Genomic DNA, 115,343 nt, shown 5'->3' on the forward strand with positions numbered 1-115,343 from the left:
GTTTCGACGCTGCCGTCAATGAACGGGCGAATTCCTGGCGCTGGCCGCGCGGAAAAAGCCGGTACAACCTGGCAATGTTGAGGGAACTCGGCTCTTTCCGGCGGATCGAGTATACGGTGACGGCGGACGGCACAACGTGGAAGCAGCCTGCGTTGCTTATCTCAGTGGCGAACGGGCAGTTCATCGGCGGCGGTATGCAGATCACTCCGGATGCTTTGCCCGACGACGGATGGCTGGATCTCTTTGTGGTCAGGCCATTGTCCCGCCTGCGTTTTCTTGCGGTGTTTCCCAAGGTGTTTGCCGGCAAGCACACGAGTCACCCCGCCGTTGAGATCAAGCGTGTCAGAAACGTGCGGTTGGAGGCAGCAGGAGTGGTGGCGTACGCCGACGGCGAGCGCCTCGCCAGCCTGCCCGTTGAGGTGGACGTCATACCTGGTGGCTTGCGTGTCCTTGCCTAGGCGGGAATCCCTTGGGGAGCCTGCGTTTCAAGGCGGGCAGCTAGACTCGATCGCGCCAGAAGGTAGCGACAGATAAATGGGGCTGGGAGCGAAAGTGATGCGAAACGTTCGTCGACGATTGGCTGGGTTGACTGCCTTGGCAACCCTTGGCGTCGTGCTGGCCGCCTGCAGTGTCAACGTTCCGGACCCTGCCGCACCCAAACCGTCACCCTCGGAATCAACTATGGCGACGCCGACGATTACGCCGGGGCATGATGCGGCGGCCGTGGCGGCGAAAGACCTGCCGTTATCGGCGGGCGGAACTTTGGCTCCGGGAGATCCTGTGACGGTGTCCAGCCGCTTGGAGGAAGTCCCGGGATGGTCAGTGGTCCACGCGGCGCTGCAGGGTGAGGTCCGGTACCGGAAGACTGACGGGTGCACGCTCGCTGTTCGGGTCAGCGTCAACCAGGGCCCCCTTGTAGTAGCGGGCGATGACGCTGCATCAACCAAGGAACTCTTCCGCTACCTTGATGCAGGGATAGCTGTGGACAAGCTGAAGACCGCGGCGCTCCGGTGGGGCCAGGAGTCCAACCAGCCGCAGCACAGTGTGGAATTCCTCGCCGTGGAATCGTCGGCTGCATCCGGCGGGGCGGCTGCTGTTGTGCTGGCCAGATTGTTCAGTGCCCCCGAGTCGTCTGTCTACATCTCGGTGGCCTGCCCGGATGCCGCCGCTCTGGCGAAGGCCCGGGCGGAGATGGAGGCCCAGCTGGTGGTGGTCCCACAGTCCTGAGCCGCCCATCGGCCGGTCTTGGGCTGGGTGCCTGTTAAACAGTGGATCTTACTTTTAGAGCTACCCTGTGGTTATGGGCACTTCCAACCTCCCCTGGTCGCGCAGGATTGCGGCCCTCGCCTCCCTGGGAGACGTGAATCGTCGAAAGCTTTTTGAGTATGTCCTGGGCGCCGGCGACGCTGTCGGCCGTGATGAGGCGGCCACGGCCATGCATCTTCCCCGTAGCACGGCCTCGTTTCATCTGGACCGGTTGGTGCGCGAAGGGCTTCTACGCATCGAATTCAGGAAAGCCCCGGACAAAGCCGGCCCCGGCTCCGGGCGTCCCGCCAAGCTCTACAGGCCGGCGTTGGCAGAAGTCAGTGCCTCGGTGCCGGAGAGAAACTATGACCTTGCCGGTGAGCTCTTGGCGTCGGGCATCTCGCAGTCGCTGGCCGAAGGAATTCCCGTGAGCGAGGCATTGCTCACGGTTGCCGACGCCAAGGGGCAACTGATGGGGCGGGCCGGTGATTTCCTGGAAGTTTTGGCCGGACTCGGGTATCAGCCGTCCCCGGATCCAGGCGGGGGATACCGGCTTCTTAACTGCCCCTTTCATCGCTTGTCGCAAGAACACAAGGACGTTGTATGCGCCATGAACGGGGCATTCTTAAAGGGAGCGGCGGTGGCCTCCGGGCTGAACCCGGCAGCAGTGGTTCCTGATGCTGGTCCTGGCCATTGTTGCGCCCGCATCGCCACCGTGGAGGGCCAGAGGTCCTGAAGGTCTCCGCCGGTAGAATGGCAAGGTGTCTGTATACCTCGATCACGCTGCCACCACGCCCCTGTCGGCTGAAGCGCTCGCCGTCATGACGCGCGAGCTGGCGCGAACGGGCAACCCGTCCTCGCTGCATGGCGCGGGCCGCCGGGCCCGACGGGCGGTAGAGGATGCCCGTGAGACGTTGGCGGCCGCGGCCGGTGCCCACCCCTCAGAAGTTATTTTCACCTCAGGTGGAACGGAAGCCGACAACTTGGCGGTCAAAGGCCTGTATTGGGCCCGCCGCGACGAAAACCCGAGGCGGACCCGCATTCTCTGCTCCGCCGTCGAACATCACGCGGTCATGGACACCGTGGAGTGGCTTGAGCGACACGAAGGTGCGGATGTTGTCTGGCTTCCCGTCGACGGCGACGGACTCGTCCGGCGGACGGCTGTGAAGGAGGAAATCGACAGGGATCCCGGTTCTGTTGCCCTGGTCACCGTCATGTGGGCCAACAATGAAGTTGGTACGATCCAGCCGATCGCTGACATCGTGGAGCTGGCCAAGCCCCACGGAATTCCCGTCCATTCCGATGCCGTGCAGGCCTTCGGATCTGTTCCCGTTGATTTCCGCGGGTCCGGCCTCTCAGCTATGTCTGTCTCGGGGCACAAGCTCGGTGGCCCGGTGGGGGTTGGTGCGCTTTTCCTGGGGAGGTCTGTGAAGCTGACCCCGGTCCAGCATGGCGGTGGCCAGGAACGCGATGTCCGCTCGGGGACGCTGGACACGCCCGCGATTGCCGCTTTTGCCGCAGCCGCTGAGGCCGTCACAGGAAAGCTGTCGGGAGAGCGGGAGCGCCTTGGCTTGTTGCGGGACCGCCTCATTCGTGGGGTCCTGCACTCGATTCCGGACGCTGTGTTGAGAGGTGCCCCCGGCGACGGGCGGCTGCCTGGAAACGCGCACTTTACGTTTCCTGGTTGTGAAGGCGATTCACTGCTCTTCCTTCTGGACCTGGCAGGCGTTGAGTCGTCCACTGGCTCCGCTTGTACTGCGGGGGTGCCACGTCCCTCGCACGTGCTCCTCGCCATGGGCTTGGATGAGGACACGGCACGTGGAGCCCAGCGCTTCACTCTGGGTCACAGTTCCACGGAAGCGGACGTCGATGCCCTGTTGAAGGCACTTCCCGAGGCTTGCTCGCGGGCACGGCAGGCCGGCATGGCAGGCCATGAGTCCACCATCCAAACGGCAGCAACAGTCGCGCGGCAGGGCTCAACCTGACCCGCCTAGCGGGCCGCTGCTAGCTGGGCAGCAGGCTTTCCAGCGGCACGTCCGGATCAGTGAGGCTTGTGACATCTACGTGCAACCGACCCGAGATCAGGGCCTTGATGGGCTTTTGGACCCGGTGCTGGTTGACGTTCATGCCGGCTACGACGGCTCCATCCCGCAACCAGAAAGCGATGAAGCTGCCCTCGTCCAATGAACCGCGGATGGTGGGCGCAACTCCGGAGGCCAGGGAAGGGAAACCCGAATACTCCATGCTGACGTCGAACTGGTCGGTATAGAAGTAGGGGACCACATCCAGGGTGGCGTCCTGGCCCAGCATGGACTTTGCGGCCACCTTGCCGCCGTTGAGCGCGTTGGCCCAGTGTTCGCTTCGGTGATGCTCGCCGGTGAAGGGGTGCAGAGCATTCGCGACGTCTCCAGCTGCCAGCACGTCCGGTGCGTTGGTGTGGAGTCCCGCATCCACCAGGATCCCGTTGCGAACGGCCAGCTGCGCTGTTTCCGCGAGCGAGGTGTCCGGGACGACTCCGACGGCAACGATCACGATGTCGGCCGGGAGCGTCTGGCCTGTGGTGGTGCGGACCGCACTCGCGCGTCCATCCCGGCCTTCGACGCTTGCCGCGCTCGCCGGGAGGACGAACTTGACCCCGCGGGCCGTGTGGATCTGCTGGAAGTAGCTGCCAAGCTCGGGGCCGATGGCGGCGCTGAGGGGGATATCTTCCAGCCCGATCAACGTGACGTCGTTGCCGTAGGTGCGTGCGGCAGCAGCCAGCTCCATGCCGATCCATCCGGACCCGATCATGACTACCTGGCGTCCTCCGTCCTTGAGAAGGGACTGGAGCCGCAGGCTGTCCGCCAGAGTGCGGAAGGTCATGACCCCATCAAGCCCTGCGCCCGGGATTGGAATTGATCGCGGCTGCGCGCCGGTTGCCAGCAGCAGCTTGGCGTAGTGGAGCCTCCGGTCGTCGGACAGGCGGACCATGTGGTCCGCCGGTTCCATTGCGACGGCTCGGCTCCCCAGGACGAGTTCGACGTCGTTATCCCGGTACCAGCCTGCCGGCACCACCAGCACGGACTCCTCGCCGGCTTTTCCCAAGAGGAACTCTTTTGACAGGGGAGGGCGAATGTACGGGACGTGGTCTTCGGCCGCTATGAGGCTGATGGGGCCGGTGAAACCCTCTGTACGGAGGGTTTTGGCCGCGTTGGCCCCGGCAAGCCCCCCACCGGCAATGACCATGCGATCCTGTGCCATGTCAGCTCGATTCTAAAACCAGTAATTTTGACTTTAGAAGCGTCGGGCAGGCCCGTCAAGCGTTTTTAGCCCACGCGTGGTAATGCAAGCTAGAATGGACGGGTACGCCGGCAGTTCTGGCCGGAGCAGTTGCCCAATCCCACATACACGGAAAGCCAGCATGCGAGTACTTGCAGCAATGAGCGGCGGAGTCGACTCCGCCGTGGCCGCCGCCCGAGCCGTTGAGGCAGGACACGACGTCGTCGGAGTCCACCTCGCGTTGTCGCGGATGCCAGGCACCCTGCGAACAGGAAGCCGGGGTTGTTGCACTATCGAGGACTCCCGCGACGCTTGGCGTGCCTGCGACGTCCTGGGAATCCCTTACTACGTGTGGGATTTCTCCGAACGCTTCAAAGAAGACGTAGTCCAGGACTTCATCGATGAGTACGCCGCTGGCCGCACCCCGAACCCCTGCATGCGCTGCAACGAGCGCATCAAGTTCGCCGCTTTGCTGGAAAAGGCCATTGCGCTGGGCTTTGATGCCGTATGCACCGGGCACTACGCCAAGGTCATCGAAGACGCCGACGGCAACCGGGAACTGCACCGTGCTGCAGACTGGGCAAAAGACCAGAGCTACGTCCTGGGTGTCCTCACCCATGAACAGCTCAAGCACTCCATGTTCCCGCTGGCAGACACACCGTCCAAGGCCGAGGTTCGTGCCGAAGCGGAGCGCCGTGGCCTTTCGGTAGCCAACAAGCCGGACAGCCACGACATCTGCTTTATTTCAGACGGCGACACTCGTGGATGGCTGGCCGAAAAGATCGACATGACTACAGGCGACATCGTGGACGAGACCGGGGCCAAGGTGGGCGAACACCCGGGCGCAAATGCCTTCACCGTCGGTCAGCGTCGTGGCCTGAAGCTCGGCACCCCCGCAGCCGATGGCAAGCCACGGTTCGTCCTTGAGATCCGACCCAAGGAAAATAAGGTTGTTGTCGGTCCGGAGGCCTTGTTGGCCATTGACGAGATCCGGGGCATCAAGGTTTCCTGGGCTGGGCTGCCTATCTCAGAAGTTGCCACGGGCGCTGAGTTCGACTGCCATGCGCAGGTTCGGGCACACGGCGACCCCGTGCCGGCAGTTGCGCGCGTGGAAGCGGTACAAGACGAGTCCGGTGTTGAGAGGACACAGCTGGTGGTCACTCTGACAGATCCCCTCCGCGGAGTGGCTCCGGGCCAGACCGTGGTTCTCTACCAGGGAAGCCGCGTACTGGGACAGGCGACCATCGACGCCGCCCGCTCCCTGCAGCGCGTAGCCCTCTAGGAGCCATTGCCTCGGGGTTGCGCCGCCTCCATACTGGGCTAAGCAGCGCTTCCGCTGCGGTGTTTGGGGTTCCGCACTCGGGACGGCGATGGCTGTGGCATTTCCAAAAAAGAGTCCGGGGGATATTCGGGCCGGTCAAATGGTCTCTGTGACTGTCCTGGCCGAAGGGCCGATTGGTACTGCGGGCGCCCCTCCGCTGACAGCGCAAGTTCGGATTCCGGTGGAACGGCTAAGGCGTGGTCCCACCGGGCACCGCTACGCGATTCATATCCGTAAGTGGCGGGGAACCACAGTGTCACCGGTAACCCTCACCCTGCAGGGAGATCCATGGCAACTGGTGTCCGAGCCTCCACCCGCGGATCTTCGCCAACTCCTGGATGACACCCGGTTCCTGGCCCAGCATGTGTATGGCGTTGCCATGGGTACGCTGGACATTTTCGAGTCCACGCTGGGCAGGCGCATGCCGTGGAATCCGGAAGGCCGGGTTGTTCTCAAAGCCAGGGACCTCGTCACCGCAACGGACACCGGCTATGAGCGCGGAACCAACATCATCCGCTTCGGATCCGTTGACCGAATGGGATACAAAGTGCCCACCGCCTTGTACCGGGACATCGTGGCCCATGAGGTCACGCATGCCATCCTGGACGGATTCCGGCCTGCGTGGGCCGACCACATGGCCACCATGGAGCAACTGGCCTTGCACGAGGCTCTGGCTGACACTGTCGCCATCCTTTCGGTATTTTCCTCCCGCGAGGTGGTGTATCGGCAGCTCGAAGCGGCGGCAGGCGGATTCGAAGCGGGGCAAGTGGTTGATGACGCGGTTCTGATGCGTTCACTCTTCGACTTCGCACGTGACCTCTTCGCCCGGGGGCCCCTGCGGGAGCCGTTTGTTGGTGCCGTACCGGACGGGTGGCAATCGTTGCCCGAGCCCCATGCCCGGGGCGCCGTCGTGGTGGGAGCGATTCTCCGAAGCGTGCAGCGATTGTGGTCGGCAAGGAACGCGCGGTTTGGGGAAGGCCAGAGTTTGCAACAGAAGGCCGAATCGGGATCGATCGTTGCCACCAGGGTCCTGCGGATGGTGATCCGGGGACTCTCCTACATGCCTCCGGTGGATGTGTCCTGGCGGGACCTGCTCCGCGGCATCATCGCAGCGGATACTGACATGGTTCCCGAAGACAACTACGGCTACCGTGAAGCGCTCCAGGCAGAGTTCTCCGCCATCGGGATCAGGCGGGTGTCCATGAACAACATCAGCGGCGTAGACAAGTACCAAGGACTCCGGTATCCCGTCCGGCTTTCGGCGCTCGGCTCGGACCCCCAGGAGGTTCAGCGTTTCGTCTGGGAGAATCCACGGCTCCTGGAAGCGGCGCGGCTTGAGAGGCGTACGCCCCTCAGTTCAACCCGTGTCCGGACCTCGGAGCGCGTTACCCCGGACGGTTTCATCATTTCCGAGATAGGGGCCTCCTTCATTCAAACAGTCCGCATGAGCCGCAGGGAGGCGTACGTCCGCCTGGGGATCAAGACACGGCGGGACTATGTGGATGTCCGCGGGGGAGGCTTGCTGCGTTTCGACGCAGGCGGCCGCTTGGTGTACGCGGCCCTTAAACCTGTGATGGACAGGGAGCGCCAGGCGCTGCTGTTTGGTTCGGACCAGCATCATGACGCAGAGGAAGAAGCGTCGTCCGGCGTCCGTAATAAGTTTCACGGCACGGGAGATTAGTGGCGACTGACTTCACCACACAGGCGGAGCCTAGCTACCCCACGCAGCCTTGCGTGCCGCCGTCGTGCCTTCCAACTGGGCGATCTGGTCAAAGCCGCCGGTCTTCAGTCCCTTGCTGACAAGCTTCAACACCTCGGCCCGTCCTGCGGTGCCGTCGTCCTGGACGGTCTTCACGAAATGATGGGTGAAGGCGCCGTTATAGCGTCCGTCGATCAGGGCATCGGCCGCTGTCTGGTCAGAGCGGCACGCCGCCATCAGGACCGGTGTTGAGAGCTTGGCTGTCCTAACCATGTCCCGCAGACTTCGCGTGTCTTTGGATTCGTTGGCGATCACCGCCCGGGGCGTGGGCGCAGGGAGGAAGCGGGGACGGCGGCCCGGAAGCAGGTCCAGGGACTTGAGCCCCGTGCCGCTATGGCAAGTATCCAGCACAACATCCATGAGCACGCCCTTCGGAAGGCGGGCGAACAGTGCTGCCAGCTCATCGTCGGAAATCACCGTGTCCGGATCCCAGGCATCTCCGGAATTATTGATGTCGTAGCATGCGAAGGCCTCATCAAGGCTGTCACTTTCATCTCCACTGGTGTCCGGCACCTGCGTCCCATGACTGGAGAAGGTGAAGACGAGGTGTGTGGCTGTTCCCGTGATGGCGGCGTCCAGTAACTTGCCGAGTTCAGCCATGACCGACTTCTTGGAGGCTTTGGCATCGCGGAGCACAGTGATATTGGAGGCATCGAAGCCGTACTTTTCCTCAAGCAGCGCCGCCAGGTCCTCGGCATCATTGACGCAGCCGTTGAGCCAACTTGATTGAGGAAGATACTTGAACTTGTTGATCCCTACACAGAGGGCTGCCTTGCTCATGTGCCTGTCCTTTGGGCCGTCCTTCAGCGATTGAAGACTCGGACACAACGATATTCCGGCACACCCTCCGGGGCAATGGCCCTTCGGCGGAAGAACGAAGCTACTGGAAAGTAAATTTTGTGTCTCAAATCACTGAATTGGGGGTTCGTCGTCTCCGAAGTCTGGTTGAATCGAGGCACTAAGAGTGTGCGCCGTCACAAATATCCCACGGCGGCGCGCCGAATCCATCGAACAGAAGGTTCACCAGATGGCACTGAACAAGAAGGCCCTGCACAGCGTTATCGCGCTGGCGGGCATCTCCGCGCTCGCCTTGACGGCCTGCACGGGACCCTCCGGCGGTGGCTCCTCATCCGCGCCGGCCGCCGCAGGCCCCATCGCCTACGGCACAACTGACAAAGTAACGTCGTTGGACCCCGCAGGATCCTATGACAACGGTTCATTCATGGTGATGAACCAGATCTACTCCTTCCTCCTGAACTCCAAGCCCGGGGGAGCGGAGCCGGTTCCGGACCTCGCCGAGTCGTCGTCCTTCACGGCTCCTTCCGAGTACACGGTCAAGCTGAAGTCCGGGCTGAAATGGGCAAATGGCCACACCTTGGACTCCAAGGACGTCAAGTTCTCCTTCGACCGCCAGGTAGCCATTAATGACCCCGCAGGACCCGCGTCGCTGCTGACCAACATTGAGAGTGTCAGCGCACCCGACGCCACCACGGTGGTGTTCAAGTTGAAGAACGCCAACGACCAAACCTTCAGCCAGATCCTGAGCAGCCCTGCAGCGCCGATCGTGGACGATGAAGTCTTCCCGGCCGACAAGATCCTCTCGGACGACGAGATCATCAAGGCGAATGCTTTCTACGGCCAGTACACCATTGACAGTTACAAGAAGAACGAGCTTGTCAGTTTCAAGGCCTTCGCCGACTATCAGGGCGTGCTGGGCAAACCGGCCAACGATGCGGCCACCATCAAGTACTACGCCAGCCCCACCAACCTGAAGCTGGAAATCCAGCAGGGAGCAATCGACGTTGCCTTCCGCAGCCTCAGCGCCACGGACATCGACGACCTCCGCAAGGATTCCAAGGTCAAGGTTCTTACCGGGCCGGGTGGCGAAATCCGGTACATCACGTTCAACTTCGACACCATGCCGTACGGCACGAAGGCAGCAGGGGCAGACCCTGCCAAGGCACTCGCTGTTCGCCAGGCCGTGGCAAACCTTGTTGACCGTCAGGCCATTGCAGACCAGGTCTACAAGGGCACCTACCTGCCCCTGTACTCCAACGTTCCCAGCGGCTTCCTGGGCGCCAACGAGTCCTTCAAGGATGCCTACGGCGATGCAGGAAAGCCAAGCTTGGACAAGGCCAAAAAGGTCCTCACGGATGCCGGAATCACCGAACCCGTTGCCCTCAACCTGCAGTACAACCCGGACCACTACGGTGGATCATCCGGCGATGAATACGCCATGGTCAAAGAGCAGCTGGAGAAATCCGGACTCTTCACGGTTAACCTGCAGTCCACTGAATGGGTCACGTACAGCAAGGCAAGCCGAGCCGACGAATACCCACTGTTCCAGTTTGGTTGGTTCCCGGACTTCAGCGATGCCGATAACTACCTCACCCCGTTCTTCCCGGAGGGTGGCTTCCTGAAGAACCACTACAACAACCCCACGGTGAACGACCTCATCGGTAAGCAGCTCACCGAAGCAGACAAGACCAAGCGCGAAGCGGACATCAAGGAAGTCCAGAACGCACTGGCCAAGGACATCTCCACCCTGCCCCTTCTCCAGGGTGCCCAGGTGGCGGTGGTCGGAAGCGGCGTGAACGGCGTCGACAAGACTCTGGATCCGTCCTTCAAGTTCCGACTCGGAACAATTTCCAAGTAAAAACGCCCGGGGGAGGCGGGACACTGATCCGGTGTCCCGCCTCCTTTGCTGACCACCACGATGGCCGGCACGCATGAGACAAAACCCCGCGTAATCCACGGGCAGGAAATGCAGGTAACAAATGACAACACTTATAGAGGTACCCGAGGCTGAGCCCGGGATTGTTGCTCCCAAGAGCAAGTCCAAGGCCGGGGGAGGTCTGGGCAGGTACATCGTGATCAGGTTCTTCCTGATCATTCCCACGGTCTTCATCCTGGTGACGTTGGTTTTCTTCCTGATGAGGGTCATCGGCGATCCCATCACGGCATCCCAAGGCGGCCGGCTCCCCCCGGACGTCCTGGCACAACGAATTCATGACGCCGGCTACGACAGGCCGGTTCTGGTGCAGTACTTTGAGTACCTTGGCCAGCTCATCACCGGCAACTTTGGCACCACGATCACCGACCGACGGCCAGTGGTAGAGGTGCTGACCACCTTTGGCGCGGCCACACTGGAACTCTCGATCAACGCTTTGATTGTTGCCCTCGCTGTCGGCATCCCCTTCGGCCTCATCGCCGCTCAACACCGCGACAAGACCCCCGATGCCCTGCTGAGGTTCTTCGCAATCCTCTGCTACGCCACTCCCGTCTTCTTCTCGGGACTGCTGCTGAAACTGACGTTCTCCGTGTGGCTCGGATGGTTCCCCGTTGCCGGCCGTGCCTCTACGCGGACGGAACTGACCATGAGCGGGCTGGCTGCGCCATCAGGGATTTATTGGCTTGACGCGATCCGCAGCGGAAACTTCACTGCTCTCGGAGACATCGCCGCGCACGCCGTCCTCCCCGCAATAGCCCTCGGCCTCCTGACCGCCGGTGTCTTCCTCCGGCTGGTGCGCACCAACGTGATCGGAACGCTGGGGAAGGACTACATCGAAGCAGGACGATCCCGGGGCGTCAGCGAGTACCGACTCGTGACCAAGCACGCCTACAAGCCGGCCTTGATTCCCATCATCACCGTGATGGGCCTTCAAATCGCGCTGATGTTGGGCGGCGCAATCCTGACTGAAACCACGTTCGAATGGAAGGGCCTGGGGTACCAGCTGGTGCAATATCTGAATGCCCGTGACTTCGTGGCTGTCCAGGGAATCGTTGTACTGCTGGCCATCATCGTGGCCGTCACCAATTTCATCGTGGACATTATCGCCGCGCTCATCGACCCCCGAGTGAGGTACTGATCATGAGCACTCCTGCATTGACAGCACCCAAGCAGCCACTGTTCTCCCGGCTGCCCGTCATCTCACACCTCAAGAAGAGCGTGGGCCTTCAGCGTGGCATGCTCGTCGTTGGCGTCGTCCTCAGCGGATTGTTCATCCTGACCAGTATCTTCGCGCCACTGCTGGCTCCTTATGGCTACTCGCAACTCAGTGATGCCTCGGGTTCTTTCCCCACGCAACAAGCCCCAAGCAGTGAACACCTGCTGGGAACGACAGTGGGCGGCTACGACGTTTTGTCGCGCGTTATCTGGGGATCGCAAACGGCCGTGACGGTCATCATCGTGTCTGTAGCGATGTCCCTGTTCCTCGGTGTGGCTCTTGGCTTGCTCAGCGGCTACTTTGGCGGGTGGCTGGACAGGATCCTGGTGGTTGTCGCAGACGCCATTTACGCCTTCCCCACACTCCTCCTTGCCATCGTCATCTCCATTGTGATCAGCCGGGGGCAATCCAGCTTCTGGGGCGGTATTTTCTCCTGTGCTTTCTCCATCACTGTGGTCTTCGTCCCGCAGTACTTCCGGGTCATCCGTGCAGAGACCATCCGCCTCAAGGCTGAGCCGTTCGTCGAATCGGCCAAAGTGCTGGGAGCGTCCAGCATGCGCATCATAGGCCGCCATATTTTCAAGAACGCCACCAGGACCCTGCCGCTCATGTTTACGCTCAACGCCTCCGAGGCAATCCTGACGCTGGCCGGCCTGGGCTTCCTGGGCTTCGGCATCGAGCCCACGTCGGCTGCTGAATGGGGCTTCGACCTCAACAAGGCCCTGGCTGACACGTCGTCCGGTATTTGGTGGACGGGCGTCTTCCCGGGTATCGCGATTGTCCTCACGGTCCTGGGACTGACCTTGGTGGGCGAAAGCATCAACGACCTCAACGATCCCCGCATCCGTGGACGCAAGCGCGCAGGCAGAACACCCGCACCCGGGACTCCGGCAGCACCAACAACGCCGTCTACCCCGGCAGAGGCAGGTAAGCCATGACCACCAATCTTGGACATGTTTCAGACCAGGCCGGCAGTGGTCAGCCTGTTCTCACCATTGACCAGCTCCAGGTCACATTCGCCACGGACGGCGGTGATGTTCACGCCGTCAAGGACGTCAGCCTCGACGTAAAGGCCGGTGAAGTCGTTGCGATCGTGGGCGAGTCAGGATCCGGCAAGACCGTTACCGCCAAGACCATCCTGGGCCTGCTTCCGGAAACGGCCATCAGTTCGGGCGCCGTGGTGATCAACGGCAACAACGTCATCAGTGTCAGCAAGTCGACGCTGCGCAAGATCCGCGGGCGCGATGTAGCCATGGTGTTCCAGGAACCTTCCACAGCACTGAATCCGGTCTTTACCGTGGGCTGGCAAATTGCCGAAGGCATCCGGGCACATGCAACGGACGGCAAACGCATCTCCGCCAAGGAAGCGAAACAACGGGCAACTGAGGCACTCCGCAAGGTGGGTATTCCGGACCCCGAAACCCGGGTCAACTATTACCCGCACCAGTTCTCAGGCGGCCAGAAACAACGCGTGGTTATCGCAGCCGCGCTCGCACTGAACCCCGGGTTGATTGTGGCAGACGAGCCAACAACGGCCTTGGACGTCACGGTCCAGGCGGAGATTCTGCAGCTCCTGCGCGATTTACGGGACAACTACGGGACCTCGATTGTGCTGATTACCCACAACATGGGTGTGGTGGCAGACCTCGCGGACCGCGTCGTGGTGATGTACCAGGGCGATGTCGTGGAAGAAGCTCCGTCCAGGGTGCTCTTCGCCGTACCCAAACAGGAGTACACCAGGAAGCTCTTGGCTGCCGTGCCTCACCTTGGCCGTCATTCGGCCTCGGAAGGTGCCCGTGGCCGCCTCCATCAGGACGGCAAGATCCTGGTGGAAGCAAAGAACCTCACCATCGAGTACCCGGGCCGGTTCGGCAGGCACGGATTCAAAGCTGTGGACGACGTCAGCTTCACGGTTTCGGAGAACGAGGTCTTTGGGCTGGTGGGTGAGTCCGGGTCCGGCAAATCCACCATCGGACGTGCCATCGCAGGCCTGAACCGTACAACGGGGGGCAGCCTGAAAGTACTCGGCTACGAGATGCTCGACTTCAAGGAGCGGACTTTCCGGCCGCTTCGCAAGGAGATCGGCTTCGTATTCCAGGACCCTGCGGCGTCCTTCAACCCGCATCTCACCATAGGTGAGTGCGTGGCCGAGCCGCTGATGATCCATACCAAACCGAGTGCGGCTGAGGCGCGGAAGAAGGTAGGCGAGCTGCTTGAGTCAGTCCAGCTGCCGGCGTCGTATGCGCAGCGCTACCCGCATGAACTGTCCGGCGGGCAGCGGCAGCGCGCCTCCTTGGCGAGGTCCTTGGCGCTCAACCCGCGTCTGCTGATCGCCGACGAACCGACGTCCGCCCTGGACGTCTCGGTGCAGGCCAAAGTCCTGGATCTTTTCAAGGACATCCAGGAGCAGTTCGGCTTCGCGGCGCTCTTCATCAGTCACGACCTCGCAGTGGTGGACATGTTGTCGCACTGGGTGGGCGTTCTGTACAAGGGCAAGTTGGTGGAGCAGGGCATCGGTAACCACGTCATGGGTTCACCGCAGCACGACTACACCAAGCGGCTGATCGCCTCCCTGCCGGTACCGGACCCTGACGAACAAGCACGACGACGGGAAGCCCACCGCGCGCTGCTGGGCGGTTAGGCCCGGGCACGCAAAGCCGGACGCCACAGCAAGTGGTGCGTCCCTCGCCGGAGGGGCGTACCACTTCTGCGTTGGCGGTGAAACGGCGTTATTCAGAGATGATGCCGATGTTGAACATCTTTCCTTGTGGCTGCTGTATGAAGATACGGAGCCACAGCGGTAGCCACATCTCCATTCCGCGGGCAGCGTCGAGGCCCCCGAGGTCCCGGATGTGCCCGGGAGACCAGCCGAATTCCTGCAATAGCCCGGAAACGATCGACTTGGCGCCCTGATCGTTTCCCGCCATGAAGATGTCATGGGCGCCAGGGAGCATGCCAGGATCCACCATGACCGGGGCACTGACCGTGTTCAAGGACTTGACCACACGAACTTCAGGGTAGCTCCGTTGAATTGTCTCGGCGATGCTGTCCGTGTTGCACACCGTCAGAGATGGCGGGAAACCGCCCGAAGAGTCCAGAGGATTTGAGACGTCCAGCAACACCTTGCCGTTGAGGTTTTCAGTACCGGCTTCCGCCAGTGCCGCGAGGCTCACGGTGCCCGGCGTGGCATTCACGATCAACTCAGAGAAGGCTGCCGCTTGGGCGAAGGAGCCCGCCCGTGCATTCGGTCCGGACTGCCCGGCCCATGCCTCGCCCTTGGGATTGCCGGACTCGCGGGATCCCATGGTGACTTCGTGCCCCAGGGATACGAGCTTCCCGGCGAGTGCATGCCCAACCATCCCCGTGCCCAGAACAGCGATTTTCATGAAGGCTCCTTTGCCGGAACAGCAGTGATGATGCCATTGTGCTCCGATGGAGGCCCGGGGGATACTAACCTGCGGCCTTGATCCTGCTGCGGCTCCCGTGGACGAAGGTAACACCCGCAGCGGAACTGGGAATCACCATAGACTGGGGTGCATGACCGAGCAGAACAACGCCCTTCCCCATGACGCCGATTCCTTCAACCCGGCTGCGAGTTCCCTGGCCGGCCAAGTGGACCGCACCGTCATGGATGAGTTGTTGTCCATCCGGTCCAGCATCGACAACATCGACGCAACACTGGTCTTCCTGCTTGCAGAGCGGTTCAAAGCCACACAGAAAGTTGGCATTCTCAAGGCAACCCATAAGCTTCCCGCCGGTGACCCGGGCCGCGAAGCCGCCCAGATCGCGCGCTTGCGCCGGCTTGCGGAGGATGCGCACCTGGATCCCGCTTTCGCCGAGAAGTTCCTGAACTTCATCATCAGTGAAGTGATCCGTCACCACGAGGCCATCGCCGAGGATCACCAGATTTCCAGCCAGCAGGCTTGATCAATGTCGTCAGTGAATGACCTGCGCGCCAGCGCCACCGGTCTGGGGCCATGGCCGGGCGGCGATCCCGCAGAGGCCAACCGGATTATCCGGGGGGAGTTGGGGAACCCGCACCTGCCTTTCCTGCCGGAACTTCCGGACCGCGGTGTGGGCTCGGATGCCGTAGGCCGGTCAGCTTCTTTGCTTGTTGACCTGGCCATCGATGTCCAGCCGCATGGCTGGCGGCTTGTGGACCGGCCGGGGAAAGACGCCCAGCGGGCACGCTCCGCGCTAGCAACGGACATCAACATCCTGGCCGACGTCGCCGGAGCCGAAGAAGTTTCCGCAGGGGAACTCAAGGTCCAGATGTTGGGCCCCCTTAGTCTGGCGGCAAGTCTCCACCTGCACAACGGCGAACGCGCCCTGCTGGATTATGGTGCCCGCCGGGATATTGCGGAGTCCTTGGCGGCCGGTGTGGCGGATCACCTCCGTCGTGTTTCGGCTGCCGTCCCAGGGGCAGGGATTGTAGTCCAGGTGGACGAGCCGGACATTGCCTCGGTGATGGCTGGAACCATCCCGACGGCCAGTGGATACCGAACCTTGCGTTCCATTCCAGGGGAAGAAGTGACCGCTGCCTGGCGGCTGCTGATCGATGCGCTCAAGGCTGCTGGCGTCGTCGAGACTGTCCTGTCCGTCCCGGAAGTTGAGGCGCCCATCGAGCGGATACTCGCGGCCGGGGCCGATGGAGTGTCCGTCCCGCTCCGTGCCCTGACTACCAGGCAGTGGGAACACCTTGCTGCAGCTGTGGAAGATGGAAAGCGGGTGTGGGCGGGAGCGTTGCCCACCTATGATTCCCAGGCGCCTCTGCCCCGGACATCCGATGTGGTGGAAAGCATTTGGAAACCGTGGCGCCAACTTGGCCTGCCGGCCTCGGCCCTGTCAGGTCTGCGTGTCACTCCCTCGACAGGACTCGCGGGCTTCAAGCCCTCGGCGGCGAAGGACGTCCTGACCAAATTGACGCACGTGGCTGACGGACTGGACCAGTTGGCTCAAGGCTGACGCATGGGCCGTCAGATTCTCTTTTCCCAGCGTTCCGGTTCCGCATACCGGGGGAGCGTTGTGCCGGGTGCGGCTCCTGGAAGATAGGGCGCCAGGTGATAGTCGAAGCGTCCGGCATACACCAGTACAAGGCCGATTTGGGGTTGGATGACCTTGACTTGGATCCGGTGCTTGCGTTCCACCCCGTCCCACCATTGTTCCGCATAGGCGCGGGCGTCGAGGGCTGCGGGCAACGGGAGGCGCAACGGCCCCAGGAGCAGCCTGCTCGCGTTGGACACCCCACGCAGGCGGCCTTCGGCGGTGACAGTTACGTCCAAGTCGGTTACCAGCCTGCGATACCGTCCCACGTGGTCCACCAGGCGTGCCCGCCCTTGGGCACCCTGTCCGTCGCCGGCCGGCCTGATGGCACTTGTCGTGTCATGGAAGAGCCTGGTCACTGAGGGGAAGTAGATCTCCCGCCGGGCCGTCAAGGCGGGGCGTCCGAACGGGTCCACATGCGCGTGGTTTTCTATCCGGAACGGAATGCCTTCGCCGTACTCCGGAAAGAAAGCCTCCTCGCTTCCTGTCAACGCCAACAGTGGCCGCAGCCATTTCTGGCGGCAACCCACGACGTCGAAGGTTCCTTGGCCGATGCCGTAGGTTCCGGAACCGGCGGCCAGCGAGAAATACTCCTGCAGCTCAGGGGCCAGCTTGGCGAAATCGTCGCCGAGTGCCAACTGATAAATGGGTGCGCTCATGGCAGTCCTTTCCTGGAGTCCGGGAACTAGAGTCGACCGGCAGCTTTGAGCCGGATATAAGTGTCAGCGAGCAGTGGAGGAACGTCCAGGGGCTCGGCGTCCACCACTTCGGCCCCAAGCTGACGCAGCTGCGCTGTGACGGCGGCGCGTTCCAAGAGGGCACGTTCGGCGGCCGCTGCCCGGAACACTTGGCTTGCCGTGGTTCGCTGTTCCTTCATCGCCCCCAACAAGGGATCCCGAACCGAAGCCACAATCACGACGTGCTGCCGGGACAGTTGAGCCACGGTGGGGAGCAGACCTTCCTCGGGGGCGCCGCCGTCGAGCGCCGTCAAGAGCACCACCAACGACCGGTGCGCCGACACGGCCCTGACCTGACCCGGAATCTGCTGCCAGTCCAGTTCGATCAGTTCAGCTTCCAGAGGGGCCATGGCCTGGACAAGCTGACCCAGCAGATTGCCTTTGGACGCCGACTCAACGCGCGCCCGGAGCCGCCGGTCATAGGCAAGGAAGTCCACGCGGTCTCCGCCGCGTTCGGCCAGTACCGCAAGAAGCAGAGCCGCCTCAATCCCGGTGTCGAGGCGTGGCTCATCCTCGATTCTTGCTGCGGCAGTGCGTGAAGTGTCCAGCACGATGACAACGCGCCGGTCACGTTCGGGGCGCCATGTCCGAACCACTACGGAGGTGCGACGGGCAGTGGCTCGCCAGTCGATGGACCGGACGTCGTCGCCGCGGACGTAGTCTCGAAGGGAATCGAATTCTGTCCCGGCTCCGCGGATTTGCACAGCAGCCCGGCCATCCAATTCCCTGAGCTTGCGAAGCTTGGAGGGCAGGTGGCGCTTCGAATGGAACGGCGGCAAGACCCGCAGCTGTCCGGGCAGCGGACGGGTGCGTTGCCGGGCGGCCAGACCCAACGGACCCAGAGAGCGGATGGTCACGTGCGGGCTCTCAAGGTCGCCCCGGCGCCGGGGGAACAAACCAACGGTCATTCGGCGACGTTCGCCCGGTGGCACCATAAGCGGCTGTGCCGGTCCGATAGCACCGGCTGATGGTTGCCATGCATCCCTGACCGTCGCCCGAAGCTTCTTCCGGGTGGGGTTGGTGACTGTCACAACAGATTCTGCTTTGCCTTCAAGCGTTACGTTGCCGGGTTGCCGGCGTGTCAGATCCAGCTTTGCCGGCGATGCCGCCAACAGCAGGTCAACGCTCAGCAGGAGCAATAAACCCAGGCCAACCAACAGAACCGTGATCCATGCAGGAAACATGATCAAGGGCACTAAACCCACGAGCGCCAGCACCACGAAACGCCCCGTGATGGCCATTCAGGGCACCCTTCTGTACACCAACAGCCGTGTCACCGCGGTACCGGAACCGATCCGAGGATGCTGCCCAGGATGTCATCCACCTGGATTCCATCCATCTGCGCTTCGGGACGCAGGCCAACCCTGTGACGAAGGCACGGCAACGACAAAGCCTTGACGTCGTCCGGGGTCACGAACGACCTTCCGGACAACCACGCCCACGCCTTGGACGTGTTCAGCAGCGCGGTGGCGCCACGGGGAGAGACCCCCAACTGGAACGACGGAGCAGACCGGGTGGCGCGAACGATGTCCACGATGTAGGCAAGGATTTCCGGAGCAACAGCCACCTGCGCCACTGCCGCTTGGGCGGCGGCAAGCTCGACGGCGCCAGCCACCGGCCGCACGCCGGCGGCCGACAGGTTCCGCGGATCAAAGCCGCTGGCATGGCGACGTATGACTTCGATTTCCTCTGCTCTTCCCGGCAACGGCATGGTCAGTTTGAGGAGGAACCGGTCCAACTGGGCCTCTGGCAGTGGATAGGTGCCTTCGTATTCAACGGGGTTTTGCGTGGCCGCCACAATGAAGGGAACCGGAAGCGGACGGGATACGCCATCCACTGAAACCTGTCGCTCTTCCATGGCTTCCAGAAGTGAGGCCTGGGTCTTGGGAGGGGTCCGGTTGATCTCGTCCGCGAGCATGATGTTGGTGAAGACAGGGCCTTCGCGGAACGTAAATTCGGACGAGTGGGCGTCATAGACGAGGGACCCGGTGACGTCGCCGGGCATGAGGTCCGGTGTGAACTGCACCCGCTTGGTATCCAGGCTCAAAGCGGTGGACAACGCCCTCACCAACAAGGTCTTCGCGACACCTGGAACGCCCTCAAGGAGGACATGTCCGCCGCAGAGCAAGGCGATGAGCATGCCAGTGACGGTGGGGTCCTGTCCCACCACAGCCTTGGCAACTTCCGCCCGGACGTTGAGCAACGACTGCCGGGCGGGATCGTCAACCATCTCATGGTGCCCGTTGTGCGAGGCTTCGCCATGGTGGGGCATGCCGTACTGGTGTGTGCCCTGTTGGGCCGCCACACCGCCCGTGTATTGGCTGTTGCTGTCCGTGTAGCTGTTCGGCTGGTTGCTCATCGGGCGGTCGCCTCCTGTTCTATTCGTTCGATCTGTTGTGCCCACTGCACCAGTTGTCCTTCGTCGGCAGGCATGAAGTCGATCAGGATGGATCGCACTTCCGGGGCTGGCCGGCCCAGGTGTTGGGCTGCCGCGGCCACGATTGAATCTTTGCCCGCATCCGCCCCGAGATTGAAGTGCCGGGCAAGACGCGCCAGGGTTCCGGCACGCAGGTTGTCGGCAGCCCGATCAACAGCTCTCGAGTCCTGGTACAAGCGGGCCCTGCCTTCCGCCGTCTCCGCGGCTTTGACAAACACCGGAAGGGGCTCGAAAACCAGAGGACCCATACGCCGGCCCCGCCACATGATGGCCAAGAGCGCCACCACCGCCAACCATGGACCGGCGAAGGCCAGCCAGCGGGGAGCAAGTTCGTTGAGGGTGGGTGTGGAATCGTTCGCCGCAACATCCCGGACTCCCGGGGTGTACCAGACGAGGTCAGTGTTATTGCCCAGGGTGCGCAAGGCGAGGGCGGCGTTCCCTGACTCCGCGAGGTGCTGATTGTCTACCAGATCGGTGCTGCCGAGAACTATCACCCGGCCATCGGATGAGGATGCGTAGAGTCCGGGCCCGTTGTCCCTGACGGCATAGCAGACTGTTGGGCCGGCATAGATTGAGCCTTGCGCCGACACACGCCCTGCTGCCTGCGCATCGTCCTGGGCGCAGGCAGGCTCCAGTTCGCTGGTTGCTTCAGGAACCACGCCACCAGGCCGGAATTCCGCTTCGAGGCCGTTGAGAGTCCTGAGCCGTGGCGTGATCACCACCAAGCGATCAGCCGCCGCAGTCAAGTCCGCGATCTGGGAGCCGTCCAAAAATCCGCGGGGGTCATAGAGAAGGACTGTGGATTCGGCATTTCCCGACAACGCTGCCAAGGTCTCGTCGAGGGAGTCTGTCGGGGTGACGTTGACCCCGTGTCTGCCCAGGATCTCGGCCACGGCCATGGCCCCATCCGGAGCTGGGTTACGGGCAGACAACGTCCGTGCATCCTTGGTGCCGGCAAGATTGGCGATGGCAAGGTAAGCCACCAGGCCAAGCAGCAGGGTACAGATCGCAATCCACGCCAGGCGCTTCCTGAACCAGGACTTGAAACCCTGGCCTGGGCCATTCAAGGGAGTTGCCTCGTCAGGGTGCGTCATTGCCTCCTTCGCAGCCACTGTCATCGGGGCACCGCGAATCCGGTGGTGGCACGGCCTGCGAACTCGGGCTTCAGCGCGAGGATATCGGCATCCAACTGGCGGATAGCCGCGTAATCGGCGTTCGTTGCGCCCTGTTCGCCGTAGCGCACAGCATCGAAAACGCGCGCGGCGGAGTCGAGCCGGGATTGGGCGGTGCCAAACACCGTCCCCAGTTGCCCGGCAGCCTCATCGGCAGTCCTCCCGGCGCGGACGTCAATGACGTCCCTCTCTTCGGCGGAGCGGACCACCGCGCGGAATTGATCGACGACGGCGGCAGGCCAGTCGCCGTCGTCGGCTGCCTGTGCTGCCCGTGTCCGGTAAGCATCAGCGTCGAGAGTTGTGTCTTCCCCGTAGATGTCCGCCGTGGCCGCCTTTCGGCGGACATTCAGGCGTGGACGGACCACCACAATGGCCACGACCAGCAGGGCCACGGCCAGAGCAACAATAAGGGGAATCGCAAAGTTAGGGCCGGCGCCGGTTCCGTCTCCCTCCAAAGAGGACAACCAGTCCATGAAATCGCGCCAGAGCTGGTCCAGCCAGCCGGGCCGGGCATCAGGGTATTGGGGCTTGGAAAGTTCTTCAGCAGCCCAGCGCCGCGCTTCCTCGCGGTCCGGGGTTACGGGAGGTTCCATGACTGCCAAAGGTGCGGTGAAATCCCGGATCGTCCCGCTCATGCGGGGGGCCGCTGCCCGGGGAATGCGGACGGAAATGGTCCACCGTTCGGGGGCCAAACATTGCCGGGATGGACGGACGGTGCACCTGGAATTCCGTCCGGATCTGCGTCGGTTTCCATCAGGCGCAGCAGCTCAACATCCAAGCCATCACGGCGCATTCGCAGATCCATGTAGATCAATGCGAAAACGGAGGCCTGGAAGGCGAACGTCACAGAGCCCACCAATGCTGCAACCGCGGACGAAATCACTGTGGAGAGCACTAAAGCGGAAGCGAGCGATTCCTGGTCCGGGTGCGGCGACACAACTCCACCGATCGCGGTTGCAGCAAAGGAAACAGGGATCTGCACAATCTGGGCAATGACAGCCACCATGATGGCCACCACCAGAGTGATACCGAAAATGCGCCACCAATTATTCTTTGTCAGCTGCCAGGAGCGGAGGAGACCGTCATAGACGCCGGTCCGCTCCACCACAATGGCCGCCGGAGCCAACATCAGTTTTAGTCCGATCCAGACGAACAGCACGATGGAACCCAGCCCCAGGGGCAGGACAATGAGCAGTGCCCCAGGACCCATTGCGGTAAACAGAAGTACTGCTATCCCCACCACTGCAGCTGCGGCCAACAGGCCCCCGAGGGTCAAGAGCACGGCAACGCCCAGCAAGGGCAGGATTCTGCGTCCGGCAAGTTTCCACATCTGTTTGAACCCCGTCCGCCGATTGAGGACGGACCGGGCCACTGGAACCACCAGCACGCCCTGCAGGACCGAGCCAAGGAAACCCACCAGCACTGAGACACCCAAAGTTCCAGCCACGAAGGCAAGGATGGGCCCCATGGCTTCGGTGAACTCCTCTTCCGTGCTGACGGCTTCCATGGACATCGATAACTGGAAGGCTCCCAGGGTGACGACCCCTGCAAAGATTGCCCCGAGGGCCTGCACGATCAGGGCGGATCCAAACATGGAGGCAGCATTGCGGCGGATCGTCTGGAAGGAGCCATCCAGAATTTCACCAAACTGGAGCGGACGCAGGGGAATCACGCCCGGCTTGGGGGGAGCGACGTAAAGGGGCTGTCCATAGGGAGGTCCCGGGGGCCACCCCTGCGCAGACTGGCCCTGGGGAAACTGTCCACCACTGTGCGGAGCTGCCCAGGCAGGCGGACCACCCCACTGGGGTTGGTTGCCCCATGCTGGCTGACCGCCTGGCTGGGGTTGGTTGCCCCATGCTGGCTGACCGCCTGGCGTTGCATTCTGGTGATGCTCTGGTTGCGACACGCTATCCTCCCCATATGACCCGGTCCACCGGCGTCAGACGTCCCCCACAGGACCTTCGCACCCAGCCTATAGTCCCGCCGTCGTCCCTCCTAGCCTGCCGCCAGGTTGGTTCGGCAGACGGGTCCGCGGCGCAGTGCAGTACGGTGGAATTGCCCTTGGGGCGCCATGCCGGGCGCCGTGCCCAACGGGACAAAGACTTGGTGATAAGGGAATATATAACTATGAAGGCACGCATTCTGGTAGTTGACGACGACGAAGCACTCGCAGAGATGATTGGCATCGTACTGCGCAATGATGGCTTCGAGCCGGTGTTCTGCGCAGATGGCGGCCAGGCTCTGGAGATCTTCCGCTCTTCCAAGCCGGACTTGGTCCTGCTTGACCTGATGCTGCCGGGCTCAGACGGCATCGAGGTGTGCCGTCAGATCCGCGGGGAGTCGGACGTTCCCATCGTCATGCTCACCGCGAAGTCCGATACTTCGGATGTGGTCAGGGGCCTTGAATCAGGTGCCGATGACTATGTGCCCAAGCCTTTCAAGCCTGCGGAGCTGGTGGCGCGCGTTCGCGCCAGGCTGCGCCCCGGCGACCAGAAGGCCCCCGAAACCTTGCGGATTGCTGACGTGACTATCGACGTCGCAGGTCACTTGGTGACCCGCGGAGGCGAACGTATCTCGCTGACGCCCCTTGAGTTCGACCTCCTGGTGGCCTTGGCGCGCAAGCCGTGGCAAGTGTTTACCCGTGAACTTCTCCTGGAACAGGTCTGGGGGTATCGCCATGCCGCTGACACACGCCTGGTCAATGTTCACGTCCAGCGCCTGCGCTCCAAGATTGAACGTGATCCGGAAGCGCCCGAGGTTGTTTTGACGGTGCGTGGTGTCGGATATAAAGCAGGTTCCTGAGTCCCCGGCCGGACAGGCCGGCACGGTGGATGAGAACCTCAGCCCCGGAGGTTCAGACCCGGCCGGCGAACAGCAGGTGACGCCGGCTCAGTCAACGACCCCCCAGCCGTCTCCTGAGCGACCTGCCCGGCAGGTTCGAAACATGCCCTGGCTCCTGTCCCGGGCCCGGATTTGGACACGCCGGGGACTCATCCTCGTGTTGAGGGTCTCACGGTTGGTCTCCATCGGTGTGAGGCAGATCAGGCCGGGTCTTCGCTATCTATGGCGCTCACTGCTACGGCGCTGGCGGCGGTCCTTGGAGTTTCGGACAGTCCTGACCACATTGCTTCTGGCGGTGACATCCTTCGCGATTGTTGGTGCATATCTGTCCAATCAGATCGCCAACAACCTCTTCCAAGAGCGTCTTGTGCAGGCGGAGTCCGAGTCGCGCTACAACGTCAAACAAGTCCAGGACACGTTCGACGGCGCACAAGTCACCGACCAGTCCAGCGTCATCACGTTGGTGTATGACACCTTGACCGCAGTCGAGGGCCGTGGCTCGGTGATCCAGCGCCGATACGTTTTTGAGGCGAAACCGGAGCAAACCAAGCCACGAAACCGTTGGGTAGAGTCCCGTGCGTCGGATCAACTCACGGTCCGCGTCATTCCGCCTGAGCTGCGAAAGGCCGTCCAGGAAGGTGGGAAGCAACAGTTCTGGGCGTCCACACAGTTTCCCGTAGGCAATGAGGACCGTCCAGGCATAGCCGTGGGCAACATGGTGACCTTCAACGGCACGTCTTATGAGCTCTACTTGATCTACGACCTCAATACGGCTCAACAAACGCTGAACGAGATCCAGAACGTGCTCTGGGCGGGCGGTGCGGCCCTGGTCCTCATGATCGGTGCGATTGCTTGGTACGTGACGCGCAATGTGGTCAGTCCCGTCAGTCATGCTGCGGTGGTCTCGGAAAAACTCGCGGCGGGCCAACTCCAGGAACGCATGGTGGTCAAGGGCGAAGACGAGGTTGCCAGGCTTGGTGCCTCCTTCAACCACATGGCTGCCAGTCTCCAGGAGCAGATCACGCAGCTGGCCACACTCTCCCAAATGCAGCAGCGGTTCGTCTCCGACGTGTCCCATGAACTGCGCACGCCGCTCACCACTGTCCGGATGGCAGCTGAGGTCCTGTTCGAAGCGCGGGAGGACTTCGACCCCATGAACAAGAGATCGGCAGAGCTGCTCTATCACCAAGTGGAGCGCTTCCAGTCGTTGCTGTCCGACCTCCTCGAGATCTCGAGATTCGACGCCGGTGCCGCTGTTCTCGACGCAGAACCGCAGGACATTTTCCAAGTGATTTCGCACGTCATGGAAGGTGCATCGCCTGTGGCGGCGGAGTACGGTTCGGACGTCCGGTTGAATGCCAGGCAGAAGAGCATTGTGGTGGAGATGGATTCGCGAAGGATAGACCGCATCCTCCGCAATTTGCTCCTCAATGCGCTGGAACACGGCGAGGGAAAGCCGATCCTTATTTCTGTCGCGGCAAACCACGACGCCGTTGCCGTCTCGGTAAGGGACCATGGCATAGGTATGAGCCAGGCCGAAGCCGCCCGGGTCTTCGACCGTTTCTGGCGGGCAGACCCTGCACGGGCGCGCACCACGGGCGGCAGCGGGCTTGGCCTTTCGATTGCGGCTGAGGACACCAAGCTGCACAACGGTTGGCTGCAGGCATGGGGCCGAAAAGGATCGGGGTCAAACTTCCGGTTGACGCTGCCTCTCCGGCAAGGAGGCACTATCGTCAAGTCACCTCTGCAGCTCGAACCGGCTGACATTGAGTTCCCGGGTACTGCTCGCGAGCGCCAGATGCTCGTTCTGGGTACCGACCCCGGGACTCCGCCTCAAAGATCCCAGGCTGCTGCGGGACTGGACACTCCGGACGCTGTCGAAGGAGAGGACAGGTGAGTATGGTGCGTATCCGGCGCCAGCGCGCCGTCGTCGCCATGATGGCGTTGTTGCTGGTCTTCCTGGCTTCCTGCGCGCAGATTCCCCGCTCAGGCCCCGTCGGCAAGAGTAAAGACGAAGGCGCAGGCAATCCCAACGCACCGGTCTTCTTTCCTGCTGCCCCGCGCGCGGGCTCCAGCCCGGAGACTGTGATAGAGGATTTCTACATGGCCGGCAGCGGCTATGAGGACGATTACCCCGTGGCTCGCCAGTACCTGACACAAGCACAATCCGTGACGTGGAAACCCGACAAACGAGCCATCGTTTTCCGCGAGGCACAGGTCGTTAAGGCTGCGGGAGAAAACGAATATCTCTACGAACTGGACCTCGCCTATTCGGTGGATGCCGACGGCGTTGCTACTCAGTTCCCTCCGGGAACCAAGGAGACCATCCCCCTGACGCTTGAACAGGTGGAGGGGGAGTGGAGGATCTCCAAGGTGCCGGATGGCACGGCCATTCCGGAGGAAACATTCAAGGTGATTTACGGGGCGTTTCCCATCTACTTCTATGACCCGACGTTCACCTATGCGGTGCCCGACTACAGGTGGTTCATCAAGAAGAACACCGTTAAGTCCATGACCAGTGCCCTGCTTGCCGGCCCGGCACCTTATCTGCGAGGTGCCGTCGTCAGTGCCTTCCCGTCGGGGATGAAGCTGGCCCGTGAATCAGTGCCGGTGGTTTCCGGCGCAGCCCAGGTGGACTTGTCCGCCAAGGAACTTTTTGACGCATCGGCAGAGGATCGCCAGAGAATACAGAACCAATTGGCCCTGACGTTCCGGAGCCAGCCCGACGTCATCAATGTCCAGTTGCGCGCCGACCAGGATCTTGTCCGCGTAGAAGACAACGGGACGGTGTTGCCCCCGGTTGTGGACAAGAGTGTTCCTGCCCGCCAAATCGCGGTCAGCAACGGTGATTTGGCGCGTTATGAGAACAACAGGATTACTCCGCTGCCGGACATCCAGTCGGTGGTGGGACTGGGACCGCATGCGCCAGCGGAGTCGCCCGTTTCCCAAACGGCTGCATTCCTCAACGGCGACAAGACCACGTTGTACTCGATCGAGCCAGGACAGCCTGCCCGGCAGCTGACTACCAGGAGTACCTTGACGGGTCCTTCGTTCAGCCCCCACGACTGGGTCTGGACTGCGGGACCGGGAGCCAACGGGGCCGCCGAAGTTGTGGTGTTTAAGCCAACTGGCGTCGCACCCGGCATGGCTGTTCCCAGTGTCACCATGACCCCTTCGTGGCTCTCCGGCAGGACCGTCAAAGACTTCAGGGTTTCCCGCGAGGGCACAAGGGCGCTGGTGATTTCCGAGGCGAACGGGAAGTCTGCGGTACAGGTAACTGGAATAGTCCGGAATCCTGATGGCGTTCCCAAGGATCTCACTACGCCTATTACCTTGCTCAGCAGTGTGGCAGCTGACCAAGGAGCGTGGGTCAACGGCTCTACTGTTGCGGTGATGGCCAGTTCGGCGACCGCCACGGTGGTTCCGGAATTGCTGTCCCTGTCATCCGGTGAACCGCAGCAGCTGGCACCATGGGACGGTCTGACCAGCCTCAGCGCTGGAAACGGTTCCGAGCAAATTTTCGGGCAGTCTGATGCCGGCATCTTCCAACGCGTTGGAAACGGCTGGGAGCTCCAGTTGAAAGGACCCACGGAGCCGGCTTTCCCAGGCTGATCAGCGTCAAGTGGGGTGCTCCGGTTGTCCACATGTGGCGCCGCATGGCTATTGCCTGCGAAGGCGAAGAGGCAGGCTGAGATGGTGGCCTCCTCTGATACCGACAACCTACCCCGAGGTGGGCGGGTCCGCCGCCTCGACCCAGATCACGATGCTTACGATCCAGTCAGGGCACGGCGTCGGGCTACGGACCAGAGACTTATCGGCAGGCTCGTGACCGAACTCCAAGGGGCTCTCGCGGAATTGCTGGCCTTGTTGATACCTGTGGAATGCGTCTGCTGCGAGGTTGAGGACACCGTGCTGTGCGGCGTCTGCGCACAAAATGTGCGCCACCTATGCAAGCAACCTTTTCGCGCAGAGCAGGAGTCGCCCTCATTGGTTGACGTCAACGGCATCGCAACGCTCCAGGTCGTGGCGGCAGGTGCCTACAGGGATGAACTGGCACGATGCTTGTTGTCTTTTAAACGCTCCGGTCAGTGGCGCTTGGCGGATGTTCTTGCTCCGTGCCTCGCGAAAGCAGTGGAGAGCGCCATCGGTGGCCGCACCGGGTTTCTCCTGGTACCCATCCCGACGAATGGGCGGGCTTACCGCAAGCGTGGATTCAGCCCGGTCCATCTCCTGCTGCTGTGGGTGCGTCTGCGCAGGCTCCTGCCACACTGTGCCAGCATTGACGCGCTTCAGAAGAAAAGGAGTTGGCCTATGGACCGCCTGCCGACAGCTGTATTCCACATGCTGACAGGACGGTTGGCTGATGTGCTGCCGGGCAGGGAAAGTTTGGTGCAGGGAAATGGCCAAAAGGGCCTGGGCCGGGGCGAACGTGCCAGACGGGTCCGAGGATCCATGCGGGTGCGGCGGCGACGCATCAAGGACATCCGGGGGAGGGAATGCATCCTGATCGACGACGTTCTGACCACGGGAGCTACCCTCGCGGAGGCGGCGCGCGCTGTTAAGGCTGCTGGTGGTGTGGTGTGCGGCGCCGTTGTGCTTGCGGCCACGAGGCCACCAGCCTACGCCCCATTCGCAGCCGAAGACGACCCGCACGGCGTCATTAAGACTCAATCAAAAAATAAGTGGCTAAAGGATGAATAACGGGTGGTGATGAACTAACGTCGGTTGTGGGTACCAAGAACAGATGTACCTGTCGATAGCGGCTCGGAAAGGGGCTCGACTGTCCGTCAGACAAGCCCCTAACAGCGTCGTTGTCGTGTCACCTGAGTTATTTGGAGGGCACCATGGAGTTCATGATCAGCGGACGAAATCTCACAGTTTCTGACCGCTTTCGCGAATACGCCGGCGAGAAAATCTCGAAGATTGAATCGCTGGGGGATAAGGTCCAGCGAGTCGACGCCAAAGTTTCCAAGGAAACCAACCCCCGGCAGATACCGGGGCAGCTCACCGTTGAAGTGACCGTCCTGGGCCGTGGCCCCGTGATCCGTGCCGAGGCCACAGCCGCTGATAAATTTGCTGCCTTCGATCTCGCGTACAACAAGCTCCTTGAAAGGCTTCGTCGTGCGAAAGACCGGAAAAAGGTCCACCACGGCCGCCACACTCCCAAAGCAGTCCGGGAAGCCACGGCCACCCTCGAGCCAGCCAGTGCAAGCGAGCCGCTCTACGTTGAGGCCAGCAACCACCAAGAGCCCGCGCCACAGGCCGACGAGCGTTCTCCATACGAAATCGAGAACGATATTCCGGCGGGCGATTCACCCGTCCTGATCCGCCGGAAGGTATTTCCCGCGGCGTCGCTTACACTCGATGATGCTGTGGACAGCATGGAACTTGTTGGGCACAACTTCTACCTGTTCCTGGACAAGGAAACCAACGCACCATCGGTCGTTTACCGGCGAAGTGGTTGGACGTACGGTGTGATTACCCTTGATTCCACCTGCGAACCCGGCGAGGAAGCCGTCGAAGAGAAGATCCACGCCTACCGCTCGGATGACCAGGCTTCCACGGCCAAATAAGGCCTCAACTCCTGCATGAAGGGACTTCAATGACCGCTTCGCTGAGCCTGTCACAGGCACGGCGGATCGCATTGGCAGCTCAAGGATTGGCAAAGGTAAGGCCCGCCGGCCCCGTGACACCACGGGCGGTGGGCCGTACCTTTGCCCAACTCCAGCTCGTCCAGATCGACTCCGTGAATGTCGTGGCGCGAAGCCATTACCTTCCGTTCTTTTCCCGCCTCGGCAACTATGATCCCCTCATTCTCCAAGCGATGGCAGGCCGTAAGCCACGCAGGATGATGGAGTATTGGGCCCATGAGGCCAGCTTCATTCGTCCCGAGCACTTCCACGACCTGCTCCTGTGGCAAAAAAGGGCATGGGTTGGAGCGCATAACCTCGATCCGCTTGTTCGGGGGGACATGGAAGACCGGATACTGGCGGCCCTCAGCGCGGGGCGCCCCATGACCGCGTCGGAGCTTACTGCCAGGCTCGGCCACGACGAGGAAGCTGAGCGCGACAATTGGGGCTGGAACTGGAATATCGTCAAGCGCGTGCTGGAACACCTGTTCGAACAGGGCCGTATTTCGGCCGCATCGCGTACACCGCAATTTGAACGACAGTACACCCTGACATCCAGGGTCCTTCCCGAGATGACGTTGTCCACACTGGATGCCGAGGCGTCGCTTGATCGACTCATGGACGCAGCGGCCCAAGCCCACGGCATTGGGACAGTGCGGTGCTTCTCTGACTACTTCCGGACACCGCTGAAAGCCGGCGCGGATTCGGTCCAGCGCCTTATCCGGGCAGGCCGCCTCGAACCAGTCACGGTCCGCGGGTGGGACCGTGCCACGTACAGACATGTCGGGGCCAAGTTGCCACGGAGGGCCGAGGGGCGCGCCTTGCTGAGTCCTTTTGACTCCCTGGTCTTCGAAAGGCGCCGCCTTGAAGAGCTGTTTGGGTTCCACTACCGGATCGAGATTTATACCCCAGCCGCCAAGAGGCAATTCGGCTATTACGTCCTCCCGTTCTTGCTGAGGGAGGCCATTGTGGCCAGGGTGGACCTGAAAGCCGATCGGGCGGCTGGTCAGCTTCTGGTGCGTTCTGCCTATGGTGAGGTGGGTGCTCCGCCTGATACCGCCGTCGAGCTTGCAGCAGAACTTGACCTTATGGCCAATTGGCTGGGCTTGCAGGAAGTCGTGGTGTGGCCCGTGGGGGACCTTGCCGCCGATCTATCGCTGGAGGTGAACTGCCGTGCTGACGGTCTTGGACAACAAGGTCGGCCGGCTAGTCCGCTCAGAGGTGAACCCGACAACGTGGCATTGGTCTCTCCCGTAGACTGAAACAGCCAGAATTCGGCAGCATGAGACTGGGAGCAATTTCACGTGGCATCACTAATCGAAAAACTTCTCCGCACGGGTGACAAAAAGACACTCAAGCAACTGCGGAACTATGCCGATTCCATCAATGCCCTGGAAGACTCCTTCAAGTCATTCACAGATGCCGAACTTCGTGAGGAAACGGATCACCTTAGGTCCAGGCATAAGGACGGCGAGACGCTGGATGCCCTCCTTCCTGAAGCCTTTGCCGCTGTTCGCGAGGCTTCTGCGCGTACTTTGGGCATGCGTCACTTCGATGTCCAGTTGATGGGCGGCGCCGCATTGCACCTTGGCAACATCGCAGAAATGAAAACCGGTGAAGGCAAGACCCTGGTGGCTACCGCGCCTGCGTATCTGAACGCGCTCACCGGTAAGGGCGTCCACGTGGTGACTGTGAACGACTACCTCGCTGAATACCAGTCCGAACTCATGGGTCGTGTCTACCGATTCCTGGGCCTGACCAGCGGTTGCATCCTTTCCAACCAGGATCCTGCGGTGCGCAGGCAGCAGTACGCGGCGGACATTACCTATGGCACCAACAACGAATTCGGCTTCGACTACTTGCGCGACAACATGGCCTGGGACTCCAGCGAACTTGTGCAGCGCGGCCACAATTTCGCGATCGTTGACGAGGTCGACTCCATCCTGATCGATGAAGCCCGTACCCCCCTTATTATTTCCGGCCCGGCACAGGGCGACACCAACCGCTGGTACAGCGAATTCGCCAAGGTCGTCCTCCGTCTGCAGCCTGAAGTCGACTATGAAGTCGACGAGAAGAAGCGGACCGTGGGCGTGCTTGAGGCTGGAATCGAAAAGGTAGAGGACTACCTCGGTATCCAGAACCTCTACGAGTCTGCCAATACGCCGCTGATTGGTTTCCTTAACAACGCCATCAAGGCCAAGGAGCTCTTCAAACGGGACAAGGACTACGTCATCCTCGACGGCGAGGTGCTGATCGTTGACGAGCACACCGGCCGCATTTTGGCCGGACGACGCTACAACGAAGGGATGCACCAGGCCATAGAGGCTAAAGAAAACGTTGAGATCAAGGCAGAGAACCAGACTCTCGCCACGGTCACCCTGCAGAACTACTTCCGCATGTATTCAAAGCTTGCCGGTATGACCGGTACGGCCGAGACTGAAGCCGCGGAGTTTATGAGCACCTACAAGCTCGGTGTCGTTCCCATCCCCACGAACCGCGACATGCAGCGCATTGACCAGCCTGACCTCGTCTACAAGAACGAAGTGGTCAAGTTTGATGCTGTGGTTCAGGACATCGCTGAGCGGCACGAGAGTGGCCAGCCTGTACTGGTAGGTACCACGAGTGTTGAGAAGAGCGAGTACCTCTCCAAGCTCCTTGCCAAGGAAGGTATCCGGCATGAGGTACTGAACGCCAAGAACCACGCCCGGGAAGCGTCCATCGTGGCGCAGGCAGGGCGAAAAGGTGCCGTCACGGTGGCAACTAATATGGCAGGCCGTGGAACCGACATCATGCTGGGCGGCAACGCTGAATTCACAGCCATTGCTGAACTTGCCAAGAGTGGGCTCGATCCTGAAGAAAATTCCGAAGAGTACGAGGCCGCATGGCCCGACGCTCTTTCGGCTGCCAAGCAGGCAGTCAAGGACGAGCATGAAGAGGTCCTCGATCTTGGTGGGCTCTACGTTCTCGGAACCGAGCGCCATGAATCCCGACGCATCGACAACCAGCTGCGAGGCCGTTCAGGACGTCAGGGTGACCCCGGGGAATCCCGTTTCTACCTTTCCTTGACTGACGATCTCATGAGGCTGTTCAACTCAGGCGCGGCGGAGCGGCTCATGAACAGCTCTGTGCCGGATGACGTTGCGCTCGAATCCAAGCTCGTCTCGCGTGCCATCGCATCGGCTCAGGGGCAGGTCGAAGGCCGCAACGCCGAACAGCGCAAGAACGTCCTCAAGTACGACGACGTCCTCAATCGCCAGCGTGAAGCCATCTACGGTGACCGTCGCCGGATTCTCGAAGGCGATGACCTCCATGAGAAGGTTCAGTTCTTCCTGGAAGACACCATCAACGCCCTCATTGACGCCGCTACGGCCGAAGGCACAGGCGATGACTGGGATTTCAACCAGCTGTGGGCCAATCTGAAAACGCTGTACCCGGCCACTGTTACCGCTGAGGAAATCATTGAAGAAGCCGGTGGCAAGTCGCAAGTGACCGCAGACTTCCTGAGGGATGAAATTCTCTCGGACGCGCGCCTCGTGTACCAGGCCCGCGAAGAGGCTATTGGCTCCGAGAGTATGCGTGAGCTTGAGCGCAGGGTTGTGCTTTCTGTTCTCGGACGTAAGTGGCAGGAACATCTCTACGAGATGGACTACCTGAAAGAGGGAATTGGACTCCGGGCCATGGCCCAGCGTGATCCTCTGGTGGAGTACCAGCGCGAGGGCTTTGTCATGTTCCAGAGCATGATGGAGGCCATCCGCGAGGAGAGCATCGGATTCCTGTACAACCTCGAGGTGGAGGTAACGCCGGCCGAGGACGTTGTAGTGGCCGACGACTCTGCAGCGGGAGTACACACTGAGCATCATGATCCCCAAATCCGGGCAGCTGGACTGCAGGCACCGGAGAAACCGGCACAGTTGCAGTACACAGCTCCGGGTGAGGACGGTGCCACGCAGACGCGCATTGAGGGCCGCTCTTCCGGCCGATCAGGCAACCCTGCGAAGGCAGCAAGCCAAGAGCCTCGCAAGCAGGCAAAAAAGAAGCGCCGCTGAGCCGTTACCAAACGGATAGTTAATTAGAGGGTGAGCCTGTACAAGTCGTCCGGGCTCACCCTTTTTCTTTTCTCGACGAAGCGGGACAGATGCGGAAGTACTAGCCAATTTCGAGCGCTGTCACTTGCCATACTCCATCGAATCGTTCCAGACGCATGGCTACTGCACGGTACCGTTGTTCTTCGGCCACTACGATGCTGGCTTCGCAAATTGTTTCGGATATCGAGCAGGCCCGTACGGAGCGGACCATAGGGCTCCGATGCGGCTGCGAATTTCCCCGGAGCCTGGCTGCATGCTTACGAGTGAGAACGGCTCGGTGTTGAAGAGACAAGTAGCACTCTGGATCCAGTGAGCGGGAAAGTTGGCTTACTGGGCGCGTTCCTGCAAGCACCTCCAAGGCCGCCTGGGCAATACTCCGCGCCACTAGCCTTACGTCGATATCCGCACGGGTTGAACCGTGAGTGGCGGCTATGCGTTTGTCGTTTTGGCGTCCCGCGGGTCGGCTTGCAGTTGCAACGATCATGGTCATACCTCTGGCATTCACTACATGAGCTGAGCGCGGGGGAAGACGCTGAACTCGGGTGGTTTCTGCTGGGATGACGTTGGACTTGTTGGTGATGCGTGGACGCCGCCCCTGAGTGGGTGGCGTCCAGCGAAATAGCTAGTGCTTTCTACGAACCGGGCATATTAGCCGGGGAGGGGAGGCCTCAGGAGTTGACCTGGTAGCAAAACAGTTGGGTCAGCTCCAATGGTGGCCCGGTTAGCGATGTACCACTTTGGCCAAGCCATGGCTATGTCCAAATCGGTGGCGAGAGGGCCCAGCCTGGATGAGGCAATTGACCACAGAGAATCGCCGGCATTGACCACTACACTTTCCTCGGATGGCGTGCGGGTTTCCCGAAGAAACTGGCGGCTTAGCAAGCCCGCATCAACGATCGGGGGACCAGGCCGCCATGCTGGATCTGCTGGCTCCCTCCCCTTTGTCGTGGTTTCGGGTGGCAATGAAGTCTGCATGGCTCCGGCAAGGGACATCGGCGTCCCCGACTTGGCGACCGCTGGATCCGTGCTTGCGGTGGTGGACTTCCACGAAGGGTCCGGTGGGGCCGTTGATGCCTGTGCAGCGCCTAAGCCCAGAAGGTTCAGGCTCATGAGTGCTACAGCCAGCCGGAGCATGAAGGCCGGGCTGAATTTGGAGAGCGAGTGCGCGCCTGCCCGCGGCCTGCGCCGTTGCAAATACGACGCCAAGAGGGCGATCGTTAATGACAACACCCACCAAGCTACTATCGCAGTTCCCGAGGCGCCGGCGACAATGCCGAGAAGGTGCTCGAACGAGGAGCTCTGCCGATGACTCACAGCGGCCTGCCACTGCTTCATCAGGACGTTCCCCTCGAAGACCAGGAACAATCCGAGCCCAAGAATCGATGCTGCGAGGGCAACGTCTCCACGCAAGGTTCGTGCCATTCGGTGCCCCCAAGACTCGTTTGATGTCATTTGATGCTGTTTGCTTTATTTGCCCTATTTTGAACACACTTGGGAAAGAATGTCCAGTCGAGGGACAAATGTCTTGCTGAGTTCGCGCTACCCCCATACTGCAGCCTAGTCTGACGACATGAGATGGGACTCTCTCTTTAGCGACTTGGAGACACAATTTCTGGCCGAGCGTGCCTTGGATCGAGAAGCCGAGATAACAGAGCGTGCCCGGGTTGAGCTGGCAGGCATAGAGTTGGGCGATCGACTTCGGGGCGCGGCGGGGACACAAATCAAAGTCGAGCTCGTTGACGGCAGCGCCATAAAGGGAGTGCTCAGCCACGTCGGCAGTGAGTGGCTGGTGTTGACCGAAGGAATCCGGCAGTGGCTGGTTCCTTGCCCGGCCGTGCTCAGGTATCAAGGTCTGGGAAGGCTGGCCATGCCCGCGCCCTCGCGAATGCGGCTCGCGTTGGGAATGGCTGCTGCGATGAGAGCTCTGGCCAGGGATCGCACTGAACTGGTGGTTCACCTGGCTGCAAAAACTGAAAATGGCTCTAAATTACAGGGAGTCATAGACCGGGTTGGCCGTGATCATTTTGATCTCGCGGTAGTGCCCCACGGGGAAGTCAGGCGAGCCGGTAACGTTGCAGCCGTCATGACCATTCCATTTGGTTCGCTGGCTGCCCTATCCTCGGCGACTGGCAATGACTTTCAGGGTGGGAGCTACTAGGACTGTCCTGTTTTGGACTTAGCCTCTTCGATCATGCGGCTGGCTTCTGCGTAGCGGTCCTGGATGTATTGTTCGAGCATTTTTTCTTCAATCCGCCACTGCCCCCGGCCTCCAACCTGTATGGCTTTCAAATCGCCGCTTCGAACCAGTGCGTATGCCTGGGGTGAATTGATCTGGAGCTGTTCGGCGACGTCCGCAAGGGTCAGGAATCGGGGCATGGATCCATTTTGCCACCGTTGCCGCTATTTGAGGCACTTATCCACAGTTTCATCCCATTTGGGGTCGATCGCTTTGGCAGCAAAGAACCCGGCGGTCAGAATGGGAAGGCTGGTCTTTGGGCCATGCCTGAATTCGAAATGGGGAACAGAAGTATGGGGCCAACGGCAACTGTAGCGGCGTCAAGGTTAAAGAAGCCGTCATGGAAGGACCCTCGGCTTCTTGTTGGACTTCTGCTGGTGCTCGCGTCCATAGCCGGCGTGATTGGGTTGGTGGGTGCCGCAGACAAGACGAAGCAGGTTTACATCGCGAAGGAAGACATTGGGGTTGGGCAGGCGGTCACAGCGGGTGATTTGTCAATCGCCAACGTCCGCCTGGATGACCTCGAGTCCGGTTACCTCACCGTTGAAGGAGGCCTCTCTGAAGGCAAAGTGGCCTTACAACGAGTGGCGAAGAACCAGCTCGTGCCGCAGGAGAGCCTGGGGGAGCCCGATGCTCTGAACCGAAAACCCGTTGCCATTTCCATGGAGGAAGAACTGCCTGAGCAGGCAGTCGCCGGCGCCAGGGTGGACGTCTGGGTCGCAAATCCTGGGGCGAGCAGTGCGTATGAAGCGCCGCAGTTGCTGCTTCCGGGTGCCGAAATTGCACAGGTGACATCCGGCTCCACAACTTTGGGGGCCTCAAAGACGACTGTGGTTCTCGTGCTGGTGACCAATGATCAGATGCCCAAATTGCTCGGGGCGCTTGCGAACAAGGCCAAAATCTCCGTTGTTTGGAACCCTTCAGGTTCACGTCAATGAGTATTCCAGTAGTCACTGTTGGCCCATCACAAGAAGCCGTGGTTGAAGGGTTGGAGCGTCTTCAAGGTCCAGTTACTGTGGTGCGCCGGTGTGAGGAACTGACTGAACTCATTGCTGCCTGCCAAAGCGGCCTCGCCGTGGCGGCCGTTGTGGCGGAAGGCAGCGGGGAACTCACAACCACGTTGGTCGATCGGCTCGGCGCAGTTGGCGTCATGATCGTGGCCCTGACGGACGACCCCGTCGAGATGGCTCGATTGCATTCCATTGGCGTCGTAGCGGCAGCTTCCGGGATTGAGCCGGCTGCGCTGGCTTCCACAATTTCCGAGGCAGTTGGCCGTGACCAATCGCGCGGGCGACTGGGCTCGGGGCTTCATGCGGGCTTCTCTGATGCCGGTGCGGATCCATTGCCGGCGCCTGTCGCTGACATCGCCGAGGATTGGTCGAAGAACCCAGGGAAGATCTATGCCGTATGGGGACCCGTGGGTGCGCCGGGCAGGACACTGCTGGCCGTCAATATGGCAGCGGAGTTGGCGGCCGATGGACAATCCGTCATCCTCGTGGATGCGGACAGCTACGGTGCAAGTGTGGCTGCCGCCCTCGGATTGCTGGACGAATCGGCAGGGTTGGCCTTGGCATGCCGGCTGGCGGATCAAGGCTTGCTCGACGTCAAAGCGCTTGAGGGGGCGGCCATTCAGGTGTTCACCAAGCGCGGCTCATTCCGCGTTCTCACCGGGACGACGCGTGCTGACCGGTGGACAGAACTCCGGGCGGCAGCACTGTCCGCAGTACTGGAACAAGCCCGGCAAATAGCGGACGTCATTGTGGTGGATGTGGGCTTTTGCCTCGAAGCGGACGAAGAGCTGAGCTTTGACAGTATGGCTCCCCGGCGGAATGCGGCCACGCTGCGCAGCCTGGAGCTGGCCGACGTCGTGTTCGCCGTGGGTACGGCGGACGCTATCGGGGTGCCGCGATTGGTCCGGGGCTTGGCGGAGTTGGAAGCTGTAGTGCCTCAGGTCAGTGCTCGTGTGGTGCTGAACAAGGTAAGGAGGGCTGCCGCGGGGCGTTCGCCGCGCCAGCAATTGGAAGATGCGTGGGTCCGGTATGGCCCGGGAATGGGAATAGACGCGTACCTCCCGGCCGATCCGGCGGCGTGCGATGCCGCATTGCTCTCTGGGTCAGTACTACTGGAAGTCGCGCCGGACTCGGAGCTACGGATGGCCATCGCTGGGCTCGTATGTGCGCCTGTCCAGCAAAATCGGAATTCCTTTGGTCGAACTACCAGAGCTTTGGGACTGCATAAGCGCTAGGCTCAAATTGTGGGCTGCAGAGTCGCAGCAATCAACATGTGATGGAGGCGTTTGTCGATGTCGTCAGGATCCAGCGTGGAGGATCGGTCCGATGCAGCAGTTGTTCGTGAAGGGTTCTTCGGTGACTACTATGAGCACCTCGCAGAGGAGGACTCCCGCGCGTATTCGGCTGAACTCCTGATATCGCGGGCATCCAACCACAGGGACGTTGCCCAGTCCCGACTCCCCGGCAACGCCGTTGTTGAAATCGCCGGTGAAGCCGACAGAAGTGTCGTCTACATTGTCACGGACGACATGCCTTTCCTGGTGGACTCTGTTAACGCGGAGCTTGTTCGCCAGAACTGCGCCATCCGATTGGTGATGCACCCCTTGTTTGTGGTCACCCGCGACCGGGTCTCCGGAGAACTCCGTAAGATTTCGAGGGTCCCTTCAAACGTTGGAATTTCCAGTGGTGATACGGCTGCGCTTCCCAGCGTTGCGCACCTCCTGGGCGACGGTGACAACGCATCGCACATGGAATCATGGATTGCGGTCGAAATTGACAGGGTCAGCGATGAGGCCCGCGGGGAATTGATCGCCGGCCTGCAGCGCGTACTTGGAGATGTCAGGGCCGCAGTCGAGGACTGGCCGAAGATGAGAAGCAAGGCCCTCGAATTGGCCGAGGCCCTGGGCGGCATATCCCATCCTGAACAAGTCGCCGAACTCCGTCAGGCGCAGGATCTCCTGCGGTGGCTGGACAACGGCAACTTCACTTTCCTTGGATACCGCGAATACGACCTCGTTGACGAAGACGGCGAGGACGTCCTGCAGCTGCGTGAAGACAGCGGACTTGGACTCCTCCGTGCAGGCGACTCCACCCGTCAGGTCCAGCACCTCACAGATGCAGGGCGGAAGCGCGCCAGGGAGAAGCGGGCTTTGGTGATCACCAAGGCGAACTCCCGCTCCACCGTCCACAGGCCTGCCTATCTCGACTACATCGGGGTCAAGAGTTTCGACGCCTTGGGCAACGTCAATGGGGAACGTCGTTTCATTGGGCTGTTCGCGACCAGCGCCTACACCGGATCTGTTCGCAGCATCCCCATTGTTCGCGACAAGGTCGATGCCGTTCTGCGGAACGCCGGATTCCCGATTGACTCCCACTCGGGCAAGGACTTGCTGGGCATCCTCGAAACCTACCCCCGCGACGAACTGTTCCAGATCGAGATTCCCGACCTGGCTGCTACGGCTACGGGCATTCAGCGACTGCAGGAACGCCGGCGGACCAAGTTGTTCCTCCGCCCTGACATTTACGGCCGTTTCATGTCGGCTGTGGTTTACTTGCCCCGCGACCGTTACACCACCAGTGTCCGCCTCCGGATCGAGCAGGAACTCCGGGAAACTTTCCATGCCGAAAGTATCGATTACGAGGCCCGGATCACTGAGTCGGCGCTGGCCCGTGTGTTCTTCAGGATCAGGTTGCCGCGCACCGCTGAATTGGCAGAAGTCAACGTCGAAGAACTCGAGCACCGCCTGATGAGGGCCTCGCGCTCCTGGAGCGAAGGTGTTGCGGAGGTCCTGCGGGAGCACCGTCCTGCCGAGAATGCAGACATCCTGTCTGCGCTTTGGGCGGAAGCGTTCCCTGCGGGTTACCGGGTGGACTACGAAGTTGAAGACGCCCTTGAAGACATTGAGCGCTTCGAGAAGTATGGCGCCCAGGCGGAGCGGATCGGTGAAGCTGCCAAGCAGGTAAAACCGGGTGTTCACGTATATCTGCCTGAAGGTGCCGGCGAGGCACTGGAAGAAGATGCCCGCGTCAAGCTCTACTTGATGGAACCCAAGAGCCTGAGCCAGATCCTCCCGTACTTCCACAACCTTGGACTTGAGGTTTTGGATGAGCGGCCCTTCGAGATCGAGACCGCCGATCATCGCGATTTCTTCCTGTACGACCTCGGCCTCAAGTATCCCGCGGGAGTTGATCCCCTCGCGACCGGTGACCTGCTGAGTGATTCCTTTGGTGCTGCCGTCACGGGAGCTGTGGAGTCGGACAACTTTGACCGATTGGTTCTCCGCGAAGGCATGCACTGGCGCCAGGTGGTGGTGCTCCGTGCGTATGCCAAGTACATGCGCCAAATGGGCAACACCAACTCGTTCGGATTCATCGCCGACACATTGCTGGCCAATCCCGACGTCGCAAGGGGTCTCAACGACCTCTTCTCCGCGCGCTTCGATCCTGCTGTGCCTGAGGATTTGCGGGCAGAACGCCAAGGCGCTGCACGGGCAGCCCTGGCAGACTCGATTGAGCAAGTTGCCACCCTGGACGCGGACCGCGTGCTGCGAACCTTCGTGAACCTCATCGAATCGACGCTGCGGACCAACTACTTCCAGAACAAGGACTACCTCAGTTTCAAACTGGACCCCACATCGATCGATGGCCTGCCCTTCCCGCGGCCGATGTTCGAGATCTGGGTCTACTCGCCGAGGGTGGAGGGTGTTCACCTCAGGTTTGGCAAGGTGGCCCGTGGCGGCCTCCGCTGGTCGGACCGGAGGGAAGATTTCCGCACGGAGATCCTTGGCCTCGTCAAGGCCCAGACAGTGAAGAATGCTGTCATCGTTCCCACCGGTGCCAAGGGTGGCTTCTTTGCCAAGAAACTGCCTAACCCGGCAGTGGACCGCGCGGCATGGATGGCTGAAGGAATCGAGAGTTATAAGACCTTCATTCGAGGGTTGTTGGACATCACTGACAACCTCGTGACGTCAGCGGAAGGCGAACGGCTGGTACCGCCGTCGGATGTCGTTCGACATGACGGCGACGACTCGTATCTTGTTGTGGCTGCGGATAAGGGCACGGCGACGTTCTCCGATACAGCGAACGGGCTGGCAGCCGAGTATGGTTTCTGGCTTGGTGACGCATTCGCCTCAGGCGGGTCCGTCGGTTATGACCACAAGGCCATGGGAATCACGGCGCGCGGCGCTTGGGAATCGGTCAAGAGGCACTTCAGTGAACTCGATCTGGATACCCAGACCGAAGAATTCACCGTGGTGGGTGTCGGAGACATGTCCGGTGACGTCTTTGGCAACGGAATGCTACTTTCCCGGCACATTCGCCTGCTTGCCGCTTTTGACCACCGTCACATCTTCCTTGATCCGGCACCGGATGCTGCAGCCTCGTTCGCTGAGAGGCAGAGGCTGTTCGAGCTGCCCCGGTCTTCCTGGGACGACTACGACCGCTCGCTCATCAGCGATGGCGGCGGCGTGTATGCGAGGCAAGCGAAGAGTATCCCGGTCTCGGACCAGGTCCGCAAGGCCTTGGGCTTGCCTGAGGGAACCACGCAGCTAAGCCCCCCGGATCTTCTCCGCGCGATATTGCTGGCTCCGGCAGACCTTCTCTACAACGGCGGTATCGGCACGTACGTCAAGGCGAGCACCGAGACCCATGCAGCCGTGGGCGACAAAGCCAATGATGCGATTCGCGTTGACGGCCGGGACCTGCGGGTCAAGGTAGTGGGTGAAGGTGGCAACCTCGGTTTGACCCAGCGGGGTCGCATTGAGGCCGCGCTGCAAGGAGTCATCCTTAATACGGATGCCATCGACAACTCCGCTGGTGTTGATTGCTCGGACCACGAGGTCAACATCAAGATCTTCGTTGACCGTATGGTGGCGGCAGGCAAGCTGGAGGCCGCTGAGCGGGCGTCCTTCCTTGCCGATATGACCGATGAAGTGGGACGGCTGGTCCTTCAGGACAACATCGACCAAAACATTCTGTTGCTCAATGACCGGACCCGGGTTGCTGACTGGAGTCCGAGCTACGAGCGACTCATGGATTGGCTGGAGAAGTCCGCCGACCTGAAGCGCGATCTTGAAGCACTGCCCACGACGGACACCCTGCGCGAAAGGTTGGAGCACGGGCAAGGCCTGACGTCGCCGGAGCTGGCAGTCCTGGCTGCCTACGCGAAGATCGAATTGGGTGCAGCGCTACGCGACAGCAACCTTGCAGATGATCCTTGGTTTGCGGACACCATCCGCAACTACTTCCCAAAGCAACTGAGGGAAAAGTTCGACGCAGAGCTGGACACGCACCCCTTGCGGCGAGAGATCATCGCTACTGTTGTCGCCAACGACATCATCAACCTTGGCGGTATTACGTTCGCGTTCCGTGCCATAGAAGAAACGTCAGCCAATGAGGTTGCCGTTGCGAAGGCCTTTGTGGCCCTGCGTGAAATCTATGACCTCGATCCGATGGTTGCCGAGTTGAACGCCCTGCCCGCCTCCTTCCCCACAGAGCACTGGAGTGAAGTCCACCTGGACATCCGCCGCCTGCTTGACCGGGCGGTTCGGTGGGTCCTGGGCCAGGGGATGGCGTCACAGCCTATTTCAGCCGTGGTGGAATCGTTCAAGCCGATGATGGCCCCGTTGCGGGCAAAGCTTCTTGACTACCTCCGGGGTGAGGACAAGGTCCGTATTTCCGGCTGGCTGGATAAAGCCAAGGGCTGGGAACTGCCCGAGCACCTTGCCCACCGATGGGCGGAACTGTTCGAAAGCTACGCCCTTCTGGACATCGCCCGCATTGCCCAGACAGGCAATGAGGGCGTTGAGGACGTCGCTCACGTCTACTACACCGTTTTCAACCGTTTCCACGTTGACTCGCTGCTCGAACGCATCAGTTCCTTGCCACGCGATGATCGCTGGCAGGCGTTGGCACGGGCCGCCCTTCGGGACGATTTGTACTCAACGGTGGCAGATATGACGACGTCGGTCCTTGAGTCGACGGAATCCGGAGCCTTGGCAGAAGATCGCCTGAAGGCATGGGAAGAGCAAAATGCCGAGCAACTCGGACGTGCCAAGACCATGTTTGATGAGGTCAACGCACTCGAGGCCGACGACATGGCTTCACTGTCGGTAGCATTAAGGCTCTTGAGGTCAATCGTCCGACGCTAGGGACACGTCCCGGCGTCGCAAATGGAGGTGCAGTGGCAATCTTTACGGACCCCATCAGGGAACACGCTGATTTCGGGCCTGGAGATGCCGAATGGCTGCACCTCCTCGTCGGTGACTGGCAAATGGTCGCTGACTTGGCTTTCGCGGACCTGGCGCTCTGGTTTCCGCACCCCGAATACGGATATATTGCCCTCGCCCACGTCCGTCCGTCGACATCCCACACGGTGTTCCATGCGGACTTCGTGGGGGAGGGCATCCGCTCGGATCTTCGGCCCTTGGTTGATAAGGCGTGGAACAGCCGCGCTATTGAACGCTCCAGTGAAACGAGTTGGAGCAGCGAGATGGCGCTGCGCGTGGAAGCCGTACCCATGGTGCGCAACGGTAGGACGCTTGCCGTTGTGACGTCCCACATGGACTTGTCCAGCTCCCGGATGCCGTCGCGGCTGGAGCTGACCTATCGCCAGTGTGCCTACGACCTTTTGCGGATGGGCACACTGGGTTTGTGGCCGGACTTCGCTTCTCCAACAGGGTCCCGCCGCGGCGCGCCGCGCGTTGGTGATGGGCTCATCCGGCTCGACGCCGACGGAATCGTGCAGTACGCCAGCCCCAACGGTGTTTCTGCCTTCCGTCGCCTAGGTGAAGTTGAGTCGTTGGAGGGTCGCTCATTGGCGGAAGTAACTGCCGGCCTGCTCAAAGACCGGCGCATGGTCGATGAGACGTTGCCACTAGTTGTCACCGGCCGCATGCCATGGCGCAGCGAGATTGAATCGCGGGGCGTCAGTCTTTCCCTGCGGGCCATTCCATTGCGCGACGAGCAGCACCGTTTTGGTGCACTGGTCCTATGCCGTGACGTGTCGGAATTGCGGCGTCGGGAAATGGAGCTGGTCACCAAGGATGCCACCATCCGCGAAATCCATCACAGGGTCAAGAACAACCTTCAGACTGTGGCAGCCCTCCTGCGAATGCAGTCACGGCGGATGGTGAGCGACGAAGCGAAACAAGGTCTGGAACAGGCTATGCGTCGCGTCGCCACCATCGCGCTCGTCCACGAGACCCTGTCGCAAGGACTCACCCAGAGCGTCGATTTTGACGAATTGATCGGGCGCCAATTCCGGTTGTCCGCTGAGGTGGCCTCGCCGTCACAGCAGGTTCGCACGGAACGTTCTGGCCTGTTCGGCGAGTTGCCCAGCGATTTTGCTACTCCCTTGGCCTTGGTTATCAACGAACTGGTCACCAATGCTGTTGAGCACGGACTGGAGGGGCGTACTGGAACCGTGTGGTTGCTGGCCGATCGGGCCGATGGGGACGGAAATGACGAATTCCTTACCGTAACTATTGCCGACGACGGCGTCGGGTTGCCCGAAGGCCAGTACACAGAGGGCCTTGGCTTGCAGATCGTTCGCACGCTGGTAACCAGCGAGCTTGGCGGATCGATCCAGTGGAGCCCACGCGAGGGCGGAGGCACTGCCGTGGAGATCGTCCTGAACCTGGCGCGGGTCTAGTTTCCAGAAGCCAAACCTACCGAGCTGCGATTCCGGGGTCTGGCCATAAACACAGAAAGGCCGCGGACCAATGGTCCGCGGCCTTTCGTGATCCTGTGAGCTAGGAAGCCCGGCGTGCACGTGCGGCACGACGCTTGAGTGCACGACGCTCGTCTTCACTCATGCCGCCCCAAACACCGGCGTCCTGACCTGACTCCAATGCCCACTGCAGGCAAGTGTCCACGACAGGGCAGCGGCGGCAGACGCTTTTTGCTTCCTCGATCTGCAGAAGTGCTGGTCCGGTGTTGCCGACTGGGAAGAAGAGCTCCGGGTCCTTGTCGAGGCAGGCTGCGCGATTACGCCAATCCATGCTGATCAGTCACTCCATTCGTGAGAACTAGATAGGGCCTTTTGTGAAAACATTCACGAGAGGCTCCAAAGGAAAGGGGCCCGCATGGGCCCCCTTGGTCGTCTGAGTCAAGCGTTTCATGTTAACGCCTTGTAAACAAGGGGTGTTAGTGGTCGAAATGCCCGGAATCCGTGAGCGATGCATCACATCAGCCGCCAGTGCCCTCACTGCTAGATGACTATGTCCGGTAGTGTGCCAGTGTGTCAAGACCTCCCATAAACCCTGCCCAGCCTGCCTCCGGACCCGATGGAAACGACGATTCCAACCAGCAGGCGCATGCCACAAGCAACGCTGCCAATGACAGCCGCCGGCCGAGGGGCATTGTGGTCATCTCAGTGGTGGTGGTGCTGGAAGCGCTTGCGCTCCTTGGCGCCGCTGCCTGGTATGCATACGAACTGCTGACGGGGGCTCCGGTACTCAACTTCTGGGGTGCCGTGTTCACGCTCGGCCTCCTTGTTGCGTTTTCAGCGTGGTTGTTTGCTGTAGGCCATTTCCTTTTCCGTGGATACAGGTGGACTCGCGCGGCAGCGCTTGTGGCCCAATTGTTTGTTCTTACTATTGGCTTCCCGACGATGACCGGGGGGCTGGTGCTGCAAGGACTGGCGATGATCGTCCCTGCCTTGGCTGCGATCGTGTTCTTGTTCCAAAAGGACGTCGTTGGCTTTGCGTCGCGCGTTGGCGGGTCGTCCCGCGCGCTGTGAGCAGGTGCGCCTCATGCAGGCCGGCATCTCAATAGCGGGATAAGCCGCGGGGTGGGAAGTCCTTTGAGAATGCTCCTTGAAATGGCCGCATGTCCGTTCCGTTCACGATGAAGCCGCGGCCCGGGCGTACTGTTGAATCGACGTCAAGCCGCACTCCGAGCATTTCGCCGTCGTGTGGTGAACCCGGAGCCAAAACCAATCCCATCCGGATGCTCTGCACTTCCCGGGCCAGCGGCAAATGATGCAGAAGACCTGGTCCAGGCGTGGCTGTCAGCACGATTCCATGTACTTTTCCGTATAAGGCAGCCAAAGCCTGTCGCCCCTGGATATCCAAGGAATCGGCGTCATCCACCAGCAGCACGCTTTTTGGGTCCAGGTTTCCGGCAACTACTTCGTGTTGGGCCGATGCCCAGAATTCGTCGTGGGAGGTTCGGTCACCGGGGGTTATCCAGGGAATCAACGGATTGAGGGTTTGCAGCGACCCCAGCGCTGAGCTCTTCCCCGTCCCTCGACCTCCAAGAATCGTGCTCACTCCTCCTGCCCGTAGCGGCAGCGATACAGGCGTACCTTCGTCACCACCAAGTCCGATCCACAAGACGGGATCCGCATCCTGGTCCACCAGACCCCGGTCAAGACGCGACAGGGCCGGTTCTGGAAGGCGTCGGTCCGTGCGGGCTTCCAAGAGCCGATCTTGGAATTCCCGTGTGCTGAGGTGATCCGGGAGCGGGAGAACCCTGAACGGCGGTGGCGATGAAGTGAGATCGAGGTATGGCCAAGATCCTTCGTAAGGGGCTTGCCGAAATTGTGCCACCATGGGTTGCCCGTCAACCCAGCTTCCCGTGAGAACTGAGCGTCCGGGAATGGCTTCCACCTCCGGAAGCCGCGGCCAGTGAAAGCGCGACTCCTCCGTGGACCCGCAAGGAAAAAAAGCGCGATTCTGAATCGCGGCAAAGAACCGTGAGCTGACCAGTTCCCGTTCACCGGAAATCAGCACAATGATGCCCAGGGGACCGCCGTCCCTGACTATGTCCTGCAGAACAGCCTCTGCCCAGGCGAACGGCCCGGCCCGGAAGCTGGCTGCCCAGGAACACCACCCAGTGATAATCAAGCCCAGGGGTTTGTTGGTGCGGTCGGCGCCCCGTGCGGAACGTCGAATTTCCATTTCCTCAGCAAGGCGCCTTAACACACGCGAGGCAAGTTGTACTTGGTGCAGGCCCGCGATGGCCCCGATCCTTCCCTGTCCTGCAGGTTCACCCATGAAGCCGGCGCCGTCCAGAACATAGACGTGCGGTTGGGGTCCTTGGGCAGCGAACATGGCCGAGGTAGCCCGGAAACAATCGTGTAAGCCACTTGCGGCACTGCCGATCATCGCCAAGTGGCCATGCTCGGCAGGGAACCAGAACAGGGGGTCGACGCGTTGCTGGGACGGCACGTCTGCCAAGGCCACTGGCCCAACGGCCCATGGCGCTGTCACGGAATTCTGCAGGGTCGGGGAGGTTAACGTTGAGGGCATTGGGGTCTGCCATGGGATCGAAGTGGGCAGCGGTGCTGCGACAGGCTGCCGCGGGAGAGGCCGGCTGAGGAACTGCCAGGCGTCCTGGACAGCCGAAACGAGCTGCAGCGCGCATGCATCCGAGAGGGCATCCTGATGACGGTTCACAGGTTTGACTGCATGGTTTTGCTGCAGAGCCTGCGCAGTCGCCTGCACGCGCTGGGATTGGTTTTCGCGGAGCGGTCCGTCAGGTATTTGCAGGTCAGGATCAAAGGCAAGAGTCGCGGCTTGGAACTCTTGCGGCTTGCTCGAGGCCTTGGCAAGAAACGCCCGGCCCGGGGCGGCGACAGGTATCGACGCTGCAGCCTTGGAATTGATGATGTCCATGGACTCGCTGTCGGACTGCACTCGGAGCGCGATACTCGACGTCACATTTGCCCGGATATCGGCAGTCAACGCTCCTTGGGGCCGCTGAGTTGCCATCACAAGGTGAATGCCCAGGGACCTTCCTATAGTGGCCACCCGCATGAGCTCGCGGAGGGCACCCGGGGCGTCGTCAATCAACATCCGGAACTCATCGATGACCACCACGAGGTGAGGGAGCACCGTGGATTGGCCGGCAGGGGAGCGCCGATAGTGTGCCAGGTCCGATGCTCCCGCCTTGGCGAACAGCTCTTCGCGGTACCGGATCTCTGACCTGAGTGAAGCCAGAGCACGATCCAGATGCTGGGCACCAAGATCCGTCAGAAAGCCAACACAATGTGGAAGACCGGCTAGAGGGCGCAAGCCCGAGCCGCCCTTGAAATCCAGGAAGAAGAAGGTTGTGTGTTCCGGAGAATAGCTCAAAGCCATGGATGCTATGAGCGTCCGGAGGAGTTCGGACTTACCGGAGCCTGTGGTTCCTGCAACCAAAAGATGGGGGCCGTCACTCTTGAAATCGAAGGTCACCCATCCGTCCTGACCTTGGCCCAGTACTGCCCTGAGCCCGTTGTGCAATGTGGGCTCATCCCAGCGTCGAAGGATTCTCCGCTGTCCGGATGGAAGCAGCTCATTCAGAGAACACCAATCAGGAACACCGTCGTCTCTGGCGGAATCCTCCAAACCTGACATCGCAGCCACATTTCGGCAGTACCCGTCAAAGACGGAGTCCGGAACAAGGTCCGGAACAAAGTGTTGGCGCTCGCCGCCAAACACCACGTGCCCTGAAGTACCTGAGGGTGAGAGGTCGATGGTGGGCCAGGCATGGTCGGGCGAAGAAGAGCAATAGATCACCTGCCATCCCGCGCTGCTGGCGGCGTCCAACAACGGCTCAGGGAGGTCAGTCCTGTCGCGGGCCGGATCGGCAATAAAGATCAGCCTTCCGCTGCGGAAGTCTTTCTGCCGGTGGAGGGCCGTCAGAGCTGCACCCTGGTGGGTAACCAGGGTTACCCCCGGCATGAACCGTGCGCTCAGGGGCAGCCGCTCCACAGGCCCGACGATAATCACAGGCAACTCAGCCGCACAGGGGTAGCTGCTCAGCTGGACAACAATGAAGCGGAGCAGAGCATCCACATGGGCAGGGTGACCCCTAAGACCAACCACAGGATGCCCTGGATCCAACGTCATGGCCGCAGCACCAATGGGCGGCGGACGGAACTGAGGATCGTCCGGCACCAACCGAATATTTGCCACGGCCGCAGTGATGCCCAGCCGGACCCACGCACCCAGTGGTTCGTCACCGCCTCCGGCCTGGGGGCCTGCAGCCAACGGCAAACGGGTCATCCCCTGGATGGCATTCGGAACCGCTTGGCGCGTACCATCAGACCTCCTGTGGGCAGCCATCACCATCTCGGCGGCAGATGGCGAGCTGTGACGGCGCCGATCGGTGTCCTCGAGGACAGCCCGCGCAACAGCCCTTCTACATTCCCGGCGACTCCTGTGACCGGTGATCAGGGGAACAAGGAGAGTGACTGCGGAAATGACCGTGAATCCCAGGTACATCCACATTCCGGTGGCAACGGCTAAGCCAACTCCCGCAATCAAAGGGAGCACTGCCGTCAGTGCAAGGCTAATTCGGTTGCCTGTGCTACGAGCGAAGGGCACTTCGATAGGGTTCGCGACGGAGCGGCCGGCATCGTTCGAGATCATGGGGAATGGGCCACATTCCGCCAACACCGAGAAGGTGGAGTTTCCACACTGAACCGTTTGCCCGGAGGTCAGTGATTCACGTCGCTTGGGCTGCCCATCCACCACCACAGGGCTGGAGGCCTTGACTTCATGCAGCGTCAGGGTGGTGCTGGACACCTCCAGGACGGCATGTTCACGGGACATGCCCGGATCCGCCACCTGAATGTCGACGAGGCCCCGGCCGATGATGAACCGGCCGCGCTGAAGCTGGAACACGCTACCGGCTCTGGGGCCGGAATGGGTCAACAGCATCAACGGGAGGGACGACGGTTCCCGGTCCGCGCGGGGCACCTGGCCCTCCACGATGACGGCGCCTGTTACCAGGGGCGGCAATCCCACAGTGAGAGTGGACAGATCGCGTCCGTCCACCGAGAGGTTGCCGGTCCCGCGATGCTCCTGGAGGAGGCTTTGAAGGTGGAGGCCGGAAACACCGTTGGCCACGGCGATGGTCAATTCTTCCGGGGCTGACCACCCCGCAGCACCCGGGCCACGCACCAATGTGCACTCCAAGGTCATAACTCCTCCTGGCATCTCGAATTTAACGGGTGTGTTGTTTCTCGGCGGTCGTCACCATCGACGTTATGGACTTGGGCGCCGGACCGCTGCTCTCATCAGCGTGTATGTGGACAACTCCGGCAATCCCACGCCGCTTAGGCCCTTTGACGCTGAGGCATGGTGTCTCAGCTAAGATGAATCTCGTTGTCGCGTGTGCTCAATGAGGAAGGACCTTCACCGGTGATAGTGGTTGCGGAGAGCGCCGATGTTTCAGACAAGGCGGTAATTGGTGATGGATCAAAGATTTGGCATCTCGCCCAAGTCCGCGAGCAGGCCGAGTTAGGCGTCAATTGCATCGTGGGGCGTGGTGCGTACATTGGCACCGGAGTCAAGATGGGGGACAACTGCAAAGTTCAGAATTATGCCCTCGTCTACGAGCCCGCGGAACTGGAAGCCGGTGTCTTCATTGGCCCTGCTGTAGTGCTGACAAATGACACCTACCCCCGAGCCGTTAGCCCGGACGGCAGCCTGAAGAGCGCTCACGACTGGGAGCCTGTCGGCGTCACCATCCGTGAAGGTGCTTCCATCGGCGCCCGTGCAGTTTGCGTTGCTCCTGTGACGATTGGACGGTGGGCCACAGTTGCCGCCGGTGCAGTTGTTGCCAAAGACGTCCCTGATTTTGCCCTGATGGTCGGAGTTCCGGCCAAGCGCCATGGTTGGGTCGGCAAAGCTGGTTTCCCGCTGCAGCGCAGCGGCGAGAACTGGGTATGTCCTGAGACCGGCGCTACATATGTTGAACAGAACGAGATCCTTCGAGAGGTAGAGGCATGAGCCCCGAATTCATTCCCCCCGCCAAGCCCATCATCGGCGATGAGGAACGCAAGGCCGTAGATGCCGTGCTGGCCTCCGGTCAGCTCGCCCAGGGTTCGGAGGTTGCGTCCTTCGAGCAGGAATTCTCGCAAGTCCTCCTTGACGGCAGGGCTTCGGTTGCCGTTAACTCCGGGACATCTGGCCTGCACCTCGGCTTGCTGGCGGCCGGCATTGGCCCCGGCGATGAAGTTATTGTTCCGTCGTTCACGTTTGCGGCTACTGCCAACTCTGTGGCGCTGACGGGCGCGACCCCCGTATTCGCGGATGTTGACTTGGACCACTACACCCTGGACCCCGCGTCCGTCGAGTCCAAAATCACGGACCGCACGGCGGCCATTATGCCGGTTCACCTTTACGGGCACCCGTTCGACGTTGACGCCATTGGTGCTCTTGCTTCAAAGCATGGTGTGAAGGTGTTCGAGGACGCTGCCCAGGCGCATGGCGCCGCAGTCAATGGTCGCAAGGTAGGCACCTTCGGCGACTTTGCAATGTTCAGCCTTTACCCCACCAAGAACATGACTTCCGGTGAGGGCGGCATGGTCAGCACGGGCCTGGCCGACGTCGAACGCAGGCTGCGGTTGCTTCGCAACCAGGGCATGGAACGTCAGTACGAAAACGAACTGGTCGGCTTCAACTGCCGCATGACCAACATCCATGCTGCCATTGGCCGCGTTCAGTTGACGAAGGTAAATGGCTGGACCAAGACCCGCCAGGAGAACGCTGCCTTCTTCGATGCGAACATCGAAGGCGTCGTTACTCCGAAGGTTGCTGCCGGGTACGAACACGTTTACCACCAGTACACCATCCGCATCGCTGAGGACCGCGACGGTTTCGCGAAGGCCTTGCGGGAGGAATACAACGTAGGGTGCGGCGTCTATTACCCCATCCCCAACCACCGACTTGCGCCCTTCCAGACCTCGGACGACCTTCCTGTTACTGAAGAAGCCGCCGCGAGCGTCCTGTCCCTTCCTGTACACCCGTCGCTGAGCCAGGACGACCTGGAGCGCATCGTTGCTGCCGTGAACGCCATTGCAAAGGCAGGCAGCTAGTGGCCAATTTGCGCGCCGGCCTCATCGGCCTGGGCATGATGGGCCGCCACCACGCACGCGTTATCCGCGAGCTTGAAGGCGTTGATCTGGTGGCCGTTGCGGATTCCTTCGGGGACCCCCACAACGTCGCCGACGGCCTGACTGTGTTCAACACGGTCGAAGAGCTGATTGCCCAAGGCATCGACATGGCCGTAGCTGCCGTGCCCACCATCCTTCACGAGGAGGTTGCGCTTCAGCTCGCTGACGCCGGCGTCCACTGCCTCGTTGAAAAGCCGATCGCCAACGATTCCGAGTCCGGCCGACGCATCGCCGAGGCTTTTGAGTCCAGGGGACTCATTGGAGCGGTTGGACACATTGAGCGCTTCAATCCGTCGCTGCAGAGTCTTCGGGACCGGCTGGAGAACGGCGATTTGGGCGAGGTCTACCAAATCAGCACCAGGCGGCAAGGACCGTTCCCGGCGCGCATTGCCGACGTCGGGGTGGTCAAGGACCTGGCAACCCATGACATCGATCTCACGGCATGGCTTGCCCAGAGCAACTTCATCAACGTTGTTGCCCACACCACCTCCCGCAGCGGTCGTGAGCACGAGGACATGGTCACGGCTATTGGCCATCTGAAGAGCGGAGTGGTGACAAATCACATTGTCAACTGGCTCTCGCCGATGAAAGAGCGGACCACCGTGGTTCTTGGCGAACGCGGTGCCTTTATCGCCGACACCATTTCTGCCGACTTGACCTTCGTTGAGAACGGGACATTCCAGACGGATTGGGATTCCGTTGCGGCCTTCCGCGGTGTTTCGGAGGGTTCCTCGACCCGCTTTGCCTTGGCTAAGCGCGAGCCCCTCAAGATGGAGCACGAGGCGTTCCGCGACGCAGTTCTCGGAAAGTCCCTCAACATCGTGACGATGGCGGAAGGACTGGAGACTTTGAGGGTCGCAGAAGCCGTTTTGGATTCCGCCAAGTCCGGCTCAGTCATCACGCTCTGAAGCAGCAACATCAAGCAAGGCAATAAAGGGGAGTTGGCCATTGGCCAGCTTCCCTTTGCCGTTTTCCGGGGCGGCCCACTGCCACCGTAAGCCGCCCCGGATACAGGGAACCCGGGCCTTGTCGGGTAGCCTTGACCAGTAGACGTGGGCATTTCTGTGCCCGCACGCCAATACACAGGAGAGTTTGTGAACGCTGATCTCGTCGTCGTCGGCTCGGGTTTCTTTGGCCTGACCATTGCAGAACGCGCCGCTACCGAGTTGGGGCTGAAGGTCGCGGTGCTTGATCGCCGCCACCATATTGGAGGAAACGCCTACAGCGAGAACGAGGCGCAGACTGGGATTGAGGTGCACCGTTACGGCGCCCACCTCTTCCACACCTCGAACGAACGAGTCTGGGAATATGTGAACCGGTTTACCAAGTTCACCAGCTACCAGCACAAGGTCTACACCAGCCACAAGGGCGAGGTGTACCCGATGCCCATCAACCTGGGCACCATTAACCAGTTCTTCCGTTCGGCAATGAGTCCGACTGAGGCAAAGGCCCTCATCGCTGAGCAGGCCGGCGAACTGGCCGGAACTGATCCTCAGAACCTCAACGACAAGGGCATTCAACTAATTGGCCGCCCTCTGTACGAGGCCTTCATCAAGCACTACACGGGTAAGCAATGGCAGACGGATCCGAAGGACCTGCCGGCTGAGATCATCTCGCGGCTTCCTGTTCGCTACAACTATGACAACCGCTACTTCAATGACAGCTACGAAGGTCTGCCTGTTGACGGCTACACCGCCTGGATCGAACGTATGGCTGATCACCCGAACATCGAAGTCATCCTGAACGCCGATTTCTTCGACGATGGCGAATACGGCAGGTCCTCGGTCCTCGGCCAGGTGCCGGTCATCTACACGGGTCCTGTGGACCGCTACTTCGACTACGCTGAAGGCGACCTTTCGTGGCGCACCATTGACCTCGAAGAGGAAGTCCTTCCCATCGAGGACTTCCAGGGATGTTCCGTAATGAACTACCCGGATGCCGACGCCGCCTATACGCGCATCCACGAATTCCGGCACTTCCACCCCGAACGGGACTACACCAAAGATGCAACTGTCATCATGCGTGAGTTCTCCCGTTTTGCGGAAAAGGGTGACGAACCGTACTACCCCGTGAACACTTCTGACGACCGCCAGAAGTTGCTTGCCTACCGTGACCTCGCCCGAGGCGAGAAGTCTGTTCTGTTCGGTGGGCGCTTGGGGACCTACAAGTACCTCGACATGCACATGGCGATTGGGTCTGCCCTTTCCATGTTTGACAACAAGATCAAGCCGCACTTCACGGGCGGCGCCAAGCTTGAAAGCGGGGGAGTGGACGCATGACGGCTACTACAAACGAAAGCCAGACGACTGCTATGACCACCACTGAAACCCGGACTTCGAGCGAAGATAACCTGCGCGTCGTACAGCGCGTGATCTTCCCCGCGAACCGCGACCTCGATACCCTTCCGCTGTACGTCGACCCTGACACCAACAAGGTGCAGAAGGAAGAAGGCGGAAGCACCGCCGTCGTACAAGCTGTTGGCATGGCGCGAAAGCTGCACCCTGAAGACATCCTTGACCGGGGCTCTGTGCTGGTTCGCCGCGGTGAGCGACTCTCATTCGGTTCCTACTTCAACGCATTCCCGGCCAGCTACTGGCGCAAGTGGACTGTCGCTACGAAGACCGTTCTGCATCTTGAAACAGAAGGCGAAGGGACGGTCATTGTTTACCGTTCCAACGCCCGGGGTGCCTCCCAGCGCGTCGACTCCATCCTCGTCGAAGGAACATCCAGCAATGACTTTGAGTTGACGCTGGCTCCATTCGGCGACGGCGGCTGGTACTGGTTCGATCTCATCGCCGGTGGCGAGGGCATGACGCTTAAAGGCGCGCACTGGTCTGTTCCGGATGAGGGGCGTCCCCAGGGCCGCGTCACGCTCGGTGTCACTACCTTCAACCGCGCGGACTACTGCCTTGAGACCATCAAGTCGATCGATGCTGACGCTGGTCTGCGGGAAATCCTGGCAGAGCTGATCATCGTCGACCAAGGCAACAAAAAAGTGGCGGACGAAGACGGCTTTGACGCCGTAGCCGAGTCGATGGGCGAGCAGTTGCGCATCATCAACCAGGGCAACCTCGGTGGCTCGGGCGGCTTCGCCCGCAACATGTACGAGATGGTCGTTTCCGACAAGAGCGACTACGTCATGCTGCTGGACGACGACATTGAGCTCGAAACAGAGGGTGTTATGCGCGCTGTGGCGTTCGCAGACCTCTGCCGGAAGCCCACCATCGTGGGGGGCCACATGTTCGACATGTACAACAAGTCTGTGCTGCACGCCTACTCCGAGGTGGTCAACTTCTACCGGTTCCTGTGGGGCCCCGTGGAAGGCTTGGGTAACCACGACTTCTCTGCCGCGGGCCTGCGTTCGACGCCGCAGCTGCACAGGCGTTGGGACGCAGACTACAACGGCTGGTGGATGTGCCTCATCCCCAAGTCCGTCGTGGAAACCATTGGCCTCTCGCTGCCTGTCTTCATCAAGTGGGATGACGCTGAGTACTCCCTGCGCGGACGTGCCGCCGGATTCCCGACGGTGACGCTCCCCGGCGCGGCAGTATGGCACGTCTCGTGGGCAGATAAAGACGACTCCGTGGACTGGCAGGCCTATTACCACGAGCGCAACCGGCTCATCGCTACGCTCTTGCACTCGCCGTTCCCCAAAGGCGGACGCATCCTGCGCGAGAGCCTGAACACCGACGTCAAACACTTGGTGTCCATGCAGTACTACCCCGAGCAGGCGCGCATCATGGCTTTGCGGGATGTTCTTGCCGGACCGGGCAACCTGCATGAGCAGTTGCCCACTACGATGCCCAAACTCCGGGCAATGCGCGAAGAGTTCCCGGACTCGCAGGTCAAGACCGATCCCGGGGCCTTCCCTGAGGTCTTCCGCAAGCGTCCGCCCAAGAAGCCCCAGTCCTACAAGCAGCCCGGGGCATTGGGTTTGCTTCCGTGGGCCGTGAAGACTGTCTTGAAGCAGACGTTGGCCCCCGTTCGCGACTCAGCCAAGGAAAACCCTGAGGCCCAGGTGGCCCATCAGGACGGCAAGTGGTGGAGCTTGGCACACCTGGACAGCGCGGTGGTATCCAATGCCGATGGCACGGGAGCTTCATGGCATCTGCGTGACCCCAAGATGGCGCGTCAACTGGTGGTCGAATCAGCCAAGCTGCATGCCCAGCTTTTCTCCAACTGGGAGACTCTCCGGGCTCAGTACCGCGAGGCACTTCCGGAGATCACCTCGATGGAGTCATGGCGGAAAACCTTTGATGCTTCGGAGCCCAGCAACTAGCGATGTCGAACTCCACTGATACTTATGCTGTTCCGGGGGTAGGTGCCGGACTGCTCGATGTTTACCGGCGCCGGTACCTCCTCAAACTGATTGTTCGCAAGGAACTGCGTGTTCGCTACCGAGGGTCAGTTCTTGGGCTGGCCTGGTCCTACGTAAAGCCACTTGTCCAGTACGTAGTCCTGTTCTTTGCCTTGGGCATTGTCCTGCGGGTTGGGGACCAGATTCCCAACTATGCGCTCTACATGTTCTCGGGTGTCATCGTCATTAACTTCTTCTCCGAAGCCTTTTCGAATGCCACGCGGTCCATTGTGTCCAACGCGGCGTTGGTGAAGAAGATCTATCTTCCCCGTGAGCTGTTTCCCGTGGCTTCAGTGTGGGTGGCGGCCGTTCACTTCCTCCCACAATTGATTGTCCTGCTCGCTGCCGCGTTGCTGAGTGGCTGGCATCCGGACGTCATGCAGCTCTTTGGCGCCCTGCTGGGCTTCATCATCGTTGCTGTAACGGCAACGGGCCTGGGACTGTTGGCGGGTGCCATCAACGTGTTCTTCCGGGATGCCGAAAACATCGTGGACATGTTGATGATGATCGTCACCTGGACATCGCCTGTCCTCTACGACTGGACCATGATCCGCCGTTTGGCAGCACCGTGGGTTCTGACGATTTACCAGCTCAACCCCATTACGGTCGCTGTGGAGCTGTTCCACTGGGCGTTCTGGTATCCAACTGTCGATCAACCCGTTGAACTCCCGCCTCACCTTTTGGTCACGGGATTCATCGGTTTGGGAATGGCAGCGTTGTTCCTTGTTATTGGCCAGATCGTCTTCCGACGGCTCGAGGGCCACTTTGCGCAGGAGGTCTAGATGGGCGCCGCAGTAATCGTCAAAGGCCTGAAAAAGACGTTCAACCTTCGCCACTCCCACTCCTTGAAAGAGACGCTCGTTTGGCTTGTCAAAGGCCGGAAGGGGGATCTCACCAAGAAGTTCGACGCCCTGCACGATGTCAGCTTCGAGATTCAACCTGGGGAGACTGTGGCCCTGTTGGGCTTCAACGGTTCCGGTAAGTCCACTCTGCTGAAGCTGATCTCGGGCGTTATCCTGCCTGACCAGGGAACGGTGCGCACCAAGGGCCGGGTAGCCGGCCTGATTGAGGTCGGAGCCGGCTTCCACCCGGATTTGTCCGGGCGCGAGAACGTCTACCTCAATGCCGCCATCCTTGGCATGTCTGAACAGGAGATCCACGAGAAGTTCGACGACATCGTTGCCTTCTCCGAAATTGAGCAGTTCATTGACACCGAAGTGAAGTTCTACTCCTCAGGGATGTTCCTTCGGCTTGCCTTCGCGGTAGCAGTCCATACCCAGCCTGATATCTTCCTGGTGGATGAGATTCTGGCCGTGGGGGACGAGCCGTTCCAGAGGAAATGCCTGGCCAAAATCAAGCAACTCTCTGATGAAGGCCGGACCTTGGTAGTGGTCAGCCACGACCTCGACATGATCTCTCGAATCTGTGACAGAGGTGTGGTGCTCTCTTCCGGTACTGTCCAGTTCGAAGGACCGGCAGACCAAGCCGTGGCTTGGCTGAGGGAACGCAACTAACCTGCAATTGAATTGCAATGAGTCGTCTGTCAACGGATGGCTAGTGGAAGCATCTAAGAAAGGCGATCGTAGGAATGGGTATCGGCCCGCTGCTGTTGTGTGTACTCCTGATCGTTGTGTTGTGGTGGGGCCCGGGTTGGATTCTTGGCGAAGCGCTGGGCGTCCGCCGTGTTTTGTTGCCCGTCGTAGCGCCCCTGCTGGGCATGGGTGTGCTGACGGTCATCGGGGTGATGGGCAATTCGCTCGGACTGAGTTGGCAATTGCTCCCGGTAACGGCCGTCCTGTTGCTGTTGGCCGCAGTCTTGTTTGGCCTCCGTCTTACACTGCGACGCTATTTCCCTGACAAGTTCGGGGCGCCGATCCGCACGCAGCCCAGCATCTTTGGCAAGCACAGGTTCGCGGGTTCGTGGTGGATTCTCCTGGCCGGTTTGGTAGCCGGGGGCGCCGTGGCAGCTGTGTCGTGGATTGTTGGTACGGAAGGCCTCCAAGGCATTAACCAGGACTGGGACATTCCGTGGCACGCCAACATGATCCGGCTGATCTCGGTGAACCACGAGTGGGACCCCAGCATCGCGGGAAACTTCGCCTACTACGACACAAATATTCCTGAGGCTCCGATCCGGAGCTACCCCATCGCCTTCCACGCCGTACTCTCCCTGTTCTGGCCGATGAGCGGGGTCAGCATTCCGGTGTTCCTCAACGTATTCGTCCTGGTGATGATGGCCGTGCAGTTGCCTCTGAGCACCATGGCTTTGACAATGCTGGTTACACGTCGTCCCATTGCTGTGGCAGCAGCCGCGGCAGTCTCAGGATGGTTTACGGTCTACCCCTACGACCTCTTGTGGCGCGGTCCGCTCATTCCGTTCTTTGCCGGCATGCTGCTTGTGGGTCCGTTCGCATTTTTGGCGATCAAGGGATCAGTGGAGCGGCAGAAGTTCTGGATTCCCGGTATCGCCTTCGGGGCTGTGGGACTCATAGCCGTTCACCCGTCCTTGGCTTTTGTCGTATTGCCCATTCTTCTCTTCTGGTTGGTGTCGGCCCTGATCCGCCGTAAAGGCAGAATTCTGGGCATTACCGTCTACCTGGCGGTTTCAGGCTTGCTGGCAGTCATTCTGGGGTTGCCCATTATTTCCCAGATGTTGAAGGAATCCGAGCGCGTATCAAAGCAGGTCTGGGCAGCGGACACAGACCGCAATGGCGCCATACAGAACATCATTTTCCTGAACCACGGATCGATGGCAATGCCCATCCTGACTGCCCTCGTGGCATTTGGTTGTCTGGCGGTCGTCCTGAGGATCAGGATGTGGTGGTACTTCGGCCCGGTGCTGGCTTTTGCCTTCCTCTCGGTTTACACCATGGGTACTGACAACCCGCGGTTCATGACCTTGACGGCTCCGTTCTACGACGACCAGTGGCGTATTTTTGGAATTTTGGTCATGCTTTTGGTGCCCCTCGCCGGTTTGGGAGTGGCCCAGCTGGCCGAAGCAGTCGCGTGGCTGGTCGCGAAGATCCGCAGCCGGTCGACCCACACAGCAGATCCGCGAAGGACAAGTCACGTGATCACCGCGGTGGCCGCTGCCGCGGTTCTCCTGGTCAGCGGGATCGCAGCCATTCCGTACTTCAAGCAGAATGCCCAGCGGATCAACATCAATACCAAGGTCGATGGCGCCACGCTGAGCGCTTCTGAGGTGGGACTCCTCAGCAAGATGGATCAGTACGTGCCGCAAGATGCCACCGTGCTCAACGATTCTTGCGACGGCTCCGTGTGGATGTATGCCCTCGGCAACCGAATGCCCATGATCCGGCACTTTGAGATCCTTCCGACGAATCGTCAGTTGCTGGTCCTGCAAAAACTTCCTGAATTGGCATCGGATGCTGAAGCGCGCGATGCCGCAGCTGAGCTGGGCATCGAATGGGTTTACATCGCTGACGGCCGGATCCGTGCATGGGATGAACCCAAGGCGGGGCTGACGCAGCCAGACTCCATTCCGTACCTTAAGCTCGTGGTGCGCGAAGGAAACGCTGCCCTTTACCAGATCGATTGGTCGCAGTTGCCAGGTGGCAAGGAGGCGTTCGACGCCGCCGCGAAGGACCGTGTCCAGCTCGACGGGGTTTCGGGAATCCTGGAGAACCGGAACCCGGACGGAATAGCACCGCTTGGAAGGATTTGCTGATCATGAAGGCTTTCGTGAAAAAGTTCATGGCATCGAGCCTGTTCAAGTTCCTGCTGGTCGGCGGTGCGAGCTTCCTCGTGGACCTTGGCCTACTGGCGCTGTGCTTCCAGGTATTTGGCTGGCCGTTGTGGTTGGCCACAGGCGCGGGGTTCTGGGGCAGCTTCTTCTTTAACTACTTCCTGCAGCGTCACTTTGCCTTCAACGGCGGAGGCACCGCGCTTGGCGGCGTGCTGAGGTACTCGGGGCTCCTGGCCTTCAACACCCTTGCGGTCATGGGCATTGTGGAGCTGTTCCAGTTCCTCGGAGCTGGGTACGTGGTGGGTAAAGTAGTTGCGACGATCGTGACGATGGGATGGAACTACTTCATTTACAAGCACTGGATCTTCCCGCAGAAGAAGCAACCGAAGAGCGCCAGCGAACAGTCAGAAGGCCCGTCGGAGACCGGCGCGCCAGCCCAGAAACTCACACCTAACAGCAGCGAAGGATAATCGATGTATCGAGGCGTTCGAATTGCCGCGGTAGTACCGGCCTATAAAGAAGAAAACCACATCGCGCAGGTCATCGAGACGATGCCTGACTTCGTTGATGACATTGTCATCGTTGACGACTGCAGCCCTGATGACACATCGGGTGCTGCCCGCCGTGCCGACGACGGCCGCGTCACCTTGATCCGGCACGAGGTCAATCAAGGCGTTGGCGGTGCAGTGCTGACGGCCCACAAGGCTGCCATGGAGCTGGGCTCCGACATCAACGTGGTCATGGCCGGCGATGCCCAGATGGATCCCAATTACCTTCCGCAGTTGCTGGACCCCGTTGTGGATGGTTATGGCTTCGCCAAGGCCAACCGTTTCTTCTCCGGTGAGTCCTTTGCGGGCATGCCCGGCTACCGCATTTTCGGTAACATCGTGCTGTCCTTCATGACCAAGCTGGCGTCAGGATACTGGCACATCTTCGATCCGCAGAACGGCTATACAGCCATCCGGACCGAAGTTCTCCGGCGCCTCCCCATGAACAAAGTGGCAGCCCGCTACAGCTTCGAAAACGATCTCCTGATCCACCTGAACATTCTTGATGTACCGATCGTTGACGTGCCCATCCCGGCGGTCTATGGCAACGAGGTCTCCAGCATCAAGCTTCGGAAGGTCATTCCCGAGCTTCTTTCCATGCTCTTTGGTGGCTTCTGGCGCCGGGTCTGGTGGAAGTACATGGTGTGGTCCTTCTCCGCGGTTGCTCTGCTGCTGATTGCCGGGCTCGTCCTCATTGTCATGGGCTTGGTGGCCGGCATCTGGGTGCTCGCTGCCAGCGTTGGGTCGCCTACCGCCGGGTCGGTGATGTTGGCTGTGGTGCCGTTTGTCCTTGGCGTTCAGATGCTGTTGGTTTCCCTCCAGCTGGATATTCAGGCGAGCCCCGACAGGCCCACCATGCATCCTATGAAGGAACGCAACTAGAAGTCTCTTGAAAGAGGGGAGGGCCCGGACGCTTGGTGTCCGGGCCCTCCCTTCTTCGTTGTCAGGGAAGGGAAGTGAAACCTCCCCAACCCCATCCGACTTGACTGCGGGACAGCCATCCAGATGTTCCGTTGCCGGGGTAGAGGAAGAGGTTTCCACCGGCGTCCCTGGCCAGGACGTCGTTCTTTCCGTCGCCGTTGAAGTCGCCCGGGCCGAGGATTGCGGTCATCCCGGTCCAGCCGCTTCCAACCTGGACCCGGGTCAGCCATCCTCCCGTACCGTTTCCAGGGTAGAGCCAGAGGATTCCTGACGTGTCCCTGGCCAGGACGTCGGTCTTGCTGTCGCCGTTGAAGTCGCCCGTGCTCAAGATTGCAGTCATCGAGTTCCAGCCGGTGCCGACTTGTGCGCTTGACGTGAAGCCTCCCGTGCCGTTTCCACGGTAGAGCCAGAGGATGCCTGCCGAGTCCCTCGCAAGGACGTCAGCCTTGCCGTCTCCGCTGAAGTCGCCGGGTGCAAGAATGAGCGTCATCCCGGCCCACCCTGTCCCGGCCTGAATCCGGGTCTGCAGCCCGCCTGCTCCATTTCCGGGGTACAGCCAGAGGATGCCACTGGTGTCCCGGGCCAGGATGTCGCTCCTTCCGTCACCGTTGAAGTCCTTGGTGGGGACGATTGCGTTCAACGAGTTCCACCCTGTCCCGAGCGATCGCTGCGTCAGCCATCCACCAGAACCATTGCCTGGATACAGCCATAGCGTGCCGCCGTTGTCGCGTGCCACGACGTCGTTCTTGGCGTCACCTGTGTAGTCCTTCCAGGTGTTGGCCGGTGGCGCCGTGACGGTGTACGCCTGGGTGACGATAGCTGAACTGTTGTTGGATGGGTCTACCGCAAAGTACTTCAGCGTCATGGCCGCCGTCAGGGTGATGGCTGCAGAGTACTTGTTGGCTGCCGTTGCGGTGGGATTTGTGCCATTGGTGGTGAAGTAGATGCTGGATCCCGGTTCGTTCACGGTGAGTGTGATTTGTTGGTTGGTGGGATAGCTTCCAGCCGGTGGCGTGACGGTGACCACTGGAGGCGTGGTATCCAGCACTGTGTAGGCCCGGGTGATGATGGGCGAGGCGTTGCCGTAAGCATCTACAGCGATGGCCTTCACCGTGGTGTTGGCTGTCAGCGCGAACGGTGCAGCGTAGGCCTTGGTGCTTCCTGCGGCCGCGGTGGCCGGCGTGGTGCCATCCGTGGTGTAGAAGATGCTTCCAGCTTCACTGGAGGACATAGTGACGAGTTGTCCCGATGCATAGCCGCCAGCAACGGGATTAACCGTGAGAACCGGTGCGATGTTATCCAGTACGTACGTTTGCGTTGACACTGCGGAGGAGTTCCCCGCGGTGTCCCGCGCGAAGTACTTCAGTGTCATCGACGTCAATGGAATGGGACCTGAATACACAGGACTCGACGTTGTGGGGGTGGTGCCGTCCGTTGTGACGTAGATGGTGGCCGCCTCATTGACAGACAAGGCCACTGACTTGTTTGCCGCGTACGTTCCTCCCACAGGATCAACGGTTACTACCGGGGGAGCAGTGTCAGGGGCAAAAACAGTGACGTTCCTTGCCGCCGTGGTGACGTTACCGGCGTTGTCCCGGGCTTCCACAGAGAAGGTGACCGGTCCACTCGGAACGTTGGTGTATGCCTTGGGCGATGTGCATGCCGTGTAAGCGTTGGATCCGAGTTTGCACCTGAACCCCGCAATGTCCGTGGACGACGATGTAAAGGTGAATGAAGGCGAGATGCCGACTGTGGCACCTTCTGCCGGAGCAGTAATGGATACCTGTGGAGCGGTCAGATCGGCCGTCACAGTGACGGATGCCAGCGCACTGACGTTGCCGGCCATGTCCGTGGCCCGGACCCGAAGGACATGTTGACCCGCGGTTGTGAGGGCGATGACTTGCCCGTTGGTGCATGCGGTGAATGTGGTGGGGGAGTCAACCGAGCATGCCAGGGTGGAATCCGGGTCCGAGGTGACGCCAAGGACGGGCGAGCCGTTCACGGTTGCTCCGGCCGCCGGCGAAGTAATGACCGGTGTGGTGGGAGCCGTGGTGTCGATCGTGAAGGCACGCGAGACAGGGAGCCCCGAAGGTGCTGCCCGAACCGAGAACGTGTAGCCGCCATTGGCCAAGGCGGTTGTCGGGGTGAACGTTCCGCCCGAGCAAACCTGCCAGACCGGCGTCGCTGAGCTCAACTGCAGGCTGCATTCGAGGGCGCCGCCAGGCGGAGTTGAGGCTACGGCAAACGTTGGCGTGGAATCGTTGGTGAAAGCCGGGTTGGCAGCTTGGGTTCCATTTGCCGCCGTCGGACCGCTGACGATGGACGGTACCACTCCACCGAGCGTCAGCATCCTGCCCCGCTCTGCCGGCTTGGCCGGATCCAGCTGTCCGGGATCCTCCATGACCAGTACCTTGCCGTCCCGCATGGCCAGGCCGCCGATCTTGCTGAATCCGAGGGCCCACTGATTGTCTACGGTGTCGGTGCTCAGGTCGATGCGTGAGATGGTGTCCTTGCCGGCATCGGCGGTGGTGGTGCCGCCGCCCGTTCCTGTGTAGAGGACCAGCGGTGACTGCCAGTCGTAGTAGATGGCTGTGGGCTTTCCGACGTTATAGAGGGGCGCGGGCACAAAGTTGGTCAGGACTCCGTCGTCAGGAGCCGTAAAGACTGTCAAACCTGACGTTTCGGCGACGTATACCACCACGTTTCCGGCACTGTTGCGGTGCGTGGCAGCAAGGCTGAGTGAACTTGAGTTGACCGAAGCGATTGATTCGATGCTCGGGTGGAGCGCCGTGGGATCCACCATCTTCACGATTGACCGTGCATTGGCAAACGACAAGTAGATGTTGCCATCGGGGCCGTCGCTGACGGCGTTCGGCCGAAGGTCGCCGTCGAAGATCGTGAGGGCGCCGTGATATTCGAAGACGCCACCGTCCGGGTTCCAGAGCGCGCGTACGACGTCGGAACTTCCGACGGCGGCATCCGGAATGAACGCGATTTCGTCGCCATCGCCGTGGTTGGCAGGGGTCGGATCAATCATTGCAGGAGTGCCCGGCAAGGCGGGTCCACTCCCGTGGCCAGGCAAGGTTCCCCCCAAGCAGGTGCCGGTCTCGATGCCGCCCGCTGTGGAGCCGGAAGTCTCGGTCACACGGCAGAAACCGGCGCGGGAGTCTGAAACCCACAAGCGACCGTCAGGGTCCACCAGGGTGCCGGCAGCTTTTGTCAGACCGGTGGCCACCGTTTGACGTGCTTGATCTGCGAAGGCCGGGCCAGCGCTGAGTATGCCGGTCAGGGCCGCCGTAGCCAGGCTGGCGGTGGCGAGGATTGCCGTGATTTTGTGACGATACTGTCCGCCGGGAACCGCACTGATGGCGGAGGGCGGGGGAGTCTTATGAGAGGTTCTTGAGCGACCGGCGAAGGCAAGACATGCCAAACCAAGCTGAAGAACACTGCGATTGCGCGTGTCCACCGAGGGATCCCCACTTCATTCGGATGCTCCCCAGCTCCGCATGCATTGGTTATTCGCCCCACGCCGTTTCCGGCTGCGTCTTAGTACATCTTCCCCCAATTTTCACATTTGTCACTAGTAAATTTTCAGCAGGTCATTGTTTGGACGATTTTGTCCCGGGGCAGCATCTTGACCACGCATCGACAGCCCCGCACGATTGAGGTGGAGGTCACAATGCGCAGACTGTTCCCGGTGGCAGTGTCTATGGCGATGCTGTTGGCCGCCTGCTCGGCTCCTTCGCCCCAGCCTTCCGTCGGCCCCACGACGCCGGCACCGACAAGTGCCAGCGCAACAACGCAACCCAGCGCTTCGCCGTCGTCCGTCCCGGAAAGCAGCGGTACTGCCGAGGGCCAGCTGTCAGCGGGTGACGACGAACCGGGGCGGTTCGCCTACCGGTGTACGAGCCTTGATGCTTCGCCGGAAGTCCAGTTGTCGAGTCTGGCCGAAGTCTGGGCCGCCTCAAACTACACGCGAATGGACTCTTGCGAAGTTACCTTCGAAGGAGGCGGATCCTTTGTGCCCACACCCCGGGAAGCTGAAGCCATCGAGGCAACAGCACCCCAGGGAGCAGCGGCGGACGACGGATTGGCAGCGATGCTGGACGTTCTCCGTTTGTGCACCCGGGTGAGCGACGAGACCGGGCCCGGCGGATTCGCGGAAGCAAACCACGGCACGTTGCTCGCGGCTGCTGCATTCTGTCCCGAGGCTCCCCAAGGAAAAATCATCGCAGCATGGGCAGACGGCTCACGGATCGGTGATGGCAGCCACGTTGTGGGTGAGTCCTTGAAGCCTGGCACGGTCCAGCTCGTGAAACCCGGTGCGTCAGCCAATGAATGCAACTGGTCTGTCACTGGTTCGGACGGTTCAGTGATTGCCGGCGGTGGATTGGCAGACGCGGGCAAAAACGTGGATCTGGAAACCGGCCAAAACTTTACTAGTGACAAATGCGGAATTTGGGGGAAGATGTACTAAGACGCAGCCGGAGACGGCTTGGGGCGAATAACCAATGCATGCGGAGCTGGGGAGCATCCGAATGAAGTGGGGATCCCTCGGTGGACATGCGCAGGCGCAGTGTTCTTCAGCTCGGTGTGGCAACTCTTGCCTTGGCCGGTTGTTCAGGAACCAAAGTAGATACTTCCCAACCAGCCGCACTCGATGTGGTTCCTGTCGTCGCCAGTGACGACAAAGTTCCCAAGGAGCGCCCGGAACCCCTGATTCGCTACCAATTCACGTGTAGTGCTGTGGACGGCAGCCTCATCGGCAAATTCTCGAGCCTCGAAGAGGTCTGGGCGTCGACACGATACATGCACGTCACCGATTGCCAGGTGGCTTACGTTGGAAGCGGACCGCATGTTCTGACTGCCGAGGAGACAGCAGCCGTCAATGCGGCCGTGGCAGCGGGCGCGGCCCCAGGCCAGGCGTCCGAGCTATGCCTCCGCATTATCAGAGCGTGCACGCGGACGGATCACAGGACGTTGGCGGCGTCTCTCGCGGCCTACGGGATACCTGTGGTGAAGGGCGCCCTGACGCTGGCCCCCTTGGCACCACAGGCGGCACTGCTGACCCGATGGCTCAAGACCGCGGTACCTGGATAGGTAATGATTCCCGGCCCTCATTTTTCGGTCCGGCCAATCGCTTGACAGGGCGATTTTCCTTCCATCCATCCACACAAAAATGCGGGATCACATGGTCTAATGAAGGTGGTCTCACGTATTGGCTGTTCAGCGTAATTGGGAAACTGACTTTGTTTGGGGGCAAACGAAGATCACCCGTCGCGCACAATCAAGGAGTGATCTTTTATGGCGTTTAGAGTTGGAACTGCAAGCGCTGACATAACGCCGTCGCTGAGCACCAATCCGTATATGGCCGGATATGGCTCAACAGATGGCGGACGCGAGGCCACCAGCAGTTCACCGTTCGAGCCCCTCTATGCTCGGGCAATCCTCATCTGGGAAGACGCCCATCCCCACATCATCATCAGTTTGGATGTCCTGGCACTGCCAAGAGCCATGCACCAGCGGATTCGTGACCGGATCATCGGGCTTGCGGATTGGTCCAGCAGCGACATCCTGATTCAGGCGACGCACACGCACAACGGACCTGCACTCATTGACACCCTTCATCCCTTCATGGCCTATGGATTGGCGGACCTGGGCTTGGTGCGGTCCTATAGCGATGACCTTGAAGACACCATTGTTGACCTGGCAGAGGAAGCCTTGAATGCGGACGAAACGGCGGTGACTTTCGACTACAAAGTTTCAACCCAGAATTTCTCTGCCAACCGCGTGGGACTGCCTTACACGGAAACGGCTGTTCCCATCCTTGTGGCGCGCCGCGGCAATGGAACCCCGGCTGCGGTGATTTTCAGCTACGGTTGCCACCCCATCAGCGCTGGGCTGCGCACGTTGTTTGACGGAGATTTTGCGGCCGGTGCGTGCAATTACATCGAGAACCGGAACGACGATTGCTTCGCGATGTTCATCCAGGGTCCAGCGGGTGACCAGGACCCGGGAGGTGTCCGGAGCTGGGAACTCAGGGACCAGCACGGGGACGCCCTCGGGGCGACGGTGCATTCGAACATGCAGTCTGCAGGGCGCGCACTCAGCGGGCCCATGGTCACGAGGTACCAGGAAGTCCAATTGCCATTGGACATCACCCCAACGGCCGGAAACCTCGCCGCGGTCCGGGCATCCTATGTTGCCCGCCTGGCCAACCCCAACGGCCAGCCCCAGTGGTACCAGAGGCATGCGCAAGTGATGATAGGGCGGATCGACAGCAACAGTTTTGACACCGCTGTGCCATCGCCATTCCAAGTCTGGAAATTCAACGGCAGCCCGCAATTGAAGATTGCCATGATTGGTGGGGAACTGGTGAGTGGATACGCTGCCTACTTCCGGGGCAGGAACGGCGGAACCAACGGAATTATTGTTGGTGGATATGCCAATGAATCATGCTGCTATATACCGAGTAACGAATTCTTCCCGCCGTCCATGCCCCTGGGCAGCTACGAAGGTGGTTGGGAACCTGATTTCCCTGGAATAGCGGGCGGTTCGATGACCGTCTACGGTCACTTGGCGCATTTCAAAGCAGGTGCCAATGGGGTGGAAACCACGCTGGTGAATGCGATGAATGCATTGCTTGCATAAATAGCTTTCCTTCAACTCATGCAAAGGGCCCGTCCACGGAAGAAATTCCTTGGGCGGGCCCTCTGTGCTCTATCCGGTGCTATCTGGCGGCAGGGGCCAGGATGGTGAGGCTGTTCCAGCCTGTACCGATCCTTGTGGGCGTTCCCCAGGTCCTGTTCGACCCCACCGGGTAGTATCGCAATTCGCCGATGGTAGTCCGTGCAATGATCCCTGTGGAGCCGGCGCCGGCAAATCCGCGCACCGCGCCGATACTGGAGATAACATTCCACCCCGTCCCCACAGTGCTCGCGGCTTCCTGGACGAAGTTTCCTGTGCCGTTGGTGCGGTACAGCTTGAGATCGCCGGCGCCGGTCTTCACCAGGAGGTCGGCATTGGAATCCTTGTCGAAGTCCATCTGCACGATGTCCAGGCCACTCCAACCCACCCCAATGGCGACCCCGGTAGAAACGGTTTTCCCGGCGGGGTTGTTGAAGTAGTACAGCCGCCCGGTGGAGTCATACCCCACAAGGCCCGGGTGGGCGTCGGTCTTCTTCCACGTGCCAACGCTCAGCGTCCAGCCCTTCCAGTTGCTGCCAAGGGAGACAGGAGCACCAAATCCGCTGCCGTTCCGTCCCGGGTAGACATTCACCCGGCCATCTGACCACTGCGCCACGATGTCCAACGCGCCGTCGCCGTTCCAGTCAGTCACGAATCCGGCAACCAGGCCGGCCCAGCCAGTGCCGATGAGGTCTTCCGGAAGGAGAGCCGTGGTCCCGGTACCCGGGTACCGATATAGATTGGCATCGGGGCGGACGGCGAGAACATCTTCCTGATCCACGCCGAGGGTCGTCTCCACGTCAAGTGGGGCATCACTGATCAGGCTCGCATCATTCCAGCCCAAGCCGATGAGGCTGCGGTTGCCCCAGGTTCCCGAACCTGCGGGATAGTAGTACAAATCGCCATTGGCTGCCCGGGCGTGGAGCCCCTGGGAGTCCGCGCCGGAGAAGTCTATTGCGGAAGAAACCGACGTCATGCCGGCCCAACCGGTTCCGATGACACGGCCAGGCTCGTTGAAAAAGCTGCCAACGCCATTGGAGCGGAAGAGCCGGAGGGTACCGTCAGCCGTCCGCGAGACGATGTCTTGGTTGCCGTCGCCGTCAAAGTCGATCTGGTTGAGCTGGTGTCCGCTGAATCCTGTTCCGATCAGAACGCCATTTCCCAGGCCACCACCGCTGCCGTTCGGGTAACGGTACAAATTGCCAAGGTAATCCTGGCCGATAACCCCCGGATAGGCATCCTTGGAGTTCCACCAGCCAACTGTCAGGGACATTTCCTGCCAACCGGAACCGACCTGCACCGGGGCGTAGAAGCTGCCTCCGGGGCCACCCCGGAACACCTTCAGTGTGCCATCGCCCCATTGGGAAAGGATGTCCTGAACGCCGTCCTGGTCCCAGTCCACAACGTACATCGCCTTTGCGCCGGACCATCCTGAGCCTATGGCCACTGGCCCGGTGATCCGACCGGATCCGGATGCGGGGAACACATCCAAGCGGCCCGCCGGGTTGGTGGTGAGGATGTCGGCGCCGGATTTAATGGATGGATTCGAAGGAGACGAAACCCCGCGAGCGAAGGTCCTCAATTGGTCGTAGCTGCCGTTGAAGATGTTTGAATCACCTTCGAAGGGGCCCGTGCTGCTGTATTGCCACATCGTGTAGTTGCCCCAACTGGCCGGCAAGGACCCCGGCGAGTTCGTTGGGTTGTTCCAGTACGAGGCGATCCAGAGGGGATAGCTCCCGAAGGTCGAGTTGCCGACGCAGGTGTTCCACCAATCGGTGGTGCTGTAGATGACCGGGAACCGCCCGGTCAATGCCTTGACGGTGTTACCAAAATCGGCCGCCCATTGCCCCAACTGCGCTTTGGACATGTCGTAGCAGGTGTTGCCGAAGTAGAAGCCGTTGATGGTGCGCCCGGCGTACGGGTTGTACTCGATGTCCAGGACTGGCGGGAGGGTGTAGCCGTCGGCCGTCCAGCCGCCCCCGTTTGCCACGAAGTACCGGGCCTGGTCAGCGCCTGATGACCAGTTGGGGATGGCAAAGTGGTAGGCGCCCCGCACCATGCCCACGTTGCGTGAGCCGTTGTACTGCTGTGTGTAGTTCTCGTTGAGGTAGTAGTTGCCTTCGGATGCTTTGACGTACGCCCAGCGGGATCCTTGGTTCCACTGGCTCTGCCAGTTGACGTTGCCCTGGTGTGCGCTGACGTCCTGTCCGGCGACACCTACGGTGGGGCGCCAGTGGCCAGGGTCCGCAGCCATCGGAACTGCGGTGCTGACCGCGCTTCCGATGGCACGCGAGCCCAACGCTCCCGACGCGCTGTTCTGCTTGGCCGCCAGAACCCGGGGGGATCGCTGTCCCATTTCGGCGCCGCCAGCAGGAATGGAAGCCCGCATGGCCGCTTTCATGGTCTCTGCATCAGGTGCGTTGCCCGGCATTGCCTGTGCTTTGGGAAGCTGCGCCGTGGCACCATTCGATGGTTCCGCGGCAGGCGAAGGCGGTACGTAGGGCGAAGGCTCGACGGCGGGAAGTGGCTGTTGTTCTACGGGCGCCTGTTGTGTGAGGGGAGTGCCGCCGGGCTGCACCGGGTCGACGCCGTTGCCGGCAGGCCGTGGTCCCTGCGTGGGCGTTGATGTCTGAGTCTCTGGTAGAGGAGCTGGCTGGGGTCCGGAAGACTCCGCCAGAGCTGGCGCGCCCAGGCAACTTCCGGCTACGAGGGCGATTGTCAGCGCTAAGCCGGCCCGTGCCAGCTGGGTGCGGCGGGGTGCGTCACTTGAACGTCTTTTCATCTTCATATCCGGCCCTGTACCGCGGCTCAGCGGCGCATGGGGTGGCTTGCGGACAAGCTCCGGGGCGGGCGCTTGCGCATGAGACCAAAGGCCAGCTCCTAACGGCCTTTACCCTAACATCCTGGGACTGGAGTGACTAGTGGGATTGAGGATGCTGAAGGGATGGATTTATCCCAAGTTATCCACATGTACAGCAGAGCAAGTTGAGGCTGTGGAATGGCTCGCTTAGCGTAAATGACTCGAGATATGTCTCTCGTTTACGGGCATAAGAGCAATTGGGGGAGCTGTGGATGCAGTAAGGATCGTCGAAGGCGAGGTCCGGGAACTTATTCGGCGCCGCGGCCTCGATCCCCTGGAGCAAGTTGCGGACGTACGGCTACTGGTGGAGGCGGCCGTCAACGACTACGACGAACGTGCGCTTCTGGGGCCGCTTCCTCCATTGGGTCATTTGGAGACCGCCCGCCGGCACATCTTTGATGCAGTGGCAGGTTTCGGGCCGCTTCAACCACTCCTGGATGACTCGTCAGTTGAAGAGGTATGGATCAACGCGCCGCACGAGGTCTATGTCGCACGCAATGGGGAATCGGAGCTAACCGCGCTCAGCCTTACTGAGCAACAGGTGCGCGATCTCGTTGAAAGAATGCTCAAGACTTCGGGGCGCCGGCTGGACCTGTCATCACCGTTCGTGGATGCGGCACTGCCCGACGGCTCGAGGCTGCATGTGGCCATACCCGACATCACCCGGAAGCATTGGGCCGTCAACATCAGGAAGTTCATCGCTCGGGCCAGCAGGCTGGAGCACTTGGTGGAACTGGGGTCGCTGACGCCTCAGGCTGCCAGGTTCTTGGGGGCGGCGGTGGCCAGCGGCCTCAACATACTGGTGTCAGGCGCCACCCAGGCCGGGAAGACCACCATGCTGAACTGCCTGGCTGCCCACATCGGCTCCCGGGAACGCGTCATCACCGTCGAGGAAATCTTCGAACTCCAACTCCCATTGCGGGACGTGGTTGGTTTGCAGTGCCGCCAACCCAACCTGGAGGGTGGGGGCGAAATTCCACTGCGCCGGCTGGTCAAGGAAGCGCTCCGGATGCGGCCGGACCGCTTGGTCGTGGGCGAAGTCCGTGAAGCTGAAAGCCTGGACATGCTGATCGCGCTGAATTCCGGCTTGCCCGGGATGTGTACTGTGCATGCCAATTCAGCGCACGACGCCGTAACGAAGATCTGCACCCTCCCGCTACTGGCCGGGGCGAACATTTCCAGTGCCTTTGTGGTACCGACGGTAGCATCCTGCATCGACCTCGTGGTGCACTGTGGCCGTCATTCCACCGGACGCAGGCAGGTGACTGAAATCCTTTCACTGGGGCGGAGGGTGGAAAACGGAGTCATCGAATCGTCCGGTGTCTTTGGCATGGCGGACGGTCGTCTGCAGCCCAAGGCCAACTCGATGCCAGCAGCGGATAAGTTTGCCCGCGCAGGTTTCGATGTTGCTGCCCTCCTGGAGGTCAACTGATGGCACCACTTCTGGGATCCATGTGCGGCTTGGGCCTTTTCCTTGTGTGGTGGTCTGCATGGGTGCAGCCACCAGCAGAAGCGAGGACCCCCAAGGCGAAGCGCTTGGACCTTCTGCTGGGGTCGGCAGGAATTGAGAAGGTGACGGGTGGAGGCCTGCTGCTCACTTGCGGATGTTTTGGTCTCACTGCGCTACTGGTGTTCCTCGTTATCACTGGCTCGCCCCCGGTTTCCGTGTGCTTCGCCCTGTTCGGCTCCTGGATCCCGTTTGCCATCGTGCGCTGGCGGGCACGCAAACGCAGGGCGGCCCTTCGGCTGCTGTGGCCGGATGTGGTGGACCACCTGCGCTCAGCGATTCGGGCAGGCCTCGCACTACCGGAAGCACTGATCCAACTGGGCCATAAAGGGCCCGAGGAATTGAGGGCGCTGTTCCTCGATTTCGGAGCCGACTACAGATCAGGCGGACGGTTTGATGCTGCCCTGAACAGACTCAAAGACCGCCTCGCAGATCCTGTGGCAGACCGGATCATAGAGGCGTTGCGAATGACCCGTGAAGTGGGCGGTTCCGACCTTGGGCGCATGTTGGGCATCCTTTCCGAATTCCTTCGGGACAGCGCACGAACCCGCAGTGAGCTCGAAGCCAGGCAATCATGGACGATTAATGCCGCCCGTCTGGCGGTCGCGGCACCCTGGATTGTTCTGGTCGTCATGGCAGGCCGGCCCGAAGCAATGCTGGCCTACAACTCAGGCCTTGGGGCCATGGTGTTGCTCGGTGGGCTGTTGGTTTCCGTCGTGTGCTATTCGGTCATGCTCAGGGTTGGCGCCTTGCCGGAGGACGAACGGGTGCTGCGATGACCACGTTGACCGCATGGGCCGTCCTATGCGGCGCCATTCTCGGCACGGGCTGTTGGCTGGTGGTGGGGCGGCTGCCGTTCATGCGCCGGGTAACCTTCTCGGACCGTATCGAACCCCAGCTGAAGTCACAGAATCTGGAGTCACGGCTTCTCCGGGTGACGTCGCATAACTCGACTCCTTTTGGGCCGCTGGAAAGGATACTTCGGCCGGTCATCGCAGATGCCACCCGTTATTTGTCCCGTCGCAATCTCGGATCAGCAGCAGTGGCAAAGCGCCTCGCACGTGCCGGTTCGCCGAAGTCGACACTGGACTTTCGGGCAGAACAGCTTCTATGGGCCGGGGCAGGGTTCTTGCTCGCAGTACTTGTGGTGGCCATCAGTGCTGCAAGCGGAGGCTTCAGCCCGGTGGTGTCGTTGCTTTCAGTGATCGGCAGCGGATTGGCGGGATACATGCTGCGCGACTATGTACTGGGCCAACAGATCAAGCGACGCGAATCGGTGATGATGTCGGAGTTTCCCAGCCTTGCAGAGTTGATGGCGCTCGCCGTCGCTGCCGGAGAAAGCGCCATGGGTGCCATGGACAGGGTAAGCCGTAGCTCAAGTGGAGAGCTCTCCGCCGAGTTCTCCATCATCCTTGCCGATGCCCGGTCAGGAACTCCACTGGCTGAGGCGCTCCATGCATTCGCTTCAAGATCGGAGTTGCCTCCGCTGGTCAGGTTCTTTGATGGCCTGGTGGTTGCGGTCGAGCGGGGAACACCCTTGGCGGATGTGCTCCGGGCACAAGCTGCCGACGTCCGTGACGCCGCGAAACGTGACCTCATGGAGTCTGCTGGCAGAAAGGAGATAGCCATGATGGTGCCTTTGGTCTTCGGCGTACTGCCCCTCACGGTCGTCTTTGCGGCCTTTCCAGCAATCGCGGCCCTGGAGATGAGCTTTTAGGGCCCACCTGGTCTGTCTATTCAACGTCCATTCAACAAGATCGCGTTCATACGCACACCTCACATTGGGAGAAGCATGAAAATAGCAACCACCCTGACAATTCTGATCTTTGTCTGTTCGTCGCGGTTGACGGCAGTTGTGCTCCGTGGAGTGCCTCCCCGCCAATACCGTGACCGCGGTGATGTGCCGGGCTGGGTGATGATCACACTGATGTCAGCAGTCCTCGTCGCAGGGCTTCTCGCGCTTGCCACTCCGGCATTGAGTGACCTTTTCAATCAGGCGATGAGCAAGGTAGGCAAGTAGTACATGCGGCGGAGCCGCCCTTTGACTGCGACGCCCGCTGCTTGCCGGCCGATGAGTGATACTGCCGAGCGCGGGGCCGCGGTAGTCGATTTTATCCTGGTCGGGGCACTTCTGACTGTGTTCTTCATGGCCATCATCCAACTCACATTGATTCTGCACGTCAGGAACACCCTCATCGACGCCGCTGCGTCAGGAGCCCGCTTTGGATCGCTGGCTGATCGCGGCCCCGCAGAGGCCAAAGCGCGGACGGCCGAGTTAATCGGCGTGGCCTTGAACAGCGACTTTGCCGGTGAAGTTGGCTCGGCAGAAGTAGTTATTGACGGTATTCGCGCCTTGGAGGTCACGGTGAAGGCGCCCCTGCCCGTTGTTGGGCTGCTTGGGCCAGGCGGAACGCTGGAGGTGAAGGGACATGCGGCGCTTTGGGACTAAGCCTCGGTGGACACCGATGACCGATGTCCGGACCAGGGTGAGCGAAGCGCTGTGCATCCTCTTGCTCAGGGAGCAAGACTCCACAGGAGTTTCTTTTGAACCTTCAGCCCGAATGGCCCTTGAATCTGAAGCGCAAACCGGCGACGCTGAAGCACAAATCCGGGCAGCTGAATCACAAAAGGGCAGCGCCGTAGTCGAATTTACGTTCCTGGCGCTTCTGCTCATGGTTCCCGTGGTCTATTTTGTGGTGACGATAGGCCAGATTCAGGGTGGGTCGTTTGCCGTTGTCGGCGCTGCGGACCAGGCCGCAAAGGTCTTTGTTTCCGAGGGGGATGTTGCCCGGGCGAGAACTGCAGCCGAACGGACCGTCAAGCTGGCTCTGAACGATTACGGCTACGGGCAGGAGCAAGCTCGGGTTGAAGTAGCTTGCGATCGTGCAGACTGCCTATCCGCTGGAGCCCTGGTCACCGTGACCGTGGTGTTGGATGTTCCGTTGCCCATGGTTCCTTTTGGCGATGCGCTGCGCTTGAAGGCCAGCCGCCTGACTGCTTCTGCAACCCAGGTAGTTGGACGATACCAATGAGGCTGTCGCGACCTTGCGCAAGTGACCATGAAGATGGCCAAACATCGGTGCTCATTGTGGGATACGTGGTGATTGCCCTGCTCCTGGCCACGGTGGTCATGGCGGCCTCAGCGATTTACCTTGAGCATAAAAAATTGCTTTCCCTTGCCGATGGAGCAGCGCTCGCAGCAGCCGATTCCTACATGGTGGGGGACATCGGCGGCGGGACGATGCCGTCGACAATCCTCGTGAACGAACGCGTGACAAACGCTGCAAAGTCCTACCTCCTCAACAACGGCGCCTTCGCCCGGCACGACCACTTGGCGGTAGGAGCCGGAACGGAAAGTTTGCCCGGCGGGACAGCGGTGGTGGTGCTCACCGCCGTCGCGCATCCTCCCGTCATCAGTTTCCTGGTGCCCGACGGGGTAGTCATTGAGGCCAGGTCCCTAGCCCGCTCCAGGCTGACTCAGTAATGGCCGCAGGGATCTGTGGGAGCCGTCAGGGGAGCGCGGTGGATAGCGTACGCTGGGATGACCATGGCTGAGATAGATTTTCCCGCAGAAATCCGCGCACTTCGCGCAACTTACAGCTCCATCGAGAACGTCACCGATGTTGATGCACTTAAAGCTGAGATCGCTGAATTGAGCGAGCAGGCCGGCGCCCCCGATCTTTGGGACGACCCCGCTTCAGCTCAGGTGATCACCTCGCGGTTGTCGCACCGGCAGTCTGAGGTTGAGCGTTTGTCCAAGCTCGCTTCCCGGATCGACGACCTCGAAGTCCTGGTGGAACTGGGCCAGGACGAGGGCGACGAGGACTCCATGGCGGAAGCCGCGAAGGAACTGTCTTCCATTCGTAAAGCGTTGGCCGAACTCGAGATTACAACGCTGTTGCCCGGGGAGTATGACGAACGCGAAGCTGTGGTCACCATTCGGGCAGGTGCCGGTGGCGTCGATGCTGCCGACTTCGCGGAGATGTTGATGAGAATGTACCTCCGGTGGGCCGAGCGCCACGGCTATCCAACCACCGTGATGGATACGTCCTACGCCGAAGAAGCAGGCTTGAAATCCGCTACCTTCGAAGTCAAGGCTCCTTACGCTTTTGGTACTTTGAGCGTCGAGGCAGGCACACACCGGCTGGTCCGAATCAGCCCGTTCGATAATCAAGGGCGGCGCCAGACGTCATTCGCGGCCGTTGAGGTCATCCCCCTGATCGAGCAGACTGACTCAATCGAGATTCCGGATAACGAGATCCGAGTCGACGTCTTCCGTTCTTCGGGCCCCGGTGGCCAGTCAGTGAACACCACCGACTCCGCAGTTCGCCTGACCCACATTCCCACTGGGATTGTGGTTTCGATGCAGAACGAAAAATCCCAGCTCCAGAACAGGGCTGCTGCCATGCGTGTGCTGCAGTCCCGTCTGCTGTTGGTGAAGAAGGAACAGCAGGACGCGGAGAAGAAGGCCCTTGCCGGGGACGTCAAAGCATCCTGGGGCGATCAAATGCGTTCTTATGTGCTCAATCCTTACCAAATGGTCAAGGACCTGCGAACGGAACACGAAGTAGGCAACACATCGGCCGTCCTGGACGGCGACATCGATGATTTCATCGATGCCGGCATTCGCTGGCGTACGGGCAACCGCAACGCGGCGGCCAACTAGGCGAGGGCTTGGATTCCACGACACGCCCTTGAAAGCCGCGGTTTCCGCGCTTACCCGTGCGTATAGTCGAGTGGCCGGTGCTCTCACTTCCCCCATCGAAAGCCCGCGCTCCGGCTGTTGGACTGGGCGACTATGTCATGTCCGGCGGGGTTCTAAGGGCCATGATCAGATTCGAGAATGTCACCAAGGTCTACGAGCAGAATGCCCGACCGGCGCTCGACTCTGTCAGCCTTGATATCAACCGCGGCGAGTTCACCTTCCTGGTGGGAGCGTCGGGGTCAGGAAAATCCACTTTCCTGCGATTGATCCTGAAGGAAGACAAAGCCTCCTCCGGATCCGTGTACGTGGCCGGCCAAAACGTTGCGAACATCTCCAGTTGGCGCGTCCCGAAACTCCGTCGTGGCATAGGTGTGGTCTTTCAGGATTTCCGCCTCCTGCCCCAAAAGAATGTCTTCGCCAACGTTGCCTTCGCGATGCAGGTCATTGGCAAGAGCCGCTCCATCATTCGTGAGACAGTCCCGGAGGTCTTGAAGACCGTCGGCCTGGAGGGCAAGGAACGACGCATGCCCCACGAGCTCTCAGGCGGCGAGCAACAGCGCGTGGCCATCGCCCGCGCAGTGGTTAATCGTCCCGGCATTCTGCTGGCGGACGAACCGACGGGCAACCTGGACCCCATCACCTCGATGGGAATCATGGGTGTCCTGGACAAGATCAACCAGAACGGCACCACGGTAGTTATGGCAACCCACGACGACGACATCGTGAACGAAATGCGCCGCCGTGTGGTGGAACTCAAGAACGGCAAGGTCATCCGTGACGAGGCCAAGGCTCTCTATACGTCGATGATTCCGGTGGTTGGCGAATCGCGTCGGCTCAAGGACGCCAGCGGCGAGGAACTCAACCGTGCGCAGGGGGCCCAACTGTGAGGCTTTTGTTTATCCTGGGGGAAATCGGCAGCGGTCTCCGACGGAACCTCTCCATGGTGATTTCCGTGGTCTTGGTAACTTTTGTTTCGCTCACCTTCGTTGGTGCTGCCGGAATGCTGCAGATGCAGATCAACCAGATGAAGGGCTACTGGTACGACAAAGTCCAGGTGGCCGTCTTCCTTTGCAATGACGGTTCGACAGCGGTGGGTTGTGCTTCCGGTCCTGCCACCAAAGAGCAGCAAGCCAACCTGCAGGCAATGCTTGAGTCGCCGGCAGTCAAGCAATACATCAACGACTTCCAGTTCGAATCCCAGGCCGAGGCGTACACACACTTCAAGGAACAGTTCTCCAACTCTCCCATTGTTGACTCCGTGTCCGAGGATCAGTTGCCGGCGTCTTTCCGGATCAACATGAAGAACCCGGAGAAGTATCAAATCATCAGCGAGACGTTCTCTTCACAGCCGGGAGTGGAGACCGTAAGTGACCAAAGACAGGTCCTCGAACGGATCTTCTCCTGGATGAACGGTGCATCTGTTGCCGCGATGGGTGTAGCCGCGGTAATGATTTTCTGCGCTGTTCTGCTGATTACCACCACCATCCGGCTTTCGGCCTTTAGCCGACGGCGGGAAACCGGAATCATGCGGCTCGTAGGTGCTTCCAAGACGGTTATTCAATTGCCGTTCATTCTGGAAGGTGTCATAGCCGCCGTCGTGGGTGCTGTACTTGCGTCGGTAACGTTGTGGCTCATGGCCCACTTTTGGCTGAATGGGGATTTGTCCACGCAGTTCCTCAACACTCCGTTTATTTCCTCAACTCAGGTGTTGGTGATCGCGCCAGTGCTGATTGCGCTGGGTGCCGGACTGGCCGGGATATCCTCTTTGTTGACCCTCCGGCGTTACCTGAAGGTTTAGCCATGAACATCCAGACTCAACGTGCAAGCCTGCTGACAACCGAAAAGGACTCCCGATGACGACGTTGTACCCAAACTCCTTGCGCCGGCGCTTAGCGTCGGGCAATGCTCGGATTCTGGGTGCCGTTCTTGCGGTGGGTCTGGCTGTCAGTCTCCTTTCTGGTGCCCCCGCCGCCCAGGCCGACAACCTTGAAGACCAGCAAGCCGCCCTCGAGGCAGAGGCTGCCCGGGTACAGGCTTCACTGGAGTTTGTGGATGCAAACATCGCAAAAGCTGCTGGGGATCTGGTGATCTACCAAGGCCGCCTTCCCGGCGCCCAGCAGGCTCTGCTTGAGGCCCAGGGGCGTGTAGCCAGTGCGGTCAAGGAAGTTGAGGCGTTGGCCGCCCGGGTTGAGCTTGCCCAGCAGAACAAGGCCAAGATCACCGAGCAGCTTGAAAGCGACAAGCAGAAGATCACCGAGACCAAGAAGTTGATCGGCCAGATCGCCTCCCAGGCCTACAAATCCGGTGGCGTCCCCACAAACGTTGCTCTTTTGTTCGGCTCCAGCGAAACCGGCAGCCTGACGGAATCCATGGACTTGGCTGACCAAGCCATGCGCAGCCAAAACGCTGCGATGACCAAACTGACCCAGCAAAACGCAACCAACGTCAATTCCCAGGCTAGGCTGGTTGCCGTCGAGGAAGAGATCCAGGATCTCAAAGCCAAGGCAGACGCTGCGTTGGAACGGGAGAAATCCGCACGGGACGAGGCTGCAAGCAAGAAAGCCGAAGTCGACAAGCTGATCGAGGACACAACTCGCCTCAACGGGCAGCTCCAGGCCGCTAAGCCGGGTATCGAAGCCAATCTCGCGCGGGTCAAGGCCGAGCAGGACACTGTGGCAGCCGAAATTGTGGAGCGTGACCGGAAGCTTCGGGAAGCATGGGAAGCCGAACAGCGGCGCCTTGCCGCTGAAGCCGCAGCAGCAGCGGCCGCAGCCGCAGCAGCCCAGGGTCGGCCGGCACCTCCGGAAGCACCCTATGTCCCACCGGCAGCGGGATCGCCGTCCGCCTTCGGATTGCGCCACCCCTTCGCCAGTTACGTGCCCATCACGTCCGGATTCGGCTGGCGGGCAACACCCCCCGGAACCATCGATTTCTACGGCACCGGTGGGTACATGCACACTGGCATCGACTTTGGCGCAGCGTGCGGCACTCCCGTCTACGCGGCGGCAGCGGGCGAAGTGTTCAACTCGGGTTGGAATTCTGCCGACGGCGGTGGCTGGCGGGTGAAGCTTTCCCACGGTGTCGTGCAAGGAAACTCTCTGACAACCATCTACTACCACAACAGCAGCATCGTGGTAGCCAACGGCCAACGGGTCTCCGCGGGCCAGCTCATTGCCTATTCGGGAAGCACTGGTAACTCCACCGGATGCCACGCGCACTTCGAAACGTGGCTGAACGGTTCGGCAGTGGACCCCATGAACCTCCTGTAGTGCCCGGAGTGGTCCTCGTGCTGGCGTACACTAGTTGAAATCCGCATCTATCAAGGAGTTCTACCGTGCCCAAGGAAAGTGGCCGTAAGGTAGTGGCCACCAATCGGAAGGCCCGGCATAATTACCATGTCCTGGACACCTATGAGGCAGGCATTGCCCTCATGGGAACGGAAGTGAAGTCCCTTCGAGAGGGCCACGCTTCCATGGTGGATGGATTCTGCACCTTCTATAACGACGAGTTGTGGATGGAGGGAATCCACATCCCCGAATATCACCAGGGAAGCTGGACCAACCATGCCGCGCGCCGGCGTCGCAAGCTCTTGCTGCATCGCGACGAACTGGACAAGATCTCGCAGAAGATCCGCGAATCAGGCTTCACGGTAGTGCCGCTTCAGTTGTACTTCCTGGACGGCCGGGCGAAGGTGGAAATTGCCATTGCCCGGGGTAAGAAGGATTACGACAAGCGGCAGACCCTTCGCGAGCAGCAGGACAAGCGCGAATCGCTCCGTGAACTGCGGGAACGCAACCGCCGCTAGGCAACACGCAGGCTGTTCCGGGAATGAGATGCCGGATGAATGCGTTATGATGAGTAGTCCGACAGTAGCTCCAATCTTCTGTCGGGTTTGGTAACAAAATACGGGGATGATCGGTTTCGACGATGTTAGTCGCGACAGGTGAAGCGGGCCGAGGATGCAGAATTATCTCGTAAACGCTGTCTGCAAACCAATAAGTGCCGAATCTAAGCGCACTGACTTCGCTCTCGCTGCCTAAGCAGTAAGACAGTCCGTCAGCCCGGGGCTGCTATCGCCCCGGTTCCTGGCGTCATTTAGATAGCCACTGCTGTTTGCCTTCGTCATTGAGGTAAACGGGACTCTTAGATGACTGGGCCCGGATCAGCCGCCTGTTTGCAGGACGGCTGGGGCCGAGAAAATCCGACGCAAACTGCGCCCGGAGAAGCCCTGACAAAACGACATCGGACGGGGGTTCAATTCCCCCCATCTCCACCGAGGAACGCCCTCGGATCTTCGTGATCCGGGGGCTTTTTCTGTGCCCGTAAAAAGCGTTCACCCACGGCGTACCAACTTATGGAGTAGTAGGCCGTCGTTGGCGGTTGCAGTGGATAGGCAACTGGACCGCACGCTAGCGGGGCAGCCTACAGGGGTAGCAGGAGGTACGGGATGAGCACCCAGCCGGAGTTCGAACAACCGGAGTTGGATCCGCAGAACGTCGTAGACGAAGACCAAGCATTGGACGCCTACTCCCGGATTGTCATTAGTGTGGCGGCGTCCGTGACGCCCCACGTCGCGGCCATTGAAATGACCAGCACCGGCCGTCGAGGCCAAATCAGGGTGGGCAGCGGATCGGCGGTCGTTTTCACCGGTGATGGCTACATGTTGACGAATGCCCACGTGGTGGCAGGCATCCAGGCAGGCAGGGCCGTCTTCGCCGATGGCAAGCACACGGACGTGGAGTTGGTCGGCGCAGATCCTTTGTCCGATCTGGCTGTGGTCCGGGGCCTTAGGTCCACTCCGCCGCCTGCTCTGCTGGGAAATGCAGATACGTTGCGAGTGGGGCAGCTGGTGATCGCAGTGGGCAACCCGCTGGGTTTGGCGGGATCTGTGACCGCGGGAGTCGTGAGTGGGCTGGGCAGGTCCATCCCTGTCCGGGCAGGCGAACACCGGCGCGTCATTGAGGACGTCATTCAGACGGACGCCGCGCTGAATCCCGGCAACTCGGGTGGTGCTTTGGCGGACACCCGGGGCCGCATAGTCGGAATTAACACGGCTGTGGCAGGTCTGGGGCTCGGGTTGGCGGTGCCCATCAACAGGACAACGCAACGCATCATCGCGTCGCTGTTAAGGGACGGCAAGGTACACCGTGCCTATCTGGGCCTGGTGAGTACACCGATACCCCTTGACGCCAGTGCAGTGGTGCGGACGGGCCAGAAGGAGGGCCTACGCGTTGTGGAGGTGATACAGGACTCCCCGGCGGAGTTGTCGGGACTCCAGCCAGGCGACCTCGTCCTCCGTGCCCAGGGGCGGGCCGTGTCCAGCGCGGAAAGCCTCCAGAAGCTACTGTTCGAAGAAGCCATTGGGGAATCTTTCCCTTTGACAGTGCTGCGGGACGAAAAAATCCTGCAGCTCATAGCAGTGCCGTCCGAAATGAGCCAACAGTGAGGACAGCCTAGGACTGCTTCTCCGGGACATCCACCACGCCAATGAAGCGGCTGCCTATACCTTCGTATTCGCTGCGGACTTCGCCGAGGAACAGGGCTGGCAGTTCGCTGTTGCGGTGCGTGCCACAAAACACGAAGGAAAAGTCCGGCCACCATTTTTTGGGACGAATGGCCTCGGAGTAGCCGCATACGGCGCAGGTGAGCTGGACCCAGACGGGCCGTTTGCCAGTGCGGTTGGCGCGCGACTGAACCAGCCAGGCGGGGGGATTGTCCTGGATCTCCCGGAGGTCTGCCTCGCTCAGCCGGGACGGAATGCCGTGGCGTTGGGCCATTTCCATCGAAATATCAAGGGCCAATGCGGCATCACGTCTGCTAATCACCATTCAACGATACGGGACTTCCCGGGCGTAGGCTGTGCTCATGACTGATGCAGCGGCCCTGCCACCCAGCACTCCGCTCCAGAAACGCGTTCTTGTGGTGGCAATCGTGGCCTCGTTCATCGCTATCCTCGATGGATTTGTGGTGAATCTCGCACTCCCTGCCATCGGGCGCGAGCTCGGCGGGGGCTTGGTCATCCAGCAATGGGTGGTAGATGCGTATCTGCTGACGCTGGGTGCGCTGATCCTGGTGGCAGGCTCTTTGTCCGACCATTTCGGCAGGGCACGAATACTTGAATGGGGCTTGGCGGGCTTCGGCATAACGTCTGTCATGTGTGGTCTCGCTTGGAATGGTGAAGTCCTGGTTGTTTCGAGGGCTCTCCAGGGCATAGCCGGAGCCCTGCTGGTTCCCAGCTCGCTCGCGATGATCATTACGTCGTTCTCCGGCCCTTCACAATCGAAAGCCATTGGACAGTGGTCCGGTTGGACCAGTGCTGCGGCCATCGTCGGTCCGCTGATTGGGGGTATGGCTGTTGATCTTCTGTCGTGGCGTGTCATCTTTTTCATCAACGTCATCCCCGCAATTGGCGTCTGGCCGATGCTTGCCGGCCTCCGGGCGTCCGATGCCGCGAGGGACAGGAGCAAGCGCATTGATTACCTGGGCGCCTTCCTTGCCATGATCGGCCTGGGCGGTCCGGTGTACGCGTTCATCGAACAGGGCCGTATGGGTTGGGGGAGTGTCCAGGTGTGGCTGCCCTTGGTGGTTGGTGCAGCGGCCGTGGTCTTGTTCCTCATCCATGAGGCGAGGACAGCCGAGCCCATGCTGCCTTTGAGGTTGTTCGCTATCCGTAATTTTGGTTGGGGAAACATTGCAACGCTGGCCATCTACGCGGGGATATCGCTTGGCTTCTTCGTGTTGGGAATCTACCTGCAGCAGGTGGGTGGCATGGGAGCCACCGCGGCCGGCATCGCGTTGCTTCCGGGGACGGTAATCCTGATGCTGGGTGCGTCTTACTTCGGTGGGTTGGCTGGCAAGTATGGCCCCCGGTGGTTCATGACTGTGGGCCCGGCGCTGTGTGGCGTGGGCTTCCTGATGGCTTTGTCTGTTCAGGAACCTCTCAACTATTGGGCCCAGGTATTGCCCGGCCAGATCGTCTTCGGCCTGGGCTTGGCCACGCTCGTGGCGCCCCTGACAGCCGCAATTCTTGGTGCTGTCCCGCCTGAAGAGGCTGGAATCGGCTCGGCAGTGAACAATGCTGTAGCCCGCATCGCCGGGTTGATCGCGATTGCGTTCGCTGGGGTGATCGTGGGGCCGGTCTTTAGCAGGGACGGTCTGTACAACGCCCTGCTGGTCACGGCAGGCCTGTTCCTGATCGGTGCGGTGGCATCCGCCGTCGGGATCCGAAACCCTGCGCCTGATGCGGCCGCCGCTTCCAGCGAAACTGATACAGCGTCCGACGACGGCGGCGCGGCCGGGCAACGTGCCTGACCTTTAGTGCGTCCCGGGTCAGAGCGCGGGAAGGACGCACCCTTCATGGATCCCTGCGCTCTGCACCCAGAGGGCCGACGTCACTTCGTCCGCGAGATCGAACTCGCGTCGCTGGGGTCCGCTGCCAATGCGCACCACCAGTGCCCCTCCAAAGGGTTTCCGTCCCACCACTTCCACTGGTGCGTCCAACGAGATCTCCTCTGCAGCAAGGTACCTGAGGAGGTCTGGATTCTCATCACTGATCCGGGTGATGCGGCCCGCATGGCCGTCGTCGAGCTCGATCATGCGGTAGGCGGGCGGCAACTTAACCGTGCCATCGGCGGATGGAATCGGATCGCCGTGAGGATCGCGGACAGGATGCCCAAGCTTCGCGGACATGCGTTCGATGAACGTATCTGACACCGCATGTTCCAGCATTTCGGCTTCGTCGTGGACCTCATCCCAGCTGTAGCCGAGTTGCTCCACCAGGTACGTCTCGATGAGGCGGTGCCGGCGGACCATGGACAGCGCCAGGCGCATGCCCTCGGGGGTTAGCCGGATGGCGCTGTACGGTTGGTGGTCCACCAGGCCCTGGTCCTTGAGCTTGCGGACCATCTCAGACACCGACGAGTTTGCCACACCCAGGCGCTGGGCCAGCTGGGAGGAGGTAATCGGCTTGTCTTGCCACTCCGTATAGGAGTAGATGACCTTCACGTAGTCCTCTATCGAGGAGGAGGGCGTACTGGTCTTCACAAGCCAAGCCTACCGTGGCGGTGCGGGGTGAACCTTGACCGCACGCCAGGTTTGCGTCACGTAGGGCAACTGGACGGTCCCACCCGGCGCGTGCCCCAAATGGTCGTACAGGTACCACTGCAGGTTACCCATGACTTTTGCCCGCGTGGAATCGCCGGCGCGAAGGTAGTAGCTGCGGGATTTTGTGAGCTCCATGATGTCTTCGGGCGTCAGTGGGTCCTCCCAGGCCGTGAGGTGGCGCTCCAGTCCGGCGAACTCCGGCCCGATGACAGGACGGAAGCCGGGCTTATGGACATCGCCCGCGTGCATGATGCGCGAAAGCCGGTGGACCCACGGAATGGACGTATCCAATTGGTTCCAGATCAGTCCAAGGGTTCCTTGCGGCCTCAGGATTCGGGCGATCTCTGTGCAGGCAATGAGGGGATCGCACCAGTGCCAAGCCTGGGCAACGCTGACGACGTCGAATGCTGAGTCCGCCAGTCCAGTTGCCTCGGCCGTGCCTTCCAATGCGTTGACCTGCGGATAGCTTTTCCGCAGTTGCTCCAGCATGTCTGCCGAAGGATCGACGGCGGTTACGTCAAGTCCGCGTTCGACGAGAAGGGCCGTGAACTTTCCGGTTCCTGCGCCCAGGTCCGCGGCTGTCTGCGATGCGTCTGGAAGGAGCCACTCCAAGGAATCCGCGGGGTAACCGGGCCGCACGCGATCGTAGTGCTCACCGCCATCTTGGAAGCTTTGGCCGAGTTCGTGGCGCCGTGTGGCATGGAGTTTCGGACCGCGTGGTCCGGCGGGACCTGGAGTGCCTGCCGCACCGCTTGAGGCGCCCGGGGAACGCAAGGACACGCAGAACTCCTTCACAGGGTGCCAAAAGATACCCTACGAATTTACCGCAGCGCGAGCTCGGGCCGCAGCTTGCCTGGTCCAGCGTGCCTGGTCCACCGTGCCTAATCCACCGTGCAGGGTGCAGCGCCAGCGGTGCCGGGAGTATTCGGCGCCCACTCCGGGTACGTGCGGTGGTCGTTCGCCGGTACCCAGCGGCCCTCGTCCACTACGTAGTCCCAACCAAGGCCGGTGAGCTTGAGCGTCTCGATGCCGGCGAGCAGCCGTGTGGCGTCCTCCAACCGGGAGCCGACGCCGAAGCTGGCACGCAACGAACCGGAGGGAAGACCCAGGCGCTTGAGCAACGGGTGGGCGCAGAAACGGCCATCACGGAGGCCGACGCCGTGTTCCGCAGCCAGGTAGGCGGCGACCAGGCCGGCGTCGAATCCCTCTACGGAGAAATTGACTACGCCGATGGTGTCTTCCGAATCGGAGAAGATCTGGTGAACGGTGACGCCATCGATTGCTTCGAGGCCTTCCACCAGGTAGGAACGGATGGCCGATTCATGGGCGTGCCAGGCGTCCTGGTCCAGCCCGGAGATCACTTGGGTGGCCCTGGCAAGAGTTGCAGCCCCCAGGACGTTGGGGGAGCCACCCTCATGCCGTGCCGGTCCGGTGGCCCAGCTGACGGAATCGAGGCGCGCTTCGCGAACAGCGCCACCACCTGCCAGATGGGGGGTGCCGGCGTCGAGCCAATCCGGCCGGCCCACGACGACGCCCGCGCCGAAGGGTGCGTAAAGCTTGTGGCCAGAGAAGACAACGTAATCGACGTCGGCCTCTGCAATGTTGATCCGGCGATGGGGTGCAAGCTGGGCAGCATCCACCACGATCCGGGCACCGTACTCGTGGGCCAAAGAGGCGAGCTGGGCGATGGGAAGGATTTCGCCGGTGACGTTGGAAGCTCCAGTCACGGCTAGGAGGCTTACGCCACCCTGGGCCAACTCGGCGCGGAGTTTATCCACCGTGGCCGCCAATGTTGGTGCAGCGATGACGCTCCGGTGCGGCACGCCTTGCCAGGGGAGCAGGTTGGCGTGGTGTTCGATGTCCAGGTACAGGACCTCGCCGGAATACTGGCCATCATGCTGTGGCAGGCACCCTGCCAGCAGGTTCAAGGAGTCTGTGGTGTTGCGCGTAAAGATGACGGAATCGTCAGCCCTGCCGCCCACGAAGTCACGGACGATGTTCCGTGAGTTCTCGTAGACAGAGGTGCTGATCTGGGAAGCGTAGCCTGCCCCGCGGTGAACGCTGGCGTAGTAGGGCAGCACTTCATTCAGATAGGCCGAGACGATGGTCAGGGCTGGGGCGGATGCTCCGTAGTCGAGATTCGCGTAACGAACGTGGCCGCCTTGGATCAGCGGAGCCTGCAACTCTGCACCGGTTACGGCTGCGAGGGGCCGTACGGCTGCGGACGCCTGGGCTGCGGATTCTTCGGGGAAGGACGGAATGATGTTTGAGTCGAACGTGACAGTGCTCATGGGACCTCACTCAAGAGGGACCCCCATAGGGGATCCGCGCTTGCCGCATCCGTTCCGGACCGGCCGGGTCGTCACCCGGGGCACCCCACCGCGAATGGAGGGTTGCCGGCCAGCAAACCGGGGTTTAGCGCTGGCACTCGTGACCTGTAAAAAAGGTTAGGGCACTCCACGTGGCCCATCCAAAGCCGGAACCGTTTATTAAGCTCATTGTTACGCCGGTTGCAAAAATTGCGATTGCCCGAATTAAGAACGGCGGACGACCCCAAAAGGGGTCATCCGCCGTCGAAAATTCCGTAGGTCGCCCCGCGGGATCTACCTGTGCTTCATCTTAGAGGAGGTCGTCCAGCCCGGGGTTGAGTCGTTTGAGGACCTCCGAGTGGAGAATCGAGTTGGTTGCCAAAGCGTTTCCGCCGAACGGGCCGTCTTCACCTTCCAGGGAGGTAAACCGGCCGCCGGCTTCGGTGACGATGGGGACGAGTGCGGCCATGTCGTACAGATTCAGTTCGGGCTCGCAGGCGATGTCCACCGCACCCTCCGCCACCAGGCAGTAAGACCAGAAATCACCGTAGGCACGCGTTCGCCAAACGTCCTCCGTGAGTCCCATGAACTCGTCAAGGTTGCCACGTTGCTTCCAGCCGGACAGGCTTGAATACGACATCGAAGCGTCGGCCAGTCGGGAAACATTGGACACTTTGAGCCTGGTAGCGGAGGCAAGGGAGCGGCCCATGTAGGCGCCCATATCCTTCGCAGCCCACCAGCGCTTGCCCAGAGCCGGGGCGCTCACCACGCCTACTACTGGTTCGCCCTCGTCCACGAGGGCGATGAGGGTTGCCCATACCGGAACGCCGCGGACGAAATTCTTGGTCCCATCGATGGGGTCGATGATCCAGCGGCGCGAGCCGTGACCGCTGCTGCCAAACTCTTCGCCGAGGACGGCGTCACGCGGGCGGGAGCGCGACAGCTGACCGCGAATGGCTTCTTCGGCGGCCTTGTCAGCATCCGTGACAGGGGTGAGGTCCGGCTTGGTTTCGATCTGCAGGTCCAGCGCCTTGAAGCGATCCATGGTCTGGGCGTCAACGGAATCAGCGAGGACGTGGGCAAGGCGCAGGTCATCGTTGTAGGTGGAAACGGGATGGGTCATGCCACCAAACTATCCTGAATCATTCGCTGCAGTGGGGACGTGAAGCCCTAAACGATCAGTTGACGGTGCCCAGTTCCTTGGTCTCTTTGGCTTCCAGCCTGGGGTCTGCACCCAGCAGGCGTCGAAGGGATGCCAAGCGGGCAACCCCCGACGGCCCGGCATGGCCATCGTTGACCCATGGATCCAAACCACAATTGATGGCAGTGGCATCGTGCTTGCAGCCGCGGTCGCAAGCTTCCGTGCCTGGTTCAAGATCCGGGAAGGAATGCAGGATCCGGTCTGGGTCAACGTGGGCCAGTCCGAACGAACGGATGCCCGGGGTGTCGATGATCCAGCTGCCGGACGGCGCATCCGCAAGTTTGAGCGCCAGGGCCGACGAGGATGTGTGCCGCCCCCGACCCGTCACCGCGTTGACGCCCCCGGTGGCACGCTCGGCCCCCGTCAGCGCATTGACCATGGTGGACTTGCCAACACCCGAGTGGCCGAGCATGACGGTGACTTTTCCGCCGAGGTGGGAGCGGAGTTGGGACACGGCGTCCCTGTCCAGCCGGGCAGATAATCCGTCGTCCGAGCGGGCGTCAATTCCGCCTGCTTCGGAGTCCGCAGTGCGGCTGATGATGACGGGGAAGTCCAGGCTCAGGTAGTTGGCGAGCAACTCCGCCGGATCTTTGACGTCTGCTTTGGTGATGAGGAGCAGCGGCTCGATGCCGGCGTCGTAGGCGGCCACCAAGGCGCGGTCGATGAATCCGGTACGCGGTTCCGGATTGGCTGCTGCCACCACCACCACCAGTTGATCGGCGTTGGCTACCACCACGCGTTCGATGGGGTCGGTGTCGTCAGCGCTGCGGCGCAGGAGGGTCCGGCGCTCTTCCACCCGGACCAGGCGGGCGAGGGTGTCCGGAGAACCTGAGACGTCGCCCACCAATGCCACAAAGTCGCCGGGGACTACGGGATTGCGGCGCAGTTCGCGTGCCCGCGCGGCGATGATCACGCGTTCGTTGGCAGAATCCTCGTCCACGATCGCCCTGTAGCGTCCGCGGTCCACTGTGATGATCCGGCCAATAACGGCATCATCGTGACTGGGCCGGTCCTTGGTGCGGGGCCTTGATCCTTTTTTGTTGGGTCGGATCCGGACATCGGATTCATCCCAGGAGCGTGCGTCGCGGCCCATAGTCAGTTGCTGGCCTCATCGGTGCTGGCAGATTGGAGCATTCGTGCCCAGATTTCCGGGAATTCAGGCATGGTCTTTGACGTGGTGGCGATGTCTTCAACCTGGACGCCCTCGACGGCAAGTCCCAGGATGGCACCCGCGGTGGCCATGCGGTGGTCGGCGTAGCTGTGGACCACGCCGGAATGGAGTCGGGCGGGGCGGATAATCAAGCCATCGGCGGTCTCTTCGGCGTCCCCGCCGAGTCGATTGATTTCGGCCACAAGCGCGGCAAGACGATCCGTTTCGTGCCCGCGGAGGTGCGCAATCCCGGTTAGTCTCGACGGGCTGGTTGCCAGTGCGCACAGAGCGGCCACGGTGGGTGCAAGTTCGCTGGTTTCGTCGAAGTCAGCGCCTTTGATCTCTTTGCCTCCGCTGACCGTCAGAGTCCCGTCCTGCAAAGTGACTTCGGCTCCCATGGTGGCCAGGATGGTTCGCCAGAGGTCGCCAACCTGGGTGGTTCCGGCTGGCCAGTTGGGGATCCGAACGGTTCCTCCAGTGGCCAGCGCTGCGGCCAGGAACGGCCCGGCGTTGGAGAGGTCCTGCTCGATCCGCTGGTCAAAGGCCCGGATGGGGCCGGGGGAGACCCTCCAGTGGTTGGGAACGGAGTCGTCCACGCTCACCCCGACGCTGCGGAGGACGGCCACGGTCATGCTGATGTGGTCAAGGCTTGGAACCGGCTTGCCGACGTGCTCCAAATGGAGACCTTCGGTGAAGCGTGCTCCTACCAACAGCAAGGCGGACACAAACTGCGATGAAGCGCTGGCGTCAATCACCAGGTGGCCGCCCCGGACTTCGCCGGTGCCCTCCACCGTGAATGGAAGGGCCGACGGCGTCCTGCCGCCCTCGGCCGCCACGTGGACACCGAGGGCAATCAATGCCTCGATGATGGTTCCCATGGGGCGGTTGCGGGCGTGGGGATCGCCGTCGAAGACGCTTGCGCCGTTTCGCAGTGCAGCCAGCGGGGGGACGAACCGCATGACGGTGCCAGCCAAGCCGCAGTCGATCTCTGTGCTTCCGCCGGCGGCCGCGGCATCCAGCGGAGTGATTTCCAGGTCCGGGCCGTAATCACCATCGCCGGGCACTTCGGTGACACTTGCACCCAACTGCCTCAGGGCCTGGATCATCAGGGCAGAGTCACGTGAATGGAGCGGTGCCCGGAGCCTGGAAGGACCATCCGCCAAAGCCGCCAACACCAGGAATCTGTTGGTCAGCGACTTTGAACCAGGTACCGTCACCGTGGCGTCCACGGGTCCCTTGGCATGCGGGGCCGGCCACAGTGGCAATGTGGAGCCGGTTTCGGTTGATTCGGTGTTAGCGGCGGTGGTACCGGTCATGCTTCCTTATGCTCCAACTGCGTTATCGACGGCCTTGCGAACTGCTTTGTCTGCGCGCTTGATCTGCTTGCCTGTCACTTTCCTGGCATCTGCAGCCAAGTGCTCCGCACGCCAGGCAATGCTCGGGCGGCCTTCAGTATCCACAGAGGCCAGCAACACGCCTCCAGTCAGGGAAATATTCTTCAGCAACTGTGCCTTGCGGGCGCTCCTGCCTTCCTTGGTGCTGATATCGGCGGAACGCCACTCAACGTAGGAGTTCAAAGCTGACGTCACAGCGAGTACCGTGGCGGCGAAACGGGAGAGCTTGCCGAGTCCCAGCAGCGCGCCGGCGCCCAGTTGCGCGCCACCGATGACGCGGGCAAGGGTCTTCTCATCAGCCTTGAAAGGCAGGGATTCGGAAGCGCGACGAAGCACGGGCGAGAGTTGCTTCGCAGTGTCGTCCGCGTTCCTGAGCTTGTCCAGACCTGCAACGACGAAGCTGGACGCGAGCATAGGTCGCGCGAGAAAACGGATAACAGACATGTCTTGCCTCCTGGATGGCTTGCCACACTAATTCGATGAGTGTTGTGTTCAAGGGGTGCAGTCTGCTCTAGTCTTGCACCTTTGCGGAATATTTACCCAGCGGCGGCCGTTGTGAACATCAGGTGCGGTGGAGGCCGGACCGCGGCATGGTGTTGCCGCTTCGCTGAATGGAGTTGGTTTTTTGACTTTGGTTAAGGACCGCGTGGTTCTGCCGGAGCCCGGGTACGGTACGCAGCCGGATTCCCCGCAGCTGACAGTAGACTTAGCAACGATGAGCACCACGGAACCGGCCGCAGCGGCCATGTACCAAGCAGCCGGCGCGGACGACGACGCAATGGCGGCGCCCGACGTCGACCTCGCTACCGAGACTACTGAACAGCGGCGGGAGCGCTTCGAGCGTGACGCCATGCAGTACGTGGACCAGTTGTACTCGGCGGCCATGCGAATGGCGCGGAACCCTTCAGATGCCGAAGACCTGGTTCAAGAGGCCTACACGAAGGCGTTCTCGGCTTTCCACCAGTACAAGCCGGGGACCAACCTCAAAGCCTGGCTCTACCGGATCCTGACCAACACCTACATCAACCTCTACCGGAAGCGGCAGCGTGAGCCGTTGCAGTCCAATTCGGACACGATCGAGGATTGGCAGTTGGCCAAAGCAGAGTCGCATACTTCGGCAGGGCTGCGATCCGCTGAAACCGAGGCCCTGGATCACCTGCCGGATTCCGACGTCAAGAACGCCTTGCAGTCGATCCCGGAAGAATTCCGTTTGGCCGTCTACTTCGCGGATGTCGAGGGATACGCCTACAAGCAAATTTCAGAGATCATGAACACCCCCATCGGCACGGTCATGTCACGGTTGCACCGCGGCAGGAAGATGCTGCGGGACATGCTGGCGGACTACGCCGCCGAACGGGGCTTCAGGGCCCATACCGAAGATCAGGCCGCGGCCGGAAGCAACAATCAGGAGAAAGAGAAATGAGCGACTGCCAGGGATTGGGCGATTGCGACGATACGCGAATGCAGCGGATCTACGAGTACCTCGATGGTGCGCTGACCCGCGAGGACCTCACCGAGATCAAGCAGCACCTGGACACGTGCGAGGAATGTGCCGAGCAGTACGACCTTGAGTGCCTCATTCGCACCATGGTCAAGCGCTCCTGCACGGAGTCGGCTCCGGAGAACCTGAAGAACTCAATCCTCGACAGGATCCACGCCATCAAGCCGGTTGAGGCCTGAATCGCCGGCCGTGCCACAAGATCAACGCCAAGGGCCCCGGAAACCGCATGGTTTCCGGGGCCCTCGCTCTTAAGCCTTTGACGCTAAGCCGCTGGCTTAGGTGTTGGGACGCTTGCCGTGGTTCGCGCCGCCGCGCTTACGGTCACGACGCTTACGTGCACGCTTGCTCATAGCTGGCCTCCTTCAATGATTGATACTCAATAGAGCTGCCCTCCAGTTTCGCACATCAGGGCGCTGCGTCGCGAACCGGGCGACGTGTTGATGCCACAGTGGCCGGCGGTCCGTCAGTTTCCCAGGGAGTTCCTGATGGAGATGCGGGCCTGGTCAAGCACAACGCGAACAGTTTCGAGGGCTACCGGGGTCAATGGATGAGACGCGCCGTGCTGGCGTAGTTCCACCCGGATGTCGTCCCTGAAGGACTGAACCATCAGCTCCGCCTCCTTGAGGATGCGCTGGCCTTCGGGAGTGTAGCCCGCAGTCCGGCTCCTGAACGTTGCCGTGGTTGCGCTGGTGCGTGCGGCTTCAGCAGTCGCTGCCAGATCTGCGCGGAGGCCCCGCATGTTGGTCTGGATGTCTTCCCGGAGGGTGTCGGCCAGCCGCCTGACGGAGGCCGATATGGTGTCCTCGACGTCCGCCAGTTCCTGGCGGCGGCCGTCCAGTTCAGATCGGCCAGCTTCCGTGATGACGTACTTGGTACGGCGCCCATCTGTCTCGGTGGCAACAAGACCTTCTTCCTCCAACTTTGCCAAGCGGGGGTAGATGGTTCCGGCGCTGGGCGAATACGTTCCGCCAAAGCGGTCGCCCAGTGCCTTGATCACTTCATAACCGTGTTTGGGACCCGTCTCGAGCAGTGCAAGCAGGTAGAGCCGCAGAGCGCCGTGCGCGAAGACCGGAGGCATCAGAGACCCGCTTCCCCGGGGACCGGGTGACCGTTATCCGGTGCCGGCGCTGAGCCGTGAATGATATAGGTCTTGCCGGAAACGGTGTTGGTCCGCACCAGCATCAGCCGCTCGTCAGGGCCGACAATGGTGTGGATGTTGCTGCCCGGCTGGGCGTACATCTGGTCGTCGATCACCACGGTTCCGCTGGCTGACTTTGCCACGATATCCAGGCCCACATCATGCGGCAGCCGGATGGTCAGGTCCCCCGACACGGAGTTGGCCCCGAGGTCGTTGGTGTAGTCCTGGAGATCGAAGCTGAGGTCGCCGCTCACCGTGCTGGCCCGGACGTTCTTGAACGTGCCTGAGGCGGTAACTTCACCCGAGACGCTCTTGGCGGTCAGGACGCCGTCGTGTTTCCTGACGATCACTTCACCACTGACGGTGTTGACATGCAATTCGCCACTTGTGCCGTCTGCCATAACGGAACCGGAAACGGTGTTCAGCCGCGAGCGGCCGCTGATGCCCGAGACCATGCCGTCGCCGCTCACCGTCCCCGCTTCGACGTCGACGCCGGGTGGCAGCGCGATGCCGACCACCACTGAGTTGGTGCTGGTGTTGTTGACAGTTCCCATCAGGTTGCGGAACCAGCCTTGCGGCCCCTGCAGTTGGTGGCGTACTTCCAGGCGTCCATCCACCAGCGTGACAGTGAGTGGGTCACCGGTGATCTCGCTGATTTCGATGCGAACGAAGGGCTCGTCGTGGGTCATGACGTCAAAGCGGCCTTTGACGATTCCCAGCTTCAGGGAGCGGACGTCGTCCACATCAATGGTTTGCGGACCCGTCACGGTCCATAGTTCGTCTGACATGATCCCTCCAAGTTGCGATATATCGCGTTGATGTGAACACGATATATCGCGAATTGCAGGGGCGCAATAGCCTAGCGGGCGGGAGTCAGGATGACGGGCGGTAGACCTTATCGATGAGGGAGCGGGCGATGGTCACGGCCGGGTCCTTCCCATCGGCGGTCGGTGCCAGGTTGGTCCACACCACGAGGGTTACGCCATTGATCGGATCGCTGCCCATGAAGGTGTTGAAGCCCGGGAGTTCCCCAGTGTGGCCGTACAGGTTGCCGAACTTTGCAATCCCCAACCCATATGAAGCGCCGGTTGGGTTATTCGGATTGGTCGGGGTGACGCTGTCGAGCCGTTGTTGTTGAAGTTCCGGTTTCAAGAGCTTTCCGTTAACAAGGCCTTCGCCCAGCGTCTTCAGGTCCGCTGCCGTGGAAATCCCGGAACCGGCGGCCCAAGCCCATGACGGGTTGACATCAGTGACGTCGTTGGGTGCGAGGGTGCCCGCCGTTGCTTCCTTCTGCATGTCCTCCGGAAGGGCGGGATTGGTCATGGTGAGGACGTTGTCACCGAAGAAGTAGCCCTGGGGGTGCGGCTCTGGAATGCCGTTGGACGAAATGTCGGGAAAAACCGTTCCCTTCAAGCCGAGGGGCTCAAGGATGCGCTCCTTGAAAAGGTCACCGAGCGGCTTCCCTCCGACTTTCTCCGCGATGAGGCCAAGAAGGACCGTGTTGGTGTTGGAGTAATGGAACCCTTGGCCGGGCGCGAAGTACGGTTGATGGGCAAACGCCAGGGCGATGAGCTCCTCCGGCTGCCAGACTCTCTGAGGCTCTTTGTCCATGGCTGTATTGAGCTCAAGGGTCTCCGTGTAGTTGAACAGACCGCTTCGCATGGTCAGCATCTGTTCCAGGGTGATTGCACCCCCATTGGGAACGTCGGGGCGATACTTGGACACGGGATCATCCAGTGCGAGCTTGCCCTCCTGAACCAACTGCAGGATGACAGTGGTGGTCCAGGTCTTCGTGACGGAACCTACCCGGATATGGTCCTCCGCGGTTACCGGCCGGTCGGAGCCCCGGACGCCCGTACCGTACTAAGCACTAAGCGTTCCCTCGGGCGTCTCAAGCAGCACAACGGCTCCGGGCACCAGGACTTCCTTCGCTGCCCGTTCGAACTCCGCGCGTAAGCTCGCGGCATCGAACGGCTGCAAAGCTGCAGGGGCAGCTGTAGCCGAGGTGGTGGCTGACGTCGGTGTGGTGGATGCGGGTGCCGTGGAAGATGCGGGTGCCGTGGAAGAGATGGCAGTGGAGGGAGGACCGGAACTGCAGGAAACTGTGGCTGCGACGGCGGCCACGATGGCCGCTGTGACTGCTGTTCTGACAGAAACCTGCCTGCTCCGCATCATGGCTACTCCGGTTGAGCGATATTAAGCCATTGGAACCAGCCGCGGTGCAGGACGAGCCACGCAATCAATCCGTAGCCCGCCTGGCCCGGTGTGCCCCCATTGGCTGCGAGGTCCGTCCTCCACTGCTCATGATTGAGCAAGGGAGAGAACGTGTCAACGTAATGATGATTTCGCCTGGTGGTGACGTCGGCAAAGGCGGTGTTCAGCTCGGCCAGCCGCTTGTTCCGTGCAGGATCCAGTGTGGGCGGCGGACCGACAACAAACACCTCCACGCTGCTGTGCGATGCACCGTCAAGGATGTTGGCCAGATTCAGCCGGCTGCGCGCCGTGGACAGACCAAATTCCAGGTCCCGGCCTGAAAGGCCGATCACCAAACGATTCTCGTGGGTATCACTGAACCTCCGGCCGGCTTCATCCTGCCAACGGGCAGCGAGGCCCTCCGTGCCTTCCATGGGGCAGGGGAGCGGGAAACTTTCCACCACGACGGAGTCCTGGGGCGTACGGGCCAGCACTCTTCCGAGCCAACCCAATGCGCGGGGATCCCCCAGGCCCGCGAGCAGTTCATCTCCTACAGCTGCGATGCGCAGCTTCCTGTCTTCCACGGTTACCTCTTCACACTCGTTACGGTCCTTGCACGGTTTCCGGATCATCGGCCGGTTCGGGAACCGGGTACTTGTCCCATTAAACAGAACTGCCCGGCCTGAGGCGCGCTCATCGCTCCTCAGACCGGGCAGTTTCGCTTACTTGCGTTCGAACGCCTGCTTGATCAGGGCATCCTGCTCAGCTGCGTGGCGCTTCATGGAACCGGCAGCGGTGGATGCCGAAGCCGGACGCGACACGAGGCGGAGCTTGCGGTCCAGCTCCGGTGCCAGGTTCAGGCCCATGAACGGCCACGGACCCTGGTTGGCGGGCTCGTCCTGCGCCCAAACGATGTCAGCGTTCGGGTACTTGGCGAGCTCGGCATCAATCTCGGCCTTGGGCAGCGGGTACAACTGCTCAACGCGGATGATCGCGGTGGAGGTATCGCCGGACTTCTGGCGGTTGGACAGGAGGTCGTAGTACAACCGGCCCGAGACCAGGATGACCCTGTCCACGTTGGCAGGCTGTACTTCCGGATCGCCAATGACCGGCCGGAAGCCGCCGTTGGTAAAATCTTCGACGGCGGATGCGGCACCCTTGAGGCGGAGCAACTGCTTGGGAGTGAAGATAATCAACGGCTTGCGCGGACGGCTGTAGGCCTGGCGGCGCAGCAAGTGGAAGTGCGAAGCCGCCGTGGTGGGATTCGCCACGATCATGTTGTCCTCGGCGCACATCTGCAGGAAGCGCTCGATGCGTGCCGACGAGTGGTCCGGGCCCTGGCCTTCGTAGCCATGCGGAAGCATGAGCACCAGCGAGGAGCGCTGCCCCCACTTCTGTTCAGCCGAGGAGATGAATTCGTCAATGATGGTCTGCGCGCCGTTGACGAAGTCACCGAACTGGGCTTCCCACAGGACGAGGGCATCCGGACGCTCCACCGAGTAGCCGTATTCGAAGCCCATGGCAGCGTATTCGGACAGCAGGGAGTCGTAAATCCAGAGTTTGGCCTGATCATCGGAGAGATTGCCCAAGGGCAGCCATTCGTTGCCATTGGCGCGGTCGTGGAATACGGCGTGGCGCTGGACGAACGTGCCGCGCCGGGAGTCCTGACCGGCAAGGCGTACGGGTACGCCCTCCATGATCAGCGAACCAAAGGCTGCGATCTCGCCAAAGCCCCAGTCGATGCCACCCTCACGGGACATCTGCTCGCGCTTCTCCAAAAGCTGCTTGAGCTTGGAGTGAACGGTGAAGCCGTCCGGGATTTCCAGGTGGGCCTTGCCGATACGGGCAAGGGTTTCCGCGGAGATCGCCGTAGAGGCAGGGGAGTTGGTCCCGAAGTCGGCCTGCTGGGCGATGGGACGCTCGATGTCCGAGACAGCCGCAGAGTCCGCCGTGATGATCGGGATCGGAGACGTCTGGGCGGCGTGCGTCTCAGCGAAGACACGCTCAAGGCGTTCCTGGTAGTCGCGGAGCAGCTGCTCTGCTTCTTCCTCGGTGATGTCGCCACGGCCGATCAGCGACTCGGTGTACAGCTTGCGGACGGAACGCTTGGCCTCGATCAGGTTGTACATGAGCGGCTGGGTCATCGAGGGGTCGTCGCCTTCGTTGTGGCCGCGACGGCGGTAGCAGACCATGTCGATGACGACGTCCTTGTGGAAACGCTGACGGAACTCGTAGGCCAGCTGCGCAACGCGCACCACGGCCTCGGGGTCGTCGCCGTTCACGTGAAAGACCGGTGCCTGGATCATCTTGGCCACGTCCGTGGAGTACGTGGACGAACGCGATGACGACGGCGCAGTGGTGAAGCCAACCTGGTTGTTGACGATCACGTGGATGGTGCCGCCGGTGCGGTAGCCACGCAATTGCGAGAGGTTGAGGGTCTCAGCCACAACACCCTGGCCGGCGAAGGCCGCGTCACCGTGGACCATGATGGGCAGGACAGGGAAAGATTCACCCTGGTCCAAGCGGTCCTGCTTGGCGCGGACGATGCCCTCAAGGACGGAGTCCACAGCTTCAAGGTGGGACGGGTTGGCGGCCAGGTAGACCTTGGTCTGCTTGCCGTTGTCCGACGTGAAGGTTCCTTCGGTACCCAGGTGGTACTTGACGTCGCCGGAGCCCTGGACCGAGCGCGGGTCCTGGGTGCCTTCGAATTCACGGAAGACCTGGGCGTAGGTCTTGCCTGCGATGTTGGTCAGCACATTCAGACGGCCACGGTGCGCCATGCCGATGGCAACTTCGTCCAGGCCATCGTCAGCTGCATCCGAGATGACGGCGTCGAGCAGCGGGATCAGCGACTCGCCACCCTCGAGGGAGAAGCGTTTCTGGCCGACGAACTTGGTTTGCAGGAAGGTCTCGAAAGCCTCTGCGGCGTTGAGCTTGGAGACGATGCGCAGCTGCTCTTCGCGGCTGGGCTTGGAGTACGGGTGCTCCAACTGGTCCTGGAACCACTTGCGCTCTGCCGGTTCCTGGATGTGCATGTACTCGATGCCGGTGGTGCGGCAGTAAGCGTCGCGGAGTACTCCGAGGATGTCCCGGAACTTCAGCTGCGGCTTGCCGCCGAAGCCGCCTGTGGGCCACTCGCGGTCAAGGTCCCACAGGGTCAAACCGTAGGTCAGGACGTCGAGGTCAGGGTGCTTGCGCTGCACGTACTCCAGCGGATCGGTGTCGGCCATGAGGTGGCCGCGTACGCGGTAGGAGTGGATGAGCTGCTGGATACGGGCAACCTTGTTGATCTCGTCAGCCGGATCAACCTGGAGGTCAGGGCTCCAGCGCACGGGCTCGTAAGGAATGCGCAGTGCTTCGAAGATTTCGTCGTAGAAGTTCTGCGCGCCGAGGAGCAGCTGGTGGACCAGCTTGAGGAACTCGCCACTGCCGGCACCCTGGATCACACGGTGATCGTAGGTGGAGGTCAGCGTCAGGATTTTGCTGATGGCGTTCTGGGCGATGATCTTCTCGCTGGCACCCTGGAACTCCGCGGGGTAGTCAAGGGCGCCGACGCCGATGATGGCAGCCTGTCCCTTGGAGAGGCGCGGCACCGAATGAACGGTACCGATGCCGCCGGGGTTGGTCAGCGAAACCGTAGTGCCTGCGTGGTCGTCAGCCGTCAGCTTGCCGTTGCGGGCGCGCTTGATGAGGTCCTCGTAGGTGTGCCAGAACTCGGCGAAGTCCATGGTCTCGGCCTTCTTGATGTTGGGAACCATCAGGAGGCGGGTGCCATCGGGCTTGGGCATGTCAATGGCAATGCCAAAGTTGACGTGTGCCGGCTGCACGGCGCTCGGCTTGCCATCGATCTCGTCGTAGAAGACGTTCATCGACGGGAACTGGGAAAGCGCGCGAACAACGGCGTAACCGATGAGGTGCGTGAAGGACACCTTGCCACCGCGGGCACGGGCAAGGTTGGAGTTGATGACGACGCGGTTGTCAATGAGCAGCTTGGCGGGAACTGCCCGGACGCTGGTAGCCGTAGGAACTTCCAGGCTGGTGACCATGTTGGTGGCAATGGCCTTGGCCGGTCCCCGGAGGACGGAAACGACGTCTTCCTCCGGTGCCGTTGGAGCTTTGGTGCTCTTGGGCAACTGGGCGGGAATGGGCTGGGCCGTGGTGCCGGCGGCGGGCTTCTTTGCTCCGTCCCGGGCAACCGTGGCAGGTGCTTTCTTCGCCGGGGCGGGGGCCGCGGCAGGGGTAGCGGCCGCGGCAGGGGCTGCTGCAGGAGCGGCCGGCGCCGGTGCCGGTGCCGCTGCAGCCGGAGCTACCACGGGAAGTACTTGGGTAGGGGGGGTGGCAGCTGCTGGAGCTGCAGAGGTTCCGTTGGAAGAAGTGCCGTCAGCGGAAGCAAAGGATTCGAAGAGCGGCCACCACTTGGTGTCCACCGAATTCTTGTCCTGTTGGTACCGCTCGTACAGTTCGTCAACGAGCCACTCGTTTCCGCCAAATTCCTCTGGTAGACGGTGGCTGGGCTGCTCTGGCACTTGAAATACGCCTCTTCCATGAGTGTTGTTTTCCCGCTGGCCAAAGTTGCTTTTCCGCAACGATGGGACAGGGTCCGGGTCCCGCGAACTCAGACCCCTGACAGTCTAGTTAGGATCGTTGGTTAACTGCCAATAGTGGTGACCTAAATCATGTTGCGGCTGACTTAGTGGACCGTCTTGCCTATTAACCTGCGGTAACCCGCGTGCGGGGTCCCCGTCGGGCGGACTGTAGACTGAAAGTCTTATGGACAGTAAATCTAGGTGCCGGCCTGGGAACTGTCGGGGGAGCCAATCTGGCAACTCCGCACAGCGCGCCCGTCGAGCCGGCAATACCCGTTCACATGCCCATCACGCGCCGGCGTTCACAGCCGGTGGCGCCGCAGACCACGCGTCCGCAGCGCCCGACCAGCCTCCGCCGGGGCGAATTTCCCGGCCTTCGGCACCTTCCCCATTGCATGCGCCCGCCCTAGGAGGGATGCGCTAAGTGGAATGGATTCTTCTTTTGGCCGGCTTTGCCCTCATCCTGGGCACCGGCTTCTTCGTAGCAGTTGAGTTTTCCCTGGTTGCCTTGGACCAGTCCAGCGTCCAGCGCGCAGTCGATAGTGGCGACCATGCTGCAGCCCCTCTGCTCAAATGCCTGAAGTCGCTCTCCACGCAACTTTCCAGCTGTCAGCTTGGCATTACGTTGACCACGCTGTTGACGGGTTTCGTGATGGAACCATCCGTTGGCCAGTTGCTGTTGGGGCCCCTTGGTCTTCTGGGTTTGCCGTCGGAGGTGGTGCACTCCGTCGCGTTGATCGTCGCCATGGCTTTCGCAACGCTCCTGTCCATGCTGCTTGGCGAACTGGTTCCCAAGAACATGGCCATTGCCCTGGCATTCCCGCTGGGTAAGCGGCTGGCCCGCCCGCAACTGATGTTTACGGCAGTTTTTAAGCCGGCGATTGTGGTGCTGAACGGGTTTTCCAACAAGGTCCTGAACCTGTTCGGCCTTGAAGCCAAGGAGGAGATCTCGGGCGCGAGGACACCCGCTGAGCTTGCTTCTTTGGTGCGGCGTTCTGCCGAACTTGGAACCTTGGACGCAGGGACAGCCAACTTCGTTGCCCGGACCCTGAACTTTTCGGGGCGGACGGCGGCTGATGTCATGACACCGCGCATTCGCATGGAAACGATCGACGCAGACCAGACGGTGGCTGACATCCTGGATGCCGCCCGGCGAACGGGGTACTCCCGTTTCCCGATCATCGGCGATTCCACGGACGATATCCGTGGGGTGGTCCACGTCAAAAAGGCTGTGGCCGTCCCTGCTGAGCGTCGGGCGAAGCTCCAAGCCGGAGCAATCATGACCGATGTCCTGCAGGTCCCCGAGACGATTCACCTGGACGCCCTCCTGTCTGAACTGCGCGAGGGCAACCTGCAACTCGCCGTCGTTCTTGACGAGTATGGCGGCACCGCCGGCATCACCACCCTTGAGGACCTTGTTGAGGAGATCGTCGGCGAAGTATCGGATGAGCACGACAAGGTCCGTCCCGGAGTGCTGCAGAGTGCATCCGGTGACTGGTACTTCCCTGGACTTCTCAGGCCGGACGAAGTGTCCGAGCAGATTCCCAATCTCACTGTCCCTGACGAGTCCGCTTACGAAACGGTGGGCGGCTACGTCATGAGCCAGCTGGGCCGCATTGCCAAAACAGGAGATGTGGTGGAGACGGTCGGGGGCACGCTCACTGTGACCAGGATGGACGGACGAAGAATCGACCGGATTTGCTTCCACCACGTGGAAAGCGATGAGTCGTCCCCTGCTGAGGCCGGGAGCCCGCGCAATGAAGCAGGTGCCGTATGAGCGACTGGGTAGGTATTGTCTGGCTGGTAGTCCTCCTGATTGGCAACGCGTTCTTCGTCGGTGCCGAGTTTGCTGTCATGTCTGCACGGCGAAGCCAGATTGAACCGTTGGCCGAAGCCGGCTCCAAGCGTGCGCAGACTACTTTGCGGGCCATGGAAAACGTGTCACTGATGCTCGCATGTGCGCAGTTGGGCATCACTGTCTGCTCCCTCCTGATCCTTCAGGTTGCCGAGCCCGCCATCCACCACCTGTTGGCGGAACCGCTTGAATTGGCAGGAGTGCCGGTGGAGTTGGCAGACGTCATCGCCTTTGCGATCGCGTTGCTGTTCGTCACCTTCCTCCACGTCACGTTTGGCGAGATGGTCCCCAAGAATATTTCGGTGTCCGTGGCGGACAAGGCAGCACTCCTGCTGGCGCCGCCGCTGATGTTCATCGCCCGCGTGGTCAACCCGATCATTTGGTCCCTTAACTGGCTGGCCAACCACATCCTGCGGTTGATGAAAATCGAACCGAAGGATGAGGTGTCTTCCTCGTTCACGCTCGAGGAGGTGCAGTCCATCGTTCAGGAGTCAACCCGACACGGCTTGGTTGACGACGACACAGGATTGTTGAGCGGGGCCCTGGAGTTCTCAGAACATACGGCCTCCCACATCATGGTTCCCCTGGACAAGCTGGTGGTACTGAAGACCGCGTCCACGCCTGTGGACCTGGAAAAGGCGGTCAGCCGCACGGGATTCTCCCGTTTCCCGATGGTTGACGACGACGGCGAACTCGCCGGTTACCTGCACGTGAAGGACATCCTGTCCATTCCGGAGGAAGGCAGACGGCACCCTATCGCCGAGGGTCGCATCCGGTCCTTGGCCAATTTGTCTCCGGACGATGAGATCGAGCAAGCGATGTCCGTCATGCAACGAACGGGTTCGCACCTGGCACGTGTGGTGGGAGCGGCCGGTGATACTCAAGGTGTCCTGTTCCTGGAGGATGTCATTGAGCAGTTGGTCGGTGAGATCCGCGATGCCACGCAGGCGACGGGTATCCGCCGCTATGGAGGCCAGCAAGCCCAGTAGTCCGCAGCAACGACGTGGAACAGCCTGGCGCCGACCAGTCAGGGTCGGCGCCAGAGCTTTCTAAATAGGAATCATTCCCATTTAGCGCTACACTCGAATGTGTCATTTATTGTGTTTGATTCTCATTTGAGTAGATCCGAGGTCTTCGTGCGTCGTTCCGCCGCCCGCCTGTCCATCGCCGCTTCCGCTGGTCTTGTCGCGCTCCTGCTTTCCTCTTGTGCCGGAACGGCCGGAGCGGATACCACCTCATCGTCCGGCGCGATTGAGGTGGTCACCTCCACGAACGTCTACGGCGACATTGTGAAGGCCATTGGCGGTGACAAAGTCAACGTGAACGCCATCATCACCAAGACGAGCCAGGACCCCCACTCGTATGAGGCCAGCGCGCAGGACAAGCTGGTGATCTCCAAGGCGAAGCTGGTTGTTGAGAATGGTGGCGGCTACGACGAGTTCCTGCACAAGATCGCTGACGAGACCAAAATCGGCCATGAGAACATGATCAGCGCTGTCGAAATCTCCGGGCTGGCTCCCGAGGAGGAGGCCCACAGCGAAGAAGCCCACAGCGAAGAGGGCCACACGCATAACCACGGCGAGTTCAATGAGCACGTCTGGTACAGCCTGGACACCATGGGCAAGCTCGCAGATGCCGTTGCCAGCAAGCTCGGCAGCCTGGACTCAGCGTCGGCTTCAACTTTCAGCGGCAACGCGGAGGCCTTCAAGGCAAAGCTCTCTGAACTCACCGGAAAGCTGAACGCGGTGAAGGCTACGAGCGATCACGAACCCGTTGCCATCACGGAGCCAGTACCCCTGTACCTCCTGGAAGCGGCAGGCCTGGAGAATAAGACCCCCGAGGCGTACAGTGCCGCGGTTGAAGAGGGAACTGATGTTCCTGCTGCCGTGCTCAAGGAAACTACTGACCTCCTCAACGCCAAGTCGGTGCGGTTCCTTGCCTACAACGAACAGACCGAGGGACCCCAGACCGAGGCCGTCAAGCGTGCCGCAGAAGCCGCTGGCGTGCCGGTACTGAACTTCACGGAGACCCTGCCCGATGGCAAGGACTACGTCCAATGGATGACGGACAACGTGGAGTCCATTTCCTCGGCGCTCAAGAAGTAGCGCTCCGAACACCCCCAGTGCAGTGAAGGGCCCTGTCAGCGTCCTAAGATATTGAGGATGACTGAGGGCCCTTTTGCCTGCCACCAGAACAGGCGCCAACACCAGCGCCACAACATTGCGTTCCCTGTGGCGCATGGATCGAGGACAAGTTTTGACACCGGTAGTGAGCCTCCGCGGAGCCAGCCTGCAGTTCGGCAAGAGGACACTCTGGCGGGATCTGGACCTCGACATCAATCCGGGGGAGTTCTTTGCGGTTCTGGGCCCCAATGGCAGCGGAAAAACCAGTTTTCTGAAAGTACTTTTGGGATTGCAGGAACTGCACTCCGGGACGGTGTCCTTGGGTGGACACCCTGTGGAACGTGGAAGCAAACGGATCGGTTACATCCCTCAGCAGAAGTCCTTTGCCCCGGATACGCCGTTGCGGGCACGGGACCTGGTGGGCTTGGGCATTGACGGGCACCGCTGGGGTATGCGGCTGTCATCACGCAAGGTCAACCAGCGGATCGACGAGTTGCTTGAGCAGGTTGGTGCCTCCGACTACGCAAGGGTGCCTGTGGGGCAGCTGTCCGGCGGTGAGCAGCAACGGCTCAGGGTGGCCCAGGCCCTTGCCACGGAACCGCAGGTCCTGTTGTGCGACGAGCCGCTGTTGTCGTTGGATCTGCATCATCAGCAGGGCGTCAGCTCGCTGATCAACAAGCAGTGCCACGAACGGAACAGTGCAGTTGTCTTCGTAACCCACGAGATCAACCCTGTGATCGACTACGTCGACCGCGTGCTCTATTTGGCCGGTGGCCAATTCCGGGTAGGAACCCCGCAAGAGGTCATGACCACGGAGGTGCTGTCGGAGCTTTACGACAGCCACGTGGAAGTCATCCATACCAACGGAAGGATCGTCGTCGTCGGTCTTCCCGACGCAACCACGCACTTCCACGACGATGCCCATGCCACCGCCGGGGAGGAGCTCTAAATGGATCTCGACACGATTTTTCAGACCATTTTTAACTTCGAGAACTATGGCGAGTTGCTGGTCCTGGTCCAGAACTCCATCTGGGCCGGTGCCGTCTTGGGGCTGCTGGGAGGCTTGGTAGGCACTTTTGTCATGAAGCGGGACCTTGCTTTCGCGGTCCACGGAATCTCCGAGCTGTCATTTGCCGGTGCGGCCTTTGCTTTGCTGATCGGCGCAGACATCATTTTCGGTTCGTTGATCGGCTCAGTGGCTGCGGCAGTGCTGCTCGGCTTCATGGGCGTGAGGGCGCGGGACAAGAACTCGATCATTGGCGTCATCATGCCGTTCGGCCTGGGCTTGGGCATCTTGTTCCTGGCCCTGTATGAGGGCCGCGCAGCCAACAAATTCGGTCTGCTGACCGGTCAGATCGTTTCCGTAGACACGGTCCAACTGCAGGTTCTCGCCGCGACAGCCGTGGTGGTGATGCTGGCACTGGTGGCCATCTGGCGACCGTTGAGTTTTGCCAGCGTGGACCCGGAAATGGCGGAAGCCCGGGGCGTACCGGTCAGGGGACTTGCGATCGGCTTCATGGTGCTGTTGGGCGTCAGCGTGGCGTTGTCCATCCAGATTGTTGGTGCTCTGCTCGTGCTGGCTTTGCTTATTACCCCTGCTGCCGCCGCGCTGCGCGTGACTACCTCGCCAAGGTTGGTGGTGTTGCTGAGCGTGGCCTTCGCAATGACGGCCACGGTAGGTGGCATTTTGCTGGCACTTGGAAGCCGCATTCCCATCAGCCCATACGTCACCACATTGTCTTTCTTGATTTACGTGGTGTGCCGGATTGTTGGACGGGTTCGAGCCAGCCGTGGCCTCAACGGCAGGGTATCGCGGGAGCAGCCTGCAGGAGCCCTCTAGAGTATTCCGGCCGCTTTTTTCGCCGTGCACTCCGGGCAGAGGCCGAAGATTTCCACGGTGTGGGCCACCTCGGTGAAACCATGTTCAGTGGCCGTCCGCGCAGCCCAGGTTTCGACGGCGGGCGCCTCCACCTCGACGGCCTTGCCGCAGTTACGGCACAGCAAATGGTGGTGGTGTCCGGTGACTGCGCAGCGCCGGTAGACGGCTTCGCCTTCGCCGTTTCGAAGGACGTCAATGAGACCGTCATCTGCCAAAGACTGGAGGATGCGGTACGCGGTGGCCAACGATACGGAAATTCCCTTGTTCTGCAGCAGCCGGTACAGCTCCTGTGTGCTGACGAAGTCATCCAATTCGTCCAGCGCGGCGCTGACAGCCAAGCGTTGCTTGGTGACACGCTGCTCCTTGACGCCGCTGGAGGCCGGCGCCGCAGGGCCGGTCGTGGCGGAATTGGTGCCGTGTGGCATTGAAAGACTCACTTCCGTGGGGATGCTGGCAAACCCCAATTTTACCAGCAGGGGAAGCTTGGAAACTGTCAGCGGCCGCCCATAGGCTGTCCCCATGAAGCTCACCAAGTACACCCATGCCTGTGTCCGGTTGGAGAAGGACGGAAACGTTCTGGTCATTGATCCCGGAACGTTTTCCGAGTCAGAGGAAGCATTGAGCGGGGCCGATGCCGTACTTGTCACCCACGAGCACAATGACCACATTGACCGTCAGGCTGTGCTGGCCGCCATGCGCAGCAATGTCTCCTTGGTGGTCCATGCCCCCGCCGGTGTTGCCGCGGCATTGAAGGAAGATGACGATGTTGCCGAGCGGGTGCACACCGTTGAGCCCGGTTCTGACTTCGAAACCGCCGGATTCAGCGTGCGCACCTTCGGCGGCCAGCATGCTGTCATCCATCCGCAAATCCCGGTGGTGGCAAACATTGGTTACCTGGTGGATGGGAACGTGTTCCACCCCGGGGATTCCTTTGTGGTCCCTGACGGGATCGATGTCAAAACGCTCCTGCTCCCGATCCATGCGCCGTGGTCCAAGGTAGGCGAAGTACTGGACTTCGTTATTTCGGTGCGTGCGCCCAGGGCGTTCCCGGTCCACGACGGCCTGCTCAATGAGCTGGGACGCGGGGTGGTTGAGGGCCACGTGACGCGGATCGGAGCCCGGTACGGTACAAGCTATGAACGGCTTGTTCCCCGTGACTCAGTGGAGGTCTAGCCCGACCAAGCGCCGGTCTCGTGGAATCGGTCCAGAGCGTCCTCATGGGGCGCGGGGTCCAGCCCGTGCGCTGCCAGCCACCCGGCGTCGTTGTAGCTGCCCGCATAGCGGTCGCCGCCGTCGCACATCAACGACACAATGCTGCCCTTGCGTCCTTCGGCGACCATGCCGGCCACCAACTGCCACACGCCCCAGAGATTGGTGCCCGTGGACGGGCCCGCATGCAGGCCGGTGAGTTTGCGGAGGTGGCGCATGGCAGCGATGGATGCGGCGTCTGGCACCTGGATCATGTGGTCGATGACCGCCGGTACGAAACTGGGCTCCGAACGGGGCCGGCCAATACCTTCGATGCGCGACGGCGAACCGGTGGCAGCAGCCGCGTCGCCGTCCCGCCACGCCGGGTAGAAGGCGGAATTTTCGGGGTCCACCACGGCCAGTCGCGTGTTGTAGCGGTTGTAGCGAAGGTAGCGGCCGATGGTGGCGCTGGTCCCGCCCGTACCCGCTCCCACAACGATCCATTCCGGAACCGGGTGTTCTTCCAAGGAAAGTTGTTCGAAGATGGATTCCGCGATGTTGTTGTTTCCGCGCCAGTCCGTGGCCCGTTCGGCATAGGTGAACTGGTCCATGTAGTAGCCGCCCGACGTCTTTGCGGTTTCCTCGGCCACGGCATAGACCTCCGAAGCATGGTCCACCAACAGGCATGCACCGCCAAAGTCTTCGATCAGGGCGATCTTCTCGGGGCTGGTGGTCTTGGTCATCACCGCGATGAAGGGCAATCCGATGAGCCGGGCAAAGTAGGCCTCGGAGACTGCGGTGCTGCCGCTGGAAGCTTCCACAATGGTGGTGCCCTCCGTGATCCAGCCGTTGACCAGGCCATAGAGGAACAAGGACCGCGCCAAACGGTGTTTGAGGCTGCCCGATCGATGCGTCGACTCATCTTTGAGGTACAGCTGGACGCCCCAGTGTTCCGGCAGCGGGACAGCGTAAAGGTGCGTGTCCGCCGAGCGGTTGTTCTCGGCTTCGATTTTCCGGATGGCCTCGCTGGCCCATGCCCTGTCCTGAATACACGAATTGCTCACCCGATAAGCCTAGGCTGGAATGCGGGCGCCGGCAGCAACAGGGCCCATTCGCCGGAATGAAGGAGAGCTTATGGCCACGCTGATGAGTGCACCAGAACTGCATGCGCGTCTCAAGACGGGGGACCGCACCGTTTTGTTGGACGTTCGCTGGGTGTTGGGCCGCACTGACGGACAGATCGAATATTTGGCGGGGCACCTTCCCGGTGCGGTGTTTGTGGATCTCCCCACCGAACTTGCCGATCATGCGCAGCCACGACTCGGACGCCACCCCTTGCCATCCGCAGAGCGGTTCCAAGAGGCAGCACGCCGGTGGGGTATTAATGACGGCGACACGGTCGTCGCCTACGACAACAGCGGCAGCATGGCGGCGGCACGTGTGTGGTGGATGCTGCGAAACGCCGGTGTTTCCTCGGTGTACCTGCTGGACGGCGGTCTGGCAGCCTGGCGCGCGAACGGATATGCGGTGGAGCCCGGGGAGGTGATTCCCGGGGCCGGAAATGTCACTTTGGGCGAGGGCAACATGCCGGCCATCACTGAGCTGGAGGCCGCGCAGTGGCACAGCGATGGGGTGTTGCTGGACGCCCGGGCGGGGGAACGCTACAGAGGCGAAGTAGAGCCCATTGATCCCAGGGCGGGACACATTCCGGGTGCTGTGAGCGCACCGACCACTGGGAACATCAGGGCCGATGGGACCTTCCTGCCGGCAGACCAGCTGCGGCAGCGTTTTAAGGAGATGGGCCTGCATATGTCCACCAGCGTGGCCGTCTATTGCGGTTCCGGGGTGACTGCCAGCCACGAAATCGCCGCACTGGAAATCGCCGGATACACTGCCGCGCTCTTCCCGGGATCGTTCTCGCAGTGGTCCAACAACACCGCGAATCCTGTGGTTGTGGGGAGCGAGCCACTTGGCGAAGGCGCTGGTGGTGCCGATGCTCACGCTGGCCCAAGTGGCACCAGTACCTCTGCCGGGAGTAGCGTCGGAGGATGACTCCCGGACGTCCAGTGCCCCCGCCCCTTGCCAAGCCCATCACCCTTGACCCCAGTGGTCCCGGTGCCGAAACCAGGACGCTCGCCGCGGCGTACGGCGCAACCTCGCCTGACAGCGGGTTGGTGCCGCTGACAGTGGCACGCCGGGTCCCCACCGAAGACGACATCGAAATCGCCGTCGAATTCTGCGGACTGTGTCACTCCGATGTACATGCGACGCGTGGTGAATGGCGAGTGCCGCCGTACCCGCTGGTCCCTGGCCACGAAATTGTGGGCCGGGTAACCCGCGCGGGCGTCGGAGTGCAGGACTTTGCCGTTGGAGACCGTGTGGGTGTTGGTTGCATGGTTGACTCCTGCCGCGAATGCGAGAGTTGCCTCGAAGGCCTGGAGCAACACTGCGAGCGGGGCAACATCGGCACCTACGGAGCTGCCGACCCCCGCCACGGCGACGCCATCACCCAGGGCGGCTACTCGACGTCGGTTGTGGTGGACAAGCGCTTCGTGCTGCGCGTTCCAGAAGCCCTGGACCCCGCAGCGGCAGCGCCTTTGTTGTGTGCAGGAATCACCACCTACTCGCCGCTGCGGTACTTCGACGTAGAAGAAGGCGACTCCGTAGGCGTTGTGGGGCTGGGCGGACTGGGACATATGGCCGTCAAGATCGCCAAGGCCATGGGCGCGGAGGTCACTGTTTTTACTACCTCCGAATCCAAGTTCGACGCCGCCAGGGAGCTGGGTGCAGACCACGTGGTCCTCTCCAAGGATGCCGACGCCATGGAGGCCGCGAATCGGAGCATCGACGTCATTATTGATACCGTCGCCGCCCCGCACGACCTCAACCCTTACTTCCGTACGCTTCGCCTTGATGGTGCGCTCTTCCAGTTGGGCCTTCCCGCCGACGATATGCCGCCGGTCAGCCCCGGGCTGCTCATCCGCCGCCGACTCGCCTACGCGGGTTCGTTGATCGGGGGCATCGAGGAGACCCAGGAAATGCTGGATTTCTGCGCGGCACACGGAGTGGCCAGCGACATCGAAATCGTAGGGGCTGAACAGCTGAACGAGGCATACGACCGTATGGTGGCCGGCGACGTGAAGTACCGTTTTGTGCTGGACACCGCAACACTTCAGGAACCATCGGAAAGGGCAGACGCATGAGCACACTGTTCACCAAGATCATCAATGGGGAGATCCCGGGCCGTTTCGTCTGGAAGGACCAGGACGTAGTGGCTTTCCTGACCATCGCGCCACTCACGCACGGACACACCTTGGTGGTGCCGCGTGAAGAGGTTGACTCGTGGACGCACGCCAGCCCCGAGCTCCTTGCAAAAGTCATGGACGTCGCCCAAAGCATCGGCAAGGTCCAGGAGGAGCTGTTCGACGCCAAACGCGTGGGCGTCCTGATGGAGGGCTTTGAGGTGGAACACCTGCACGTGCATGTGTGGCCGGCATACTCCAGTGCGGACTTTGAGGTCCACAACGTGGATCACAATCCTGATCCGGCAGTCATGGATGCCACCGCAGTGAAGCTTCGTGCCGCCCTCCGGACGGCTGGGCATGGAGACGCTGTCCCCGAGGACTGATCCCAAACCAGAGTTAACCCGGCGGTGCTGAATCAGCGCCGCCGGGTTTTTCTTTGGTGGCTCGTCAGGCAGGCGCCAGTGCCTGGTTCAACACAGTGCGGATGCGCTTCTCCGACACCGAATATGCGGTCCCCAGCTCCACCGCGAACAGGCTCACCCGAAGTTCCTCGATCATCCAGCGCACCCGGGTTAATTCCGCTCCCGCCCTGCGTCCGGGAAGCAGCGCAGAAACGGCGTCATCGTAGTCATCCTCCAGCGCCTGCACAATTGCCATATTGAGGCCGTCACGCTGGACGTTCCCCGGCAGTTTTTCCAGCCGTTTTTCGATCGCTTGCAGATACCTGGGCAGCTGGCTGAGCTGCGTGTAGCCCGTCCGTGCTACAAAGCCAGGAAAAACCAGCTGTTCCAGTTGGCTCTTCATGTCGTTGAGGGCACTGATCAGCGGGAGGCTTGCGTTGGACTTGAGCTCCTTCTGAATGCGCCGGGTACTTGCCAGGATGCGTTCGACGACGGCAGTCACCGTGAACACGGTGTCGATCAGTTCGGCCCGGACTACCTCGTACAACGCATCAAAAGCCTGCCTGTCCCACGGGAGATCCTGCGGCGTCAGTTTGTCGATGGCCGCAAGGGCGCAGTCCGCGATCAATGCGCTCACTGATCCATGCGGGTTCTGGCTGAAGGTCAGCTTCTCCATGTTGCTCAGGTGCTCCAGCACATAGCGGTCGGGAGGCGGAATGCGAAGGGCCAGGAGCCGGATAACGCCGCCACGCATGGCCGTCTCCTGCTCTGCCCGGGTTTGGAACACCCGGAGTGCAACCGATTTGCCGTCGTCCACGATCGCTGGGAATCCGGTGACGGAGTGTCCCTTCACGGTGCGTGTGACCTGACGCTCCACGGTGCCGAAGTCCCATTCGGTGATACCGCTGCGTTCCGCTACCGCTCCGTTGCCGGCCGAGGCGTTGGGGTTGGCCGCCGTCGACGGTTGGTTGTTTGCGGTGCCGGTTGCCTTGCCGCCTGTTGTGCGGGAAGTGGTAGCAGGGGTAGCCCCGAGCGATTCGGCGATGGCCCGGCGTGTGGCCGGTGCCAGCTTTTCCTGAAGCTCTGCGAGGTCTTTGCCCTCGTCCAGTACTTTGCCCTTGCTGTCCACCACTTTGAAGCTCACCCGGAGGTGCGGCGGTACTGCGTCCCAGTTCCATGAACCAGGAGGAATGACGTGACCCCGGAGGCGGCGCAGGACCAGTTCCAAGGATGGCTCAAGCTCGTCAGCTGCGGGATCAAAGTCTGATTCCAGGGCTGCGGCAGCCTGGCGCGCGACATCGGGGGCAGGAACAAAATTCTTACGAATCTGTTTGGGCAGCGATTTGATGAGCGCCGTGACCAGTTCAGCGCGTTGCCCCGGGATCTGCCACCGGAAGGGGGCATCGTCCAGTTGGTTGAGGAACAGTACAGGCACCTCGGCGGTGACGCCGTCTGAAGGATTCGGTGAGGAGCCCGGAGCCACAGGGTGGAACTCGTAGCTCAGGGGGAGTTCGAATCCCTTGTGAAACCACGTCTTCGGGTACGCGGAGTCGTCCAAAGCCTCTGCGTCTTCGCTCATCAACAGGGATTGGTCGAAGTCAAGGAGGGTGGCGTCGGATTGACGGGCGTCCTTCCACCACTTATCAAAGTGCCTCTCCGACACCACGTCCTTGCCCACCCGGGCGTCATAGAACTCGAAGAGTGTCTGGTCATCCACGAGGATGTCGCGGCGCCTCATGCGCGTCTCGAGTTCTTCGATCTCCTGGAGCAGCGCCCGGTTACGGTGGAAGAACTTATGGTGCGTCTTCCATTCGCCTTCCACCAGCGCATGGCGGATGAAAAGCTCACGGGAGAGCTCAGGATCGATCCGTCCATAATTGATCCGGCGGTTGGGAATGATCGGCACGCCATACAACGTGACTTTTTCGTGCGCCATGACAGCGCCCTGGCGCGAGGACCAATGCGGCTCGCTGTAGGACCGCTTCACCAGGTCCGGGGCTACCTGCTCTGCCCAGAGAGGATCGAACTTGGCGGCGACACGGGCCCACAGCCGGCTGGTCTCCACCAACTCCGCCGCCATGACAAAAGCAGGAGACTTCTTGAACAATGCCGAACCGGGGAAGATCGCGAAGCGGCTGCCGCGAGCACCGGCGTATTCACGCTTGCGTTCGTCCAAGAGCCCGATGTGGCTCAACAGCCCTGACAACAAGCTGATGTGGATGCCCTCATAGTTCCCCACGGGATCGGCCTCGCGCTTGTTGTCCAGGGCGATACCCAAGGGCTTGGCGAGCTGCCGGAGCTGCGTAAAGAGATCCTGCCACTCACGGACACGCAGGTAGTTGATGAACTCGTTGCGGCAGAGCTTGCGGAATTGCGTTGATGACAGCTCGCGCTGCTTTTCCTGAATGTAGTTCCACAAGTTAAGGAAGCCCGTGAAATCCGACAACTCATCGCGGAATCGCGCGTGCTTCTCCGACGCCAGCTGCTGCTTGTCCGTAGGCCGCTCGCGCGGATCCTGGATGGTCAGGGCCGCCGCGAGGATCATGACTTCCCGGACACAGCCGCGTTTCCCTGCCTCCACGATCATGCGGCCGAGCCGCGGATCCACCGGCAACTGGGCAAGCTTCTGCCCGACGGCGGTCAGCCCACTGCCGCCGCGGCCGTTGCCCGCCGCGTCTGCTGCCTTGGGCAAACTCAAGGCGCCGAGTTCACGCAGAAGCGTGACGCCGTCGTTGATGGCCCGCGAGTCCGGTGGTTCGACGAACGGGAAGTTCTCAACATCCTTGGGGCCCCGGGCAACTCCCATGGCTGTCATCTGCAGGATCACGGCAGCGAGGTTGGTACGGAGGATTTCCGGGTCGGTGAACTCTGGCCGTGACTCGAAATCGTCCTCGGAGTAGAGCCGGATCGCGATGCCTTCGGACACACGGCCGCAGCGGCCCGAGCGTTGGTTGGCCGACGCCTGGGACACGCGCTCAATGGGGAGGCGCTGGACCTTTGTGCGGTGCGAGTACCGGGAGATGCGTGCCGTTCCGGTATCGATCACATACTTGATGCCCGGGACGGTCAGGGATGTCTCCGCCACGTTGGTAGCGAGGATGATGCGTCGTTTTCCGCCCGGGTTGAACACCCTGTGCTGTTCCTGGAGGCTCAAGCGGGCGAAGAGGGGCAGCACTTCGGTTCCCGCCAAGCGCCGGTTGGTCTGGATGCGCCCATTGATGGCCTCAGCCGCGTCGCGGATTTCCCGCTCGCCGGAGAAGAAGATCAGGATATCGCCGGGTGCTTCCTTGGCGAGCTCATCCACGGCGTCGCACACCGCGTCCAGGGGGTCGCGGTCCTCTTCCAATTCGTCGTCGGAGCTGTCGTCGTCCGCATCTGCAGGCTGGGACAGCGGCCGATACCGGATCTCCACCGGGTAGGTACGCCCGGAAACTTCGATGATCGGAGCCGGGTCTTCCTCGCTGCCAAAGTGCTTGGCAAAGCGTTGGGGGTCGATGGTGGCCGAGGTAATGATGACCTTCAGGTCCGGGCGCTGGGGGAGGATGCGCTTGAGGTAGCCCAGGATGAAGTCGATATTGAGGCTGCGCTCGTGGGCCTCGTCAATGATGATGGTGCTGTACTTTCGCAGCAGTTTGTCCCGCTGGATCTCAGCAAGGAGGATGCCGTCGGTCATCAGTTTAATCTTGGTGGACGCGCTTACCTCACCGGTGAAGCGGACCTGGAAGCCGACTTCCTGGCCGATCTCGACATCGAGTTCAGACGCGATGCGTTCGGCAACGGTTCTGGCCGCCAACCGGCGCGGCTGCGTGTGCCCGATCAGTCCCTTGTCTCCAAGGCCAAGTTCGAGGCACATCTTAGGGATCTGCGTGGTCTTACCTGAACCGGTCTCGCCGGCGATGATGGTCACCTGGTTTGCGGCGATGGCCGCCATCAGATCCTCGCGGCGCTCGGATACGGGCAGCTCAACGGGGTAGGAAATATGAAGTGTCATGGCTGCTGCCAGTCTACTGTGGCCGGGGTCCTGCGTCCGCTGCTTCCGTCACAGTCCCGGCCGCCGCGTTGAGCCTGTGGGAGAGATGCCGGGCAAAGGACCTGAATTCTTCGGGTTCGAGGATCTGGAAGTCCATGTCCAGCGCGGCCAGATACGCGGCGGGTGCGGCGAGGTTGTCCCATCC

At 61.1% G+C, this 115,343-nt stretch carries 96 protein-coding genes, 1 other RNA gene, 1 pseudogene and 1 riboswitch (2 of these 99 running past the window's edge); of the genes and pseudogenes, 64 read left to right on the forward strand and 34 right to left on the reverse strand.

The genetic code is table 11. From position 1 onward, the window contains the following. The 4 genes from BMY91_RS03465 to BMY91_RS03480 form a co-directional block, all read left to right on the forward strand. On the forward strand, window positions 1-458 hold the 3' end of the coding sequence (locus BMY91_RS03465; RefSeq protein WP_090818278.1) for a diacylglycerol/lipid kinase family protein. 475 nt of this gene lie to the left of the window's left edge; 458 of the gene's 933 nt are visible here — the last part of the coding sequence; its start codon lies off the left edge, out of view; its stop codon occupies window positions 456-458. 97 nt (window positions 459-555) lie between these two features. Then, window positions 556-1,227, forward strand: a complete 672-nt coding sequence (locus tag BMY91_RS03470; protein WP_254779711.1) for a hypothetical protein — start codon at window positions 556-558, stop codon at window positions 1,225-1,227. A 73-nt stretch (window positions 1,228-1,300) separates the two neighbouring features. Then, complete coding sequence (locus tag BMY91_RS03475) at window positions 1,301-1,981, forward strand: helix-turn-helix transcriptional regulator (protein ID WP_090818281.1); 681 nt, start codon at window positions 1,301-1,303, stop codon at window positions 1,979-1,981. A gap of 25 nt (window positions 1,982-2,006) precedes the next feature. Beyond that, window positions 2,007-3,230: a cysteine desulfurase family protein gene (locus BMY91_RS03480; protein WP_090818284.1), complete on the forward strand. Its 1,224-nt coding sequence runs from the start codon at window positions 2,007-2,009 to the stop codon at window positions 3,228-3,230. Between the two features lie 19 nt (window positions 3,231-3,249). On the opposite strand, the gene BMY91_RS03485 is transcribed toward BMY91_RS03480, so the two are convergent. Next, a complete protein-coding gene (locus BMY91_RS03485) occupies window positions 3,250-4,485 on the reverse strand; it encodes an NAD(P)/FAD-dependent oxidoreductase (RefSeq protein ID WP_090818287.1) in 1,236 nt (411 codons plus the stop codon). A 178-nt stretch (window positions 4,486-4,663) separates the two neighbouring features. Here BMY91_RS03485 and mnmA point away from each other — a divergent pair, with 178 nt between their 5' ends. Continuing rightward, window positions 4,664-5,785: a tRNA 2-thiouridine(34) synthase MnmA gene (gene mnmA, locus BMY91_RS03490; protein ID WP_256212572.1), complete on the forward strand. Its 1,122-nt coding sequence runs from the start codon at window positions 4,664-4,666 to the stop codon at window positions 5,783-5,785. 139 nt (window positions 5,786-5,924) lie between these two features. Further along, a complete protein-coding gene (locus BMY91_RS03495; protein WP_218143823.1) occupies window positions 5,925-7,505 on the forward strand; it encodes a gluzincin family metallopeptidase in 1,581 nt (526 codons plus the stop codon). A gap of 30 nt (window positions 7,506-7,535) precedes the next feature. On the opposite strand, the gene BMY91_RS03500 is transcribed toward BMY91_RS03495, so the two are convergent. Next, window positions 7,536-8,363: a caspase family protein gene (locus tag BMY91_RS03500; protein ID WP_090818295.1), complete on the reverse strand. Its 828-nt coding sequence runs from the start codon at window positions 8,361-8,363 to the stop codon at window positions 7,536-7,538. 247 nt (window positions 8,364-8,610) lie between these two features. On the opposite strand from BMY91_RS03500, the gene BMY91_RS03505 reads away from it, so the two are divergent. The 4 genes from BMY91_RS03505 to BMY91_RS03520 all read left to right on the forward strand — a co-directional run bounded on the left by BMY91_RS03505 (window position 8,611) and on the right by BMY91_RS03520 (window position 14,171). Beyond that, a complete protein-coding gene (locus tag BMY91_RS03505; protein WP_090819136.1) occupies window positions 8,611-10,239 on the forward strand; it encodes an ABC transporter substrate-binding protein in 1,629 nt (542 codons plus the stop codon). Between the two features lie 121 nt (window positions 10,240-10,360). Then, window positions 10,361-11,452 (forward strand): ABC transporter permease, encoded by a 1,092-nt coding sequence (locus tag BMY91_RS03510; protein WP_090818298.1) that lies wholly within the window; start codon window positions 10,361-10,363, stop codon window positions 11,450-11,452. Between the two features lie 2 nt (window positions 11,453-11,454). Continuing rightward, window positions 11,455-12,468: an ABC transporter permease gene (locus BMY91_RS03515; RefSeq protein WP_090818300.1), complete on the forward strand. Its 1,014-nt coding sequence runs from the start codon at window positions 11,455-11,457 to the stop codon at window positions 12,466-12,468. Beyond that, window positions 12,465-14,171 carry an ABC transporter ATP-binding protein gene (locus BMY91_RS03520; RefSeq protein WP_090818303.1) on the forward strand — a complete coding sequence of 569 codons (1,707 nt, stop codon included), beginning with the start codon at window positions 12,465-12,467 and terminating at the stop codon, window positions 14,169-14,171. Before BMY91_RS03515 ends, BMY91_RS03520 begins: the two co-directional genes overlap by 4 nt. Before the next feature lie 88 nt (window positions 14,172-14,259). Here BMY91_RS03520 and BMY91_RS03525 read toward each other — a convergent pair whose 3' ends face one another. After that, entirely contained in the window at window positions 14,260-14,916 is a 657-nt protein-coding gene (locus BMY91_RS03525) for an NADPH-dependent F420 reductase (RefSeq protein ID WP_090818308.1), read from the reverse strand. A gap of 151 nt (window positions 14,917-15,067) precedes the next feature. Here BMY91_RS03525 and BMY91_RS03530 point away from each other — a divergent pair, with 151 nt between their 5' ends. Together BMY91_RS03530 and BMY91_RS03535 are read left to right on the forward strand one after the other, a co-directional pair. Then, complete coding sequence (locus BMY91_RS03530; protein ID WP_090818311.1) at window positions 15,068-15,457, forward strand: chorismate mutase; 390 nt, start codon at window positions 15,068-15,070, stop codon at window positions 15,455-15,457. Between the two features lie 3 nt (window positions 15,458-15,460). Beyond that, on the forward strand, window positions 15,461-16,495 hold the full coding sequence (locus BMY91_RS03535; protein ID WP_090818314.1) for a uroporphyrinogen decarboxylase/cobalamine-independent methonine synthase family protein: 1,035 nt from the start codon (window positions 15,461-15,463) through the stop codon (window positions 16,493-16,495). Between the two features lie 11 nt (window positions 16,496-16,506). Here the strand turns inward: BMY91_RS03535 and BMY91_RS03540 are convergent, their stop codons facing one another. The 6 genes from BMY91_RS03540 to BMY91_RS03565 form a co-directional block, all read right to left on the reverse strand. After that, window positions 16,507-17,232: a DUF4166 domain-containing protein gene (locus tag BMY91_RS03540; protein WP_090818316.1), complete on the reverse strand. Its 726-nt coding sequence runs from the start codon at window positions 17,230-17,232 to the stop codon at window positions 16,507-16,509. 26 nt (window positions 17,233-17,258) lie between these two features. Then, on the reverse strand, window positions 17,259-18,551 hold the full coding sequence (locus tag BMY91_RS03545) for a DUF58 domain-containing protein (RefSeq protein WP_090818319.1): 1,293 nt from the start codon (window positions 18,549-18,551) through the stop codon (window positions 17,259-17,261). Between the two features lie 32 nt (window positions 18,552-18,583). Beyond that, window positions 18,584-19,582, reverse strand: coding sequence for an AAA family ATPase (locus BMY91_RS03550; protein WP_371261016.1), 999 nt, complete (start codon window positions 19,580-19,582; stop codon window positions 18,584-18,586). 83 nt (window positions 19,583-19,665) lie between these two features. After that, window positions 19,666-20,841 (reverse strand): DUF4350 domain-containing protein, encoded by a 1,176-nt coding sequence (locus BMY91_RS03555; RefSeq protein WP_256212552.1) that lies wholly within the window; start codon window positions 20,839-20,841, stop codon window positions 19,666-19,668. Between the two features lie 20 nt (window positions 20,842-20,861). Further along, window positions 20,862-21,554 carry a DUF4129 domain-containing protein gene (locus tag BMY91_RS03560; protein ID WP_090819142.1) on the reverse strand — a complete coding sequence of 231 codons (693 nt, stop codon included), beginning with the start codon at window positions 21,552-21,554 and terminating at the stop codon, window positions 20,862-20,864. Then, window positions 21,551-22,513: a DUF7847 domain-containing protein gene (locus BMY91_RS03565; RefSeq protein ID WP_256212554.1), complete on the reverse strand. Its 963-nt coding sequence runs from the start codon at window positions 22,511-22,513 to the stop codon at window positions 21,551-21,553. The genes BMY91_RS03560 and BMY91_RS03565 overlap by 4 nt, the downstream gene beginning before the upstream one ends. Window positions 22,514-23,046: 533 nt before the next feature. Here BMY91_RS03565 and mtrA point away from each other — a divergent pair. The 7 genes from mtrA to secA all read left to right on the forward strand — a co-directional run bounded on the left by mtrA (window position 23,047) and on the right by secA (window position 33,436). Beyond that, window positions 23,047-23,721: an MtrAB system response regulator MtrA gene (mtrA, locus tag BMY91_RS03570; protein WP_090818324.1), complete on the forward strand. Its 675-nt coding sequence runs from the start codon at window positions 23,047-23,049 to the stop codon at window positions 23,719-23,721. A 142-nt stretch (window positions 23,722-23,863) separates the two neighbouring features. Further along, window positions 23,864-25,657: an MtrAB system histidine kinase MtrB gene (mtrB, locus tag BMY91_RS03575; protein WP_256212557.1), complete on the forward strand. Its 1,794-nt coding sequence runs from the start codon at window positions 23,864-23,866 to the stop codon at window positions 25,655-25,657. Window positions 25,658-25,659: 2 nt separating this feature from the next. Then, window positions 25,660-27,372 carry an LpqB family beta-propeller domain-containing protein gene (locus BMY91_RS03580; RefSeq protein ID WP_090818330.1) on the forward strand — a complete coding sequence of 571 codons (1,713 nt, stop codon included), beginning with the start codon at window positions 25,660-25,662 and terminating at the stop codon, window positions 27,370-27,372. Between the two features lie 213 nt (window positions 27,373-27,585). Further along, window positions 27,586-28,461, forward strand: a complete 876-nt coding sequence (locus tag BMY91_RS03585) for a ComF family protein (RefSeq protein ID WP_256212559.1) — start codon at window positions 27,586-27,588, stop codon at window positions 28,459-28,461. Window positions 28,462-28,604: 143 nt separating this feature from the next. Next, entirely contained in the window at window positions 28,605-29,333 is a 729-nt protein-coding gene (gene hpf / locus BMY91_RS03590; protein ID WP_090818333.1) for a ribosome hibernation-promoting factor, HPF/YfiA family, read from the forward strand. Window positions 29,334-29,362: 29 nt separating this feature from the next. After that, on the forward strand, window positions 29,363-30,652 hold the full coding sequence (locus BMY91_RS03595; RefSeq protein WP_090818337.1) for a winged helix-turn-helix domain-containing protein: 1,290 nt from the start codon (window positions 29,363-29,365) through the stop codon (window positions 30,650-30,652). 42 nt (window positions 30,653-30,694) lie between these two features. Next, window positions 30,695-33,436 (forward strand): preprotein translocase subunit SecA, encoded by a 2,742-nt coding sequence (gene secA, locus BMY91_RS03600; protein WP_090818340.1) that lies wholly within the window; start codon window positions 30,695-30,697, stop codon window positions 33,434-33,436. Between the two features lie 100 nt (window positions 33,437-33,536). On the opposite strand, the gene BMY91_RS23355 is transcribed toward secA, so the two are convergent. Further along, on the reverse strand, window positions 33,537-33,965 hold the full coding sequence (locus tag BMY91_RS23355; protein ID WP_090818342.1) for an Rv3235 family protein: 429 nt from the start codon (window positions 33,963-33,965) through the stop codon (window positions 33,537-33,539). Window positions 33,966-35,045: 1,080 nt separating this feature from the next. Here BMY91_RS23355 and BMY91_RS03615 point away from each other — a divergent pair. Further along, a complete protein-coding gene (locus tag BMY91_RS03615) occupies window positions 35,046-35,633 on the forward strand; it encodes a hypothetical protein (RefSeq protein WP_090818348.1) in 588 nt (195 codons plus the stop codon). On the opposite strand, the gene BMY91_RS03620 is transcribed toward BMY91_RS03615, so the two are convergent. Then, the gene (locus tag BMY91_RS03620; protein ID WP_090818351.1) at window positions 35,630-35,851 is read right to left on the reverse strand and encodes a helix-turn-helix domain-containing protein; all 222 of its coding nucleotides are present in this window, start codon (window positions 35,849-35,851) and stop codon (window positions 35,630-35,632) included. The genes BMY91_RS03615 and BMY91_RS03620 overlap by 4 nt on opposite strands. A gap of 153 nt (window positions 35,852-36,004) precedes the next feature. On the opposite strand from BMY91_RS03620, the gene BMY91_RS03625 reads away from it, so the two are divergent. The 4 genes from BMY91_RS03625 to BMY91_RS03640 are packed head-to-tail and all read left to right on the forward strand — an operon-like array spanning window position 36,005 to window position 44,372. Further along, window positions 36,005-36,649: an SAF domain-containing protein gene (locus BMY91_RS03625; RefSeq protein ID WP_090818354.1), complete on the forward strand. Its 645-nt coding sequence runs from the start codon at window positions 36,005-36,007 to the stop codon at window positions 36,647-36,649. Beyond that, window positions 36,646-37,956 carry a CpaE/TadZ family protein gene (locus tag BMY91_RS03630; RefSeq protein ID WP_090818359.1) on the forward strand — a complete coding sequence of 437 codons (1,311 nt, stop codon included), beginning with the start codon at window positions 36,646-36,648 and terminating at the stop codon, window positions 37,954-37,956. The genes BMY91_RS03625 and BMY91_RS03630 overlap by 4 nt, the downstream gene beginning before the upstream one ends. Before the next feature lie 57 nt (window positions 37,957-38,013). Continuing rightward, window positions 38,014-42,870 (forward strand): NAD-glutamate dehydrogenase, encoded by a 4,857-nt coding sequence (locus BMY91_RS03635; RefSeq protein WP_090818363.1) that lies wholly within the window; start codon window positions 38,014-38,016, stop codon window positions 42,868-42,870. 32 nt (window positions 42,871-42,902) lie between these two features. Further along, complete coding sequence (locus BMY91_RS03640; RefSeq protein WP_090818366.1) at window positions 42,903-44,372, forward strand: sensor histidine kinase; 1,470 nt, start codon at window positions 42,903-42,905, stop codon at window positions 44,370-44,372. Window positions 44,373-44,472: 100 nt separating this feature from the next. Here the strand turns inward: BMY91_RS03640 and BMY91_RS03645 are convergent, their stop codons facing one another. Continuing rightward, complete coding sequence (locus BMY91_RS03645; RefSeq protein ID WP_003804966.1) at window positions 44,473-44,721, reverse strand: WhiB family transcriptional regulator; 249 nt, start codon at window positions 44,719-44,721, stop codon at window positions 44,473-44,475. Window positions 44,722-44,960: 239 nt separating this feature from the next. On the opposite strand from BMY91_RS03645, the gene BMY91_RS03650 reads away from it, so the two are divergent. After that, window positions 44,961-45,461, forward strand: a complete 501-nt coding sequence (locus BMY91_RS03650) for a hypothetical protein (RefSeq protein ID WP_090818369.1) — start codon at window positions 44,961-44,963, stop codon at window positions 45,459-45,461. A 28-nt stretch (window positions 45,462-45,489) separates the two neighbouring features. Here the strand turns inward: BMY91_RS03650 and BMY91_RS03655 are convergent, their stop codons facing one another. After that, on the reverse strand, window positions 45,490-49,635 hold the full coding sequence (locus tag BMY91_RS03655; protein ID WP_090818372.1) for an FtsK/SpoIIIE domain-containing protein: 4,146 nt from the start codon (window positions 49,633-49,635) through the stop codon (window positions 45,490-45,492). Between the two features lie 192 nt (window positions 49,636-49,827). On the opposite strand from BMY91_RS03655, the gene BMY91_RS03660 reads away from it, so the two are divergent. From BMY91_RS03660 to BMY91_RS03705, 10 genes are all read left to right on the forward strand, one after another. Next, window positions 49,828-50,445 (forward strand): acyltransferase, encoded by a 618-nt coding sequence (locus BMY91_RS03660; protein ID WP_090818376.1) that lies wholly within the window; start codon window positions 49,828-49,830, stop codon window positions 50,443-50,445. Further along, entirely contained in the window at window positions 50,442-51,533 is a 1,092-nt protein-coding gene (locus BMY91_RS03665) for a DegT/DnrJ/EryC1/StrS family aminotransferase (RefSeq protein ID WP_090818379.1), read from the forward strand. The genes BMY91_RS03660 and BMY91_RS03665 overlap by 4 nt, the downstream gene beginning before the upstream one ends. Continuing rightward, complete coding sequence (locus BMY91_RS03670; RefSeq protein WP_090818381.1) at window positions 51,533-52,519, forward strand: Gfo/Idh/MocA family protein; 987 nt, start codon at window positions 51,533-51,535, stop codon at window positions 52,517-52,519. Before BMY91_RS03665 ends, BMY91_RS03670 begins: the two co-directional genes overlap by 1 nt. Before the next feature lie 186 nt (window positions 52,520-52,705). Beyond that, window positions 52,706-53,890, forward strand: coding sequence for a UDP-galactopyranose mutase (gene glf, locus BMY91_RS03675; protein ID WP_090818384.1), 1,185 nt, complete (start codon window positions 52,706-52,708; stop codon window positions 53,888-53,890). Continuing rightward, window positions 53,887-55,890 carry a glycosyltransferase gene (locus tag BMY91_RS03680; RefSeq protein ID WP_090818387.1) on the forward strand — a complete coding sequence of 668 codons (2,004 nt, stop codon included), beginning with the start codon at window positions 53,887-53,889 and terminating at the stop codon, window positions 55,888-55,890. The genes glf and BMY91_RS03680 overlap by 4 nt, the downstream gene beginning before the upstream one ends. A 2-nt stretch (window positions 55,891-55,892) precedes the next feature. Beyond that, window positions 55,893-56,750 carry an ABC transporter permease gene (locus BMY91_RS03685; RefSeq protein ID WP_090818390.1) on the forward strand — a complete coding sequence of 286 codons (858 nt, stop codon included), beginning with the start codon at window positions 55,893-55,895 and terminating at the stop codon, window positions 56,748-56,750. Then, window positions 56,751-57,482, forward strand: coding sequence for an ABC transporter ATP-binding protein (locus BMY91_RS03690; RefSeq protein ID WP_090818393.1), 732 nt, complete (start codon window positions 56,751-56,753; stop codon window positions 57,480-57,482). Between the two features lie 74 nt (window positions 57,483-57,556). Continuing rightward, window positions 57,557-59,656 (forward strand): DUF6541 family protein, encoded by a 2,100-nt coding sequence (locus BMY91_RS03695; RefSeq protein ID WP_090818396.1) that lies wholly within the window; start codon window positions 57,557-57,559, stop codon window positions 59,654-59,656. 2 nt (window positions 59,657-59,658) lie between these two features. Beyond that, the gene (locus tag BMY91_RS03700) at window positions 59,659-60,144 is read left to right on the forward strand and encodes a GtrA family protein (RefSeq protein ID WP_090818399.1); all 486 of its coding nucleotides are present in this window, start codon (window positions 59,659-59,661) and stop codon (window positions 60,142-60,144) included. Window positions 60,145-60,147: 3 nt separating this feature from the next. After that, window positions 60,148-61,104: a glycosyltransferase family 2 protein gene (locus tag BMY91_RS03705; RefSeq protein ID WP_090818402.1), complete on the forward strand. Its 957-nt coding sequence runs from the start codon at window positions 60,148-60,150 to the stop codon at window positions 61,102-61,104. A gap of 61 nt (window positions 61,105-61,165) precedes the next feature. On the opposite strand, the gene BMY91_RS03710 is transcribed toward BMY91_RS03705, so the two are convergent. Further along, the gene (locus BMY91_RS03710) at window positions 61,166-64,609 is read right to left on the reverse strand and encodes a chitobiase/beta-hexosaminidase C-terminal domain-containing protein (RefSeq protein WP_256212561.1); all 3,444 of its coding nucleotides are present in this window, start codon (window positions 64,607-64,609) and stop codon (window positions 61,166-61,168) included. A 213-nt stretch (window positions 64,610-64,822) separates the two neighbouring features. On the opposite strand from BMY91_RS03710, the gene BMY91_RS03715 reads away from it, so the two are divergent. From BMY91_RS03715 to BMY91_RS03725, 3 genes are all read left to right on the forward strand, one after another. Beyond that, a complete protein-coding gene (locus tag BMY91_RS03715) occupies window positions 64,823-65,620 on the forward strand; it encodes a hypothetical protein (RefSeq protein WP_090818405.1) in 798 nt (265 codons plus the stop codon). Between the two features lie 86 nt (window positions 65,621-65,706). After that, window positions 65,707-66,243, forward strand: coding sequence for a hypothetical protein (locus BMY91_RS03720; RefSeq protein WP_090818408.1), 537 nt, complete (start codon window positions 65,707-65,709; stop codon window positions 66,241-66,243). A gap of 204 nt (window positions 66,244-66,447) precedes the next feature. Next, the gene (locus BMY91_RS03725) at window positions 66,448-67,794 is read left to right on the forward strand and encodes a hypothetical protein (RefSeq protein ID WP_090818411.1); all 1,347 of its coding nucleotides are present in this window, start codon (window positions 66,448-66,450) and stop codon (window positions 67,792-67,794) included. Between the two features lie 79 nt (window positions 67,795-67,873). Here BMY91_RS03725 and BMY91_RS03730 read toward each other — a convergent pair whose 3' ends face one another. After that, window positions 67,874-70,612 (reverse strand): GH25 family lysozyme, encoded by a 2,739-nt coding sequence (locus tag BMY91_RS03730; RefSeq protein ID WP_371261006.1) that lies wholly within the window; start codon window positions 70,610-70,612, stop codon window positions 67,874-67,876. A gap of 286 nt (window positions 70,613-70,898) precedes the next feature. Here BMY91_RS03730 and BMY91_RS03735 point away from each other — a divergent pair, with 286 nt between their 5' ends. The 14 genes from BMY91_RS03735 (at window position 70,899) to BMY91_RS03800 (ending at window position 82,348) form a co-directional block, all read left to right on the forward strand. Continuing rightward, on the forward strand, window positions 70,899-72,122 hold the full coding sequence (locus tag BMY91_RS03735) for a TadA family conjugal transfer-associated ATPase (RefSeq protein ID WP_090818416.1): 1,224 nt from the start codon (window positions 70,899-70,901) through the stop codon (window positions 72,120-72,122). Continuing rightward, window positions 72,122-72,976 carry a type II secretion system F family protein gene (locus BMY91_RS03740; protein WP_090818419.1) on the forward strand — a complete coding sequence of 285 codons (855 nt, stop codon included), beginning with the start codon at window positions 72,122-72,124 and terminating at the stop codon, window positions 72,974-72,976. The genes BMY91_RS03735 and BMY91_RS03740 overlap by 1 nt, the downstream gene beginning before the upstream one ends. Continuing rightward, window positions 72,973-73,914, forward strand: a complete 942-nt coding sequence (locus BMY91_RS03745; RefSeq protein WP_090818421.1) for a type II secretion system F family protein — start codon at window positions 72,973-72,975, stop codon at window positions 73,912-73,914. Before BMY91_RS03740 ends, BMY91_RS03745 begins: the two co-directional genes overlap by 4 nt. Before the next feature lie 75 nt (window positions 73,915-73,989). After that, entirely contained in the window at window positions 73,990-74,217 is a 228-nt protein-coding gene (locus BMY91_RS03750; protein ID WP_090818424.1) for a hypothetical protein, read from the forward strand. Between the two features lie 51 nt (window positions 74,218-74,268). Then, window positions 74,269-74,646, forward strand: a complete 378-nt coding sequence (locus tag BMY91_RS03755) for a TadE family protein (protein WP_256212563.1) — start codon at window positions 74,269-74,271, stop codon at window positions 74,644-74,646. A 112-nt stretch (window positions 74,647-74,758) separates the two neighbouring features. Beyond that, window positions 74,759-75,229: a hypothetical protein gene (locus tag BMY91_RS03760; protein ID WP_090819151.1), complete on the forward strand. Its 471-nt coding sequence runs from the start codon at window positions 74,759-74,761 to the stop codon at window positions 75,227-75,229. Then, the gene (locus BMY91_RS03765; protein ID WP_090818430.1) at window positions 75,226-75,681 is read left to right on the forward strand and encodes a pilus assembly protein TadG-related protein; all 456 of its coding nucleotides are present in this window, start codon (window positions 75,226-75,228) and stop codon (window positions 75,679-75,681) included. Before BMY91_RS03760 ends, BMY91_RS03765 begins: the two co-directional genes overlap by 4 nt. A 63-nt stretch (window positions 75,682-75,744) precedes the next feature. Continuing rightward, on the forward strand, window positions 75,745-76,863 hold the full coding sequence (gene prfB / locus BMY91_RS03770) for a peptide chain release factor 2 (protein ID WP_090819154.1): 1,119 nt from the start codon (window positions 75,745-75,747) through the stop codon (window positions 76,861-76,863). Window positions 76,864-77,024: 161 nt separating this feature from the next. Continuing rightward, on the forward strand, window positions 77,025-77,789 hold the full coding sequence (gene ftsE / locus BMY91_RS03775) for a cell division ATP-binding protein FtsE (protein ID WP_090818433.1): 765 nt from the start codon (window positions 77,025-77,027) through the stop codon (window positions 77,787-77,789). Then, entirely contained in the window at window positions 77,786-78,700 is a 915-nt protein-coding gene (gene ftsX / locus BMY91_RS03780; protein ID WP_090818436.1) for a permease-like cell division protein FtsX, read from the forward strand. Before ftsE ends, ftsX begins: the two co-directional genes overlap by 4 nt. A 55-nt stretch (window positions 78,701-78,755) precedes the next feature. Then, window positions 78,756-80,171, forward strand: coding sequence for a M23 family metallopeptidase (locus BMY91_RS03785; protein WP_090818439.1), 1,416 nt, complete (start codon window positions 78,756-78,758; stop codon window positions 80,169-80,171). 65 nt (window positions 80,172-80,236) lie between these two features. Next, a complete protein-coding gene (smpB, locus tag BMY91_RS03790) occupies window positions 80,237-80,707 on the forward strand; it encodes an SsrA-binding protein SmpB (RefSeq protein ID WP_017198498.1) in 471 nt (156 codons plus the stop codon). 102 nt (window positions 80,708-80,809) lie between these two features. Continuing rightward, window positions 80,810-81,178: a transfer-messenger RNA gene (gene ssrA / locus BMY91_RS03795) on the forward strand. A 171-nt stretch (window positions 81,179-81,349) separates the two neighbouring features. Next, window positions 81,350-82,348, forward strand: a complete 999-nt coding sequence (locus tag BMY91_RS03800) for a S1C family serine protease (RefSeq protein ID WP_090818443.1) — start codon at window positions 81,350-81,352, stop codon at window positions 82,346-82,348. A gap of 7 nt (window positions 82,349-82,355) precedes the next feature. On the opposite strand, the gene BMY91_RS03805 is transcribed toward BMY91_RS03800, so the two are convergent. Beyond that, the gene (locus BMY91_RS03805) at window positions 82,356-82,730 is read right to left on the reverse strand and encodes a hypothetical protein (protein ID WP_254779687.1); all 375 of its coding nucleotides are present in this window, start codon (window positions 82,728-82,730) and stop codon (window positions 82,356-82,358) included. 31 nt (window positions 82,731-82,761) lie between these two features. Here BMY91_RS03805 and BMY91_RS03810 point away from each other — a divergent pair, with 31 nt between their 5' ends. After that, complete coding sequence (locus BMY91_RS03810) at window positions 82,762-84,213, forward strand: DHA2 family efflux MFS transporter permease subunit (protein WP_090818449.1); 1,452 nt, start codon at window positions 82,762-82,764, stop codon at window positions 84,211-84,213. Between the two features lie 18 nt (window positions 84,214-84,231). On the opposite strand, the gene BMY91_RS03815 is transcribed toward BMY91_RS03810, so the two are convergent. The 7 genes from BMY91_RS03815 to BMY91_RS03845 form a co-directional block, all read right to left on the reverse strand. Continuing rightward, window positions 84,232-84,945 carry a metal-dependent transcriptional regulator gene (locus BMY91_RS03815; RefSeq protein WP_090818452.1) on the reverse strand — a complete coding sequence of 238 codons (714 nt, stop codon included), beginning with the start codon at window positions 84,943-84,945 and terminating at the stop codon, window positions 84,232-84,234. A 9-nt stretch (window positions 84,946-84,954) separates the two neighbouring features. Continuing rightward, a complete protein-coding gene (locus tag BMY91_RS03820; RefSeq protein WP_256212573.1) occupies window positions 84,955-85,779 on the reverse strand; it encodes a class I SAM-dependent methyltransferase in 825 nt (274 codons plus the stop codon). 107 nt (window positions 85,780-85,886) lie between these two features. Further along, window positions 85,887-87,296: an aminotransferase class V-fold PLP-dependent enzyme gene (locus BMY91_RS03825; RefSeq protein ID WP_090818458.1), complete on the reverse strand. Its 1,410-nt coding sequence runs from the start codon at window positions 87,294-87,296 to the stop codon at window positions 85,887-85,889. A 31-nt stretch (window positions 87,297-87,327) separates the two neighbouring features. Next, window positions 87,328-87,441: riboswitch (SAM riboswitch) on the reverse strand. Between the two features lie 183 nt (window positions 87,442-87,624). Next, window positions 87,625-88,437 (reverse strand): histidinol-phosphatase, encoded by an 813-nt coding sequence (hisN, locus tag BMY91_RS03830; RefSeq protein ID WP_090818461.1) that lies wholly within the window; start codon window positions 88,435-88,437, stop codon window positions 87,625-87,627. 55 nt (window positions 88,438-88,492) lie between these two features. Then, window positions 88,493-89,608: a ribosome small subunit-dependent GTPase A gene (locus BMY91_RS03835; RefSeq protein ID WP_090818466.1), complete on the reverse strand. Its 1,116-nt coding sequence runs from the start codon at window positions 89,606-89,608 to the stop codon at window positions 88,493-88,495. Window positions 89,609-89,610: 2 nt separating this feature from the next. After that, window positions 89,611-90,981: a 3-phosphoshikimate 1-carboxyvinyltransferase gene (gene aroA, locus BMY91_RS03840; protein ID WP_090818469.1), complete on the reverse strand. Its 1,371-nt coding sequence runs from the start codon at window positions 90,979-90,981 to the stop codon at window positions 89,611-89,613. A gap of 6 nt (window positions 90,982-90,987) precedes the next feature. Next, window positions 90,988-91,503 carry a DoxX family membrane protein gene (locus BMY91_RS03845; RefSeq protein ID WP_090818473.1) on the reverse strand — a complete coding sequence of 172 codons (516 nt, stop codon included), beginning with the start codon at window positions 91,501-91,503 and terminating at the stop codon, window positions 90,988-90,990. A gap of 181 nt (window positions 91,504-91,684) precedes the next feature. On the opposite strand from BMY91_RS03845, the gene BMY91_RS03850 reads away from it, so the two are divergent. After that, entirely contained in the window at window positions 91,685-92,482 is a 798-nt protein-coding gene (locus BMY91_RS03850) for a sigma-70 family RNA polymerase sigma factor (protein WP_090818476.1), read from the forward strand. Then, complete coding sequence (gene rsrA / locus BMY91_RS03855) at window positions 92,479-92,739, forward strand: mycothiol system anti-sigma-R factor (protein ID WP_090818479.1); 261 nt, start codon at window positions 92,479-92,481, stop codon at window positions 92,737-92,739. The genes BMY91_RS03850 and rsrA overlap by 4 nt, the downstream gene beginning before the upstream one ends. 96 nt (window positions 92,740-92,835) lie before the next feature. Here the strand turns inward: rsrA and BMY91_RS23600 are convergent, their stop codons facing one another. The 7 genes and pseudogenes from BMY91_RS23600 to BMY91_RS03880 all read right to left on the reverse strand — a co-directional run bounded on the left by BMY91_RS23600 (window position 92,836) and on the right by BMY91_RS03880 (window position 100,417). Beyond that, window positions 92,836-92,910 (reverse strand): 50S ribosomal protein bL37, encoded by a 75-nt coding sequence (locus BMY91_RS23600; RefSeq protein ID WP_369299106.1) that lies wholly within the window; start codon window positions 92,908-92,910, stop codon window positions 92,836-92,838. A 113-nt stretch (window positions 92,911-93,023) separates the two neighbouring features. Beyond that, window positions 93,024-93,638, reverse strand: a complete 615-nt coding sequence (locus tag BMY91_RS03860; RefSeq protein ID WP_090818482.1) for a PadR family transcriptional regulator — start codon at window positions 93,636-93,638, stop codon at window positions 93,024-93,026. After that, window positions 93,638-94,486: a DUF4097 family beta strand repeat-containing protein gene (locus tag BMY91_RS03865; RefSeq protein ID WP_090818485.1), complete on the reverse strand. Its 849-nt coding sequence runs from the start codon at window positions 94,484-94,486 to the stop codon at window positions 93,638-93,640. The genes BMY91_RS03860 and BMY91_RS03865 overlap by 1 nt, the downstream gene beginning before the upstream one ends. An 85-nt stretch (window positions 94,487-94,571) precedes the next feature. Beyond that, window positions 94,572-95,540, reverse strand: a pseudogene (locus BMY91_RS03870) (serine hydrolase domain-containing protein); the annotation flags it as partial. 21 nt (window positions 95,541-95,561) lie between these two features. Next, entirely contained in the window at window positions 95,562-95,873 is a 312-nt protein-coding gene (locus BMY91_RS23360) for a hypothetical protein (RefSeq protein ID WP_256212564.1), read from the reverse strand. A 2-nt stretch (window positions 95,874-95,875) separates the two neighbouring features. Further along, a complete protein-coding gene (locus BMY91_RS03875; protein WP_011775296.1) occupies window positions 95,876-96,523 on the reverse strand; it encodes a GDSL-type esterase/lipase family protein in 648 nt (215 codons plus the stop codon). 90 nt (window positions 96,524-96,613) lie between these two features. Beyond that, window positions 96,614-100,417, reverse strand: a complete 3,804-nt coding sequence (locus BMY91_RS03880) for a multifunctional oxoglutarate decarboxylase/oxoglutarate dehydrogenase thiamine pyrophosphate-binding subunit/dihydrolipoyllysine-residue succinyltransferase subunit (RefSeq protein WP_090818488.1) — start codon at window positions 100,415-100,417, stop codon at window positions 96,614-96,616. Between the two features lie 484 nt (window positions 100,418-100,901). Between BMY91_RS03880 and BMY91_RS03885 the strand changes: the two genes are divergently transcribed. The 5 genes from BMY91_RS03885 (at window position 100,902) to BMY91_RS03905 (ending at window position 106,295) form a co-directional block, all read left to right on the forward strand. Further along, on the forward strand, window positions 100,902-102,254 hold the full coding sequence (locus BMY91_RS03885) for a hemolysin family protein (RefSeq protein WP_090818491.1): 1,353 nt from the start codon (window positions 100,902-100,904) through the stop codon (window positions 102,252-102,254). After that, on the forward strand, window positions 102,251-103,321 hold the full coding sequence (locus tag BMY91_RS03890; RefSeq protein WP_090818494.1) for a hemolysin family protein: 1,071 nt from the start codon (window positions 102,251-102,253) through the stop codon (window positions 103,319-103,321). The genes BMY91_RS03885 and BMY91_RS03890 overlap by 4 nt, the downstream gene beginning before the upstream one ends. A gap of 147 nt (window positions 103,322-103,468) precedes the next feature. Continuing rightward, window positions 103,469-104,437, forward strand: a complete 969-nt coding sequence (locus BMY91_RS03895; protein WP_177179849.1) for a metal ABC transporter solute-binding protein, Zn/Mn family — start codon at window positions 103,469-103,471, stop codon at window positions 104,435-104,437. Between the two features lie 133 nt (window positions 104,438-104,570). After that, the gene (locus tag BMY91_RS03900; RefSeq protein ID WP_175538582.1) at window positions 104,571-105,404 is read left to right on the forward strand and encodes a metal ABC transporter ATP-binding protein; all 834 of its coding nucleotides are present in this window, start codon (window positions 104,571-104,573) and stop codon (window positions 105,402-105,404) included. Then, on the forward strand, window positions 105,405-106,295 hold the full coding sequence (locus BMY91_RS03905; protein WP_090818503.1) for a metal ABC transporter permease: 891 nt from the start codon (window positions 105,405-105,407) through the stop codon (window positions 106,293-106,295). On the opposite strand, the gene BMY91_RS03910 is transcribed toward BMY91_RS03905, so the two are convergent. After that, the gene (locus BMY91_RS03910; RefSeq protein WP_090819158.1) at window positions 106,292-106,759 is read right to left on the reverse strand and encodes a Fur family transcriptional regulator; all 468 of its coding nucleotides are present in this window, start codon (window positions 106,757-106,759) and stop codon (window positions 106,292-106,294) included. The genes BMY91_RS03905 and BMY91_RS03910 overlap by 4 nt on opposite strands. 94 nt (window positions 106,760-106,853) lie before the next feature. Between BMY91_RS03910 and BMY91_RS03915 the strand changes: the two genes are divergently transcribed. Continuing rightward, on the forward strand, window positions 106,854-107,507 hold the full coding sequence (locus BMY91_RS03915; RefSeq protein ID WP_090818507.1) for an MBL fold metallo-hydrolase: 654 nt from the start codon (window positions 106,854-106,856) through the stop codon (window positions 107,505-107,507). Here the strand turns inward: BMY91_RS03915 and BMY91_RS03920 are convergent. Further along, window positions 107,504-108,586: an L-cysteine desulfhydrase Cds1 gene (locus BMY91_RS03920; protein ID WP_090818510.1), complete on the reverse strand. Its 1,083-nt coding sequence runs from the start codon at window positions 108,584-108,586 to the stop codon at window positions 107,504-107,506. The two genes, BMY91_RS03915 and BMY91_RS03920, sit on opposite strands and share 4 nt — an antisense overlap. Window positions 108,587-108,656: 70 nt before the next feature. Here BMY91_RS03920 and BMY91_RS03925 point away from each other — a divergent pair, with 70 nt between their 5' ends. Genes BMY91_RS03925 through BMY91_RS03935 form a run of 3 tightly spaced genes read left to right on the forward strand, consistent with a single transcriptional unit; the run spans window position 108,657 to window position 111,150 of the window. Next, entirely contained in the window at window positions 108,657-109,574 is a 918-nt protein-coding gene (locus tag BMY91_RS03925; RefSeq protein ID WP_090818513.1) for a sulfurtransferase, read from the forward strand. Beyond that, window positions 109,571-110,725 (forward strand): NAD(P)-dependent alcohol dehydrogenase, encoded by a 1,155-nt coding sequence (locus BMY91_RS03930; protein ID WP_090818516.1) that lies wholly within the window; start codon window positions 109,571-109,573, stop codon window positions 110,723-110,725. The genes BMY91_RS03925 and BMY91_RS03930 overlap by 4 nt, the downstream gene beginning before the upstream one ends. Next, a complete protein-coding gene (locus BMY91_RS03935; protein ID WP_090818519.1) occupies window positions 110,722-111,150 on the forward strand; it encodes an HIT family protein in 429 nt (142 codons plus the stop codon). Before BMY91_RS03930 ends, BMY91_RS03935 begins: the two co-directional genes overlap by 4 nt. 64 nt (window positions 111,151-111,214) lie before the next feature. Here BMY91_RS03935 and hrpA read toward each other — a convergent pair whose 3' ends face one another. Further along, window positions 111,215-115,159: an ATP-dependent RNA helicase HrpA gene (hrpA, locus tag BMY91_RS03940; protein ID WP_090818522.1), complete on the reverse strand. Its 3,945-nt coding sequence runs from the start codon at window positions 115,157-115,159 to the stop codon at window positions 111,215-111,217. 13 nt (window positions 115,160-115,172) lie between these two features. After that, window positions 115,173-115,343, reverse strand: partial view of a helix-turn-helix transcriptional regulator gene (locus BMY91_RS03945; protein ID WP_090818525.1) — the 3' portion only. 822 nt of this gene lie beyond the right edge of the window; 171 of the gene's 993 nt are visible here — the last part of the coding sequence; the start codon falls outside the window, past its right edge — the gene reads right to left on this strand; the stop codon is at window positions 115,173-115,175.

The organism is Arthrobacter sp. yr096 (assembly GCF_900108925.1).
In the GTDB taxonomy this organism is placed as follows: Bacteria; Actinomycetota; Actinomycetes; order Actinomycetales; family Micrococcaceae; genus Arthrobacter.

Coding starts and splice junctions, on each gene's coding strand:
- BMY91_RS03470 (WP_254779711.1), top strand. CDS start 556: ATGCGAAACGTTCGTCGACGATTGGCTGGGTTGACTGCCTTGGCAACC.
- BMY91_RS03475 (WP_090818281.1), top strand. CDS start 1,301: ATGGGCACTTCCAACCTCCCCTGGTCGCGCAGGATTGCGGCCCTCGCC.
- BMY91_RS03485 (WP_090818287.1), bottom strand. CDS start 4,485: ATGGCACAGGATCGCATGGTCATTGCCGGTGGGGGGCTTGCCGGGGCC.
- mnmA (WP_256212572.1), top strand. CDS start 4,664: ATGAGCGGCGGAGTCGACTCCGCCGTGGCCGCCGCCCGAGCCGTTGAG.
- BMY91_RS03495 (WP_218143823.1), top strand. CDS start 5,925: ATGGTCTCTGTGACTGTCCTGGCCGAAGGGCCGATTGGTACTGCGGGC.
- BMY91_RS03500 (WP_090818295.1), bottom strand. CDS start 8,363: ATGAGCAAGGCAGCCCTCTGTGTAGGGATCAACAAGTTCAAGTATCTT.
- BMY91_RS03505 (WP_090819136.1), top strand. CDS start 8,611: ATGGCACTGAACAAGAAGGCCCTGCACAGCGTTATCGCGCTGGCGGGC.
- BMY91_RS03510 (WP_090818298.1), top strand. CDS start 10,361: ATGACAACACTTATAGAGGTACCCGAGGCTGAGCCCGGGATTGTTGCT.
- BMY91_RS03515 (WP_090818300.1), top strand. CDS start 11,455: ATGAGCACTCCTGCATTGACAGCACCCAAGCAGCCACTGTTCTCCCGG.
- BMY91_RS03520 (WP_090818303.1), top strand. CDS start 12,465: ATGACCACCAATCTTGGACATGTTTCAGACCAGGCCGGCAGTGGTCAG.
- BMY91_RS03525 (WP_090818308.1), bottom strand. CDS start 14,916: ATGAAAATCGCTGTTCTGGGCACGGGGATGGTTGGGCATGCACTCGCC.
- BMY91_RS03530 (WP_090818311.1), top strand. CDS start 15,068: ATGACCGAGCAGAACAACGCCCTTCCCCATGACGCCGATTCCTTCAAC.
- BMY91_RS03535 (WP_090818314.1), top strand. CDS start 15,461: ATGTCGTCAGTGAATGACCTGCGCGCCAGCGCCACCGGTCTGGGGCCA.
- BMY91_RS03540 (WP_090818316.1), bottom strand. CDS start 17,232: ATGAGCGCACCCATTTATCAGTTGGCACTCGGCGACGATTTCGCCAAG.
- BMY91_RS03545 (WP_090818319.1), bottom strand. CDS start 18,551: ATGGCCATCACGGGGCGTTTCGTGGTGCTGGCGCTCGTGGGTTTAGTG.
- BMY91_RS03550 (WP_371261016.1), bottom strand. CDS start 19,582: ATGCCCCACCATGGCGAAGCCTCGCACAACGGGCACCATGAGATGGTT.
- BMY91_RS03555 (WP_256212552.1), bottom strand. CDS start 20,841: ATGACGCACCCTGACGAGGCAACTCCCTTGAATGGCCCAGGCCAGGGT.
- BMY91_RS03560 (WP_090819142.1), bottom strand. CDS start 21,554: ATGAGCGGGACGATCCGGGATTTCACCGCACCTTTGGCAGTCATGGAA.
- BMY91_RS03565 (WP_256212554.1), bottom strand. CDS start 22,513: ATGTTTGGATCCGCCCTGATCGTGCAGGCCCTCGGGGCAATCTTTGCA.
- mtrA (WP_090818324.1), top strand. CDS start 23,047: ATGAAGGCACGCATTCTGGTAGTTGACGACGACGAAGCACTCGCAGAG.
- mtrB (WP_256212557.1), top strand. CDS start 23,864: ATGCCCTGGCTCCTGTCCCGGGCCCGGATTTGGACACGCCGGGGACTC.
- BMY91_RS03580 (WP_090818330.1), top strand. CDS start 25,660: ATGGTGCGTATCCGGCGCCAGCGCGCCGTCGTCGCCATGATGGCGTTG.
- hpf (WP_090818333.1), top strand. CDS start 28,605: ATGGAGTTCATGATCAGCGGACGAAATCTCACAGTTTCTGACCGCTTT.
- BMY91_RS03595 (WP_090818337.1), top strand. CDS start 29,363: ATGACCGCTTCGCTGAGCCTGTCACAGGCACGGCGGATCGCATTGGCA.
- BMY91_RS23355 (WP_090818342.1), bottom strand. CDS start 33,965: ATGACCATGATCGTTGCAACTGCAAGCCGACCCGCGGGACGCCAAAAC.
- BMY91_RS03615 (WP_090818348.1), top strand. CDS start 35,046: ATGAGATGGGACTCTCTCTTTAGCGACTTGGAGACACAATTTCTGGCC.
- BMY91_RS03620 (WP_090818351.1), bottom strand. CDS start 35,851: ATGCCCCGATTCCTGACCCTTGCGGACGTCGCCGAACAGCTCCAGATC.
- BMY91_RS03625 (WP_090818354.1), top strand. CDS start 36,005: ATGGGGCCAACGGCAACTGTAGCGGCGTCAAGGTTAAAGAAGCCGTCA.
- BMY91_RS03630 (WP_090818359.1), top strand. CDS start 36,646: ATGAGTATTCCAGTAGTCACTGTTGGCCCATCACAAGAAGCCGTGGTT.
- BMY91_RS03635 (WP_090818363.1), top strand. CDS start 38,014: ATGTCGTCAGGATCCAGCGTGGAGGATCGGTCCGATGCAGCAGTTGTT.
- BMY91_RS03645 (WP_003804966.1), bottom strand. CDS start 44,721: ATGGATTGGCGTAATCGCGCAGCCTGCCTCGACAAGGACCCGGAGCTC.
- BMY91_RS03655 (WP_090818372.1), bottom strand. CDS start 49,635: ATGACCTTGGAGTGCACATTGGTGCGTGGCCCGGGTGCTGCGGGGTGG.
- BMY91_RS03665 (WP_090818379.1), top strand. CDS start 50,442: ATGAGCCCCGAATTCATTCCCCCCGCCAAGCCCATCATCGGCGATGAG.
- BMY91_RS03680 (WP_090818387.1), top strand. CDS start 53,887: ATGACGGCTACTACAAACGAAAGCCAGACGACTGCTATGACCACCACT.
- BMY91_RS03685 (WP_090818390.1), top strand. CDS start 55,893: ATGTCGAACTCCACTGATACTTATGCTGTTCCGGGGGTAGGTGCCGGA.
- BMY91_RS03690 (WP_090818393.1), top strand. CDS start 56,751: ATGGGCGCCGCAGTAATCGTCAAAGGCCTGAAAAAGACGTTCAACCTT.
- BMY91_RS03695 (WP_090818396.1), top strand. CDS start 57,557: ATGGGTATCGGCCCGCTGCTGTTGTGTGTACTCCTGATCGTTGTGTTG.
- BMY91_RS03700 (WP_090818399.1), top strand. CDS start 59,659: ATGAAGGCTTTCGTGAAAAAGTTCATGGCATCGAGCCTGTTCAAGTTC.
- BMY91_RS03705 (WP_090818402.1), top strand. CDS start 60,148: ATGTATCGAGGCGTTCGAATTGCCGCGGTAGTACCGGCCTATAAAGAA.
- BMY91_RS03715 (WP_090818405.1), top strand. CDS start 64,823: ATGCGCAGACTGTTCCCGGTGGCAGTGTCTATGGCGATGCTGTTGGCC.
- BMY91_RS03720 (WP_090818408.1), top strand. CDS start 65,707: ATGCGCAGGCGCAGTGTTCTTCAGCTCGGTGTGGCAACTCTTGCCTTG.
- BMY91_RS03725 (WP_090818411.1), top strand. CDS start 66,448: ATGGCGTTTAGAGTTGGAACTGCAAGCGCTGACATAACGCCGTCGCTG.
- BMY91_RS03730 (WP_371261006.1), bottom strand. CDS start 70,612: ATGAAAAGACGTTCAAGTGACGCACCCCGCCGCACCCAGCTGGCACGG.
- BMY91_RS03740 (WP_090818419.1), top strand. CDS start 72,122: ATGGCACCACTTCTGGGATCCATGTGCGGCTTGGGCCTTTTCCTTGTG.
- BMY91_RS03745 (WP_090818421.1), top strand. CDS start 72,973: ATGACCACGTTGACCGCATGGGCCGTCCTATGCGGCGCCATTCTCGGC.
- BMY91_RS03750 (WP_090818424.1), top strand. CDS start 73,990: ATGAAAATAGCAACCACCCTGACAATTCTGATCTTTGTCTGTTCGTCG.
- BMY91_RS03755 (WP_256212563.1), top strand. CDS start 74,269: ATGAGTGATACTGCCGAGCGCGGGGCCGCGGTAGTCGATTTTATCCTG.
- BMY91_RS03760 (WP_090819151.1), top strand. CDS start 74,759: ATGGCCCTTGAATCTGAAGCGCAAACCGGCGACGCTGAAGCACAAATC.
- BMY91_RS03765 (WP_090818430.1), top strand. CDS start 75,226: ATGAGGCTGTCGCGACCTTGCGCAAGTGACCATGAAGATGGCCAAACA.
- prfB (WP_090819154.1), top strand. CDS start 75,745: ATGGCTGAGATAGATTTTCCCGCAGAAATCCGCGCACTTCGCGCAACT.
- ftsE (WP_090818433.1), top strand. CDS start 77,025: ATGATCAGATTCGAGAATGTCACCAAGGTCTACGAGCAGAATGCCCGA.
- BMY91_RS03785 (WP_090818439.1), top strand. CDS start 78,756: ATGACGACGTTGTACCCAAACTCCTTGCGCCGGCGCTTAGCGTCGGGC.
- BMY91_RS03800 (WP_090818443.1), top strand. CDS start 81,350: ATGAGCACCCAGCCGGAGTTCGAACAACCGGAGTTGGATCCGCAGAAC.
- BMY91_RS03805 (WP_254779687.1), bottom strand. CDS start 82,730: ATGGTGATTAGCAGACGTGATGCCGCATTGGCCCTTGATATTTCGATG.
- BMY91_RS03825 (WP_090818458.1), bottom strand. CDS start 87,296: ATGAGCACTGTCACGTTCGACTCAAACATCATTCCGTCCTTCCCCGAA.
- hisN (WP_090818461.1), bottom strand. CDS start 88,437: ATGACCCATCCCGTTTCCACCTACAACGATGACCTGCGCCTTGCCCAC.
- BMY91_RS03835 (WP_090818466.1), bottom strand. CDS start 89,608: ATGGGCCGCGACGCACGCTCCTGGGATGAATCCGATGTCCGGATCCGA.
- aroA (WP_090818469.1), bottom strand. CDS start 90,981: ATGACCGGTACCACCGCCGCTAACACCGAATCAACCGAAACCGGCTCC.
- BMY91_RS03845 (WP_090818473.1), bottom strand. CDS start 91,503: ATGTCTGTTATCCGTTTTCTCGCGCGACCTATGCTCGCGTCCAGCTTC.
- rsrA (WP_090818479.1), top strand. CDS start 92,479: ATGAGCGACTGCCAGGGATTGGGCGATTGCGACGATACGCGAATGCAG.
- BMY91_RS03860 (WP_090818482.1), bottom strand. CDS start 93,638: ATGCCTCCGGTCTTCGCGCACGGCGCTCTGCGGCTCTACCTGCTTGCA.
- BMY91_RS03865 (WP_090818485.1), bottom strand. CDS start 94,486: ATGTCAGACGAACTATGGACCGTGACGGGTCCGCAAACCATTGATGTG.
- BMY91_RS23360 (WP_256212564.1), bottom strand. CDS start 95,873: ATGATGCGGAGCAGGCAGGTTTCTGTCAGAACAGCAGTCACAGCGGCC.
- BMY91_RS03875 (WP_011775296.1), bottom strand. CDS start 96,523: ATGATCCGGAAACCGTGCAAGGACCGTAACGAGTGTGAAGAGGTAACC.
- BMY91_RS03890 (WP_090818494.1), top strand. CDS start 102,251: ATGAGCGACTGGGTAGGTATTGTCTGGCTGGTAGTCCTCCTGATTGGC.
- BMY91_RS03900 (WP_175538582.1), top strand. CDS start 104,571: ATGGATCGAGGACAAGTTTTGACACCGGTAGTGAGCCTCCGCGGAGCC.
- BMY91_RS03905 (WP_090818503.1), top strand. CDS start 105,405: ATGGATCTCGACACGATTTTTCAGACCATTTTTAACTTCGAGAACTAT.
- BMY91_RS03910 (WP_090819158.1), bottom strand. CDS start 106,759: ATGCCACACGGCACCAATTCCGCCACGACCGGCCCTGCGGCGCCGGCC.
- BMY91_RS03915 (WP_090818507.1), top strand. CDS start 106,854: ATGAAGCTCACCAAGTACACCCATGCCTGTGTCCGGTTGGAGAAGGAC.
- BMY91_RS03925 (WP_090818513.1), top strand. CDS start 108,657: ATGGCCACGCTGATGAGTGCACCAGAACTGCATGCGCGTCTCAAGACG.
- BMY91_RS03930 (WP_090818516.1), top strand. CDS start 109,571: ATGACTCCCGGACGTCCAGTGCCCCCGCCCCTTGCCAAGCCCATCACC.
- BMY91_RS03935 (WP_090818519.1), top strand. CDS start 110,722: ATGAGCACACTGTTCACCAAGATCATCAATGGGGAGATCCCGGGCCGT.
- hrpA (WP_090818522.1), bottom strand. CDS start 115,159: ATGACACTTCATATTTCCTACCCCGTTGAGCTGCCCGTATCCGAGCGC.